Origin of the sequence: Aquirufa ecclesiirivi (genome assembly GCF_011250515.1) — a bacterium.
Taxonomy (GTDB): Bacteria; Bacteroidota; Bacteroidia; order Cytophagales; family Spirosomataceae; genus Aquirufa; species Aquirufa ecclesiirivi.
On sequence record NZ_JAANOP010000007.1, the window covers coordinates 57,672 to 173,014 of the forward strand.

General features: G+C 39.0%; 95 protein-coding genes and 1 tRNA gene (1 of these 96 only partly in view). 37 read left to right on the forward strand and 59 right to left on the reverse strand.

The genetic code is table 11. The features are described from left to right. Positions 1 to 515, forward strand: partial view of an ABC transporter permease gene (locus G9H65_RS10070; RefSeq protein WP_166375219.1) — the final stretch only. 745 nt of this gene lie to the left of the window's left edge; only the last 515 of its 1,260 coding nucleotides appear in the window; its start codon lies off the left edge, out of view; it ends in the stop codon at positions 513 to 515. Between the two features lies 1 nt (position 516). Further along, on the forward strand, positions 517 to 1,197 hold the full coding sequence (locus tag G9H65_RS10075; protein WP_166375220.1) for an ABC transporter ATP-binding protein: 681 nt from the start codon (positions 517 to 519) through the stop codon (positions 1,195 to 1,197). Here G9H65_RS10075 and G9H65_RS10080 read toward each other — a convergent pair whose 3' ends face one another. From G9H65_RS10080 to G9H65_RS10100, 5 genes are read right to left on the reverse strand one after another with little or no spacing between them, the layout of a single operon-like run. After that, positions 1,198 to 2,247 (reverse strand): acyltransferase, encoded by a 1,050-nt coding sequence (locus tag G9H65_RS10080; protein ID WP_166375221.1) that lies wholly within the window; start codon positions 2,245 to 2,247, stop codon positions 1,198 to 1,200. It lies immediately after the preceding gene. Continuing rightward, entirely contained in the window at positions 2,234 to 4,363 is a 2,130-nt protein-coding gene (locus G9H65_RS10085) for a xanthine dehydrogenase family protein molybdopterin-binding subunit (protein ID WP_166375222.1), read from the reverse strand. The genes G9H65_RS10080 and G9H65_RS10085 overlap by 14 nt, the downstream gene beginning before the upstream one ends. Before the next feature lie 3 nt (positions 4,364 to 4,366). Further along, the gene (locus G9H65_RS10090) at positions 4,367 to 4,852 is read right to left on the reverse strand and encodes a (2Fe-2S)-binding protein (RefSeq protein ID WP_166375223.1); all 486 of its coding nucleotides are present in this window, start codon (positions 4,850 to 4,852) and stop codon (positions 4,367 to 4,369) included. Between the two features lie 31 nt (positions 4,853 to 4,883). Continuing rightward, entirely contained in the window at positions 4,884 to 7,967 is a 3,084-nt protein-coding gene (locus G9H65_RS10095; RefSeq protein ID WP_166375224.1) for a 3-keto-disaccharide hydrolase, read from the reverse strand. Between the two features lie 5 nt (positions 7,968 to 7,972). Beyond that, complete coding sequence (locus G9H65_RS10100) at positions 7,973 to 9,229, reverse strand: Gfo/Idh/MocA family oxidoreductase (protein WP_166375225.1); 1,257 nt, start codon at positions 9,227 to 9,229, stop codon at positions 7,973 to 7,975. Positions 9,230 to 9,637: 408 nt separating this feature from the next. Here G9H65_RS10100 and G9H65_RS10105 point away from each other — a divergent pair, with 408 nt between their 5' ends. Beyond that, entirely contained in the window at positions 9,638 to 10,240 is a 603-nt protein-coding gene (locus G9H65_RS10105; RefSeq protein ID WP_166375226.1) for a cupin domain-containing protein, read from the forward strand. 127 nt (positions 10,241 to 10,367) lie between these two features. Here G9H65_RS10105 and G9H65_RS10110 read toward each other — a convergent pair whose 3' ends face one another. The 8 genes from G9H65_RS10110 to G9H65_RS10145 all read right to left on the reverse strand — a co-directional run bounded on the left by G9H65_RS10110 (position 10,368) and on the right by G9H65_RS10145 (position 20,245). Further along, positions 10,368 to 10,919 (reverse strand): LutC/YkgG family protein, encoded by a 552-nt coding sequence (locus G9H65_RS10110; protein WP_166375227.1) that lies wholly within the window; start codon positions 10,917 to 10,919, stop codon positions 10,368 to 10,370. Next, positions 10,916 to 12,283: a lactate utilization protein B gene (locus G9H65_RS10115; protein ID WP_166375228.1), complete on the reverse strand. Its 1,368-nt coding sequence runs from the start codon at positions 12,281 to 12,283 to the stop codon at positions 10,916 to 10,918. The genes G9H65_RS10110 and G9H65_RS10115 overlap by 4 nt, the downstream gene beginning before the upstream one ends. After that, a complete protein-coding gene (locus G9H65_RS10120) occupies positions 12,270 to 12,986 on the reverse strand; it encodes a (Fe-S)-binding protein (protein ID WP_166375229.1) in 717 nt (238 codons plus the stop codon). Before G9H65_RS10120 ends, G9H65_RS10115 begins: the two co-directional genes overlap by 14 nt. Continuing rightward, the gene (locus tag G9H65_RS10125) at positions 12,977 to 14,362 is read right to left on the reverse strand and encodes an FGGY-family carbohydrate kinase (RefSeq protein WP_205753295.1); all 1,386 of its coding nucleotides are present in this window, start codon (positions 14,360 to 14,362) and stop codon (positions 12,977 to 12,979) included. The genes G9H65_RS10120 and G9H65_RS10125 overlap by 10 nt, the downstream gene beginning before the upstream one ends. Positions 14,363 to 14,370: 8 nt before the next feature. Further along, positions 14,371 to 15,642, reverse strand: a complete 1,272-nt coding sequence (locus G9H65_RS10130) for a TIM barrel protein (protein WP_166375231.1) — start codon at positions 15,640 to 15,642, stop codon at positions 14,371 to 14,373. A gap of 15 nt (positions 15,643 to 15,657) precedes the next feature. Then, positions 15,658 to 17,781, reverse strand: a complete 2,124-nt coding sequence (locus G9H65_RS10135; RefSeq protein ID WP_166375232.1) for a bifunctional aldolase/short-chain dehydrogenase — start codon at positions 17,779 to 17,781, stop codon at positions 15,658 to 15,660. A gap of 75 nt (positions 17,782 to 17,856) precedes the next feature. Next, entirely contained in the window at positions 17,857 to 19,191 is a 1,335-nt protein-coding gene (locus tag G9H65_RS10140) for an amidohydrolase (protein ID WP_166375233.1), read from the reverse strand. Between the two features lie 130 nt (positions 19,192 to 19,321). Further along, positions 19,322 to 20,245 carry a sugar phosphate isomerase/epimerase family protein gene (locus G9H65_RS10145; RefSeq protein WP_166375234.1) on the reverse strand — a complete coding sequence of 308 codons (924 nt, stop codon included), beginning with the start codon at positions 20,243 to 20,245 and terminating at the stop codon, positions 19,322 to 19,324. A gap of 131 nt (positions 20,246 to 20,376) precedes the next feature. On the opposite strand from G9H65_RS10145, the gene G9H65_RS10150 reads away from it, so the two are divergent. Then, the gene (locus G9H65_RS10150) at positions 20,377 to 21,633 is read left to right on the forward strand and encodes a replication-associated recombination protein A (RefSeq protein ID WP_166375235.1); all 1,257 of its coding nucleotides are present in this window, start codon (positions 20,377 to 20,379) and stop codon (positions 21,631 to 21,633) included. On the opposite strand, the gene G9H65_RS10155 is transcribed toward G9H65_RS10150, so the two are convergent. Both G9H65_RS10155 and moaC read right to left on the reverse strand, forming a co-directional pair. Beyond that, positions 21,630 to 22,289 (reverse strand): thiamine diphosphokinase, encoded by a 660-nt coding sequence (locus tag G9H65_RS10155; protein WP_166375236.1) that lies wholly within the window; start codon positions 22,287 to 22,289, stop codon positions 21,630 to 21,632. The two genes, G9H65_RS10150 and G9H65_RS10155, sit on opposite strands and share 4 nt — an antisense overlap. Before the next feature lies 1 nt (position 22,290). Further along, positions 22,291 to 22,764, reverse strand: a complete 474-nt coding sequence (moaC, locus tag G9H65_RS10160) for a cyclic pyranopterin monophosphate synthase MoaC (protein ID WP_166375237.1) — start codon at positions 22,762 to 22,764, stop codon at positions 22,291 to 22,293. An 88-nt stretch (positions 22,765 to 22,852) separates the two neighbouring features. Here moaC and G9H65_RS10165 point away from each other — a divergent pair, with 88 nt between their 5' ends. Genes G9H65_RS10165 through G9H65_RS10175 form a run of 3 tightly spaced genes read left to right on the forward strand, consistent with a single transcriptional unit; the run spans position 22,853 to position 26,035 of the window. Further along, positions 22,853 to 24,010 carry a molybdopterin molybdotransferase MoeA gene (locus G9H65_RS10165; protein WP_166375238.1) on the forward strand — a complete coding sequence of 386 codons (1,158 nt, stop codon included), beginning with the start codon at positions 22,853 to 22,855 and terminating at the stop codon, positions 24,008 to 24,010. A 2-nt stretch (positions 24,011 to 24,012) separates the two neighbouring features. Further along, a complete protein-coding gene (locus tag G9H65_RS10170) occupies positions 24,013 to 25,035 on the forward strand; it encodes a dipeptide epimerase (protein WP_166375239.1) in 1,023 nt (340 codons plus the stop codon). Further along, positions 25,028 to 26,035, forward strand: a complete 1,008-nt coding sequence (locus tag G9H65_RS10175; protein ID WP_166375240.1) for an aminotransferase class I/II-fold pyridoxal phosphate-dependent enzyme — start codon at positions 25,028 to 25,030, stop codon at positions 26,033 to 26,035. The genes G9H65_RS10170 and G9H65_RS10175 overlap by 8 nt, the downstream gene beginning before the upstream one ends. A gap of 11 nt (positions 26,036 to 26,046) precedes the next feature. Here G9H65_RS10175 and lgt read toward each other — a convergent pair whose 3' ends face one another. Both lgt and G9H65_RS10185 read right to left on the reverse strand, forming a co-directional pair. Further along, positions 26,047 to 26,877, reverse strand: coding sequence for a prolipoprotein diacylglyceryl transferase (lgt, locus tag G9H65_RS10180; protein WP_205753296.1), 831 nt, complete (start codon positions 26,875 to 26,877; stop codon positions 26,047 to 26,049). Positions 26,878 to 26,955: 78 nt separating this feature from the next. Further along, positions 26,956 to 27,099 (reverse strand): hypothetical protein, encoded by a 144-nt coding sequence (locus G9H65_RS10185; protein WP_166375241.1) that lies wholly within the window; start codon positions 27,097 to 27,099, stop codon positions 26,956 to 26,958. Positions 27,100 to 27,305: 206 nt separating this feature from the next. Here G9H65_RS10185 and G9H65_RS10190 point away from each other — a divergent pair, with 206 nt between their 5' ends. The 9 genes from G9H65_RS10190 to G9H65_RS10230 all read left to right on the forward strand — a co-directional run bounded on the left by G9H65_RS10190 (position 27,306) and on the right by G9H65_RS10230 (position 37,169). Then, entirely contained in the window at positions 27,306 to 28,478 is a 1,173-nt protein-coding gene (locus G9H65_RS10190; RefSeq protein WP_166375242.1) for a PepSY domain-containing protein, read from the forward strand. A gap of 63 nt (positions 28,479 to 28,541) precedes the next feature. After that, entirely contained in the window at positions 28,542 to 29,114 is a 573-nt protein-coding gene (locus G9H65_RS10195) for a hypothetical protein (protein ID WP_166375243.1), read from the forward strand. 251 nt (positions 29,115 to 29,365) lie between these two features. Beyond that, entirely contained in the window at positions 29,366 to 30,112 is a 747-nt protein-coding gene (locus G9H65_RS10200) for an NIPSNAP family protein (RefSeq protein ID WP_166375244.1), read from the forward strand. A 49-nt stretch (positions 30,113 to 30,161) separates the two neighbouring features. After that, positions 30,162 to 31,106, forward strand: coding sequence for a glycoside hydrolase family protein (locus tag G9H65_RS10205; RefSeq protein WP_166375245.1), 945 nt, complete (start codon positions 30,162 to 30,164; stop codon positions 31,104 to 31,106). Further along, positions 31,106 to 32,143, forward strand: coding sequence for a glycosyltransferase family 2 protein (locus tag G9H65_RS10210; RefSeq protein ID WP_166375246.1), 1,038 nt, complete (start codon positions 31,106 to 31,108; stop codon positions 32,141 to 32,143). The genes G9H65_RS10205 and G9H65_RS10210 overlap by 1 nt, the downstream gene beginning before the upstream one ends. A 75-nt stretch (positions 32,144 to 32,218) precedes the next feature. Continuing rightward, on the forward strand, positions 32,219 to 35,272 hold the full coding sequence (locus G9H65_RS10215) for a PVC-type heme-binding CxxCH protein (protein ID WP_166375247.1): 3,054 nt from the start codon (positions 32,219 to 32,221) through the stop codon (positions 35,270 to 35,272). Between the two features lie 2 nt (positions 35,273 to 35,274). Then, positions 35,275 to 36,204, forward strand: coding sequence for a hydroxypyruvate isomerase family protein (locus tag G9H65_RS10220; RefSeq protein WP_166375248.1), 930 nt, complete (start codon positions 35,275 to 35,277; stop codon positions 36,202 to 36,204). A gap of 63 nt (positions 36,205 to 36,267) precedes the next feature. Beyond that, complete coding sequence (locus G9H65_RS10225; RefSeq protein WP_166375249.1) at positions 36,268 to 36,555, forward strand: autorepressor SdpR family transcription factor; 288 nt, start codon at positions 36,268 to 36,270, stop codon at positions 36,553 to 36,555. A 56-nt stretch (positions 36,556 to 36,611) separates the two neighbouring features. After that, positions 36,612 to 37,169 (forward strand): hypothetical protein, encoded by a 558-nt coding sequence (locus G9H65_RS10230; protein WP_166375250.1) that lies wholly within the window; start codon positions 36,612 to 36,614, stop codon positions 37,167 to 37,169. Here the strand turns inward: G9H65_RS10230 and G9H65_RS10235 are convergent. Genes G9H65_RS10235 through G9H65_RS10245 form a run of 3 tightly spaced genes read right to left on the reverse strand, consistent with a single transcriptional unit; the run spans position 37,166 to position 40,017 of the window. Beyond that, the gene (locus G9H65_RS10235) at positions 37,166 to 38,431 is read right to left on the reverse strand and encodes an MFS transporter (RefSeq protein ID WP_166375251.1); all 1,266 of its coding nucleotides are present in this window, start codon (positions 38,429 to 38,431) and stop codon (positions 37,166 to 37,168) included. The genes G9H65_RS10230 and G9H65_RS10235 overlap by 4 nt on opposite strands. Continuing rightward, positions 38,412 to 39,206, reverse strand: a complete 795-nt coding sequence (locus G9H65_RS10240; RefSeq protein ID WP_166375252.1) for a hypothetical protein — start codon at positions 39,204 to 39,206, stop codon at positions 38,412 to 38,414. The genes G9H65_RS10235 and G9H65_RS10240 overlap by 20 nt, the downstream gene beginning before the upstream one ends. Then, positions 39,193 to 40,017, reverse strand: a complete 825-nt coding sequence (locus G9H65_RS10245) for an MOSC domain-containing protein (protein WP_166375253.1) — start codon at positions 40,015 to 40,017, stop codon at positions 39,193 to 39,195. The genes G9H65_RS10240 and G9H65_RS10245 overlap by 14 nt, the downstream gene beginning before the upstream one ends. Before the next feature lie 118 nt (positions 40,018 to 40,135). Here G9H65_RS10245 and G9H65_RS10250 point away from each other — a divergent pair, with 118 nt between their 5' ends. Further along, positions 40,136 to 41,455, forward strand: a complete 1,320-nt coding sequence (locus tag G9H65_RS10250; protein WP_166375254.1) for a TolC family protein — start codon at positions 40,136 to 40,138, stop codon at positions 41,453 to 41,455. Here G9H65_RS10250 and G9H65_RS10255 read toward each other — a convergent pair. Then, complete coding sequence (locus G9H65_RS10255; RefSeq protein WP_166375255.1) at positions 41,426 to 43,237, reverse strand: ABC transporter ATP-binding protein; 1,812 nt, start codon at positions 43,235 to 43,237, stop codon at positions 41,426 to 41,428. The genes G9H65_RS10250 and G9H65_RS10255 overlap by 30 nt on opposite strands. Before the next feature lie 90 nt (positions 43,238 to 43,327). Here G9H65_RS10255 and nusB point away from each other — a divergent pair, with 90 nt between their 5' ends. The 6 genes from nusB to G9H65_RS10285 are packed head-to-tail and all read left to right on the forward strand — an operon-like array spanning position 43,328 to position 48,807. Next, positions 43,328 to 44,491, forward strand: coding sequence for a transcription antitermination factor NusB (nusB, locus tag G9H65_RS10260; protein ID WP_166375256.1), 1,164 nt, complete (start codon positions 43,328 to 43,330; stop codon positions 44,489 to 44,491). A 1-nt stretch (position 44,492) separates the two neighbouring features. Next, positions 44,493 to 44,792: a YtxH domain-containing protein gene (locus tag G9H65_RS10265; RefSeq protein ID WP_166375257.1), complete on the forward strand. Its 300-nt coding sequence runs from the start codon at positions 44,493 to 44,495 to the stop codon at positions 44,790 to 44,792. Position 44,793: 1 nt separating this feature from the next. Further along, complete coding sequence (locus tag G9H65_RS10270; RefSeq protein ID WP_166375258.1) at positions 44,794 to 45,231, forward strand: DUF1573 domain-containing protein; 438 nt, start codon at positions 44,794 to 44,796, stop codon at positions 45,229 to 45,231. Between the two features lie 16 nt (positions 45,232 to 45,247). Further along, positions 45,248 to 45,538, forward strand: a complete 291-nt coding sequence (gene yajC / locus G9H65_RS10275) for a preprotein translocase subunit YajC (RefSeq protein ID WP_166375259.1) — start codon at positions 45,248 to 45,250, stop codon at positions 45,536 to 45,538. Between the two features lie 4 nt (positions 45,539 to 45,542). After that, positions 45,543 to 46,964, forward strand: a complete 1,422-nt coding sequence (coaE, locus tag G9H65_RS10280; RefSeq protein WP_166375260.1) for a dephospho-CoA kinase — start codon at positions 45,543 to 45,545, stop codon at positions 46,962 to 46,964. A 40-nt stretch (positions 46,965 to 47,004) separates the two neighbouring features. Next, positions 47,005 to 48,807, forward strand: a complete 1,803-nt coding sequence (locus G9H65_RS10285) for a DNA polymerase III subunit gamma/tau (protein ID WP_166375261.1) — start codon at positions 47,005 to 47,007, stop codon at positions 48,805 to 48,807. Here G9H65_RS10285 and G9H65_RS10290 read toward each other — a convergent pair. From G9H65_RS10290 to G9H65_RS10355, 14 genes are all read right to left on the reverse strand, one after another. Beyond that, complete coding sequence (locus tag G9H65_RS10290; protein ID WP_166375262.1) at positions 48,804 to 49,109, reverse strand: helix-turn-helix domain-containing protein; 306 nt, start codon at positions 49,107 to 49,109, stop codon at positions 48,804 to 48,806. The genes G9H65_RS10285 and G9H65_RS10290 overlap by 4 nt on opposite strands. Continuing rightward, a complete protein-coding gene (locus G9H65_RS10295; RefSeq protein ID WP_166375263.1) occupies positions 49,093 to 49,428 on the reverse strand; it encodes a type II toxin-antitoxin system RelE/ParE family toxin in 336 nt (111 codons plus the stop codon). Before G9H65_RS10295 ends, G9H65_RS10290 begins: the two co-directional genes overlap by 17 nt. 175 nt (positions 49,429 to 49,603) lie before the next feature. Further along, on the reverse strand, positions 49,604 to 50,143 hold the full coding sequence (locus G9H65_RS10300; RefSeq protein WP_166375264.1) for a DUF1697 domain-containing protein: 540 nt from the start codon (positions 50,141 to 50,143) through the stop codon (positions 49,604 to 49,606). Then, a complete protein-coding gene (locus tag G9H65_RS10305) occupies positions 50,143 to 50,577 on the reverse strand; it encodes a nuclear transport factor 2 family protein (protein ID WP_166375265.1) in 435 nt (144 codons plus the stop codon). The genes G9H65_RS10300 and G9H65_RS10305 overlap by 1 nt, the downstream gene beginning before the upstream one ends. 50 nt (positions 50,578 to 50,627) lie before the next feature. Next, positions 50,628 to 51,884, reverse strand: coding sequence for a glutamate-5-semialdehyde dehydrogenase (locus tag G9H65_RS10310; RefSeq protein WP_166375266.1), 1,257 nt, complete (start codon positions 51,882 to 51,884; stop codon positions 50,628 to 50,630). 13 nt (positions 51,885 to 51,897) lie between these two features. Next, entirely contained in the window at positions 51,898 to 54,960 is a 3,063-nt protein-coding gene (locus G9H65_RS10315) for a BamA/TamA family outer membrane protein (RefSeq protein ID WP_166375267.1), read from the reverse strand. Between the two features lie 48 nt (positions 54,961 to 55,008). Continuing rightward, positions 55,009 to 56,049, reverse strand: a complete 1,041-nt coding sequence (locus G9H65_RS10320) for an NAD(P)/FAD-dependent oxidoreductase (RefSeq protein ID WP_166375268.1) — start codon at positions 56,047 to 56,049, stop codon at positions 55,009 to 55,011. After that, positions 56,036 to 56,722, reverse strand: coding sequence for a (d)CMP kinase (gene cmk / locus G9H65_RS10325; RefSeq protein WP_166375269.1), 687 nt, complete (start codon positions 56,720 to 56,722; stop codon positions 56,036 to 56,038). Before cmk ends, G9H65_RS10320 begins: the two co-directional genes overlap by 14 nt. Beyond that, the gene (locus G9H65_RS10330) at positions 56,715 to 57,437 is read right to left on the reverse strand and encodes an alpha/beta fold hydrolase (RefSeq protein ID WP_166375270.1); all 723 of its coding nucleotides are present in this window, start codon (positions 57,435 to 57,437) and stop codon (positions 56,715 to 56,717) included. Before G9H65_RS10330 ends, cmk begins: the two co-directional genes overlap by 8 nt. 1 nt (position 57,438) lies before the next feature. Beyond that, positions 57,439 to 57,963: a hypothetical protein gene (locus tag G9H65_RS10335; protein ID WP_166375206.1), complete on the reverse strand. Its 525-nt coding sequence runs from the start codon at positions 57,961 to 57,963 to the stop codon at positions 57,439 to 57,441. Positions 57,964 to 57,970: 7 nt separating this feature from the next. After that, positions 57,971 to 59,224 (reverse strand): ATP-dependent Clp protease ATP-binding subunit ClpX, encoded by a 1,254-nt coding sequence (clpX, locus tag G9H65_RS10340; RefSeq protein ID WP_166375271.1) that lies wholly within the window; start codon positions 59,222 to 59,224, stop codon positions 57,971 to 57,973. A 2-nt stretch (positions 59,225 to 59,226) separates the two neighbouring features. Continuing rightward, positions 59,227 to 59,934, reverse strand: coding sequence for a ClpP family protease (locus tag G9H65_RS10345; RefSeq protein WP_166375272.1), 708 nt, complete (start codon positions 59,932 to 59,934; stop codon positions 59,227 to 59,229). 141 nt (positions 59,935 to 60,075) lie between these two features. Then, positions 60,076 to 61,416: a trigger factor gene (locus tag G9H65_RS10350; RefSeq protein WP_166375273.1), complete on the reverse strand. Its 1,341-nt coding sequence runs from the start codon at positions 61,414 to 61,416 to the stop codon at positions 60,076 to 60,078. 66 nt (positions 61,417 to 61,482) lie between these two features. Further along, positions 61,483 to 61,567, reverse strand: a tRNA-Leu gene (locus G9H65_RS10355). A 303-nt stretch (positions 61,568 to 61,870) separates the two neighbouring features. On the opposite strand from G9H65_RS10355, the gene G9H65_RS10360 reads away from it, so the two are divergent. After that, entirely contained in the window at positions 61,871 to 63,562 is a 1,692-nt protein-coding gene (locus G9H65_RS10360; protein WP_166375274.1) for a sodium:solute symporter, read from the forward strand. Here G9H65_RS10360 and G9H65_RS10365 read toward each other — a convergent pair. After that, on the reverse strand, positions 63,546 to 64,121 hold the full coding sequence (locus G9H65_RS10365; protein ID WP_166375275.1) for a peptidylprolyl isomerase: 576 nt from the start codon (positions 64,119 to 64,121) through the stop codon (positions 63,546 to 63,548). The two genes, G9H65_RS10360 and G9H65_RS10365, sit on opposite strands and share 17 nt — an antisense overlap. Positions 64,122 to 64,169: 48 nt before the next feature. Then, entirely contained in the window at positions 64,170 to 65,381 is a 1,212-nt protein-coding gene (locus G9H65_RS10370; RefSeq protein ID WP_166375276.1) for an MFS transporter, read from the reverse strand. A 270-nt stretch (positions 65,382 to 65,651) separates the two neighbouring features. Between G9H65_RS10370 and G9H65_RS10375 the strand changes: the two genes are divergently transcribed. From G9H65_RS10375 to G9H65_RS10385, 3 genes are read left to right on the forward strand one after another with little or no spacing between them, the layout of a single operon-like run. Then, the gene (locus G9H65_RS10375; RefSeq protein WP_166375318.1) at positions 65,652 to 66,791 is read left to right on the forward strand and encodes a Gfo/Idh/MocA family protein; all 1,140 of its coding nucleotides are present in this window, start codon (positions 65,652 to 65,654) and stop codon (positions 66,789 to 66,791) included. A gap of 11 nt (positions 66,792 to 66,802) precedes the next feature. After that, complete coding sequence (locus tag G9H65_RS10380; RefSeq protein WP_166375277.1) at positions 66,803 to 67,948, forward strand: Gfo/Idh/MocA family protein; 1,146 nt, start codon at positions 66,803 to 66,805, stop codon at positions 67,946 to 67,948. A gap of 5 nt (positions 67,949 to 67,953) precedes the next feature. Next, positions 67,954 to 69,006 carry a sugar phosphate isomerase/epimerase family protein gene (locus G9H65_RS10385; RefSeq protein ID WP_166375278.1) on the forward strand — a complete coding sequence of 351 codons (1,053 nt, stop codon included), beginning with the start codon at positions 67,954 to 67,956 and terminating at the stop codon, positions 69,004 to 69,006. A gap of 244 nt (positions 69,007 to 69,250) precedes the next feature. Here G9H65_RS10385 and dnaG read toward each other — a convergent pair whose 3' ends face one another. The 8 genes from dnaG to kduD all read right to left on the reverse strand — a co-directional run bounded on the left by dnaG (position 69,251) and on the right by kduD (position 80,819). Beyond that, positions 69,251 to 71,215 carry a DNA primase gene (gene dnaG, locus G9H65_RS10390; RefSeq protein WP_166375279.1) on the reverse strand — a complete coding sequence of 655 codons (1,965 nt, stop codon included), beginning with the start codon at positions 71,213 to 71,215 and terminating at the stop codon, positions 69,251 to 69,253. Positions 71,216 to 71,219: 4 nt separating this feature from the next. Then, on the reverse strand, positions 71,220 to 72,458 hold the full coding sequence (locus G9H65_RS10395) for a NupC/NupG family nucleoside CNT transporter (RefSeq protein ID WP_166375280.1): 1,239 nt from the start codon (positions 72,456 to 72,458) through the stop codon (positions 71,220 to 71,222). 26 nt (positions 72,459 to 72,484) lie between these two features. Next, a complete protein-coding gene (gene ppk1 / locus G9H65_RS10400) occupies positions 72,485 to 74,773 on the reverse strand; it encodes a polyphosphate kinase 1 (RefSeq protein ID WP_166375281.1) in 2,289 nt (762 codons plus the stop codon). A gap of 8 nt (positions 74,774 to 74,781) precedes the next feature. Continuing rightward, positions 74,782 to 74,994 carry a hypothetical protein gene (locus G9H65_RS10405; RefSeq protein WP_166375207.1) on the reverse strand — a complete coding sequence of 71 codons (213 nt, stop codon included), beginning with the start codon at positions 74,992 to 74,994 and terminating at the stop codon, positions 74,782 to 74,784. Between the two features lie 4 nt (positions 74,995 to 74,998). Further along, on the reverse strand, positions 74,999 to 76,966 hold the full coding sequence (gene gyrB, locus G9H65_RS10410) for a DNA topoisomerase (ATP-hydrolyzing) subunit B (RefSeq protein ID WP_166375282.1): 1,968 nt from the start codon (positions 76,964 to 76,966) through the stop codon (positions 74,999 to 75,001). A gap of 140 nt (positions 76,967 to 77,106) precedes the next feature. Then, positions 77,107 to 78,627: a bifunctional phosphoribosylaminoimidazolecarboxamide formyltransferase/IMP cyclohydrolase gene (purH, locus tag G9H65_RS10415; RefSeq protein ID WP_166375283.1), complete on the reverse strand. Its 1,521-nt coding sequence runs from the start codon at positions 78,625 to 78,627 to the stop codon at positions 77,107 to 77,109. 177 nt (positions 78,628 to 78,804) lie between these two features. Next, entirely contained in the window at positions 78,805 to 79,977 is a 1,173-nt protein-coding gene (locus G9H65_RS10420) for a glycoside hydrolase family 88 protein (RefSeq protein ID WP_166375284.1), read from the reverse strand. Between the two features lie 86 nt (positions 79,978 to 80,063). Further along, on the reverse strand, positions 80,064 to 80,819 hold the full coding sequence (kduD, locus tag G9H65_RS10425) for a 2-dehydro-3-deoxy-D-gluconate 5-dehydrogenase KduD (protein ID WP_166375285.1): 756 nt from the start codon (positions 80,817 to 80,819) through the stop codon (positions 80,064 to 80,066). 186 nt (positions 80,820 to 81,005) lie between these two features. On the opposite strand from kduD, the gene G9H65_RS10430 reads away from it, so the two are divergent. Together G9H65_RS10430 and G9H65_RS10435 are read left to right on the forward strand one after the other, a co-directional pair. Further along, positions 81,006 to 81,218, forward strand: a complete 213-nt coding sequence (locus tag G9H65_RS10430) for a DUF2188 domain-containing protein (RefSeq protein ID WP_166375286.1) — start codon at positions 81,006 to 81,008, stop codon at positions 81,216 to 81,218. A 2-nt stretch (positions 81,219 to 81,220) separates the two neighbouring features. Continuing rightward, the gene (locus tag G9H65_RS10435) at positions 81,221 to 81,841 is read left to right on the forward strand and encodes a hypothetical protein (RefSeq protein WP_166375287.1); all 621 of its coding nucleotides are present in this window, start codon (positions 81,221 to 81,223) and stop codon (positions 81,839 to 81,841) included. Positions 81,842 to 81,871: 30 nt separating this feature from the next. Here G9H65_RS10435 and G9H65_RS10440 read toward each other — a convergent pair whose 3' ends face one another. Further along, the gene (locus tag G9H65_RS10440) at positions 81,872 to 82,717 is read right to left on the reverse strand and encodes a helix-turn-helix transcriptional regulator (protein WP_166375288.1); all 846 of its coding nucleotides are present in this window, start codon (positions 82,715 to 82,717) and stop codon (positions 81,872 to 81,874) included. A gap of 131 nt (positions 82,718 to 82,848) precedes the next feature. Between G9H65_RS10440 and G9H65_RS10445 the strand changes: the two genes are divergently transcribed. After that, positions 82,849 to 83,814: a phytanoyl-CoA dioxygenase family protein gene (locus G9H65_RS10445; protein ID WP_235927494.1), complete on the forward strand. Its 966-nt coding sequence runs from the start codon at positions 82,849 to 82,851 to the stop codon at positions 83,812 to 83,814. Positions 83,815 to 83,837: 23 nt separating this feature from the next. Here G9H65_RS10445 and G9H65_RS10450 read toward each other — a convergent pair whose 3' ends face one another. Beyond that, positions 83,838 to 85,184, reverse strand: a complete 1,347-nt coding sequence (locus tag G9H65_RS10450) for a glycoside hydrolase family 88/105 protein (protein ID WP_166375289.1) — start codon at positions 85,182 to 85,184, stop codon at positions 83,838 to 83,840. Between the two features lie 127 nt (positions 85,185 to 85,311). Further along, a complete protein-coding gene (locus G9H65_RS10455) occupies positions 85,312 to 88,164 on the reverse strand; it encodes a PQQ-dependent sugar dehydrogenase (protein ID WP_166375290.1) in 2,853 nt (950 codons plus the stop codon). A 169-nt stretch (positions 88,165 to 88,333) separates the two neighbouring features. Between G9H65_RS10455 and G9H65_RS10460 the strand changes: the two genes are divergently transcribed. Next, complete coding sequence (locus G9H65_RS10460) at positions 88,334 to 88,759, forward strand: YybH family protein (protein ID WP_166375291.1); 426 nt, start codon at positions 88,334 to 88,336, stop codon at positions 88,757 to 88,759. Here the strand turns inward: G9H65_RS10460 and G9H65_RS10465 are convergent. The 4 genes from G9H65_RS10465 to G9H65_RS10480 form a co-directional block, all read right to left on the reverse strand. Next, positions 88,740 to 89,354, reverse strand: a complete 615-nt coding sequence (locus tag G9H65_RS10465) for a low molecular weight phosphatase family protein (RefSeq protein ID WP_166375292.1) — start codon at positions 89,352 to 89,354, stop codon at positions 88,740 to 88,742. The genes G9H65_RS10460 and G9H65_RS10465 overlap by 20 nt on opposite strands. 66 nt (positions 89,355 to 89,420) lie before the next feature. Then, on the reverse strand, positions 89,421 to 90,278 hold the full coding sequence (locus G9H65_RS10470; RefSeq protein WP_166375293.1) for a diacylglycerol/lipid kinase family protein: 858 nt from the start codon (positions 90,276 to 90,278) through the stop codon (positions 89,421 to 89,423). A 9-nt stretch (positions 90,279 to 90,287) separates the two neighbouring features. Beyond that, the gene (locus G9H65_RS10475; RefSeq protein ID WP_166375294.1) at positions 90,288 to 90,716 is read right to left on the reverse strand and encodes a CBS domain-containing protein; all 429 of its coding nucleotides are present in this window, start codon (positions 90,714 to 90,716) and stop codon (positions 90,288 to 90,290) included. Positions 90,717 to 90,825: 109 nt separating this feature from the next. Beyond that, positions 90,826 to 91,557, reverse strand: a complete 732-nt coding sequence (locus G9H65_RS10480) for a dioxygenase family protein (protein ID WP_166375295.1) — start codon at positions 91,555 to 91,557, stop codon at positions 90,826 to 90,828. 163 nt (positions 91,558 to 91,720) lie between these two features. Between G9H65_RS10480 and G9H65_RS10485 the strand changes: the two genes are divergently transcribed. The 4 genes from G9H65_RS10485 to G9H65_RS10500 all read left to right on the forward strand — a co-directional run bounded on the left by G9H65_RS10485 (position 91,721) and on the right by G9H65_RS10500 (position 96,716). Next, a complete protein-coding gene (locus G9H65_RS10485; RefSeq protein ID WP_166375296.1) occupies positions 91,721 to 92,437 on the forward strand; it encodes an SDR family oxidoreductase in 717 nt (238 codons plus the stop codon). Positions 92,438 to 92,516: 79 nt separating this feature from the next. After that, a complete protein-coding gene (locus tag G9H65_RS10490) occupies positions 92,517 to 93,833 on the forward strand; it encodes an MFS transporter (protein WP_166375297.1) in 1,317 nt (438 codons plus the stop codon). Next, positions 93,830 to 94,783 carry a carbohydrate kinase family protein gene (locus G9H65_RS10495; protein ID WP_205753297.1) on the forward strand — a complete coding sequence of 318 codons (954 nt, stop codon included), beginning with the start codon at positions 93,830 to 93,832 and terminating at the stop codon, positions 94,781 to 94,783. The genes G9H65_RS10490 and G9H65_RS10495 overlap by 4 nt, the downstream gene beginning before the upstream one ends. 1 nt (position 94,784) lies before the next feature. After that, a complete protein-coding gene (locus G9H65_RS10500) occupies positions 94,785 to 96,716 on the forward strand; it encodes an amylosucrase (protein ID WP_166375298.1) in 1,932 nt (643 codons plus the stop codon). Between the two features lie 15 nt (positions 96,717 to 96,731). On the opposite strand, the gene G9H65_RS10505 is transcribed toward G9H65_RS10500, so the two are convergent. Beyond that, positions 96,732 to 97,622, reverse strand: coding sequence for a sugar phosphate isomerase/epimerase family protein (locus tag G9H65_RS10505; RefSeq protein WP_166375299.1), 891 nt, complete (start codon positions 97,620 to 97,622; stop codon positions 96,732 to 96,734). A 174-nt stretch (positions 97,623 to 97,796) separates the two neighbouring features. Between G9H65_RS10505 and G9H65_RS10510 the strand changes: the two genes are divergently transcribed. Then, entirely contained in the window at positions 97,797 to 98,879 is a 1,083-nt protein-coding gene (locus G9H65_RS10510) for a Gfo/Idh/MocA family oxidoreductase (protein ID WP_166375300.1), read from the forward strand. Positions 98,880 to 98,939: 60 nt separating this feature from the next. Here the strand turns inward: G9H65_RS10510 and G9H65_RS10515 are convergent, their stop codons facing one another. Then, positions 98,940 to 100,985, reverse strand: coding sequence for a S9 family peptidase (locus G9H65_RS10515; RefSeq protein WP_166375301.1), 2,046 nt, complete (start codon positions 100,983 to 100,985; stop codon positions 98,940 to 98,942). 157 nt (positions 100,986 to 101,142) lie between these two features. On the opposite strand from G9H65_RS10515, the gene G9H65_RS10520 reads away from it, so the two are divergent. After that, positions 101,143 to 103,077 (forward strand): M13 family metallopeptidase, encoded by a 1,935-nt coding sequence (locus G9H65_RS10520; protein ID WP_166375302.1) that lies wholly within the window; start codon positions 101,143 to 101,145, stop codon positions 103,075 to 103,077. Positions 103,078 to 104,210: 1,133 nt separating this feature from the next. Here G9H65_RS10520 and G9H65_RS10525 read toward each other — a convergent pair. The 5 genes from G9H65_RS10525 to G9H65_RS10545 form a co-directional block, all read right to left on the reverse strand. Next, positions 104,211 to 105,656 carry a RagB/SusD family nutrient uptake outer membrane protein gene (locus G9H65_RS10525; protein ID WP_166375303.1) on the reverse strand — a complete coding sequence of 482 codons (1,446 nt, stop codon included), beginning with the start codon at positions 105,654 to 105,656 and terminating at the stop codon, positions 104,211 to 104,213. Between the two features lie 18 nt (positions 105,657 to 105,674). Then, positions 105,675 to 108,824 carry a SusC/RagA family TonB-linked outer membrane protein gene (locus G9H65_RS10530; RefSeq protein WP_166375304.1) on the reverse strand — a complete coding sequence of 1,050 codons (3,150 nt, stop codon included), beginning with the start codon at positions 108,822 to 108,824 and terminating at the stop codon, positions 105,675 to 105,677. A 175-nt stretch (positions 108,825 to 108,999) separates the two neighbouring features. Next, entirely contained in the window at positions 109,000 to 110,430 is a 1,431-nt protein-coding gene (locus G9H65_RS10535; RefSeq protein ID WP_166375305.1) for a SusD/RagB family nutrient-binding outer membrane lipoprotein, read from the reverse strand. Between the two features lie 21 nt (positions 110,431 to 110,451). After that, on the reverse strand, positions 110,452 to 113,658 hold the full coding sequence (locus G9H65_RS10540; protein ID WP_166375306.1) for a SusC/RagA family TonB-linked outer membrane protein: 3,207 nt from the start codon (positions 113,656 to 113,658) through the stop codon (positions 110,452 to 110,454). Positions 113,659 to 113,864: 206 nt separating this feature from the next. Then, a complete protein-coding gene (locus tag G9H65_RS10545; RefSeq protein WP_166375307.1) occupies positions 113,865 to 115,178 on the reverse strand; it encodes a gluconate:H+ symporter in 1,314 nt (437 codons plus the stop codon). Between the last annotated feature and the right edge of the window lie 165 nt (positions 115,179 to 115,343).

The window sequence follows — 115,343 nt, forward strand, 5'->3', positions numbered from 1 at the left end:
TATTAGCCCCTGATGTGGCCAAAGAATACCAAAGGATTTATGAAATTGAGGCTATTGATATACAAACAGCCAATTCTCAATTTGAAACAGGAAGCTCAGTCAGAAGTTTGATTTCCTATGCAGTAGGAATTACCTTATTAATTGTGGCAGGCTTTGGTATTTACAATATCCTGAACATGATGATTTATGAAAAAATGGATTCCATTGCCATTTTAAAAGCCATCGGTTTTTCAGGCAAAGATGTCAATCGGATTTTTATTTTAATTGCCTTGAGCATTGGGGTTTTTGGAGGGTTTTTAGGCCTTTTAGGCGGATTTGGACTTTCTGCTATCATCGATCAAATTCCATTCAATACCAATTCCCTACCCACCGTAAAAACCTATCCCATTAATTACAATCCTAGATACTACCTGATTGGGACCATTTTTGCCATCATCACAACCTATCTGGCTGGTTATTTCCCTTCTCGAAAAGCTAGTAAAATAGACCCTGTCATCATTATTAGAGGAAAGTAGCATGAGCCAAATCATTTTAGAAGCACAGGGTATCAGTAAAAGCTTTCACGATCCAGTGACCATACCGGTGTTAAAGGATATTTCATTTACATTGAATAAAGGTGAATTTGTCTCCGTGATAGGAAAATCAGGTTGTGGTAAATCCACCTTATTGTACATTCTTTCCACCATGGATACCGATTATGAAGGAAATCTCATCATTGATCAAGTGTCCATGCAAGGAAAAAATGAAGGCGAATTAGCCATCGTTCGAAATGAAAAAATTGGCTTTGTCTTTCAATTCCACTATTTGCTGAATGAGTTTTCTGTTCTTGAAAATGTGATGTTGCCAGGTCAAAAACTAGGCAAATATTCCCCCAAAGAAATTAAAGAACGAGCCTATCAAAAATTGAAAATTCTAGGCATTGAGAATGAAGCGTTGAAAAAGCCCAATCAATTATCAGGAGGTCAAAAACAACGGGTGGCCATTGCCAGAGCTTTAATCAATGACCCATTGATTATCATGGGTGATGAACCAACGGGTAATTTGGACAAAAAAAACAGTGAAATCGTTTTTGATATTTTCAAAGAATTGGCAGATGTATATGGTCAATCTTTGCTCATTGTAACCCACGACAATGAATTTGCATCACGCACGCAGCGCATCATAGAAATGCAAGATGGCTCCATTATACGGATGTAATTAACCAGAAACCTTAGATCCACCCGGAATTTTTCTAAGAAGCCATACAATAGCCCCTGAAATCAGCAAGCAGCTAAATGCCGTAACTGGAATACCTAAACTTGGATGCACTAATTTAAAATGTATTCCGATTTTAGCGATGTAAAATAAGACCAAAATATGGACTAAATAGATCCCGTAGCTGTGGGAACTTATCCATTCTCGCAAAGGAATCAAAACTCGAATCTCAAAAGGAAAGTATTTGCATAACAAAAATAATCCAGCGGTAGAAAGCACCACCGATGGAGAAAAATTGGCATATAGCAATCCATAAAACTTAGCGTCACGTATGGACAATTGATACGTTCCAATCAATGTCCAAGCGGTTCCAATCAGGAATAAAGCTATTGCCCAAAAACGTATTTGCCCTTGATGATTAAAGTCTTTGTGTCGTAAATAATAGCCTAATACCAAATAGCCCAAATAGCCTGTAAAATAAGGCAAAGGCACGGGTGAATCTAAGACCGGAAAATGGGGATTATTAAAAAGAATCGTCAACAACCAAATACCCAAAAAATACTGAATTTGCTTTTCTGAGGCCTGTCGAACCCAAGTGCTTATGATAGGTATGAACAAATAAAGTCCTATAACCATGTACACATACCAAAAATGGTAAGACCCGCCCGTAAAGTATTGTTGACCTATCCAACGAATCAGTTCCTCCAAAGAATGAAAGGATTTACCTCGTAATCGAACAGCCCAATTGAAATACACAAAAAAAATATTCCAAAATAAGAAGGGCACAACGATTCTTTGAAATGATTTAGAAACAAATGCCCCATAAGGTTCTTCTTTCCCTACTACTAAAGCACCAGTTAACATCACAAAAATGGGTACAGCAAAGCGCATGCAGCCATTATAGACATTGGCATTCCACCATAAAGCATCAGGAACACGATGAAAACTCAGCAGCAAATTAGCTGCTGAGTGTATCAAAATCACTGCGAGAGTCGCAATGACACGTAAATTAGTTAACCAAATAATAGGGCCGCTGGCCTTAGAGATTTGCATTATCAGGGCCTGCAAAAGGTTGACGATACAAACGTTTCTTAGTAGCAGCAAATAAGGCATTGGCCACTGCGCCACCGGTAGGAGGTAAAGCAGGTTCACCCAAACCAGTAGGTGCTATTCCATTATTCACAAAATGAGCCTCCACAGTAGGAATTTCATTTCCACGAATCAATTTATATGTATCGAAATTCTTTTGCTGAGGGACACCTTTATCAAAACTCAATTTGCTAAACATGGCATGACCATAACCATCAATAATACCTCCAATCACTTGATTTTCAGCACCTGATCGATTAATCACCTCACCGCAATCTGTCACCGCAGTTACATGGGTCACCTTAGGCTCTCCATCCACCATTTTGGCTTCCGCTATTTGAGCTACATAAGATAAATGAGAGAAATAAACACTAAATCCTTGGTGAACATTAGCTCCTTTTTTACCCCATTTAGCCTTTTCAGCCACTTGCTTAATCACCTCAATGAAACGATCTGGCTCATAAGTAATCTTGCCGACAGGATTAGTTTTCACTTTTTGTAACCAATCCAAACGCATTTGGATAGGATCTTTTCCTGCTGCTACAGCTACTTCATCTAAGAACGACTGCTCTGCAGAGGCTAAAAAGTTGGTAATGGGTGCACGCCAAGGTCCCGTAGTAATGGCAGAATTATAATTGAATGATTCAATTAATACGTTGTCAATAGCTCCCACAGGGAAATTATCTTGTCGAGTACTGTTTCCTGCATTCAAACCTACTCCACGTAAATAAAAGGCTATCATCTCGCCTTTCTCATTTAAACCCGCTTTAAAGTGATATCTTACTGCCGGACGATAAATACCCCCAGTCATATCATCTTCGCGCGTCCACATGACTTTAACAGGCATTTTAATGATACTTGACAGCTCTGCTGCTTCTAAAGCATAGTCGTTGTTTAATCGACGGCCAAAACCACCTCCCATTTTAGTCAATTCCACCTGAACGGTATTTTCAGGTACGCCCAACAAAGTAGCCACAGCTTTTTGGGCCGATTGAGGAACTTGAGTTGGCCCTGCTAACAAGACGGAACCTGGACGAACATCTGCAAAGAAGTTCATGGGCTCCATCGGAGTATGCGACAAGAAAGGACATTCGTATGTGGCCTCAATCACCTTAGCTGCTTTAACAATAGCCGCATTAAAATCTCCGTCCTTTCGCTCGACCTTCGCTTTGTCGGTTTTCATCCCCTCATCAAACCATTTCTGGTGAGTGCTATCACTTTCCAAATTGCTGGTATCAGAATAGGTACAAACAAGTTTTTTTCTGGCTTGCATGACTTCCCAAGTAGATTTCCCTACCACGGCCACTTTGTTTTTAAAAGAAACCACATCGATAATGCCTGGCATCTTTTTTACCTCAGCAGCATCAAAAGACACTAAAGTAGAACCAAAGGCAGGTGGGCGAACGATTTGGGCAATAAGCATGCCCGACTTTTGGGTATCTAAACCATATTGCGGTTTTCCTGTAAGAACCTTATAATTATCTACTCCCTTAACAAAACTACCAATCAACTGATAATCAGCCCGACTCTTATAGGTTACTTCCGTTGGAACCGATAGTTTTGAAGCGGCATCAACCAAAGCACCATAGGCTAATTTTTGACCTTTGTTTGGACCAAGAACAAAACCTTTGGAAGTTTTACAAGTACTCGCATCTACACCCCATTGCTGAGCTGCCGCCTGAATTAACATATGTCTGGCCGTAGCTCCTGCTTTACGCAAACGTTCCCAAGAATGTTTCAAGGCTCCACTTCCTCCCGTCAATTGACGTTCGAATAATTGGGTATCTAAATTCGCTTGACGCACCTCCACTTGCTTCCAATCTACATCCAGCTCTTCAGCCACAACAATCGGAAATGCGGTTTTGATACCTTGTCCAATTTCTGGATTCGGTGAATAGAGAATAATCTTCCCCGTATTTTCAATGGATAAAAAAGCATTGAAACGGTTGGCATCCAAAGCTGGATTCATCTGTTGCATGATGCCTGAATTGGCCTTGGATTCAAACCAATCAAATCCCAAGGAAAAAACGCCACTCAAAAGGGCTGTTTTCTGAATAAATGATCTTCTTGTCGTTTTCATCTTTTATTTCTTTTTAGAGGAGTTGGACGTCGAAGCTATTTCAGATGCACGTTTGACGGCGTTGTGAATACGGTGGTAGGTTCCACAGCGACAAATATTTCCTGACATACCTGACACGATTTCATCATGGCTAGGTTTCGGGTTTTTCTTCAATAAAGCTGCCGCTGTCATAATTTGACCCGCTTGGCAATAGCCGCATTGAGGTACATCTAATTCATCCCAAGCTACTTGAACTGGGTGTTCCGCTTTTTCATGTAAACCTTCAATGGTCGTTACTGATGATTTACCCACCGCAGAAACTGGTAAAACACAAGAACGCATCGGTTCTCCATCAATCCAGACGGTACAAGCGCCACATTGGGCAATACCACAACCATACTTGGTTCCTACCAGAGATAAATGATCTCTCAGAACCCATAGCAAAGGCGTATTGGAATCCACTTCCACTTTCACCTTTTTTCGATTAACCAGTAATTCGATCGACTCCATTGTTGATTGGTTTAAAAAGATAAACGAAAATTTACTTACGTTTTTTTGATTTTGTTTCTACAGGAACAAGCTCTTTTACTCGAATGTTTCGGAATTTCAATTCATTTCCATGACCTAAAAATCCGATATGACCTTTTGGATTAAATAATCCAGGGTGCTCTTTATGATCAGGAGTACCGCCTTTGGTGGCTTCTGCTATATCTCCATCCAAAATTACTTCTCCATTTAAAATCACTTTGATGTGATTTCCTTCTGCGATAACCTCTTGTTGATTCCACTCGCCTACTGGCTTCAAGAAACCTTTCTTTGCTGGAATAATTCCATACACAGAACCATGGTATTGGTAGGCTTGTAAATTGGCATAAACAGGAGCTGTATTATCCAAAATTTGCAATTCCATGCCCACATAAGCAGCATCTCCTGTTAATGGAGCACGAATACCTAATCCATTATTGGCACCAGGAGTTAATTGGAAATCAAATTTAAAGTGGAAGTTGGCGTATTCATTTTTGGTGAACAAGTTTCCTTTTCCTCCACGCTTAGGATAAATCACCAAATTACCGTTCTCAGGTACATAATCCGTCGTATTTCCTGTCCATTTGAATAATGAAGAACCATCAAACAACAGCTCAAATCCTTGTGCTTTCTCTTCCTCTGAAAGAGTTTGCAAAAATTGTGGCTCTAATTCTTTAACATAGATATTACGGTATACAATGTGGTTACCATGAGCTTGTAATTCAATAGCATCTTTCACAAAGATGGGAATTTTACGATCCCAATAGTTTTCTAAAATGGTGTTATCTACCACCAATTCGCCATTCAAATAAACGGTTACACGCTCTCCCACCATTTTAATGTAGAACGTATTCCATTCTTCTACTGGATTATCTGCCAATTTCAATGGATTTTTTGCATTGATTTGATTGTTGTATAATCCTCCTGAACCTACATTGGCTCCAACATTAACACGGGAAATATCCCAGATTTGAACTTGTGGGGCACCGCGTAAATAAATACCAGCATCTCCATCCTTTTCGATTTTCCAATCGACATACATTTCAAAATCTTGATAATCTTTTACCGAACATAAATTGTCTCCATGGCCTGTGAAATGTAATTCATCGTCTTTGGCATACCATCCTTTTCGCATATTTTCATCAGCTTTCACTTGCTTAATGGCTAAGCTGTCAGCAGACATGGCACGGCGTTTAACTGGATTTTCTACCAGGCCTTTCCAACCCGATAAATCCTTGCCATTAAACATCGAATAAAATCCTTGCTTATTGCCTAATGCATCGATGGCCTTTTGAGCAGAGGCACGTAAATCTGCCGAAGAAACAAATGGCATCGCTTCCAATACCCAAGCTTTTGTCATTTGACTTTGTAATGCAGGATTTCCTACAAATAAAGTGGCTAATCCATCAGCAGCAACCGAACGAGCATTGGCTTCTTGTAAACCAATTTGCAAGGTTCTCATCGCTGATAAACTTGGACAACGACCCAAGCCTCTAAACACCAAAGCACGTGTATCCATATCTTGGGTTAAATCCAAGGCATTGCGGTAACGCAAGATTTGTTGAGTGACATTTTGAGTGGCCTTACCATTACTTTTTACATAAGCTTTAATAGCTTCCAAATTCTTGGATTTTTTCACTAAATCTCCCAACCAAGACAATGATTCTGCTTCAGAAACAAAGGGAATCCAGTTCAACTGATTTTTCGCTTTCACCGCATAGCCATTCACTTTGCTAGCAACACTTGGATCCATTTTTTGAATTTGGGTAACGCAGCTTTGCAAGTGCTTCACTTCACTTTCCGAACTCGCATTAGAAAGTTTTTGAGCAATGATATCAAAATCAGCAGGACTAACCCATCTGAATAATACCTGATAAGCCGCAGCACGTGTGGCTTCATTGGATTGTACAGCGTTCCAAACATGTGATTTGATAGCCGACCATTGACGGTAAGAAGCATAAATCAACAAAATGGTTTGTTGGGATGCACTCAACTGAGAATAGGAAGCTACATTTTTCTCAAAAAAGTTATTGGCAGCTAAATTGCTAGCAACTTCTCCTACTGCAATACCATCTACATCGCCATTGGAAGCGGTAGCCCATACTTTAGCTAAGCCCGCATTACCCTGAATTCTCAAACGAGCGATAGAAGCTACCGTTCTTAATCCTGTATTTTTAGAAGTTTCAGCGACAGTCACTTGAGGTAAAGCCCAAGCAACTTTAGCATTGCCAGCAGCCTGCACAAAAGATATTTTCTTCGCATCGGACCACTTGGAGAAAGCGGCTGCTACCTGACTAGCATCACTCGCTTTGGCATACTTCATCAGATGTTTGACCAAATAGGCTTCCACTTCATGGTTGGAAGTTTTCGCAAAGGCCCCTAATAAATAAGCAACGGGAGTTTTCGACTTAGATAAAAGCACCTCGCTCACCTTAATCTGAGAACCAGCTGGCCAAGATGTTACATTTAATGAATTCAGACCATTCACATCTTTAGAAGATTTAACGAATGCCAAATAGGATTCCAAAGCTTGGGTTGGCTCATAAGCACCATTGGCTTTAGCCGCTTGTTCTTTTAAAATTTTACTAGCATTAGGTGAGCCTAAAGTAGCAATCGCTTTTAAAATCAATTGATTCGTACGCTGATCCGATGATGGATATAAAGCCTCTATCGCTGTACCAGCGGCTTTATAGTTCATATCTGTCAAAGCTTGTATCATATCTTTTTGATAAGCAGCATTGCCATTTTGCATAGCACCCAACACCGCTTTTCCCACTTGCTCTTGACCATAAGGAGCCAATTTAACTAATAAACGAGCTGCAGGACCTGCCAAATGATTCTTTTGTAAAAAAGGAATAATCACTGAAATAGATTCCCCACGAGCAATGGGCTGTAAAGCCAACATGGCGATAGCTTGCTTATTGACATCACTGGATTCTTGAATGATTTTCAAATTCGCTTGTACTCGTGCCGTACGATCCGCTTCATTGGTTCCCGTCTTGACGGAAATAGGTGCCGACTGCTTTTGCGCTAGAACTGTCCCTAGCGAAAGGGCTGCCAACAGCAATAAATTAAGTATTGAAGTAGTATATTTTTTCATTGTTATTACATAGTAAATGGTGCACGCATTGGTTGGTCAATCAAACGATTAGCCTCTTCATCCCCGACAAACTCTTGTTTAACAGGATCAAATTTCAGGTTTCTGTTCAAACGCATCGCGATTAAACCCATATTGACAATGGTACAAGAACGGTGACCATTTTGATCATTTAAAGCGAATGTTTTTCTTCCTTTTACGGCATCCACAAAATCTGTCTGCTGAGCAGGAGGTTCAGGGAATTCAGCCAATTTGCGCTCTACATCAGGGATATCCGTTTTAAATCCACGGAATACTTTTCCTTTAGGACCTTCAATATAGGCTACATTTTCATCTCTACCTTCGCCGTCCAAAACGATTTGACATCCATCGGCGAAAGTATAAGTAATACGGCGGAATATACCCACAGCATCAGCATCTTGAACAGGCGCATCCACTTCGACGTAGATAGGGCTAGTATCATCTTTGCCCAATAAATATTGAACAGGGTCTATGTAGTGCTGACCCATGTCGCCTAATGCTCCTCCATCATAATCCCAATACCCACGGAAAGTCTGGTGCGTACGATGTACATTATATGGCTTGTAAGGAGCTGGTCCTAACCACATGTCATAGTCTAATTCAGCGGGAACGGGCTGCGGCGTCAAATCCGTTTTACCTACCCAATAGAATTTCCAATCAAAACCTGTATGTCTAGAAATAGTTACTTTTAAGGGCCATCCCAATAAACCTGAATCAACTAATTTCTTGATCGGTTTGATGGTGGTATTCATGCCATAAAAATTACCTTCAAAACGGAACCAGGTATTCAAGCGAAAGATTCGACCGTGCTGTTGAACAGCCTCTGTTAATCTTTTACCTTCACCAATAGTACGTGTCATCGGTTTTTCACACCAAACATCTTTACCAGCTTTAACAGCATCAGCAGCAATAATTCCATGCCAATGAGGAGGTGTAGCTACGTGAACGATGTCCACTTCTGGTAGTTGAATTAATTCGCGGTAATCACTAAAGGATTTAACTCCTTTCTCTACCTCATTTAATCCTAATTGTAGGTTCTTTTTGTCGACATCACATAGGGCTACAACCCGTGTACCAGCATAAGGAATATGTCCACGACCCATTCCACCAGTACCAACAATGGCCTTGGTTAATTGATCACTTGGGGCTAAATAACCCTTGCCTAAGACATGGCGAGGAACAATACTAAAAGCAGCAAATCCTAGTGCGGACTGCCCAATAAATTTTCTCCGAGAGACTTTCATATGATAAATAAGCTTATTGGGACAAGATAGAAAAAAAAAAGCTTTTTGTTGGACTTTGCTGTCATGGATTTATCTATTGGGTTCAATTTTCATAAGTACCCATTGAATGAAAAAGCTCTTTTAAAATTATCAATTTCTTGAATAGGCTCATGAAGTTTCATTTGCCATAAAACATAGGAATATCGATAAACTGGTCAAATATTTTAGAAATAAAATCGTTGACCGAAGGACCTTTGCTTCGAATGTCGTTTTTCACACAACGCTGTCAAGGTTTGGAACCTTGCCAGCGTTTAGCATTCGGTCAACAATTCTCTGTATTCGTGAAATACCAATTACCTACACAACTATAAAAAAAATGTCTATTTTTGGAAAATCGTTCTATAAACCCTTGATTATAAGCCCTATATTATGAACAGACATGATTTTCTACTTCAATCAGGAATGCTAACAGCATTGACTGGTATCCCAAATTCTTACCTTCAATCTAATTCCATTGATCAAACAAAACCCTTTCTATTACCTCCACTCCCTCCCTTGGACCATAAAGGGTCTATGGACATTCGAGTTCGAGTTAAATCATCCATGACGAATGGAATCTATTCCAATGTAGAATGTGCCGTTGCACCCAAAACCATGGGACCCGCTCCGCATATTCACAAAGAATTAGATGAATTAATGTTCGTTTTAGAAGGCACCGCTAGTGTGATCGTGGGAGAAGAAATTGTTCAAGTTCAAGCAGGAGGCTGGCATTTTAGACCCCGCATGATTGAACATACTTTTTGGAATGCGAGCGAAAAGCCTTTGTTATTTATTGATATGTATTTTAATCAGCCATTTGAAGAATATTTAGAAAAAGTCTTTCATCAGCTAACACCAGAAAATGGCTATCCAAACGGCTCTGAAGCTAAAAGCAAGGAAGTAAGAGCTTTACAACAAAAATTTGGCCTCATGGCTGCCCCAAATGCTGCCGCCAAACGATTAGAAATTATTAAAAAATTCGATTTAAAATAATTTCATATTCAATTGATTATCAATAATCAGATGAAATAATTGAAGAAATAAATCGTTGACCGAAAGACCTATACTTCGAAAGGCGATCATCACCCAACGCTGTCAAGGTTCGGAACCTTGCCAGCGTTTAGCATTCGGTCAACACCACGACTAAACTTCTAGCACCATGAGCGCCAATCACTAGGGATTGTTCAATATCTGCTGTTTTGGAAGGACCTGATAAAAAGACACCAAAACCAGTTTGCTTGTCGCCCAAGCGGATATATGCTTCTTGTAAGGTGGGCAAAAGATTCTTTTGAGATACATAAATCACTAAATGTTGGCAAATAAAGGGCGCCACGCGATGGGGTAAATTAGAATCGTCCAACCAAATTGCCCCATTTTCAGCTACAGCAAAATCCCCATCTATTTCCAATACATCAATATCCGCTAAACTCAATCCATCGGCCAATGGATTTAAACGTACCCGTTGCATGTTGGGAAAATGCTTATCCAATGCTTGGCTTGCATCTGCCGCTTCTTTCACTTGAATCACCGTAGTACTCACTACTACCATAGAATGCAAAAAATCTGTCAAAGTATCAACTCCAACTACCTGAGCAGTAAATGCCCCTGGATAAGCCTTATCAGGCACTTTTACTTCTTGCAAAGCCCTAATTATTTCTTCCCGACTGCTCATGATCGATTCGATTTATACCATTCCTGAAAACTTTGTTTGGGCGGCGCAGGCATCTCTCTTTGCTTAAACCATGGATTCATCCCATTATTCACAAGAAATGGAAACCAACTCATGACTTTTCTTCCAATACCACCTGCCAATCTAAAAACAGACGGATTAGACATCATCCAAGCCATTAATTTCATCCCTAGTACCTTACCAGCTGGAGCCAAACCTTCCTTCATTAAATCTTGTCGCCAAAACCATAATTGCTCATGTATATTGATCTTAACTGGACAAACATTGGAACAACTACCGCACAAAGTACTCGCAAAAGGCAAATCGACATTAGCCTTTTTATCAAAATTAGGGGCTAAAATAGACCCAATAGGACCTGCCACTGGCTGATGATAACTGTGCCCACCGCTTCTACGATACACGGGACAGGTATTGAAACAAGCTGCACAACGAATGCACTTTAAGGAATTTCTAAATTCATCACGAGCTAATTGCCTAGAACGGCCATTATCTACCAAAACGATGTGCATTTCTTGACCTGCACGTGGTTTAGCAAAATGGCTCGAATAAGTTGTAATCAATTGACCGGTTGCACTGCGTGCCAACAAACGAAGAAAAACGCCTAAATCTTGTCGCTTGGGAATAATCTTTTCTATACCCATGCAAGCAATGTGTACATCAGACAAATGCGCGCCCATGTCAGCATTACCTTCATTGGTACACACCACAAATTCCCCTGTTTCTGCAACAGCAAAATTGACACCCGTAATGGCTACTTTGGCTCCCAAAAACTTTTCTCTCAAGTGAATTCTAGCAGCTTCCGTCAAAAATTGTGGATCCTTATTGCCTTTAGGCGTTCCTAAATGTTGATGAAAAGTTTCTCCGACATCCTCCTTTTTTAAATGAATAGCGGGTAATACAATATGGCTAGGTACTTCTTTTCTAAACTGAACAATGCGCTCACCCAGGTCTGTATCAACGACATCAATTCCTTTTTGTTCTAAATAAGCGTTCAAATGACATTCCTCTGTCAACATCGACTTGCTCTTTACCAAGGCTTTGTCTCCATGTTTTTGAATAATGGAATAAACTATTTCATTATGTTCATGCGCATCTTTTGCCCAATGAACCTGAATGCCATTAGCTTGTGCCTTTGCTTCAAACTCCAACAAATATTGAGGTAAATTACTAAGCATGTGCTCTTTAATCTGAGATGCCTGCTCGCGCAATGCTTCCCATTCTGGAAGTAATTTACTGGCCTTATCTCGTTTAGACCTGACAAACCACAAGGTATCATCATGCCAATCTGTTCTTTCTTGATTAGTAATGAATTTTTCAGAAGCTTCCGCGTGATTAAGCATGTGCATTCAATATTTCTACTATGTGTTTTACTCCTACATTAGATGCTGAACGTTTCAAAATCCCTTCCATATGCATTAAACAGGAAGTATCTGCTCCTACAATGAATTCCACCTCATTGGCTTGATGTTCTTGTATACGATCTTGTCCCATTTTTACCGAAACCGCTTCTTCGGTCACACAAAATGTACCGCCAAATCCACAACATTCATCTTGTCGCTCTGGATATTTCCACTCACAACCTTTCACTAAATCCAATAGATAAGTCAACTTAGAAAAGGGTTTTTCATTCAATTCCGTCATGGATGAAATACGCAAACCGCGTTGTCCATGGCAACTTTGATGCAAACCTATCTTGTGTGGAAAATAAGAAGGCAAAGATTTCACTTTCAATACATCCACTAAAAATTCACAAATCTCAAAAACGGAAGCTCTAATTTTGGCATCTGGATGATGCTCTTTTAGATGTAAAACACATGAACCAGATGGTCCTACGATATAATCATAGCCCGAAAAATTAGCTGAAAAATTGGTATCACAACCAGAAGTAATATGAGCAAATCCCGAATTGGCCATGGGTTGTCCACAGCAAGTTTGATTCTTAGGAACACTTACTTCACATCCCAATTTCTCCAATAATTCTAAACTAGCAATAGCTACTTGCGGATAAAATTGATCAATATAACAAGGGACAAATAAGGCTACTCGCATGCTTCATATCTTTTTAGGCTCACCAAATTAATGGGTATCTCTTGATCATTCCACGTGGAATGTATGGCCAAGGCTGCCCCTAAAGAACTAGCCTGTGCTACTTCGGCTCCATAAACAGCTAATTGGGGAAATGCAAAGGCCAAAAGCTGCATATAAATATCATTTTTGCTAAATCCTCCATCGACTAAAATGCGATCTACTGGTGATGAATCTAACAATAAACGTAAGGAATATATCTGCTGAACAACCAAATCTACCATAAACTGTTGGTATGCTTGTTCAAAGTTTTCAAAATGACTCAAATCTCTAAATTCAAAACCTGAATTCGCTAAAAAAGCAGCATTAGCCTCTTTCAAGGAAGGCATTTTGTTCTTTATTTGATCGCTCAATAGCGCATTTAAATGTGTGGAATAAGGTACTTTTAAATGGGCTTTTTTATCTACACCAAAATGAGCTTGCAATCTTTTCAATTGAATTTCATGTTCATTGCCTGCAAACAATCGAGCGGCCTTAACTGGCTTACCATTGTATTGCAAAAATGACAAAACATCGTTTTTCAATTCAACGGGCGTCAAAGGTTGGGCATTGAAGGGATGCATGGAAATACACCATGTCCCAGTGGAAAGCAACAAAAAAGGTTCTTTAAACTGCATCAAATAGGGTATCAATGCAGATGATGAATCATGTAAACCTACCCCAACAGGTAAATTTGATGAACTCATCGGAAATGTTTGATTGGCTAATACCGTATCTGGCAATAATGGTTTCAATCCTTCTTTTTCTACCCAATCATGATAACGTTGATGATCAAAATCCCACAAATGTGTATGACAACCCACCGAAGTTAATTCTGTATAAAACTGATGAGTAAATAAACTGGACAAATAATTGGGCCAATGTAATACCCAGCGAATACCCTTATCTTGATTTTTAGAAGCCGTAGCCATCCAATAAGCCATCATGCCCGAATTCAAACTCCCTAAAATAGGCGATGCGGTGGCTCTAGCAACTTCAGATTCTCCACCATAACGCGCATAAAATTCAGTAGCTAAATCAGCAGGAAATGGCTTTAAATAATTGTATAAAGGTAAAACTGCTTTTCCCTCTGCATTGACAAATACAACCGTAGCACCATAACCTGAAAAATTTAAGGCTAATACCTCAAATCGAGGGTCTTGCTGCACTTCGGCAAAAGAAGCTAATACCCACGATTGTACAGATGCTAAATCTTCTCCCATGAAACCATCTTCATCTGGTATCTCAGGGAAATTTTGACTTTTCTCAAATACAATACGGTAGTTTTTATCCCAAAGGAATAATTTCTTATTGGTTTTGCCAATATCAAAAATTGCAATTACGGGAAGTTTCTCCACCATTGACATCTTTATAATCCCGTAGCTTGGGTTTTGGCTCCTCTTTGTTGAATCAACTGATTTCTAATTCCTAAGTCGCGGAACAAAGCCATAGGATCTAAGGCCCCTCCTAATTCTAATCTTGCCTGCGCTACCAGTGAACGTACATCCGTACGGAACGCTGTTTGCAAGATTTCTTGACAAGCTACTACATCATTGGCATTTCTGGCTGCTTCCAAGGCAGTACGATCTACTAATAGTGCTTGGGCATAGGCCATTTGAATGGCCTCCACCGATTGTAACAAATCTTCTAAAGGATCTTTCACATTGTGAGAAGCATCAATCATCCAACCTAAATCTTTAGCATGATTCATTCCTTTCGCATCCATTCCATCCACTAATTCATTGAAAATCAAGAATAACTGGTAGGGTTTGATCGACCCAGCAGTCAAATCATCGTCTCCATATTTGGAATCATTGAAATGGAATCCTCCTAATTTACCCTCCATCAACAATAAAGAAACTATTTGCTCGATATTGGCATTGGGTAAATGATGACCTAAATCCACCAAGGTAAATGCTTTTTCGCCCAATTTATTCACCATGGAATACGATTGGCCCCAATCTCCTACGGTAGTCGAGTAAAAGTTAGGTTCGTAAGCTTTGTATTCTAAAAACAACTTCCAGTCGCCCGGTAAAGCGGCGTAGATTTCTTTCAAACTATCAACGGTACGTTCATACGCCTTTCTGAAATTCAACTGACCAGGAAAGCAAGAACCATCTGATAACCATACGGTTAATGATTTAGAACCTAAATCAATTCCTTGTTGGATAACTTCGATATTGTGCTGAACGGCTTGTTTTCTTACCGCTGCATCCACATGTTGCAAGGAACCAAATTTATAGCTCAATGCTTGATTCGCTTGATCTTGAAACGTATTTGAATTAACGGCATCAAAGGCTAAACCATGTTGAGCTGCTAAGGCTTTTATAGCCGTAGGATTGGTGGTACTATCCCAAGGAATGTGCAAGGAAATGGCTCCCGATGTTTGATTCAGCGCATGCAATAATCCTACATCAGCAATTTTCTCCTCTAAATTACGAGGCTCTCCCCCTCCAGAAAAACGACCAAATCGCGTCCCACCTGTGCCTAAGGCCCAAGATGGAATCGCGATCTGAAAATCTTTCAATTTGGTAATTAAATCAGATGGAATGGCTACCTCTGAATTAATAAAAGCATATCTTCTTTCGTGCGCAGCTAAACGAAGCGCATTGTGGTCGTGTAATTTATCTCCAACAAACATGTAATTCTCTGCGATTTAACGTAAAAATCCTGCTGCAACTCCACCATCTACGTTCAATGCATTTCCGGTAGATTTATGCAATAATCCACCAACAAATGCATAACATGCGTTGGCTATATCTTCTGGTAAAATAGATTGATTCAATAAAGTTCGCTTCGCATAGAATGCCGGTAATTCTTCTACCTTAATTCCGTATGCTTTAGCACGTCCTTCAGCCCAACCACCGGCCCAAATATTGGAATCTGCAATCACCGCATCTGGATTCACCGTATTCACACGAATGCGATCTGGCCCTAATTCAGCTGCTAATAAACGCGTCATATGTGCCTGTGCAGCTTTAGCCGAACCATAACCTGCGTTATTTGGACCCGCCACAAAAGCATTTTTAGAAACAATATTGACGATATCTCCACCTAAGTTTTGCTTGCGCATAATGGCCACAGCCGCTTGACTAACTAAGAACTGGCCCTTCACTAAAATATCAAATAAGCGATCCCAATCTTGTTGAGTATGCTCTAAAATACCTTTTGAAATACTAATACCTGCGTTGTTCACGATCACATCCACCCCACCAAAAGCTAAACATGCTTCACCCATCGCATTTTCAATGGATTCTTGACTAGTAACATCGGCTAAGACAGTAGATACAGAATCTTTACCAAATAAAGCAGTAAATTCCTTCTTTGCCTCCTCCATACGCTCCGCATTCACGTCGTTAATCACCACGCAAGCACCTTCTTGAGCCATTTTCTTAGCAATGGCCTTACCTATTCCTCCTGCTGAACCTGTCACAAATGCCACACGGCCCGACATGCTCTTTGGTTTTGGCATACGTTGTAATTTCGCTTCTTCCAATAACCAATACTCAATATCAAATGCCTCTTGGCGAGGTAATGACGTGTATTTAGAAATTGCTTCCGCCCCACGCATCACATTGATGGCATTGGTATAGAATTCTGCTGCCACACGTGCCGTTTGCTTATCTTTCGCAAAAGTAAACATACCAACCCCTGGATATAAAATAACCACTGGATTTGGATCACGCATCGCAGGGCTGTTTGAGCGAGCACAAGTAGCGTGGTATTCTGCATACATCACACGATAAGCCTCAAACAAGGGTTGAATTTGTGCCTTGATTCCATCCACATCAGATAAATCTTGATCTGGCTTCAAATTTAATACCAAAGGGGAAATTTTGGTACGTAAAAAGTGATCTGGACAAGAAGTTCCCAATGGAGCCAATACATCCAAATCATTCGAATTAATGAATTGAAGCACACGCTCATCATCGGAGAAATGTCCAATCATCTGCACATATGAAGAGCAGAAACCTCTCAACACGGGCGCAATTGCTTTCGCTTGAGAAATACGTTTATCCGTTTCTAAGGAAGCTATCTTAGGGCCTCCAAAAACAGGTCTTGTCTTGCCTTCATTTTGCTTAATATATTCTGCACACTTCTCAATTACGTCAAGTGTGTTTAAATAACAATCATAAGATGTATCAGCCCAAGTAAACAATCCATGTGAACCTAACATGATACCACGCAATTGAATCCCTTTCGCTGCTGCCTCTTGCAAGCAAGCACGCAATTGTAGACCCAAATCAAATCCAGGACGCTGCCAGCCAACCCAACCAATCTGTCCTCCAAATAATTCTTCCGTGATTTTCTTTCCGTCCTTAGCTGCTGCGATCGCAATTGCCGCATCAGGGTGTAAGTGATCAATGTGTTTGAATGGCAAGAAACCATGCAAAGGTGTATCAATGGACGGTGCTTTAGAAGCTAAATCAAAGATGCAATGGTTAAACAATTCCACCATTTCATCTTCATGCTCTAAACCACGATAGACATTCTCTAAGCTCAATAAACGATCCAAATACAAGGCAGCACAACCAGATTTTTTCAAAGTACCAATGTCTCCACCAGAACCCTTAATCCACATCACTTCTGTTTCTTGTCCTGTTAAAGGATCTTTATCTTTTATTTTGACCGAGGTATTTCCACCTCCATAGTTTGTAATTCTTAAATCTGCTCCAAGAATATTGGATCTGTAAATAAATAAATCTACCTCGTTTCCAGATAAAGACGCTGCTTTTGAATCCTCCCACAGGTAGGATACATGCTGATAATTTTGGGACATATCTCCTTTTTTTTCAGTAAAATTAAATCTTGTCAAGTTAAAACCGTCCTAGTCTTTATAAGGACAGTCCTATTTTTATTTCTTACTCTTTTTTGCCACCGGCATAGCTTGTTCAAAATAATCAACCACTAAATGGCTCAATGCTTTCACTCCAAGCTGAAATCCAGACTCATCTATCTGAAAATCAGGTGTATGGTGACTCGCCACCGGTACGTTCAACTTATCCAAAGGTCTTCCTCCCAAAAAGAAAAAGAATCCAGGGATTTTTTCTTGAAAAAAACTAAAATCTTCCGCACCCGTGTGCGCTGGCTTTAGAAGCACTTTATCTCGTCCATTCAACTCTATAAGCGAAGGAAGCATTTTATCTACTAAGTTCACATCATTGATGGTGGCAGGATAACCCGTACCTATGTGTACATCTGCTACGGCTCCCCCACTTTTGGCTATATTGGTTGCGATATCCGTAATTCGCTGATGTACTAATTTTCTTTGTTCTGTTCCAAAAGTTCGAATCGTTCCAATCATACTCGCACTCTCCGGAATAATGTTATATCGAATACCACTATGAATAGCCCCTACTGTTACTATCGCTGGATCTTCAGGTAAATTAACGTTTCTACTCACAATGGTTTGTAAACCCAAAATGATTTGAGAAGAAATTACTATTGGGTCAATCCCTTGCCAAGGGTAGGCTCCATGAGCTTGCTTTCCTTTAACTTGAATGTCCAATTCGTCTACTGCAGCCATGGTAGCTCCTGGACGATACTGTATCGTTCCTGTGGCAGCCTCCGCCATGATATGTAAGCCAAAAATAGCATCCACTTTAGGATTTTCTAATACCCCTTCCTGAACCATTAATTCAGCCCCTGAAACAATTTTCTCTCCTCTAGCTCCATATACTCCTTCCTCTGCTGGCTGAAAAATAAATTTCACAGTACCTGCTAAATTGGCTTTTTCAGAGGCCAAAATTTCGGCAACTGACATCAAAATAGCCATGTGACTATCATGACCACAGGCATGCATAATCCCCGTTTTCTGACCGTTATATTCCGTTGTGACCGTCGACTTAAACGGCAAATCTCCTCGTTCTGTCACAGGTAAACCATCCATGTCGGCACGCAAAGCTACCACAGGTCCAGGTTTGGCTCCTTTCAGTATACCCACCACACCTGTTTTAGCCACTTTTTCTTGCACCTCTATCCCCAATGACCTCAAATGTGCTGCAATAATACCTGCAGTACGGATCTCGTTATTCCCCAATTCAGGATGTTCATGAAAATCCCTTCTCCAAGAAATCGTTTTCGATTCCATGGCTTTCGCTTTTTGATTGATGATTGGCTTGAGTAAAGCTTGAGAAAAAGCCAAGGGGCCAAGGAGTAATAAGGCAGGTAAATAAATAAATGCTTTCATATTCGGGCTTATTTTATAGCAAACAAAAGGAAAGAGCTGGGCTCTTTCCTTGACAATTCATTCATGCAATATACAAAAAATCAAATCGTATGATAGCTTCAAGATTTCTAATCCGTCTAGCTTACCATATCTAAGAAACGTAACCCCACTTCTTCATTATTTCTAAATCCTCTTTCACGCAATCAATCGGCTTTTTACCTTGATATGATTCTTGCTCAATGATGAAATGCTTGGTTCCACCTTTCTTTTCTCCCAACTTCACCATATCCAACACAGAAATAATTCCAGTGCCTAAAATGGTACTTTCGTATTTCTCTCCATGTCCTGGAGCCGCTGCAATCTCATCTTTTACGTGCATGGAAACAAAACGACCCGGATATTTCTTCAATATATCCGCAGGAACTCCACCTCCATTAATCATATTACCTATGTCTAATTGCTGAGCAACCAATTTCGAATCCGTGTTTTCCATGATTAAATCAAACAAAGTCACGCCATCCAATTTCTCAGAAAATTCAAAATCATGGTTATGATATCCAAAACGCATGCCTGACTTTTGGCATAACTCTCCCGACTTATTAAACACATCCATGTAAGTTTTGAATAAGCTAGAAGATGTACGAATCGACTTATCCAAAGATGGACTGATTACGATCTCTTGACCGCAAACTGCAGCATCTTCAACGGTATATTTCCACAAATCGGTAAATTCCTTTTTAGACTCATCCCAATGTTGTTTACCCATCACCGTATGACCACTCGGCATTTTCATACCTAATCCGTCCAATCTCTTTCTAAATTCTTGTGCTGACCAACCATAAAACTTACGGTTCACATAATTAGCATGCTCTACATATTTGTAGCCCATTTCTGCCAATTTTGTCAAAGTTCCCATAGGGTCAACTTTCATATCCTCCCGAATGGAGTACAATTGAACACCTACTATTTTTTTGGCTTTGGCATTGGCTAGGGCCTCCCATGTCGATGAAGTAAAGGCTGCTGCTCCTAAAGCAATAGCTCCTTTCTGTAAAAATGATCTACGCGATGAATTCATAATTATTTAGATTTATTTATCTTTCAAAATTAGAATTCTAAATGAATTATTTATCCTTTTCTGAGATTATTTATCCTGATTCATAAAAACTCCATCTCGGGTTTTAGTTAAAAAGCGTAACTTCGAATTCTATGCAACCGCTCGCCGAACGAATGCGTCCTTCCTTACTGGAGGACTATATTGGACAAGAACATTTGATGGGACCCCAAGGTCCCCTTCGAAGGGCTATTGATGCCGGACATTTACCTTCTTGTATCTTGTGGGGACCTCCAGGTGTTGGTAAAACCACCTTAGCTGCATTATTAGCCACTGCCTTAAAAAGGACAATCTATACGCTTTCTGCGGTATCTTCTGGTGTCAAAGAGGTACGTGAAACCTTAGAACTTGCCAAGAAAAACAGGATGTTTGAAGCCAATTCTCCCATCCTTTTTATCGATGAGATTCACCGCTTTTCTAAATCCCAACAAGATTCTTTATTAGGTGCTGTCGAAAAAGGAATCGTAACACTGATTGGCGCCACTACCGAAAACCCTTCTTTTGAAGTGATTTCCGCTTTGCTCTCTCGTTGCCAAGTGTATGTATTACAACCGCTGCTTGAAAGCCACATGGTTCACATGCTGCAAAAAGCCATACAAGTAGATCCGCTTTTTAAAGGCAAAGAAATCACGCTTGAAGAAACTGATGCTCTCTACCATTTTTCAGGCGGAGATGGCAGGAAATTATACAACTTGTTTGAATTATTGGTGAGTTCGGCTAATTCAAATACATTGAACATCACCAATGCTTTAGTTACAGAAAGGTTACAAAAAAACCTGGCTTTGTACGATAAAGACGGAGAACAGCATTACGATATCATTTCGGCCTTTATTAAATCCATTCGAGGTTCAGATGCCAATGCAGCAGTATATTGGTTAGCTAGGATGCTTCAAGGCGGAGAATCCTTGGAATTTATTGGTCGACGATTACTTATTTTGGCTTCCGAAGACATTGGTTTAGCAAATCCCAATGCATTATTATTAGCCCAAGCTTGTTTTGATTCCATACGGGTTATTGGTAATCCAGAGTCCCGCATTATCCTCTCACAAGCCGTTATTTATTTAGCCAATTCCCCCAAAAGCAATTCAGCCTATTTGGCCATTGATGAAGCCTTAGCTTTTGTAGAAAAAACAGGGAATTTACCCGTTCCCTTACATTTAAGAAATGCCCCTACTAAACTCATGAAAGAGCTGAATTATGGAGCTGATTATAAATACCCTCACAATTACCCCGGACATTGGGTTGCCCAAAATTACATGCCCGAATGGGATGGAATCCCTACTTTTTATCAGCCCGCCCAAAATCCAGCAGAAGATAAAATGCGTCCAAAAAATGCAAAAAAAGAAGATTAATCGTGGCACTCCATCAGGAGCAATTGACCGCTTTCGTAGGTGATTTTCACCATCCCATCCGCTTTTGTCACATTGCTTGAGCCCGTTCTTTGGCCTATACACAGATCCAAACAATCTAATTCATACAACAATCCCGAACTGGAAATTTGTTTTGCCTCCGCCAAAGGCATCAATGAAATGGATGTGCCCTCTGGATACCACTTTTCAAATACGGGTGGCAATAAATAACTGACCGAATAGTCGTCAATCATTACTATTTTCAAATCTCGACCGTATTTGGCCATGGAATGAAAATTATTGAGCGTGTGATCCATACGTTTTCCAGTAGCCCAAACTACATTCACACTGGGGTAGCCCTCCTCGATTAAATAGTCAAAAGCCTTTTCTAAATCGGTCTTATTTTGATCTGGCGTATGAATTTTCTTCAAGGGATAATCATCGTAATTATTTCCTGAACTAAACGACCGATCAAAATCTCCTAACCAAACATCCACTTTAATTCCCAATTCCACCACTCGCTCCAAGGCACCATCCAAGACGATGACTGTAGGAGACCATTCTAGCAACTGCTCTAAAAGATCGATTGAACATGCCTCTCCATTTGCAATGATTAAGGCGGGTTCTTGCTTATCTCGGATGATGTGGTGTGACGACATATTAGGCTAGAAAATCTGATTTACCGCCTGACTTCGACAATAATTTTGTTTCTCGAATAACCAAACCTTTGGAAACAGATTTGCACATGTCGTAAATGGTTAATGCAGCAACACTAGCACCCACCAATGCTTCCATTTCAACACCCGTTTTGGCATGCAGTCGACAAGTACAGTTGATGATGATTTCTTCAGCTTGAACATCCATATCAAAAGAACAAGCATCTAAGCCCAAAGGGTGACAAAGCGGAATCAAGTCGCCAGTTCTTTTAGCCGCCATAGTTCCTGCAATGATGGCTGTTTGTAAGATACTCCCCTTTTTATTTTGCCAACCCGCTGCTTCGAAATGCTGGATGATATCCGCCCCCAAATAGACGATGGATTGAGCTTTCGCTTCTCTCGTGGTCGTATTTTTCGCGCCTACATCCACCATGCCGGGTTGATTTTGAGCGTCCAAATGTGAAAATTCTGCTGCCATATCGTTACTTATTAAAAACAAAAATACATCTATTGAGTCATTTCATCGATTTTTTTAGAAATTTATAGATTCAGCCCACTAAAAAGATATGTTAAAACCCCAAGAAGCTTTTCAAATATTACAAGATATACCCGTTCCAATACAAAAAGTACAAGTTCCACTGATCGATTGTTTGGGAGGTATTTTAATGGAAGATTTAGTAGCAGATCGCGACTTCCCTCCTTTCGACCGGGTGATGATGGATGGTATAGCCATTGGTAATGTGAACAACCGAGCATGGAAAGTAGAAGGAACAGCCTATGCTGGCGAAGTTCAAAAAACCTTAGTTGACCCCAATGCTGCCTGGGAAATCATGACAGGTTCTCCACTTCCTAAAAATGCCGTAGCGGTGATTAAAGTAGAAGACCTAGAATTTGTTGAAAAAGAAGGAGAAAGGTGGGTTAGCTGCAAAAACGAAAGCATTGATATAGGAAATTTTATTCACCAAAGAGGAAGTGATATCCTTCAAGGACAAGTCATTTTAAAAAAAGGAACACGTTTAAAAGCCAACCATATTGCCATTGCTGCCAGCATCGGTTATTCCAAATTGTGGATTGAAAGATTGGGTGAAATTCATGTTTTTTCAACAGGAGATGAATTGGTTCCAATAGAAGCTACACCTTTAGATCATCAAATTAGAAGTTCCAATTCCATCATGATGCAATCGGCATTAAAGCATGTAGGAATAGCATCCCAACACCATCATTTACCGGATGATCCAACAATTATCCACCAAGCATTGACGACTAGCTTGGTAAAAAGTGATATTCTATTGCTATCTGGTGGAGTTTCCGCAGGAAAGAAAGATTATATTCCTGGCATTTTAAAGGACTTAGGTTTTGAAGCCAAATTCCATAAGATTGCTCAAAAACCGGGTAAACCTTTGTGGGTAGGAAGTCGAGCAGATGGCAAAGTAATTTTCGCCTTCCCAGGAAATCCTATCTCCACTTTGGTGTGTTTTTCTATTTATTTTTTATCTTGGTTACAAGATCAAAAAACTCCTTTTCCTCAAGTTAAAATTACAGGTCTGCCAGCCCCATTAGCTAATTTAGACCATTGGATTCCTATTCAATGGACAAGTGAGCAACAAGCCCAAGTCTTGAAACATAATGGTTCTGGCGACTTAGTCCATTGGCAGCATGCTGATGCTTTAGCTTGGCAAAAAGCGAATGATACGAGTGAAGTATTAATCTATTTTCCTTTGTAGCTATGGAATTGCACCTACATACCTTTGATTTGCCACTGAAGCATACCTTCACCATCACGCATGAATCTAGGGATGTGCAACCAACGCTCATTGTGGAGTTAACCTGGCATGGAAAAAGTGGCTATGGAGAGGCCACAGAAACACCCTATTATGGGGTCACCATGGAAAAAATGGTTTCGCAGCTAGAAAGTATTCGTTCTTTTTTACCTAGCGACATACTCCCCCATCCCAATGATTTCTGGAAAATGATGTCCAAAACCTTGTTAGATGACCATCCCTTTGCCTTGTGTGCTTTGGATGTAGCCTATTGGGATTTATGGGGTAAAACACATGACAAGGCCTTGTACCAATTATGGGGCTTGGACATTTCACATAATCCCATCACCGATTATACGATTGGTATGGATTCGATCGACGTCATGGTGGCAAAAATGAAGGAAATGCCTTTTCCTTTATATAAAATTAAACTAGGTACAAATCAGGATATTGAAATTATTGAAGCACTCCGAAAAGAAACAGATGCTGTTTTTCGGGTAGATGCCAATACCGCTTGGACGGTCGAACAAACCTTAGAATATGCGCCTAAATTAAAAGCTTTAGGAGTGGAGTTCATAGAACAGCCGCTCAAGGCAGATCATTGGGAAGGAATGAAACGTTTGAAAAAGGAATCTGCATTACCGATCATCGCCGATGAAAGTTGCATAACTGAATCAGATGTTGCCCTATGTGCCGAATATTTTCATGGTATTAACATCAAATTGATGAAATGTGGTGGCATCACGCCCGCTTTACGGATGATTCATCAAGGCCGAAATTTAGGTTTAAAAATCATGGTAGGTTGCATGACCGAATCTACGATTGGTTGCTCGGCCATTGCCCAATTATTGCCACTTTTGGATTTTGTGGATATGGATGGATGCTTATTAGTGGAAGATAACATTTCACAAGGAATACGTATCGATTTTGGGCATGTCATTTATGCCAAAGAAGGAGGAACAGGAGCAAAATTAATTCAGCATGGCTAATTTTATGCATTTTGCGGATTCCATTCCTGGTCGAATTATATACTTGGATGGAAAGCCATATCGATGGCTAGGTGGAACCAATTATTTAGGAATTGGTGAGCATCCTTTATTTAATGAACAACTAAAAAAAGGGATTGACCTTTTCCCTCAAAACTGGGGAAGTTCCCGGAAAAATAATATCCAGTTTTCAGTATGGGATGATTTAGAACATGTATTGGCGAAAAAATTGGGTCATGAAGCGGCAGCACTTTGCTCATCGGGCTTTGCTGCTGGACAAATAGCCCTTCAGTTTTTGCTCAAACAATTCCCTCAAGCTACCTACTCTCTTGCCCCGCACAGCCACCCAGCTATCACCACGTTTCTTCATGCTCCTTGGGAAGGTAGTCGGCAGACATGGATTCAGAATGGGATAGTGGAGCAAGTTAAGATCTTAGGAACGGATGGAATCAGAACTCCCTTGGCTGAATTATTTGATTTTGAATGGGCCAAAGAATTACATCCTGATCAGTATCTCTTAGTAGACGAATCTCATCGAATAGGCGTTCAGAATATTCAAATAAACAGTTCAGCAACCATCATACAAACCGCCTCTTTATCAAAAGCTTACGGAATTCCGGCAGGTATTATTCTTGGTCCAAAAGATCAGATTGAAGAAATTAAAAAAGATCCCATGTGGATTGGAAGCTCCCCGCCCAATTTGGCATTTTGTTTTGCTTGTTTGAATGCTCAAGAAGCATATGAAGAACAAAGGGAGAAATTGCTAGAACACATCAACTTTTTTCAATCCCAGCTGGATGATACATCCATCAACTGGGCCGTAGGTCATCCTTCTTTTTGCACCGATAATGAAAATATCATCCAAAGATTAGAGGCGCATGGATTTAAAATGAATCAATTTTCTTATCCTAAATGGAACGATCCCGCCATTGCTAGAGCCTCCATACATGCGACATTAAAAAAAGCTGACCTTTTGGAATTAAGTCAGCTTCTTCATGAATAAAGTTCTAATTGTTAAGGTGCCGGATTTTTTTTGGCATAGAGTAATACGGCTACTCCAAAAAGCATCGCTGGTATCGACAAAATTTGCCCCATGTTTAGGGTCATGTAATTTTCAAACTCGCTTTGATTCTCTTTAAAAAACTCATAGAAAAAGCGTAGTGCAAATAAAGCAATCATAAACCAGCCCGTGATTAAGCCTTCCTGCGTTTTCTCTTTTTTCTTGGACCAAAACCACATGACAATGAAAAATAAAAGCAAGCAAGATAAAGCCTCGTACAGTTGGGATGGATGTCTGGCTAATACCTCGGCAGTTCCCATGGAATTAAACTCGGTATCTCGATAAAACTTGAATCCCCAAGGTAAATCCGTAGGTTTTCCTACAATTTCTGAATTCATTAAGTTACCCATACGTATAAAAAATCCGCCTAAAGCTACAGTGGGAACTACGCGGTCTGTTACGTATAAATAGGATTGACCAGGGTATTTTTTGGTATATAAATAAAATGCAGTAAAAAGCCCGATTCCTGCTCCATGGGATGCCAAACCCGAATAAGGTGGAATAATCATTTGTGTGAAAAACCGAATAGGATCCGCTTGTAATAGAGGGAATTCATAGAAGAAATAATGTCCAACACGAGCCCCAATCACGGTAGCCACCATAGCATAAATCAATAAATGATCCGCTTGTTCAACAGGTCTACCCTCTTTCTTAAAAATAAAACTTAATACCTGAAAGCCTGCTAGAAAAGCCATGGCAAAACAAAGTCCGTACCAACGAACAGGAAAACCGAACAGTTCAAAGATAGTTGGATCGGGATTCCAATCAATAAACGATAAAATCATGGGGATTGACGTTAAATATAGCAATCCAAATTTAAGACAAAATTTAGGATAATTGCCAAACGTCTAAGATGCTACCAACTATTTTTGAACCTTTGGAATCACTAGACTTACTGCCTTCTTTAACACTTTAGCAGGAAATAATCGATGAGGAAATCCCAAAGCAAAAGAATCTGAGGCAAAAAGCACTCCAACAAGTAGTAGAACAACAACCTTCTTTTTCATGATGTTTAATTTATTGATAGACAAATGTAGTAAACATATAGTACTTTGCAATACAAGGTACTATAATTATTTATTTTATTGTGATGATTGGTAGTCAAGATGCGTCAATTGGTCGATTGGTTGCATGAGCGTAACGACACATCGTATATTTTTGATACGAAAACGAAATCATTTACCGTTTAACTCTCAAAATATAAATTAATCCTATGAAAAAATCTCTGCTTACATTCGCCCTAGTAGCCTCCATTGGCTTAGCAAGTTGCTCAAAAGAAGACGCATTGAATCCGACAACGGATGCCACTGGCTTTGTTAGCCAGAATTTCATTCCAACGGCTGTTAAAACAACTGTTTCAACCACTTACCCATCTGCCCAAGTAGATTATTATGTATTACAAAGTAATTCTTTGTATGGTGCAAACATTGTACTTAGTAACACGGAATCACAAGTGGTATTAAACAAAACGGGAGAAATCAAAGAAGCATTTACTCGAATTGCCGAAACGGATTTACCTGCGGCTATAACCACCTACTTAAAGGAAAAACATACTGGCTATACCTTCATTCATGCAGGTAAAAAGACTTCCGGTACTCCAGTGACGTATCGAGTTGAGATCAAAGTAGATACCACCGTCTATTCGATCTTGTTTGATGAAACGGGAGCTATGATTTCCACAATAGAAGGCAAAAAAGGCGAAAAAGGAGGAAAAGGCATGGGAGCGGCAGTAAGTCATTTAGCTTTAACGGAGCTTCCTGCTGCAGTTCAGGCGGCTATTACTGGATATACTTTTAAAAACGCGGTACTTCGTTTAGATGGAAATGGGCTTGCTACCTACCATATTCACGCTGAAAAGGATGGTAAAGTTTGGGATTTCAAGATCGATGCTACCGGGAAAATTCTTTCTAGCAAAGAAGAAAGTAAAGATGACATCAAGATCACAAAAACTGAAATTACAACCCTTCCCCAAGCTATCATTGATTATTTAAATAAAAACGCTGTTGGCTGGACATTGAAAAATGCCTTTTCAGTTCAAAAAGATAACGTGGCCATTCACTACCATGTAGTGGTAACCGTTGGCGTAAATTCACAAGCCTATATGTTTGATAAAGATTTCAATGCTGTTGTCAATCCAGGAAAAGGTCCCAAAGACAATCCGAACCCCGCCAACTTCACGTTAACGGTTATCACAAAAGATCAAATCCCCGCCGCAGCTATATCCTATCTAGATAAAACTTATGCTGGCTGGACATTAACTAAGGCTGTTTCTGTCAGCAAAGATGGTGCCGCTTATGAAATTGAAGTAATCGTTACGGTTGCGGATAAAAAGTATAAAGTTGAATTTGACCTCTCAGGAAATTTCAAGAGTGCCCATAAACTTTAATTATTAGGTTGATTGTTTAAAAAGGCTTGCTCTCGCAAGCCTTTTTTTGTTATTTCGAGTGATATGCAAGAAATTGAACCTTCCTATCAATGGGAATCTATCTACAATGCTTCCCATGACCCTAAATCTCCATTTTATGGGAGAACATATTCCAATACGGAATATATACATACTATTTACAGCTATTACATACACCCACTTTGGGACGAAATCGACTCAGAAACACTCTATTGCAAAATACTTTTCACGGATTATTCCTTACAATTTTCAATCATTGAATTGATGGGAGAATGGAACGATACCCTGCACAATGATATCATGCTATTAAAACGTGGAGTGATCGATCATTTATTAGCTGAGGGGATCAAATACTTCATTCTTGTAGGTGAAAATGTCTTTAATTTTCATGGTTCTTGGGAAGATGACTATTATGCTGAGTGGTTTGAAGAAGTAGAAGATGGTTGGATAGCAGGACTTTGTTTCCCTGAATTCATTGAAAAAGAATGGAACAAATATAAAATCGATTATTACATCAATTTTGGAGGGACATTACAAATACCCAATTGGCGTACAGCTAAACCTGAAATGCTTTTCATGGTAGTTCATAAAATTCTATCAAATCGCCTAGGTAACTAAAAATCATAGAGTTGATTAAAATAATCAGAAAGCAGGACAAGAATCTCATATCAACTCATACTTTTGTCTTAGCTTTGTTAACACTTGAAGATTAGATTTGTCAACTCTTCAAGAGTTGACAAATCTTAGCACAGGTTACAAATCTAAGCACAGGTTACAAATCTTAGCACAATTGACAAATCTTAATACAATCACTAAGTAGATTAAGCATTTTAACATCACATGACAACCATTTACCCCCAAATTAACCTATGAAAAAATTATTTACACTCCTACTTTTATTCATCTCCATTCAGATGATAGCAAAAAAACCAGACAGCCGTTATTACGAATTACGCGTTTACTATTGCCACCCTGGCCGCTTAGACGCTTTAATCCAACGTTTCACCAACCATACCACCAAAATTTTTGAAAAACATGGTATGACCAATGTGGGTTATTGGATTCCTAACAACAATGAAAAAAATGCTCTTTACTACATTTTATCCTACCCAAATCAAGTAGAGCGTGATAGCTCTTGGAAGCGTTTTGGTCGTGATCCAGAATGGAGAGAAGTTGCCAGAAAATCTGAAGAATCAGGTAAAATTGTTGCTAAAGTAGAAAGCACATTCATGATGGCCACCGATTTTAGTCCAAAAATCAAACCTTCTTCTAAGAGTGTTGACCGCGCCATCGAATTAAGAACTTATACGGCAACTCCTAATAATATCGACAACATCTTGGCTCGTTTCAGAAATCATACTACCAAATTGTTCAAAAAACATGGTATGACGAACATTGCCTATTTTAAAACGATTGAAAAAGATCCTTCTGTACAACCTCGTTTAGTCTATCTACTAGCTCACGACAGTGAAGCTGCCGGAAAAGCTTCTTTCGACGAATTCAGAAAAGATCCCAATTGGATTAAAGCACGCGACGAATCAGAAAAGAATGGAAAAATTGTCGACAAAGTAGAATCTATCTACATGCACCCTACGACATTTTCAACTATCCGATAAAGCTTTGTATCTTTGTTGTCCCGAAATTTCGGGACAACAAAGAAAAATTATGCGGTGGAATAAGCAAGGATTACTCTTTTGTCCAGATGGTCAATCTGAATGGAATCAAAAAAAATATGCACACGTTGTGTGTGCTGACACCCATTACACGGATCGAATCCGTTTATATTATTCCGCCCGCGATTCTAAAGGGCGCTGTCAAGCATCCTTCATTGATTTAGATTCCAATAATTTATCCAACATATTATACGTTCATCCTGAGCCTATTTTAAGCTTAGGAGCTCCTGGAACCTTTGATGATTGTGGTATCATGCCCACATGGTTCCTACAAAACGGTGAAGAAAAATGGCTTTACTACATTGGTTGGACCGTTAGAAATACCATTCCTTACCACAATGCACTGGGCTTAGCCACCTCGAAGGACGGGATAAATTTTACTAAAAAATTCCAAGGACCCATCATCAGCACTACTGCTACTGAACCATTTTTCAATGGATCAGCTTGCTTTCTTTTTGATCAAGGAATTTATAAAGTGTGGTATTTAAATTGTACCCACTGGCTTCCAGATGGCAATTTAATGGAGCCATGCTACCACATTAAATACGCAGAATCTGTGGATGGCATCAACTGGGACAGAAAAGGACAAGTTGCCATCGATTACCGAGATGAAATAGAAGGTGGAATATCAAGGCCTACCGTTTTAATTGAAAATGGCATCTATAAAATGTGGTTTTCAGCGAGGGCATGTACAGATTATCGCACGAATCGCTCTCGTTCTTACCGCATCTATTATGCTGAATCAAAGGATGGTATTCATTGGAATAGACAAGATGGATTAGCTGGTATCGATGTGAGTGACCATGAGCAAGATTGGGATTATGAAATGATTGAATATCCCTTGGTTATCCGCCATCAAGAAAAAACCATTCTATTTTACAATGGGAATCATTTCGGTCAAAGCGGGGTAGGTTATGCTATTTTAGAAGAAAAATAATGGATTTTAGCTACCTGAATCATCAGCTTTATGGTAATCCTCATATGGCCAAACAGCCCAAAGTATCCGTTTGCCTAATTACCTATAAACATGAAAATTATATCCAAACTTGTTTGGACAACATTCTGAACCAAAAAACAGATTTTGATTTTGAAATCATCATCGGAGAAGATCACTCCCCTGATCAAACGGCTTCCATCATACAAACCTATGCAGACCGTTTTCCTGATAAAATAAAAGCGTATATCCGACCAGAAAACGTAGGGGCAAAAGTCAATTTCTTACATTGTTTTTTTGATTGCCAAGGGGAATATATCGTACATATTGAAGGAGATGACTATTGGACTTCCACAGATAAACTTCAAAAACAAGTGGATTTTTTAGATAGCCACCCAGAAGCATCTGCCTGTTTTCATAATGCCCAAATCATCTATGAAGATGGCACAGGAAGAGAACCATCACTCATTAATCCTAAAGATCAAGCACCTTGGATTCAATCAACTGATTTATTAAAAGAACGAGAAGCGTGGTTTATGGCAACCGCCAGTGTCATGATGCGAAAAAAGCTAGTCAAGACCTTACCCGATTGGTTTTTTCATTCCAAAAGTGGGGATATTCCTCTCTACGTCATTCTAGCCGAAGAGGGACCTATCGCCTACCTACCAGAAACCATGTCTGTTTATCGAAAAAACGAAGGTGGCATGAGTTATACGGATAGTAACAAATCTGCTGCATTCATTTACAATCGTATATTCATGTATTCCAAAATCAATGAGTATACCCATGCCAAATACCAAGATTTAATCAAGCCCATCCTTTTTGAATACCATTTACTTTTAATTGGAATCACTGAAAATGAACATTCATTTCTAAAAAGATGCTTTTATTTATGGAAAGCATCAGCACATTCCCCTCAAAAACTCCAGCTGGAAGATTGGAAAAGACTGTTTAAAGAACATGTATTTACACCTGAATCCCTTTTAGCCTATTTAAACTTCCGAAAAAAAATGAATCGTTTTTTTGGAATAAGGCCATAAATCAGGGTAAACCCATTAGGATTTTACAGGGTTTTAATTGAAATTTATAAGTATTCTATGTGAAAACAACTACTTATGAATTGGACATCTTCTAAAAAACCTTTTTTATTGTCGGCATTGTCTCTCTTTGCCTTATTATTTGCATCCTCATTTTATAAAAATGAGTCGTCCCGCTGGGGTCAAGTTTTATTGGATTCCTTAACTGAATCACAAAAAAGACAAACTGAAAATGCCTTAAAAGGATTAATAATACATCCTGAATTAGAAATTACCCTGTTTGCATCGGAGCCAATGCTCCAAAATCCTACCAACATTGATGTCGATGCCCAAGGTCGCGTTTGGGTCGTTGAGGCTTATAACTACCGTCCCAATATCAATGGAAATCCAACCAACCCACAAGGCGACAAAGTCTTGATTCTAGAGGATACGAATGGGGATGGAAAAGCGGATTCAAGAAAAATATTCTACCAATCTCCTGAATTAAATGCCCCACTGGGCATAGCCGTACTTGATTCTATGGTCATCGTATCTCAAAGTCCCTACATCTGGAGAATGTTTGATGACAACCGAGATGGAAAAGCAGATCGTAAGGAAGTGATGTTTCAAGGAATTGGAGGGGAACAACATGATCATGGCGCTCACGCCTTTACTTTTGGTCCAGATGGCAAATTGTATTTCAACTTTGGCAATGAAGGGGGACAATTATTGGATGCTCAAGGAAAAGCGGTTTTAGATCAAGATGGAGACCCGATTGGCCCGAAAAAATACAAACAAGGCATGGCTTTCCGATGTAATGTGGACGGATCTCAAGTGGAAGTATTAGGCCATAATTTCAGAAATAATTACGAAGTAGCCGTTGATTCATATGGCGGTTTATGGCAATCCGACAATGATGATGATGGTAATAAGGGAGTCCGCATCAATTTTGTAATGGAACATGGAAATTATGGTTACCGTGATGAAATGAGTGATGCGGGTTGGTCTGCCAATCGTACCAATATTGAACCAGAAATTCCAAGAAGACATTGGCATTTGAATGACCCGGGAGTAGTTCCCAATTTATTGCAAACGGGTTCAGGGTCTCCTACTGGAATGATTTTATATGAAGGCAGTTTGCTACCTAAAGCATTCCAAAACCAAATGATTCACTGCGATGCAGGTCCAAATGTAGTTCGTAGTTATCCCGTGAAAGCCCAAGGTGCCGGTTTTGAAGCCAATATCTTACCATTAGTAGAAGGGGTCAATGACCAATGGTTTAGGCCGGCTGATGTTACAGCTGCACCCGATGGCTCATTATTTATTGCCGACTGGTATGATCCAGGTGTGGGTGGACATCAAGCAGGAGACCAAACAAAAGGTAGAATTTATCGAGTTGCACCTAAAGGTCATGCATATCAAGTTAAAGCCATGCCGCTCAATACTCCAGAAAATGCGATCTTGGCTTTGGAGAATGCTAATTTGGCTCAAAGGTATTTGGCATTTAAAAAATTAATGACGTGGGGTAAATCAGCTGAAGCAGCCTTAGAAAAATCCTACCAAAATAATACAAATCCCCGCATGAAAGCACGGGCTTTCTGGGCATTGATGAAAACAAGTCAAGCTCAGCATTACTTGCATTTGGCGGCAAATGATGGAATGGCTGATATTCGCATGATGGCCATTCGGCAGGCCAAAAGAACTCCTTTCAGTCAATGGAAAGAACTAGCTGCTGCTTGGGTAAAGGATGAAAATCCACAAGTGCGTAGAGAATTAGCTATTGCTTTGAGACATATTCAAGACCCACAAGCGGATGCTCTTTGGGCAAAATTAGCCCAGCAACATAACGGTCAAGACCGTTGGTATTTAGAAGCCTTAGGTATAGGGGCCGATGATCTTTGGAACAGCCGTCTCAATGCTTACTTGGTACTTTCAAATAATCCATCTTCTGCCGCATTCCAAGATGTGGTGTGGAGATCCAGAACAGAAAATGCCCTTCCTTATATCTTTACTGAATTAAAAAGCAGTCAAGCTTTGGCCCAAAAACTTCGGTATTTCAGAGCACTAGACTTTATTCCTAGTGATAAAAAATCAGGGATGTTAATTGATTTGATTTCTACCCATTTCCAAGGACAAACCGAGGCTCAATTAATTGGATTAAGACATATCAATCCTACCTTCATTGCATCCAATGCCGATGCGAAGAAAGTTTTACGTAGTTTGTTACCTAAAACCTCTGAAACGGAATACCTGGAGTTGGTCGAAAAATACGAGCTTGCAGAAGAAAAAGAGAAGGTTTTACAGATGATTCTGTTAGGCAAACAAAGTAGAAAAGCGGGTTCTGTCATATACAAATTGAATGGTGGTGCAGCCCTGATTGCCAAAACCTTCCAAACTGGAAAAGAAGACCAACAAAAAGCCATCATTGAATCCATTCGCTGGATTGGTCAACCAAGTACTTTGTCGCTTTTATTTGATGCCATGAATCAGAAAAACCTATCCATGAGCATTAGAAAAGAGGCTGCTAGAAGTTTAGGAAACTCTGCCAATGGAGAAAACTATGTATTGGATATCTTAAAAAATAAAAAAGTTAGCTCGGAATTCATTCCTTCTGTGGTAGAAGGTGTCAGCAGGACTTGGAGAAAGGCAGTCCGAATGGAAGCTAATTCCTATTTAGGTGGAAGTAATCAAAATACCAAAACCAAACATCCTGATTTGAATACCCTTTTAGGACAAAAAGGAAATGCGCAAGCAGGTATCAAGGTATTTGTTGATCAATGTTCCATGTGTCACCAAGTGTACCAAGAAGGTATTGATTTTGGACCAAAATTAACGGAAATTGGCTCTAAATTATCCAAAGACGGTATGTTTGTATCCATCATGCACCCTAATGCTGGGATAAATTTTGGTTATGAAACCTATGAAATCTTAACCAAGTCAGGAGAAACGTATCAAGGAATCATTAGTTCCAAAAATGAGACCGATATCATTATGAAATTACCTGGAGGGATGATTCAAAACTTTAAGACATCTGCTTTAAAATCAGTCAAACAATTACCTAATTCCATGATGCCTGAAGGATTGGCAGATGCCATGAGCACTACGGATTTAGTCAACTTAGTCGAATATTTAACTACCTTAAAAAAGAAATAAACATGGATCGTCGTTCCTTTGCCCAAATGATGGGCGGAAGCTTATTAGGAGCAGGTATTACAAGTAGCCAACCTACTTTAGCTGCTTCATCAAGTCAACTACATAGCTTAGCTGCAGAGCCTCCTTTTAGCTTAAAATATGCTCCTCATTTTGGTATGTTTAAAAATCATGCCGGTCCAGATGAGATAGACCAATTGAAATTCATGCATGAGATGGGTTTCCGTGCCTTGGAAGACAATGACATGATGGGGAAAAGTCCAGAGCTACAAGCCAAAATTGGAGAGACGCTGACCAAATTAGGTATGACTATGGGTGTATTTGTGGTGAAGTTTGATGGTTTTTTTGATACCCAACACATGACCACAGGTAAAAAAGAAGCTACTGAAATGTTCATCAAGGCTTGCAAAACAGCCGTTGAAACAGCCAAACGTTGCAATGCCAAATGGATGACTGTCGTACCTGGTAACTTCAACCGTAAATTGCCTCTAGGTGTTCAGACAGGCCATGTAATTGATAACCTTAAACGTGGTGCCGAAATTTTCGAACCCCATAATTTAACCATGGTATTGGAACCATTAAGTGATAATCCAGATTTATTCCTTCGCTATTCAGATCAAACTTATATGATTTGTCGGGCAGTAGGTAGCTCCGCATGTAAAATCTTATTTGACATGTACCACATGCAGCGCAATGAAGGTAACATGATAGCGAATATGGATTTATGCTGGGAGGAAATTGCTTACATGCAAATTGGAGATAATCCAGGCAGAAAAGAACCTACCACAGGAGAGGTAAATCATGCTAATATTTTCAAACACCTAAGAAAGAAAGGGTATACAGGCGTATTGGGCATGGAACATGGTAATTTCTATCCTGGAAAAGAGGGTGAAGTGAAATTAATGGAAGCGTATCGTAAGGAAGACAAAGGATAATTCCATAGATTATTTGGAATACTACCTTTATATTTAAATATTTGTTTAACTATTTAAGATATTATGGATATTGTATTCAAAGCTATCAATGATCCAACAAGGAGAGAAATACTTCGCTTTTTGACTCATGGCCCACAAAATGCCGGGACTATTGCCCAGCAATTTAACATGAGCAAGCCTAGTATTTCTCATCACTTGGATTTATTGAAACAGGCACAGCTGGTGGATTTCAGTAAAAAAGGACAATTCTTAGTCTATACCCTCAACAAGTCGGGCTTCGAAACCATACATACTTGGTTTCAGCCCTTTACTTTATTTTTCGAATTACCGAAGCCTAAAATCCGACTTTAAATTAGGTTTGACATAAGCCAATCTTTCCTTAATTTCGTTTTCAAATTGCCCATCCTATGAATCATTCACTACCAGCGTCATTATCTTTTCTTCGTTCCGAGCTTCCCTCCCATTGGGTTGGACTTGGGGTCATTCAATTGCCAAAACGGAATTTTTTCCAATCCATTGGTGATTTTTTTGCTGAGAAATCAGGAAAGCAACGTATTTCATTCGTGGTAGTAAATGAAGAATCTTTAAAAACACTTCATTATCAGGGTTCTACTTTAATAGCATCCGAATTCATCGATATTCATAATTTGGATCACTTCTATTTTTCGGAAGGCAATACTTCTGATGGACTCGTTTCCTTATTCAATTGTGAGGCTAGCATTGTGGTTTCCAAAAACAAAAAAGGCGATTTGAAACTTAAAGATTCTTTCTTCAAAATTATGCCGGCTTTATTAGGTGAGAATGCCGAACCAATCCGTAAAATTGAGGATATTCAATGGGCACAAGAAAGCAAAAAACACATTGCAGAAGTCTTAAAACACTGGCCAGAACACATCAAAGCCAGAAAAGATAAAGAAGAAGCTGAAGAAAAAGCAAGATTAGCACAAGAGGCCCATATCAGTTAATCAACAGATTCAACCTTCTTTGCCACATGTAATTTTAATAAATCCTTCGAATTTAAGGCAACCAAGCTTACGATCACCAAGGTTGCCGTAGCTCCTACTAAGACAGATGGCACCGTTCCCAACAATTTAGCCATCACACCAGATTCAAAAGCTCCTAGTTCATTGGATGAACTAACAAATATCCCATTCACCGAAGATACCCTTCCCCGCATCTCATCAGGAGTATAAAAGCGCAAAACGGTTTGTCGAATGACCACACTGACAGAATCAAAAGCGCCAGTAAAAAATAAAGCCACTACCGATATCCAAAAATTGGTGGATATGCCAAAGACCAAAGTAGCCACCCCAAATCCAGCAATAGCCATCAATAAATTTCTCCAAGCCTTCTCCAATGGTGGAAAATAAATCATGAAGGCCATGGACAACAAAGCTCCTACAGAAGGTGCTGCGCGTAAAATACCCAAACCTTCCGCCCCCACTTTCAAAATATCCTCTGCAAAAATGGGTAAAATGGCGATGACTCCACCAAATAAAACAGAAAACAAATCCAATGAAATGGCATACAGGATAATCTTGGTTTTAAAAACATAAACGATACCTTCCTTTAAGCTTTGCCAAATGGATTCATGGCTAACTGCTTTGGGAGGAACTGGCCTTTTCTTGATAAAAAACAAACATATCATCACCCCAAATAAAAACACAATCACCGTTTCCAAAGAACCCGCCAAACCCAAATAGGCATATAAAAACCCAGCCATTCCAGGGCCTAAAATTGCCCCTAATTGCCAAAATGAACTGTTCCATGTAGCCGCATTGGCAAAAACCTCTTTAGGTACTAAAAATGGATTTAAGGAAGAAGCGGCTGGACTAAAAAAACCTTTGGACAATCCAATGAGAAAAATGACAAAATAAATGGTGTAGATGTGAAAATCCGGACTTTGTGAATCTAATTGTAAGCTTGAATAGAGTAATAAAAAAGAACTAAAAATGATGACCGACAAAGAAATTTGCATAATCTTTCGCTTATCCCGATTGTCGGCATAATGCCCTCCAAAAAGAGCCAATGAAATGTAAGGAATTACTTCCGCCAAGCCTATTAAACCCAAGGCTAAAGGATTGTGGGTAATCTTATAAATTTCATACGACACGATCACTTCTTGCATCAAAAGTGCCATGGTAAATAAGGTATTACCTACCATAAAGGCCCTGAACTCAGGAAATTTTAATGCGCTGTAAGCGTCCTTATTTTGAAAAAAACTCATAGGCGAAATACAGAATGGGGCTACAATATGCTAGTTCTCCCCAAAGGCGGGAGGCTAACTTGTTTTTTGAAAAGTAATGAATCCAACTTTGTATGGCAAATGTAATGGCAAATGGCATAAAAGCGATTTTTTCATCGAAGTAAAATATCAATCCAATAAATAGGATCACAAAACACAGCTCTGCGCCTAATAGAATGTGTTTCCAATGATCATTGAATTTCAATGGTCCTATCTTTTCCCTTTCCCACAAGGTATACATGGCCAGATTTTGTAATACCAAGAGAAAAATCAAAATAGCTGTTGATATGGCCCAAATAGACCAAGATAAACGATACCAAGTGCTAGCCCCCACTCCTACCGCATAAATAAAAGCAGTTAAAAATTCTTTACTGAACCAAATATGACTCAATATGCCATAAAACCAAGCAATCCAATATATTAACATCCATGCACACAATCCAAACCCAAAAAAAATCAAGCGAAGATCCAAATACACCAAACTTAAACCTCCCAGGAGCAATAAAACGAATAGAAGAATCTGTACAACTGAACCATGTTTTGATTGAAACAAATGCCGCTCATCTTGATGTATTCCTTTTTTTCGATCAATCATTCGGTCCAATAAATAAATACCCCAAACAGCACAACCCAAAGATATCTGTTCAGGCAAGCTAGGCAATTCCTTCAAAAAAATCTCGTGAATAAGCGCTTGAAAAGCTAAAGTACCCCAAACAACATCTAAACTTAAAAAGTGGGCAATTTTAATATACCTCATCCTGTTGCACTTGAACACTAATTCGATCTCCTACAGCCACTTTGCCCAAAATTTGGGGAACAAATTGCTGTCCAAAATATACTTTATTCCCGATTTTCCGTATTTGAGAAAGGGCAGTCAAAACTTCTTTTTGGATGGTTCCTTGCTGTGGATGTACTGTAATCAATTGACAACGAGCACAGGGCTTAGCACCCATTAATTGAACATTCCCAACCTGAATTTGCTTCCAGCGATCTTCTTCAAATGCCGTTGCACCAGAAACTATGATATTTGGGCGAAAACGTAGTCGATCTACTTGATCTCCCAATTCTTTTTCCAATGACTCATACGATGCTTCAGAACAAAGTAAAATAGGCAGTGCATCGGCAAAGGAACTTTCTTTCGATAAGGGAGTTTGATATTTTTCTGGCATGAAACGAGGCGTATCTTTCGATAATTGAACTAAATACACTTTTTCGTTCAATAAGTGACTAAACCATGGAGACCAGTCTTCTAAAACCAAGCGAGCCTCCAAATGATCATCCCATAATTCCACAGGCATTGATTCCCCCAGTTGCACCGATGAAGATAAACATTTGGTCTGACCTGTTTGCTTATCCTCCACCAAAAAGCCATCAGGATGTGCTCGTAACTGAAAACGGGTTAAATCTGGACGGCTACGCTGCGTAATGAACTTTCCATGCTCATCTACCAACATAAAACGACGATCCCCAGCCAAGCCTTGAATGTCCACATGAGCTTCCTTCAGAGACAGTGCCCCCAAGGATTTTATAGGATAAATATAGAGTTGAGTTATTTCTAAAGCAGGCATAAAACAAAAATAGCTAAAAACATATCAAAATAGCTATGGGTACTTGTATGGTAAGTGTATCGAAAAATGCATCAAAATCACTATGTTTGTTAATTATATATGCCAAATAGATTACCCCATGAAGATATCAGGCCTAAGCATTAGCCTTCTAGTTGCATTATCAGTTAGTTTATTTCCCTCTCAAGCACAGAAAAACTTGAGTTTAGAAGATGCGATTCAACAAGGATTACAAAACCACTACTCAATACAGGTTGCTAAGAAAAGAGAAAAGCAAGCACTTAATGACAATACATTAGGTAATGCTGGATTTCTACCTACCATTACAGGGAATTTCAACAAAAACTATACTATTTCTGGCTTAGATCAGGAGTTTTTTGGAGGTTTGCGTGCCCCTTTAGTTCAGTCAGGTGTAAACTCAAATTCCTCGAATACAGGTGTTGCTATGATTTGGACTTTGTACGATGGAAAAGGTATGTTTGTCTTAAGAGATCGATTCAAAGAATTACAAAATTTAGGAGCTAAGCAAACGGAAGCTACCATTGAGAACTTAATTGCCTTAATCAGCGCTTCCTATTATGATATCATTCGTCAGGATTTGCGTGTCAATAACTTCAGAAAAGGATTAGAGATTTCCAATGACCGCTTAAAATTAGCCAAAGATCGTTTTGAAGTTGGACAAGGTTCAAAAGTGGATTTTTACTCCGCTCAAGTTGACTATAATGAAGATAAAGCATTGTTATTAGCTCAAGAACAATCTTTTTTAAGTACTAAAATCAATTTTAACACACTGCTGGTTAGAGAGCATATGCTTGATTTTGATGTGGTTTCAAGCATTGAATTATTGCCTAAATTGAAATTGGAAGAATTAAAGAACCAAGCTTTACAACAGAATCCCAATTTGATTTCCGCTTTATTGAACAAAAAGGTAGCAGATTTAGATATCAAAAATTTACAGAGTCAACAACAACCAGTTATCGATCTAGTAGCAGGTTATAATTACAATACGGTCAATAACGGAGCAGGTTTTGGTGTATCAAAAGGTAGTAGTGATGTGATGAACTATGGATTACGTGCTTCCATTAATATTTTTGACGGAAGTAATCAAAAGCGTCGAATTCAAAACGCTAAAATCAATGCCGAAATCGCTGATTTACAAGTTGCAGATTTGAAAAACAACTTGGTTTCAAACATTGAAAAAGCCTATGTCAATTACGAAAATGCGTTGAACTTAATCAATCTGGAAACAGAAAATTATGGAATAGCCAAGCAAAACATTGACATTGCTTTTGACCGATTTAAAGTCGGAATCGCTACTTCCTATGAATTAAGAGAAGTTCAAAGAAACGCAGTAGCTGCAGAAACTAGACTGATTGAAGCTAAATTTGCCGCTAAAACTGCAGAGATTGAATTAATTCGTTTGAGTGGAAACTTGCTCTAATTCTTTTGTTTCTTGATTTAATTGTTGCTGGTATAATTCATAATAACTACCCTTCTTTTTCATAAGTGTAGTATGTGTACCTTGTTCTACAATTTGTCCTTCATGCAAGACAAATATCCGCTTTGCTAATTTAGCTGAGGATACTCGGTGTGAAATAATCACACAAGTTTTACCTTCCATGATCAGTTTCAAATGATTTAAGATCTTATGCTCCGTATGCGTGTCTACCGCCGACAAACAATCATCCAACACCAGCATACCCGGATTTTTGGCCAAGGCTCTTGCCAAGGATACGCGTTGTTTTTGACCACCCGATAAGGTTACTCCTCTTTCTCCCAAAATGGTATCAAAGCAATCGGGGAATTCCATGATGTTTTCATACACATCGGCATATTTAGCGGCTTGTTCTAAATCTGCTTGGTTTAAATCGGCTTGACCAAAGCGAATATTTTCCGCGATACTGGTAGAAAACAAAAAGACATCCTGAGGTACGAAACCCAGGTTAGAACGAACCAACTCCATGTCCCAATCTTTCAATTCGATCCCATCTAGTAAAATCTTACCCGCCGAAGGATCATAAAAACGAGCCATTAAAGCAGCTATGGTACTCTTTCCAGAACCTGTAGTACCTAATAATGCGACCGATTCCCCTGGCTCAATTTCCAAATGTATATCACGCAAAATGGGACGATCTGTGCCGGGATAAGTAAAATCAACATGTTCGAATGTCCAGCGACCTTGAATTTTTTGACGAATTTGTTGACCGATCAAAAGCTCCGATTTCACTTGTAAAAACTCATTGATTCGTCCCTGTGAAGCGGCGGCGCGCTGAATTTGAGAACTAGTCCAACCTAAAGCCGTCACAGGCCAAGTCAGCATAAAAACGTACATGATAAACTCCGTGATATTACCAATGGAGATTCTTCCTGCCATCACTTCTTGTGAGCCAACATACACCACTAATAATGTAGAAAAACCTACCAGCAATGAAATCAAAGGCGTAAACAAAGAATCCACTTTCACCAAGTCCAACGATTTCTTGCGGTAATTTGCCGAGGCATCAGCAAAGGCTTGAACAGATTCTTTTTCACGAACAAAAGATTTCAATACTCGAATTCCTGAAAAAGCCTCTTGAGCAAAAGTAGAAATAGTTGAAAGCCCCGCTTGTATCTCTTCCGATTTGCGTAAAACCAGGGAATTGACATAGTAAATGCTGACCGAAAGAATAGGCAGGGGTAATAAAACATACCACATCAAGGTTTGATTGACATGCCACATATAATAAATCACCAAGACAAATACACAAATCAGGTTTAGGCCATACATCATGCTGGGTCCGACGTACATACGCACTTTACTCACATCTTCTGAAATGCGAGCCATTAAATCGCCCGTATTTTGCTTTCTGTAAAATGATAAAGGTAAAGTTTGGTAATGCTCATAAATCTCATTTTTCATATCATATTCGATATGCCGCGACATCACAATGAGCGTTTGACGAACCATAAATAAAAAGACACCTTTGATCAAGGCCATCAGGATGATTAAACCGCCATAAAAGAATAAAGTAGCCGCAAAAACTTCATAAAATGCACCTTGTAAAGAAAACTGTTTGAACAAAAAATAAATATCAATGGTCTCTGTTACCAAGTCCAAGGCATAGCGCACCAGTTGAGCAGGCACAACACCGAAAAAATTGGAACAAAAGGTAAAGAGGATGCCCAAGAAAAGCAGCCATTTGTACTTCCAAAAATATTTATTGAGGTGACTTAGTGCGCCCATGCTTAATTTACTTCTAACAAAGATAGAATCTTTATCAATTAAAATCCTTAATTTTGTGTTTCAAACAACAAGAACGCTCTTTATTTTCGGATGGTAAACAGAAGATTACTTCGGGTGAAAGCATTTCAGCAATTGTATGCTTACAACACGCAAGAACGCGCCCAATATCAATTGGCATTTGACGAATTAGCTGTCATTTTTCAGCCTGATTTATCACTTATGGTCGCAAAGGAGGAACAAGCTCCTCGACTAGAAGGCCTAAAAAAATTGGCAGAAATCCAATTAAACGAATTTTTTCAAGAAATACCTACGGAAGAAAGTATCCCACCAGAATCGTTGGCAGCAGCTAAGTCGGTTTATCGTACTTATCAAAACAATACCAAAAAAATTGCAGAGAAGTTAAAAAAGGACATGGTGAAAGAAGTAGAGTCCATCTACAAACAATACTTAAAAATCCTTTTTTACCTACAACATCTCTCGGATATTGCCGTTTGGGATGAAAACCGACGTTTGTTAGAGAATCCAATCAAGACTTCTCAACTGAGCAAAAATAAAGTTTTGGCCATCATGCCTAAGTGGAAAGCTTTGCAACAAGCTTTTGAAGATCAACACATTGGCTGGTCAGAAGACGAGGAGAACAGAATTAAAAAATTGTTTTTAGAGGTAATTCTACTGGATCAAACATTTGTCGACTATCTTCCACAAGCTGGTAAAAGCTTTGAAGATGACATAGAAATGATTCGCTATATTTTAAAAACATTTATTCTAAAACACTCGAGTATGACCGAGTATTTTGAAGAAAAAGATTTAAATTGGCACCTTAATAAGGATGTAGTTAAAAGTTTGTCGACCAAAACATTTAAAGTCGATGCCTTAGAAGATTTGAGCTTACAACCTTTAGCGCTTCAGTGGGATGATGATAAATTATTCTTTGAAGAGTTGTTTGAAAGTACGATTCAAAACGACAAAGATTTAGTTCTTTGGATTGGAGATCAAACAAAAAACTGGGAGTCTGATCGTTTGGCTATGGCTGATTTTATTTTGTTAAAAATGGCTTTGACAGAAATGATTAAATTTTCCAGTATACCCGTTAAAGTAAGTATTAACGAATACATTGAACTAGCAAAAAATTACTCTACACCAAAATCAGGGCAATTCATCAACGGTATCCTAGATGTCATTTCTCTGAGATTGATACACGAAAAAATAATTACTAAATCTGGTCGAGGATTAATCGACATAGCCAGCAAATAATATGAGTAGATCATCAAAATCCTTTTGGGCATTTGTCGTAGGAGCTGCCACAGGTGCTATTATCGGAATTTTATATGCCCCTGATAAAGGTGAGAATACCCGCAACAAATTGTATTTTCAATTGAACAAATACAGAGAGCAATTGAAACAATTACTCAATGATATTGTGGAAGGTAAGGAAATCCCAGAAACAATGGCGAAATCAGAAGGCAAAAAAGTGGTCAATGATACCAAAGTTAAAGCTGAAAAATTGTTGGAGGATGTAGAGAAAATGATGAGTCAGATCAAAGCAAAGCCATAACATGAAGTATGTCATTGCCTTATGCTTTTTATGTCTTCTTTCCTGCACGAACAAACAGAAAGAGGCCAGAAACTCAACCGAAGAATCGGTTCCTATGGAATTGAGACCTTCCGTTGAAAAGCATCCAGTCATGAAATTTGACCAACCCGTGGTTTATTTAGGGAAAATTACCGAAGGAGATAGTATATCCTATACCTTTCATTTCAAAAATGAAGGAAATATGCCTTTGAAAATTTTAACAGTCAATGCATCTTGCGGATGCACTACCCCAAAATGGAGCAAAGAATTGGTACAGCCTGGTAAAAAAGGCTTCATTAAAGTTAGTTTTGATTCCAAAGGCAAAGAAGGTAAAGTACAAAAAACCGTTACTGCCTACGCCAATACCATGCCATCGGACAATATGGTGGCATTCAAAGTAGAAATTCAAAGAAAAAAATAAATTAAACTATCAAACTATGGCTAACAATCCTCAAATCATGCAAATCCTCCTTTTTGGTGGAATCTTTGTCGTGTTTTATTTTTTCATGATTCGTCCACAACAAAAAAAGGCGAAAGAAGCGAAAAAATTCATTGAAGAATTAAAAACAGGTGATAAAGTAGTCACTATTGGCGGAGTACATGGATCAGTGGTTTCCATTCGTGAAAAAACATTGGTAGTAGAGATTGACTCTAGCAAAGGTGTTCGCGTGGTTTTCGAAAAATCAGCTATTTCAAAAGATGCTTCTTCTCGCTTAACAGAAGAGTAAACCGATGGAAAAAAGCCTTCGACCTCTTTTAGGTATCACAGGCGGTATGGGATCCGGCAAATCAATCATTTGTCGGATTTTTGCTTGTCTAGGAATTCCGATTTTTGAGTCCGACAAGGTTGCCCACCAATTGGTTAATAGCGATCCTGCCATTCAACAAAAAATCATAGGGATTTTTGGCCCTGAAAGCTTTGATAATCAAGGTACATATAACCGTGACTATATTCGAAGTCGAGTAAAAGACAACCCAGATTTGTTGGCAGCTTTAAACCACATCATTCACCCTGCTGTACGTGAAGCGTTACAGCTATGGGCTCAAATTCCTAGTTCTGCCCCATTTAAATTGTATGAGGCCGCTCTCTTAACCAATAAAAATAAACCTGCATACATACGCGAGTTAATTGCCATAGAATGCCCTATGAATGAGCGCATGGATCGATTACAAAAACGAAACCATTTAACCTTTGAAGACAACATGAAACTGTTACAAAACCAACCCAGCTCAGAACAATACACCGAAGGTGTTAATTTGATTATACAAAATGGCAATAATGACCGCGTTTGGCCACAAGTAGAGGCCATTTTCAAGCGGCTCTCCATCATTTTGATTACCCTTTTACTTTTCAGTCAAACTAGTATGGGGCAAATCAAAGCCATGACCTTTAATATTCGCATGGATACGAAGTCAGATGGCATTAACCAATGGACTAATCGCAAGGATCACTGTGCTGAATTAGTCAAATATCACCAAGCTGATATTATTGGCATGCAGGAAGCTTTTATTCATCAAATCAAAGATTTTGCAGAAAGATTACCTGGCTTTGCTTGGTTTGGCCGTGGACGTGACGATGGAAAAGAAGAAGGTGAATTCTCTCCTTTGTTTTACAATACCACGAAATTGAAGGTCTTAGAACAAAAGACATTTTGGTTATCCGATTCATGTGATAAAGTGGGTTTTGGCTGGGATGCGGCTTGTAGACGCGTCGTTACCTGGGGGCATTTTCAAGACCTGAAAACAAAAAAGAAGTTTTATGTTTTCAATACCCACTTTGATCATTTGGGTAAAGTAGCCCGCCGAGAAAGTGCCAAATTAGTATTAGCTAAAATTAAAGAAATTGCCAAAAACAGTCCAGTCATTTTATTAGGAGATTTTAATGCCAAGCCAGATGATGAACCGATTCAAATCTTGGTAGACCCTAAGAACCCTGACCGATTAACTAATTCAGAAAGCATCAGTAAGTTAGGCCATTATGGTCCTAAGAACACCTTCAACGCTTTCAAAGAGGAAAGAGAAAATAGTCAAATCGATTATATATTTGTGAAAAATGGCGTAAGTTGTGAGCAACATGCTACCCATTCGGAGACCTGGTCAAATCGTTATCCAACAGACCATTTTCCTGTAAGCGCCACCCTCCGAATCCCTTAAATCGATTTGGGTTTTATGACCTCAAATTGTAACTTGCAGTATGGAAAATTTTATTGTTTCTGCGCGAAAATACCGTCCTACCCAGTTTGATTCTGTGGTAGGTCAAAGCCACATTACCACCACGCTAAAGAATGCTATTAAGTCGAACCACTTGGCTCAGGCTTTTTTGTTTTGTGGTCCTAGAGGGGTGGGAAAAACCACTTGTGCGCGTATTTTAGCCAAAACAATCAACTGTGAAAATCAAAGTGCTGAGGGTGAGGCCTGTGGTACTTGTTCTTCCTGCCAATCTTTCCAAGAAAACACTTCCCTGACCATTCACGAGCTTGATGCTGCTTCGAATAACTCGGTGGATGACATCCGTAGTTTGATCGATCAAGTTCGCTATCCACCACAAAGTGGACGCTATAAGATCTACATCATCGATGAGGTTCACATGCTTTCTACCCCGGCTTTTAATGCCTTTTTGAAAACATTGGAAGAACCTCCCTCCTATGCCATTTTTATCTTGGCTACCACAGAAAAGCATAAAATCTTACCTACCATTTTATCCCGTTGCCAAATCTTTGATTTTAACCGCATCAAATGGCAAGATATGGCCATGCACTTGGCATCTATTGCGGAAAAGGAAAACATAACTGCCGAACCAGCTGCTTTGGAATTGATTTCGATCAAAGCCGATGGAGGTTTACGTGATGCCTTGTCGATGTTTGATTTAAATGTTACCTTCTCAACGGATAACACGCTACGTCATAAAGCAGTTTTAGAAAATTTACATATTCTAGATAGCGACTATTATTTCAGTCTGACAGATCACTTAGTTGAGCAAAACCATACGGCTGTACTTCTTCTCATAGAAGAAATCATGCGCAAAGGTTTTGACGGATTGCAATTCATTTCAGGCCTTATGGAGCATTTGCGTTTGTTATTATATGCCAAAGACCCTAAGACCTTAGCTTTAATGGAAATGAGTGACGAGACCAAAGGCAAGTTTAAAAAACAAGCTGAATTAACCTCGACTTCATTTTTACTCTCAGCCATGAATATTTGCGCGCAATGTGAAGTAAATTACAAAAGCGCCAAAAATCCAAGATTGCATTTGGATTTAAGTTTATTAAAAATCAACTACTTAAATTCAGTATTCAAGCCTAATCAAACACCTGTGGTGGAGGACGGCGCTGGAAAAAAGCTTGAGGCCTCGGCCAATATCTCTATTGAAAACAGTGCCATACAAGAACAAAATGTACCTGTAAAGCAAGAAGTACCAGTTCAGGAAGCACCTGTCCCATCCTTAGTCATCCAAGAAGAGAAAACCACTGTTCCTGAAAATACCCAATCTAGTCCTAGTCCAGTTCCAAGCCGACCAAGCATTCAGTCTTCTGGTTTGCGAAGCGCCAAAAAATTGGTTGAAACCAAACAAGCCGAGCAAAAAGAAGCTACTTTACTGACAGGAAGTGCCACAGGAGCAGAAAATAAAACCTTTACTTTAGCAGATATAAGCCGAGAATGGGTTCGAATCGCTAAGGCCTATGAAGCCAATCAGGACATCAATAAATTTGTCATGATGAATCGACCCATTGAACTAATAGGTACGGTTTTACATTTAAAAGTAGAAAACGAGTTACAGATTCAGCAGTTTAATGAAGCCATTCGGATGGAGGTATTAAACCAACTGCGCTCTTCGCTGCATAATTTTGATATTGACATTGAGCTTGACATCCTTGTTCAAGAAAAAAGCGACAAAAAAGTGCTTTATACCCAATCTGATAAGTATGAATACCTTTCCGAGAAACATCCCATTCTAATAGAAATGAAACAAAGGATGGGCTTGGATTATGAATTTTAAAAATCAATGGATATATGAAGTTGACCACCTAGACCAACTTCTACTATTTTCTTTAAGGTAGATAATCGGACTTCTTTCACATCATTTTCAATTTTAGAAATATACGATTTAGTGGTACCTACTTTCAAAGCTAATTCTTCTTGGGTTAAACCTTGATTTTTTCTGGCTTCATGAAGTAAGACTCCTAATTTAAAATGCTGATATCCAACCTCAAAATCATCCCTCGCAATATTCTCTAATTGACCATAATTAGATTCTATAAATTGATCCAAACTGACAAAATCACTATTTTTCTTTTTCATAAAACAACTTGATTTTTTGTGCTTTGATTATATCTTTTCTTAAAATCCTTTGGGTTTTCTTTTTTATCGCATGGGTAACCACGACATAAAAACCATCTTGAAAACAAAATACTCTAAAAATATCAGAGCCTACTTGAATTCTAATTTCATATATGCTATCAGATGAAATTAATTTTTTAAAATATACAATTGGGACCCACTCTAATTCCTCAATTAATCTAAAAGTCCATAATATCTTTTCTTTTACTTGCTCAGATTGATTCTGAAAAAAATATTGAAATTCATTTGAGTATATCTTAATAGTCCGGTATTTGCGCATTGGTTCTTAACAAATTTAGAAAAAGTTTCACTAAAGTGAAACTTTTATTTTTCTTAAAATTATTTATTACCAAAAAAACGAAACAAATAATACTATTTCCTTCCATGTATTAATACGGCAGACAATTACCAAGAAACTGATAATTTAATTAGGTGGAGTTTTTTAGCTTTAAAAATCAATAAAGCATATCACGCAAAGTCAACATCGTCTTCCAATTCCGAGTGGTAGCGGAGACCTTAAGTTTATTCTCTAAGAAATTATTGCTCAATTTCGCATTTCCATAGCCCTTAGGAACATACAAATAAACTGCTCGATCAATGAGTTGAAAGGTCTCCTCTTGAAAAGCGAAACTAGCTAGTTTTTCCACGTTTTCGGGCAATGGTAAGGTCGCTAATAAACTCACATACAATTTAGCTTCATCCAGATTGTCATGAGCTATAAAGGGATTGTTGGCAATCACTTGATTCCAAATTGGAACACTAAAGACTTGAATATCTACCTCAAATCCAAATTGATCTAGTATGGCTAAATGTATTCTTTCAGCCATTTCATCCTCGGTTAAATCGTTACTTTGAAATACTACATTCCCGCTTTGGATATAAGTCTGAACAGTTTCAAATCCTAGCGATTCAAACATGGCTTTGAGTTCCACCATTTTGATCATCTTCTGACCAGACACATTAATTCCACGAAGCAATGCGATATAAGTAGTCATTAAAAATTATCATAATACGTGAAATCCTGCACAATCTTCCCATTTTCAATGCGGAAAATAACAGCAATAGGTAATTCAAATTTCTTTTGATCGGCTCCTGTACCCGTGGAAACAAACTCCACAGTCACGTGCTTATCTCCAGATGGATAAACACTCACCACCTGATCATGTACATCAGGAAACTGTTGTTGTAAGCCCGAATATTCCTCCACAAATTGAGCTTTCGACTTTTTAATCACCTTCATCCCCGATGTTGGATCTTTAAACTCGGCAGAGTCGGCATACATCTCCGATAAAGCCTTCCAATCATGCTGATTAAACAAAGTAAAATACTGATTAATTAGCTCCTTATTCTTATCCTCCATGCTAGATGAAGTACTTTGGCAGGCAGTAAAAAACAAGCCAAACAAAAGAAGTATACCCGTTTTTTTCATAGTATATTCATGAGAGAATGTAAATAATCTATTAGTACATTTTCCTTTTTCTACCTCACCTGCCCATTCCCTACCAATACCCACTTTTCGGTCACTAATTTCTCCAAAGCAAAAGGACCTCTTGCATGCAATTTCTGTGTTGAAATACCAATCTCCGCCCCTAATTCAAAGACGCCTCCATCGGTAAACCGTGTAGATGCATTCCAATAAACGGCAGCTGCATCAATGGCCTGCAAAAAGTAATTGGCCTCTGCTGCATCTTCTGAAATAATGGCTTCGGAATGACGAGAAGAATAATTGGATATATGTAGAATAGCCTCTTCGGTACTATCCACAACTTTAATGGAACAAGCAAAATCTAAAAACTCACGACCAAAATCTTCCTCGCTAGCTTCGAATAAAAAAGGATAAGCCTGTGCCTTTAACAAGGCATAAGAACGAGGATCGGCATGAATCTTGACATGGTATTGAATAAAATCATCCTGAATCAAACTCAAAAAACGAGATAATTTACTTGCATGAATGACAATGGTATCCAATGAATTACAAACGGAAGGTCGGGTTACTTTGGCATTAACCACTACCGGTACCGCTTTAGCCAAATCTGCTGTCTCGGCTACGTAAGTATGGCAAACTCCCGCACCTGTCTCAATCGTTGGGACCAATGACTCCCTACGCACACGCTGAATTAAAGCATCAGAGCCTCGTGGTATAATGACATCAATGTACTTGGTTGCCGTCAATAAGGTACTCACATGAGCCCGATCCGTTGGTAAAAGTCGAACTAGATCCTTTGAAAACCCATTCTTTTCCAAGGCTTGGTGAATCAAGGAAACCAAAAAAGAATTGCTGTTCCATGCATCCGTTCCTCCTCGCAATACGGCAGCATTTCCTGAGCGAATACATAAGGCAGCCACATCAATGGTCACATTGGGCCTAGATTCATAAATAACTCCCACCACACCCAAAGGCACGGCCAGCTTCCGTAAATGTAAACCGTTCTTTAACTCTTTTTCCAAAATAACCTGTCCAGAAGGATCAGGCAACAACATGATATCACGTAAACTATCTGCTAAGGACTGGACGCGCTCTTCTGTCAACAACAAACGATCGCGCATGGGATTATTCACATCATAATGAGCTAAATCTTGGGCATTCGCTTGAATAACTCCCAATTTATTTTCTTCCAACAAGAAAGCCAAATCTGATAAAATGGCATTTTTTTGATCACTACTTGCCATGGCCAAAGCGATGGCAGCATTTCGGGTAGCAGCTAAAGAAGCCAAAAGTTCACTCGTATTTTCCATGAATTAATGTAGGCTAAAAATCGTAACCGAATGACAAATAGGTTACTGGTGCTTTAATTTCTTTATTATCCATACCAAAGGCATAATCCAATTTGATGAAATAGCCCAATAAATAGGCTCTAGCTCCCAAACCATATCCAACCAAGAATGGATTCCTGAAATCCGTAACTGTCGCTAAAAATGGATTGGTATTTCCTCCATAAGTATTCGTATTAAATCCATTGGTTCTAGCAAATGGATTTGATCCTGTCCAGGCACTTCCAATATCGGTAAAGCCGGCAAATTGAAAAGAGTTCATGAACCTAGATTTGGAAAAATCTGGCCCCATCAGGGATTTCAAAGGAACACGTAATTCTAAATTCAATAAAATATGACTTTGTCCCGACAATTTATTGACATTAAAACCACGCAAAGGACTAGCTACATCACTCATGAATACATCCCGCTGTGCTATACCTCCAGTCCCCATAGGATTCTCTTTATTTCTGGCTTCACGCTGAATAAACAACCAATTATCCACTCCACCTAACATGGTTTGAGGAGCAGCTGAACCAAGGGCATTGGAAGCTGATAAACGAGCCGCCAATAAGAAACTATTAGAAAGCTTCAAGTAACGACGCATATCCAAACGGATACGACTGAAATTTTGAGCTAAAGCTAAACCTGTCTGATATTCCGCTGAAAGATTCATCCTGAAACCTGTCCGTTGGTTTTCGCCCAAATGCACCGTATTATCAAAAGTATATTCCAATTTGGCACCCGCATAGGTGGCCAAGTTTTCAGGTGTGGCTAGATTGTACTGATCAATGGCTCGATTAGAACTAAAAGATCCGGAAAAACTTAATTTACTTAATAAATTAAATGGATATACACCTTTTACTTCGATGCGGTTGTATCGAACTTTTTGAGAAAAATTCTCATTTTCTTGATCCAAAACCTTTCTGTCGAAACGTACAAACCAATCTACTTTATTCGCCAAATAGCCGTATTCAGCCCATAAGTCGGCATTTCGCAAATTAGAAGTCACAAATATACCTGTCCGAACTAAATGGTTCTCCAAAAGATCATTCATCTTTACCTCAAAAGAATATCCCAAACCTCGGATAGGATCCACCATGAAATTCCCCTCTGATTTGTTGACCACAAAGGAATTTTGATAATCCACTGGACCCATTAATTTACCTGGATCTTTTCGTAATCGTTGACTTTGTTGCCTCAATTCGATCCTGGCTCTACGCTGATCTGCCCGACGAAGCAATGGTTTTTCAAGACTATCTTTGGTAGCTAAGGTAGCAGGATCTACCGAAGAAATTTCATTCACTTGAGGATACCACCGACTTTGACCCGCACTGGCTAATGAGCTTAGCGGATAGGTGCTAATCATTTGAGTGAGCATTTCATTTTGCCGCACTACCAATTGATCTTTGGTCCATTCAGCCGATCTCCATGGACCTGAACGAGCGCCATTTTGATAAAAAGTAGTATCAGACCAGCGCAAACTAATCAAATTGGTCCCGGAAGTTTCTTCGCTTAGAAAGTTCCAAACGCTATCTGAAACTTGTCTAATATTGTGAATATATCCTCGATGTGCAAAAATGCGGTTCGGATTGGATGGATCATCAGCTTTCCAATGGTACATAGAATAAATACCATCCTTCGAAACGTTGGCTTTCCAAGTTGAATCCACATATTTCTCCGTGATATAGGCTACATCATTCCCATTGTTCCACCAATGCGCTTCTATTTCATCATGAGCATCCTGCGTCACAGCAGTGTATCGATTTCGTCTCAAATCATAAATCCCTACATCAACTTGTCCGTTTTTTAATGCCCTAACTAACATCCGCTGGCCATTGGAAGCCATCTCAAAATCTAGGCAATTTAAATCCACTAACTTCTTTTTGCTTTCCACTCGAAGGTTAAACTTATTCGCATTCAAGGCAGAATAGGTTTGTAAATAGGAATTTCCCTCCGCACTATATAGAATGGATAATACATTTGACTTCCCCCAGGACAACAGAGGACCACGGTTCGAAGAAATTCGCTCTGAATCTTTTAAACCCGTCTGAAAAATACTTTGTGATTTTTGATTACCTAAATTCATCAAGTTCACCTGAAATTTTCCTGATTCACCCAGTACATAGGCTAGCCATTTCCCATCCGTACTTACTTTAAAATCACCGAGTAGTTGATCATTTAGCATATCCACAGAAGTCAAATTTTTCAATCCATTCAAGGCAACGGTATTGACCTCTTCCTGTTTTGACTGATTCATGTAATACTCAAACCATTCGCGCAAAAACTTACTAAAAGGCTTTTTGATTGTACTCGAAATACTGGATTGCTCATTCCGAATGATCCGAGTCAAATTCAAAATATTGCTGACTGGCTGCTTTCCATAGGTTTTAACCAAGTAGGCCCAAATTGAATGCCCCAACCAAATGGATTCCTTCCCTTGTGCCAAATTAGGTTTCCGCACTCGATTATTGACAACCACTTGGTACATAAACTGATTCATTTCTGGAGAATCACCCTCGGCAACGTAAGCTGCAATTCCTTCCGAGAACCATTCTGGAACAGAAAGTAATAATGAATTTTGAAGTGCATCTTTGATACTCCCGCCAAAAAGCATATCATTCACATACACTTTAGTAACCTCTCTGATCAGCTCCTTCTTATATTCTGAGGTATTATTTTGAAAGGCTATCTCCACTTTGAATTTGGCAAAGTTTTCCGCCTTAGCTTCTTCAGCATTATCTAAACTAATTCCAGTATTGGATTGTATCCAATCTTGATGGGAGGGATAAACAAATAGTTTGATTTTATTGAATGGACTGTAGCCCAAAATATCCGTGATTCGGGGAAACTCAGATTCTAAAATTTGAATGGTATTTCGAGCTAAAGCTTCATTCTTACCGAAATAATACACTTCAAAGTTTTGGCTGGTAAAAAACTTCCAAACAAATTTTTGATACTGTATTCGGGTTTTATCGAATTTCTTTTGACTTGGATAGAAGTCTTGCCCGGATAGCATGAAGGAAAAAAGCAGCAAAAACAAAAGCAAAAATCTTTTCATCCTGTTTTCAGATTTATAGGCAATTTCAATAAAACCAAATTTAATGATTTATGTGGAAAATAAATGGTAAAATCGACGAATTGATGCTTCGGAATTTATCTGCCCCTCACCTTTCCATTCCGCTAGCCATTGCTGGGCAAAATAAGGGCTCAATGATACTCCTTTAGAACCAAATCCATTAAATATAGCCAAAGGTAATTGGGGATGAAAACCCACCAAAGGCCTACGATCTTGGGTGGCTGGTCTTACACCCGTAGACATTTCTACTTCTTCATAAGAATTTACACCCAATGATGTTAGCTTATTCCTTAAATCCAAGGTTGCTGAAAAACTAGGCTGATTTGAAAAATCATCCCAACGGTAAGTAGCACCTACTTTAAATACGTCATTTCCTAAAGGAAGCAGAAATCCATTTTTATTTAGAATATATTCTTGAGAAGGTTCTTCTGATTTAATTTTCATCAATTCTCCCTTGGCAGGCAAAAAATTCAAATGACCAAAAAATGGATTATGTTTCTGGGCATGAAAACCTTCACAAAAAATAACACAAGCGTAAGCTTGTCCCTGAAAATGAACCTCATCACCAGAAATAGTTAAATCGATGTTTGGGTTAATGACTATTTCCTTGATTAAATTTTTAGACTGAAAATATTGTTTTGAGCTCTTCAGTAAGCATTCCACATCTAACCAACCTGCATTTTTTATCCAAACTCCTTCTTCCTCCCAGCGAAGGTATTCATTGTGAATAGCGCCTTTTCTATCTAAGAGCCATCCTTTCATCTCTTCATTGGCAAAAGGCCTAAACAAGGGCGTGGGATGAAAAAATGAAATATCTAGAGTTTTTTCTAGTGTCCTATAAAATGGGAAAAGGTAGCTGAATAGCTCATCCACTAACCAAGATTTCTCTAATTTTCGCCCAGTAACTGGATTGAAAATCCCTCCCGCCGCATAAGAAGACGTGAAATAAGTATTGGGAGCATCGACTATATTAAAAGCCACATTCGCTTGGTCCAAGGTATGAGCCAGTATGGTTCCTGCCAAACCTTGTCCTACGATTAATACGGGAAGTGTATGCTTATTTATTGGCATGCTGAACACGTCGAACTTGTTCTAAAACAAAAGCAACTTGTTCATCCATGGATTTATAAGAAGTATCTAAATCAATGGCATCGTCGGCACGTTTAAGTGGCCCTTCGCTTCGATTGGAATCAATTTCATCCCGAATTTTCAAATTCTCCACAATTTGTTCTATGGGCAAATCCTCTCCTTTCTGCATCAATTCTAATTTTCTTCTTTGTGCCCTAATCTTGGGGTCAGCTGTCATGAAAATTTTCACTTCGGCATCAGGAAATACTACAGTACCTACGTCTCTTCCATCCATGACTACGCCTTTCTTTTTCCCCATTTTTTGCTGCTGCGCAACCATGGCATGACGCACCGTAGGAATAGCACTTACTTGACTCACAATATCAGAAATGTACATTTTCCGGATTTCATTCTCCACATTTTCGCCATTCAAAAAAGTATCCGAAGCTTGTCTTTCGGGATTAAATTCAAATGTAATATGCACTTCATCCAAGGCTTTTTCAACGGCTTCCAAATTTCCACAATCTACTTGATTGCGCTGAAAATAGAGTGCTACTGCGCGATACATTGCCCCAGTGTCAACAAAGGCATAATGCAACTGTGCTGCCACACGCTTGGCAGTGGTACTTTTTCCACAAGAAGAAAAGCCATCAAGGGCAATAATGATTTTAGACATGAATAGAGTTTAAAAACGAATAAATAGCCAAATATACTTCATTGGGGGCTTCATATGCGGCTTGGTGTCCAACATGGGGTATGCAATTTACTTGATGAATAGAAGACATGGACACCGCTTTTTCCACATCTTCCCAAGGGACTATTGTATCCATTTCCCCATGAATAAATAAAAAAGGAATGGTTGTTGATGCCAATAAGTCCAATCCTGCTGCTCGGTCACGCATGGCAAGCGATGCTGCCACCAAACCTGAAGCAGATAATTCTTGATATCGAATGACTAAGCTTTTAATAAGTTCAGGATTTTGTTGTACAAAGTCCTGTGAAAACAAATTGGGAACAAAAGGCCCAATAAAGGCTCTTGTTCCCATTTTTTGTACAAACTCGATGGTTTTATTACGATTTACTTTTTTCTCTTCTGAGTCTGGCATGGCGGTTGAATTCAACATCACCACAGATTTTACTTGTTGCGGAAATTCTTTGGCTAATGCCAAGGCAACATAACCTCCCATCGAATGCCCAATAAGATGCCAAGAATGATCCTTGGGTAGGTCTAAGGCAATTTTTTGAGCATATTCCGACATATTTTGACAATCCTCCCAGCCTGCATAATCAGGCGAAACAACAGGAAATGGCCACGTATACGCAGGTATGAAATCATCCCAAACACGGTGATCTTCACCAAATCCGTGTAAACAGACGATGATTTCTTTCATATTAAAACGAATGCAAAAGACCTAAGAGTACAAATATCAAACCGATGAAAGCAGAAACTGCTCCAATGGCTCCCAACCCGAAAATGGAAAGAATGATACCGATAATCAACAAAATAACTCCAATTTTCACTTTGGAATCCCAAGATGAAGGACCGGAAGCTTGTTTTTGTTTCTTAGCTTGTGCTTTATACTCCTTGATTTGCGCTTTCAGCTGAGCTTTGAATGCTTTTTTATGTTGAATCAACTCCTTTTTCTCCATGTGTTTCATGGATTTCACTTCCTGGTGTAAAGAATTTAATTCTGTAACTAGTTTCGCTTCTTCGGGCGAATTAGGTACTACAGGAACGATTTCTTCAACCAGTTGATTGGACTGACTAACCAATAGCTTGGGTTCTTCTTCTTTCACAGGGCTAACAATAGCCTTGGTAGCAGGCTGAGCTTGCTTGTAAACAGCAAAATACGCTCCTTGATGTGAACAAGAAGTAATGAATAAAGTTAATGCGAGAACGATTAGAATGTTTTTCATAGATAAATTAGGCTACAACTTTCATTTGATGGAATACTGTTTTTTCGAATTTCAATTTAGCATAAGCTAAGTCCACTTCAAAATTTGAAATGTTTGTTTGAGAAGGAATATCAAACATGGCATCTGTCATGATGGCTTCCATAATCGATCTCAAACCACGCGCACCTAATTTATATTGCATGGCTTGTTCCACCATGTAGGTCAAGGCCTCTTCTGTAAAAGTCAATTGCACCCCTTCCATGTCAAACAATTTTTCATACTGCTTAACAAGCGCATTTTTAGGCTTAGTCAAAATGGCTAATAAGGCCACTTGATCCAATGGATTAAGGTAGGTAATCACGGGCAGACGACCTAATAATTCAGGAATTAAGCCAAATGATTTTAAATCTTGAGCTGTCACGTATTTCATGATTTGATCCTTTTCAAAAGAATCATGGAAAGTGTCATCTCCAGAAAATCCAATAGGACGCGCATTTAAACGCTTAGAAATATGTCGACCGATACCATCAAAAGCACCTCCACAAATGAATAGGATATTCTCAGTGTTCACGGCAATCATTTTTTGATCGGGATGTTTTCTTCCTCCTTGTGGTGGAACATTCACGATGGAACCTTCTAATAATTTCAACAATGCTTGCTGAACCCCCTCGCCTGATACATCACGTGTGATGGATGGGTTATCGGATTTGCGGGCAATTTTGTCGATCTCATCAATGAAAACAATGCCGCATTCTGCTTTGGCCACATCGTAATTAGCTGCTTGCAAAAGGCGAGTCAAAATGGTTTCTACATCTTCCCCTACATATCCTGCTTCCGTAATTACGGTAGCATCAGCTATACAGAAAGGTACTTGAAGTTTTTGAGCCAAGGTACGTGCCAAATAGGTCTTACCTGTTCCCGTTTCGCCTACCATTAGGATATTGGATTTTTCAATTTTCACATCCTGTTCGTGACTAGGCTGCATCAAACGTTTGTAATGGTTATACACCGCTACAGAAAGATGTTTTTTGGCTTCTTCCTGACCGATGACATAAAGATCTAAATGTTCCTTTAAGTCTTTCGGTTTAACTAATTCAAATTGTTGTTTCGAATTCTTTTTGTTGACTACAGGAGCCCCTAATTCTTCTTTAATGACCTCGTAGCCTTGTTGCAAACATTGATCACAAATGTGGCCATCGATACCGGACAATAAAATTCCGACTTCCGACTTGTTACGGCCACAAAATGAGCAATTAATTTGATTCTTTTTGGGATTTGCCATCCTTACACATTACGGGTTAAAATTTCATCAATCAAACCATACTCCTTCGCCTCTGCTGCTTTCATCCAATAATCACGATCGGAATCACGCTCAATTTCTTCAAAAGACTTACCTGAATGCTTGGCCAAGATATCGTATAATTCTTGACGAATTTTAACGATTTCACGAGCTGTGATTTCGATATCACGGCTTTGACCTTGAGCTCCACCAGAAGGTTGGTGTATCATCACACGTGCATGCTCTAAAGCTGAACGTTTTCCTGCAGCACCTCCCGCTAATAATACAGCACCCATGGAGGCCGCTAATGAAGTACATACAGTAGCTACTTCGGGACGGATGTAATTCATGGTATCATAAATACCCAAACCTGCATATACGGATCCACCAGGACTATTGATATACATCACGATGTCCTTTTTGGCATCCGTGGATTCCATAAACAATAATTGAGCCACGATGATGTTGGCCATATAATCATCCACAGGCACACCCATGAAAATAATACGATCCATAATCAATCGTGAAAACACGTCGATCTGAGCAAAACGCATCGGACGCTCCTCAATGATGTATTGGGTCATGTCATCAATACGATGATTCACTTGGCTTCCCATTTGATTCATGTATTGGTCAACCGCTAAACCGTTTAAGCCTTTATGGTGTACCGCATATTTGCGAAACTCGTCTCCTGATAATTCCTTGGGATACATAATTTTTAGTTTAAGATTCAAAATTAAAATAATTGTCGGATTAATTGCGAGCAATTAGCTGGTAAACCAAATTTAGAAATGCTTAGTTCACACAAAACCCCGTAAAAACGGGGTTTTGAAAATTCCAACAAATATCCTGTACTACAAAGCTGCAGCGATTTCTTTGAATTTATCCACATCGATTTTAGAAATCTTGTGTGGGATTTTTTCTACAATGACAGAGGATACTTTATCTGCAAAAGCTTGATTGTATAAATTCATGAAATTGTCAGACTTCGATTTATCGCTCAAATAACCCATGGCTATTTTCTCAATCATTTCTTCGATGCCTGGTTGATCAGCCGACAAATAACCGCCAAATTGTTGACGAACCATGTCTTTTGCTTTTTCTACCACCTCTGCATATTCAACTTTCACTTCAAATTTCTCAGCGATTTCATTTTTGATTAGGTTCCAACGGATATCCTTTTTCACATTATCAAAATCTTGATCAATTTGCTCTGGAGTAAATTTACCTTCATTGATACGTACTAACCAATTACGTAAAAATGCTTCTGGCAAATCAATTTTCACTTGATCTAACAAGGCTTTTTCAGCATCGATACGTAACAAATAATTGGCTTCGCGCTTGTAGTTATCTTGAACAATCTCAATTAATTGCTCACGGAAACTTGCTTCGTCAGTAGCTTTGCCTGCTCCTAATACTTTATCAAAAAATGCTTGATCCAAATTGGCAGGAACCGAACGAGTGATATCTTCTACGACGTAAGAAACCTCACCTGTCAACTCACTTACTTCCTCTTCCTTCTTACCTGTAGCTAATGCCAATGATTTAGCATCATTAAATACTTTATCGATCGCAAATTTCAAGGTACCTCCTACCTTAGCCCCTAAGAAAATCTTTTTCGATTTATCGTTGATGGAATGCAAAGGTATAGCTGATTTCTCTACCCAATCACCTTGAGTGAAAGTTCCAAAAACCAAATCACGGTCTTCAACTGACTCAGGATGAGTCTGCTCTCCAAATTGCTTCTTCAAGTTCTCGATCGTTTCATCAATTTCTTTTTTATCGGCTTTGATTTCGTAAGAATTAACTGTTTTGATTTGATCTAAATCGACAGCAAACTCACCATGGAAACCTAAATCATAATGGAAGGTGAATTCCGTATCTTTTTCCCAGTCGATCGAGTCTGCTTCTTCAACAGCCGGCATTGGCTCGCCAACTAGGTTTAATTTATTTTCTTTGATATAATCACTAACCGCATGACCCAATAAATGATTGATTTCTTCCACTAAAATGGATTGACCTGCCAATTTCTTGATTAATGGCATAGGTACCATACCCGGACGAAAACCTTTGATGCTCGCCTTTTTACGGTAATCTTTTAATTTAGTTTCTACTTTTTCTTGGTAATCAGCAGCTGAAACGACAACAGTCAAACGACCTTCTAAATCATTTGAATGGTTGAGCGAAATATTCATATGGAAGTATTTAAATTTTTAATTAAAAAAAGCCCCCAATACCTTTTGGTCTTGAGGGCTTGCCGATGGTACGGGCGGAGGGACTCGAACCCCCATGCCTCGCGGCGCCAGATCCTAAGTCTGGTATGTCTACCAATTCCACCACGCCCGCTTGCATTTGGAGGTGCAAAGGTAATTAGCAAAATCTAGTATTCCAAAACACTTGGAAAATTTATATTGGGCTCCCTAATTTCGTCTCAATAATCAAAAAAGAAATCGCAAATTTTAACAGCTTTTAAGATTAAATGCGATTATTGTAAGCTTTTCTAAGCTAATTTTAGCAATTCAATTGAACCATGAAACAAGAAACACCGCACCATCACACCAATTGGAAAGTTTGGTATCTATCCATGGGCCTTTTCGTGGTATTGATTATTCTATTTTTTGTGATTTTTAGCGCCATATTCCAATAAACATGCATCTATTAGACTGGATAGTTTTACTATTGACCATTGGAGGAATTGTGCTCTATGGAAGTTGGAAAGGAAGAGAAGCTAAACACTCATTGAAAGGCTTTTTATTAGCTGATCGAGAGCTCCCTTGGTACCACATTCTTTTGTCGGTCATGGCTACTCAGGCATCCGCCATTACCTTTTTATCAGTACCAGGACAAGCCTATACCGATGGTATGCGTTTCGTACAGTTTTATTTGGGATTGCCCATTGCCATGATTGTGCTTTCTGTCACCTTCATTCCTCAATATTATCAACTAAAGATATTTACTGCTTACCAATTCTTGGAAGAACGATTTGATTCCAAAACACGTATTTTAACAAGTTTTCTGTTTCTGATTCCACGGGCTCTTTCTACTGGAGTCACCATTGCAGCGCCATCCATCATACTTTCTACCTTATTAGGATGGGATTTAACCTGGACCAATTGCGTCACTGCGGCCGTGGTAACTTTCTATTGTATTTTTGGTGGATCCAAAACCATTTCCTACACTCAATTATTACAAATGGGTGTAGTATTAGCGGGGATGGTCATTGCTGCCATTTACATCATTCAGGCATTACCTCAAGAAATAGGGATGAAGGAATCCTTGCAACTTGCAGGCAAAATGGGAAAAATCAATTTAATCGATTGGAAATTTGATATCAACAATCGCTATACCATTTGGTCAGGTATCATTGGTGGATTCTTTTTACAGCTTTCTTATTTTGGTACAGATCAAAGCCAAGTCGGTCGTTATTTAACAGGGCATACTGCAAACGAAAGTAAGAAAGGACTCATGCTGAATGGTTTTTTAAAAATCCCGATGCAATTTTTCATCTTGTTGGTCGGAATATTAGTTTTTGTTTTTTACCAATTCAATCAGGCTCCCCTGTTTTTCAACAAAACAACTGAACTGAGCTGGAGTACTGCCAAGGGGCATGAAGCCATAGATCAAGAGAACAAACAAATTTTCAATCAGAAAAAACAGACAGAAAAGGCCTTAATTCAAGCTATTTCGAAAGAAGAAACAGCTAAAATTCCTGTTTTGAAATCTCAAATCATGGATTTGCATGAGCAGCAAGCTAAGGTCAAAGAGAAAGCAGTTGAATTATTGAAATCGCAAAATCTTAAAGCGGAAAGTCAAGATACCAATTATATATTTCTACGATTCATAGTTGATCATTTGCCCATTGGTTTGGTGGGCTTTTTAATTGCCATGATCTTATTGGCCTCCATGGGCTCTATGGCATCCGCTTTTGGTTCCTTGACTTCTACCGTCATGGTGGATATTTACCAAAGATTCATCAATCAGCATGCCAGTAATGAACATTATTGGTGGTCATCCAAATTAGTCACTCTAGCCTGGGGCATTTTTTGCTTGGTAGTAGCTCAATTTGCCGTGAATATGGGTAGCTTGATTGAAGTAGTTAACATATTAGGCTCCTGGTTTTATGGCACCATTTTAGGTGTCTTTCTTTGCGCTTTTTATTTACCTAAAACTCGAGGTTCGCATGTATTTTGGGCTGCCATTATTGCTGAAGCATTTGTGATATATGCTTGGAAAATAGACTTAATGGCTTTTTTGTGGCTGAACGTGCTAGGTTGTGTACTGGTTGTCTCTTTAGCTTTTATATTCCAAGGGATTGGCCAACTAACTAAGGCAAAACCTTAATATCAAATTTGACAGGAATGACGGGTTTTTCGTCGTAGGATTTGGCGTTAAAGATGGAATCAACAACAGCCATTCCTTTGGTGACTTTTCCGAAAACCACGTATTTCTTATAAAAGCGGGCCGCTTGTTCAGTATCGGTGACAATAAAAAATTCAGTTGGCGACGATGCTTGTTCGGGGTTTCCTTCGTCATATCGTGCCATGGCTAAGCTTCCTCGCACAGGTTTTAATGTATCGACGTATTCCGCTGGAACTAAATAATTCAATCGATCACTGTATTCTCCTCCTCCTTGAATTCCGGTAACATAAACGATTCGATAAAAATAGCGGTCTTCAAAATAACCCATTTTCACTAATCGGATAAAATTCAGTCGGTGTAAGGGAGTTCGATCATCCAATTCCATTTCAAAATCCCCAAGTCGTGTTGTGACAAGAACTTTTTTTTCTGTCCATTTATCTGCCCCTTTTTGCAAGGATTCCTTTACATGAACAGGGTCCAAATTCCAATTGGATTGGCAAGAAAACAGACAACATGTAAATAATATAAAGAGTATACGCATAAAAAAAAGGGGGCCTAAAAGCCCCCTAATTTAATTCAAATATCTGGTTTATGCAGAATGGTTAACTTTCTTTCCAAAGAAGTATAATCCAACAAATGCTACTATTAAGATAGCTGGGAAAATCAACATATTAGAAAGAGTCGCTTGTCCAGCAGCTAAATCAGCAGCATCACCTGCTAATCCTGTTGCCTCTGCAGCCACTTTGTTTTCTTGAATCCAAGCACCAATAATAGGCTGGAACATAGAAGAAGAAAACATACCGATACCACCTAAGATCGATAATCCTAAAGCTCCAGTTTGAGGCATCGTCTCACTTACATAGCCTAACATGTTTGGCCAGAAGTAGCAAATACCTAATGCAAAGAATACCGCTGCTACGTATAACATAGAACCGTCCATTGTAGACATCATGTATAAACCGATGACACCAAAGATGGCAGAACCTAAAAGAACACCAACAGTATTTAATTTATGAATGATTGGGCCAGCAAAATAACGACCAACGGCCATTAAACCTGTTACAAGAGCTAAGATTAACATCGGACTAGCACCTGCTTTTGCTAAGATTGGACCAACCCATTGCTGTGGACCAAATTCAGAAATAGCTGTTAAAGCCATACATGCTGCCATGAATAGGTACAATGGATTTAACATTGCTTTGAAACTATCCAACGCATTCTCTGCACCAGCACGAGGCTTAGGGAAAGTTTGACCGTAAAATAATACGGCATAAACAGCAGTAGGGATTAAAATAACCCAAATTTGCGCTTGCCAAGGCATAGACGCATCCGTCATGAATTTAGAGATCAATGAACCTATCACAATACCACCTGGGAACCACATGTGAAAACGATTCAATTTACTGTTGAAATCCAATCCTGAATAAGAATCAGCAATCATCGGATTACAAGCAGCTTCCGTACAACCGTTACCTAAACCAATCAATAAAGTTGAAATCAATAAGGTATCATAACCCGTAGCATAAATAGTTAAAAGGATACCAATGGTATGTGCGATCAAGGCAATTTGCATGATCAATTTGGGTCCAATGGCTGAATAGAAAACCCCACCAAGAATCATGGATATCGGGAAACCTAAAAACCACATTTGATTGATATGTCCTAATTGGACTGTATCTAGGTTTAGCTCTGCTCCTAACTGCGTTAGAATACCTGCTCTTATGCTAAAAGAGAAGGCCGTCGTGATAAGCGCAAAACAGCTAGCATAAAACAGGCGATTTGCATTAATGGTTTGACTCATAGTTGTTTAGATTTAGTTAAAGGGTGAAACAACGTTTTTTCTTGAAAAATTAAAAATTAACATTAGAAAAATCATGTCAAAAAAACGAAAAGATTTTCAAAGTTTCCTATTAAATTGAAAATATTTTTAATATTTCATTAATTCTACAGCGCTTTTGGCTCAAATTAGTATATTTAGAGTCAATTTTTTAAAAAAATCTAAATCAATAAATATATGATTCAGGGAGGATCTTCTACACAGGCTAAAAACCGTCAAGGCAGAAAAATCCGTATGGGGATGATTGGTGGTAGTTTAGAAGCATTTATTGGGGCAGTACATCGCCGTGGTTCCCAATTAGATGGAGAAATCGAGTTAGTATGTGGAGCATTTAGCTCCAGTGCAGAAAAATCGAAGGCAACAGGCGCTGCCTTATATTTAGAACCTAGTCGTGTATACGGATCATACGAAGAAATGATTCTACAGGAAAAGGCCTTGCCGGAAGGTGAGCGAATGGATTTTGTATCCATAGTTACACCCAACCACCTGCATTTTCCAGCGGCCAAAATGGCGCTAGAAAATGGATTTCACGTCGTTTGTGACAAACCTGCCACGTTAAACCTAGACGAGGCTAAGGAATTAAAGAAAGTCATTGAAGCTTCAGGACTTATCTTCGCTTTGACCCATAATTACACGGGATATCCGATGATCAAGGAAGCCAAGCATTTGGTTGATTCGGGTGAATTAGGTGAAATCCGCAAAGTCATTGTAGAATATCCTCAAGGTTGGTTAATCGATCTAGTAGAGGCTACTGGCCAAAAGCAAGCGGCATGGAGAACCGATCCGGCTCGTTGTGGCGCTGCTGGTGCGGTAGGTGATATTGGTACTCATGCTGAAAACTTAGCAGAATATATCACAGGTTTACATATTGATGAATTATGTGCCGATTTAACCATTTTTGTCGATGGCCGTCAATTGGATGATGATGGAAACATTTTGATCCATTATAACAATGGCGCTAGAGGCGTTTTGCATTGCAGTCAGATTTGTAATGGAGAAGAAAACGACTTAAACATCCGTGTTTATGGTTCAAAAGCTGGAATTGTTTGGCACCAAATGGACCCCAATACATTGATTATCAAGTCGAGAGATGGAGGAAGTAGAACTATTCGTACCAATGTGGGAAATCTTTCTGCTCAAGCACAAGCACATACGCGTCAACCAGCTGGACATCCAGAAGGATACGTTGAAACCTTTGCTAATATTTACCGTAATTTTGCTTTTGCCCTTCGTGCTCGTTGGGAAGGCAAAGAACAAGATCCTTTGTACGATTTCCCAGGAATTGACGAAGGAATTAAAGGGATGGCATTCATCGAAAATGTGGTTAGATCATCTAAGGATAATACAAATAAGTGGACCAAATTTGAAATTTAATATAGAACAACATGACAAAAATTAAAGTTGGAATCGTAGGTACAGGCTTTATTGGACCTGCTCATATTGAGGCATTAAGACGATTACCGAATGTAGAAGTAGCTGCACTTTGTGAGGTTACTATTGAATTAGCTGAAGCAAAAGCGAAACAATTGGGAATCCCTCGTTGGTATACTTTCGATGAATTAATGAAACAAGACGACATCGAATGCGTACATATTTGTACACCAAACTTCCTACACTATTCTCAGTCGAAAGCGGCCTTATTAGCTGGCAAACATGTGGTTTGTGAAAAACCATTGGCGAAAGACTTGCATGAAGCGGAAGAATTAGTGGAATTAGCGGCTAAATCTGGCAAAGTGAATGCCGTCCACTTTAATTTACGTTATTATCCTTTGGTACGTCAAATGAAAACCATGCGTGAAAAAGGTGATTTAGGTGAGGTTTACTCGATTATTGGTTCATATTTACAAGATTGGTTGTTTTATGAAACAGATTACAATTGGCGCTTGGAACCAGATAAATCAGGTGATTCTCGTGCGATTGCCGATATTGGATCTCACTTAATGGATATCATTGAATATATCACAGGTTTAAAAACAGTAGAAGTGATGGCCGATTTTAATACGGTACACCCTACACGTAAGAAGCCATTGAAAGCGATTGAAACCTATTCTGGCAAAATGCTTCAACCGGAGGATTATGCGGATGTTAACATCACGACGGAAGATCATGCCAATGTATTATTACGTTTTGACAATGGCAACCGTGGATCGATTACGGTATCTCAAGTTTCGGCTGGACGTAAAAACCAATTGAAATTAGAGATTTCTGGTTCTAAGAAAACCTTTGCTTGGAATTCAGAAGCTCCTAACGAAGTCTGGTTAGGTAATAGAGATCAAGCAAACCAAGTTTTAATGCGTGATCCATCTTTGGCATATCCTGAAGCCTCAGCGATTATGACATTCCCTGGAGGACATAATGAAGGTTTCCCAGATACATCAAAGCAATTATTTAAGGAAGTTTATGCGGCTATTGAGCAAGGAAAACAACCGGAGAAGCCTAGCTATCCAACCTTTGCAGACGGATACCGTGAATTATTAATTTGTGAAAAAATTCTTGAAAGTACCCGCAAGCAAGCGTGGGTTAAAATTTAATAACTATGCAAACCATCAAAGGACCTGCCATCTTTTTAGCCCAATTTTTGGGTGATGTGGCTCCATTTAATACATTAGACGGAATTACTACCTGGGCAGCAGGATTGGGATATAAAGGAGTACAAATTCCATCTTGGGATCCTCGCTGCATTGATTTACAAAAAGCAGCTGAATCAAAAACATATTGTGACGAACTGAAAGGTATGCTGGCTGCAAAAGGCTTGCAAATCACCGAACTTTCTACTCACTTACAAGGCCAATTAGTAGCGGTAAATCCTGCATATGACATCATGTTTGATGGATTTGCTCCAGACTCGGTGAAAGGCAATCCAAAAGCTAGAACAGAATGGGCTGTTCAGCAATTGATGTATGCGGCTAAAGCATCTGAAAACTTAGGTTTGACTGCACACGCTACTTTTTCTGGTGCCTTGATGTGGCATACGGTATATCCTTGGCCACAACGTCCTGCTGGATTAGTTGAGCAAGGTTTTGCCGAATTGGCTCGTCGTTGGACACCTATTTTGAATAAATTTGATGAGAGCGGCGTAGACCTTTGCTATGAAATTCACCCGGGTGAAGACTTGCATGATGGAGTTTCTTATGAAATGTTCTTGGATGCTGTAAAAGGACACAAACGTGCCAATTTATTATATGATCCATCTCACTTTGTATTACAGGCTTTGGATTATAAGCAATACATTGATTTTTACCATGAGCGCATTAAAATGTTCCATGTGAAAGACGCTGAGTTTAACCCAACAGGTAAGCAAGGTGTTTATGGAGGATATCAATCATGGGTAAACCGTGCAGGTAGATTCCGTTCATTAGGAGATGGTCAAGTGGATTTCAAAAGTATCTTCTCTAAATTAACCCAATATGGATATGAAGGTTGGGCTGTTTTAGAATGGGAATGCTGCATTAAAGATCCAGTACAAGGCGCTACGGAAGGTGCGCCATTCATTGCTAACCACATTATCAAAGCCACAGAAAAGGTATTTGATGATTTTGCTGGCGGCGGCGCTGATGAAGAATTCAACAAGCGTGTATTAGGATTATAAGAATATAACTATTCATGCTTTTACCAGCTTTTTGCTTAAACGCTGTCAAGGTTCCAAACCTTGATAGCGTTGTAAAAGCATGAACGATTTCAAAAGGAATAAAATTGTCATATTCCTAGAATTACCAATTAACTGATTTCCTCCGTTAATTATCAATCATAAAAAGTCTATTTTGGAAAAAAAACCCTAGCTTTCGGCAAGGCTGTCAGCGTTTGGAACGCTGCCAGCCTTAGGGAAAAATCAGCTATTTTTCGATCACTGTTCCTAATTCTTGGGAAATATTTTTCTGAATTTCTTTATAGTGAATGAAATCCAATAAAAGTGCATTCATAGCTTCGGCGTCTCCTTGAAATGATTCCATTTTCTCCAATGTCTCATGCAAATGCTGGTCATTATATACTTTGCGTAATCGTAAGACATTTTTAAAGGCTAAATCCTCTAACATTTCATCTTCCAGCTTGACACGAATATCATGCTTATCCTTCCAAACATCCGACAAACTATGTTTGCCCGCACTGATATCAATGGCAAACTTTTGAATATCTTCATTCTGATGATGCAAATAAAACTCTGGAGCAGGAAAGCGATGCTGGTTAAACTCCGCTTTACATATTTCCAATATCTCTTCGAATAGCGGGGTCTGAAAATGCGTCCCTTCCAACTCTTCAATCAAATACTGCATCAATGTAACCCCTGGAGCCTTGGATGGGCTAATTTCCAAATGACCAAAACTGACCAATAATCGTATACATTCCGACTCTTGGTAATAGGCTAAATTAGTTTGAGTTTCAGTAGACATTTGGCCCGTAGGCTCCATGATTTCTTGAATCTCCTGCCAAGTTTGATTGGAAATAGATTCAGAAACGTTAGCCCCTGCCCCACCTCTTTGCTTCAGATTTTTTAAATGGATTTTATTTAATTCCGCGATCAATACATCTTCGTCCAAACGCATCAAGGATGCCGTTTTTTGAACAAATAAACTACGCTGAATCGCATCTGGAATCTTGGAGATACTTTGAACCATCTCCTTGATTAATTCTGCTCGCTTGAAAGGATCATCACCCGCTTCTTTCAAAAACAAATTAGCCTGAAATGAAATAATATCCTTAGATTCTGATTTGATGTATTCCAAAAATGCTTCAAATCCCACTTTCCTGACAAAACTATCTGGGTCCTGACCTTCTGGAAACACCACTAAATTAACCTGCAACCCTTCTTCCAAAATTAAATCCATCCCTCGCAAAGCCGCCTTAATCCCAGCGGAATCACCATCATATAAAACGGTTACATGCTGAGTAAATCGACCGATCAATCGGATTTGTTCCACTGTCAAGGAAGTTCCTGAAGAGGCCACCACATTCTTTATTCCTGCTTGATGTAAGGAGATAACGTCCGTATATCCCTCTACCAAGTAACAAATGTCCTTAGCCCGAATTTCATTTTTAGCCTGCGAAATACCATACAAGGTGGCCGATTTATGGTAAACCTCTGTCTCAGGAGAATTCAGGTATTTAGCCTGATTTTTGGCATCCGATTTTAAAATTCGAGCACCAAAGGCAATCACTTTTCCTGCTACACTATGAATGGGAAAGATGACGCGATTTCGAAATCGATCATACACTTTACCTTCTTCATTTTTTTGGGTTACCAAGCCGGCTTTTTCAATGATCTCCTGACTGAAACCTTGCTTAATAGCCGTTTTATAAAAAATATCCCAAGATTCCGGACTATATCCTAAGTCAAAGGTTTGTAAAGTTGTATCTGAAAATCCTCGTTCTTTGAAATAAGGAATGGCAATGGATTTACCTTCCTCTGACTCAACTAACTGCTTTTTGAAAAACTCTTTGGCATATTCCAAAATGATCAATAAACTCTCACGCTCATTCTGTCGAACGATTTGATCATCTGTTAATTCTTCTTCCTGAATATCTATGCCATATTTTTTGGCCAAATGCCGTAATGCCTCACCATATCCCAAACCCTCAATATCCATGATGAACCGGACAGAATCCCCAGCCTTACCACAACCAAAACATTTGTAGATTCCCTTACTTGGCGAAATGGAAAAAGAAGGAGTCTTTTCCCCGTGAAATGGACAGCATGCCCAATAGTTGGCACCTTTCTTCTTCACCGTCACATAATCTCCCACCACGTCCGCTACTGCGGCCGCTTGTTTGATTCGTTCAACGGTTTCAGGATCAATGCGCATGCAATTACAATAATAAACCCGCTAAAGTGGCTGATAAATAACTCGCTAATGTTCCTGCGATTAAGGCTTTAAATCCTAATTTGGCTAAATCACTACGACGAGAAGGTGCTAATTCCCCTATACCTCCAATTTGGATGGCCACGGAACTAAAATTAGCAAATCCGCACAAGGCAAAGCTCGTAATGGCGACAGTTTTAGGATCTAATGTGTCTTTCACCTTCATCATATCTAAATAGGCTACAAACTCATTCACTACCATCTTTTTACCCATCAAGGCTCCTGCTACTTCGATATCAACAGAAGGAACACCCATAGCGAAGGCAAAAACGGAAAAGACCTTGCCTAATAGTAAATTCATCGAAAGCGTAGGCATACCAATCCAATTTCCAAGATGGCCCAATCCTAAATCAACCAATGCAATCAAAGCAATGAAACCAATTAACATCGCAATTACATTCAAACCTACTTTTAATCCTTCGCTAGCACCTGCAGCAATGGCATCCACCAAATTGGCGTGTGATTTTTGTTTTTCTAATTTAACGGCACCTTCTGTTTCTGATTTCTCCGTTTCTGGAAATATAATTTTAGAAATTACCAATGCTCCAGGTGCGGCCATTAAACTAGCAGCTAATAAATAAGCCGCAGGAACTCCCAAAGAAATATAAACCGCCATAACACCGCCCGCTATACAAGCAAAACTCCCCGTCATGGAAGCCATCAACTCACTGTTTGTCATGTTTTTCAAATAAGGCTTAATCATGATCTGAGCCTCTACTTGTCCTACAAAAGTGGATGCCACATTAGACAGCGCCTCCGCGCCACTAACGCCCATCAACCAGTGAACCACCTTTCCGATGGCTGCTACGACACGCTGCAAGATCCCCAAGTGGTAAAACATATTCACTAAAACCGCCACAAAAATGATGGTTGGAACTACCTTAAAAAAGAAGATATAATCATTGCCAGAACCAAAAGCACGTGACATCAAGTCGCGATTTACCAAGGATCCAAACACAAATTGTGCTCCTTTATCTGCTTGACCTAATAAGGTATTTATCGAATCGCCTAACCATTGGAATATAGCTTGCCCTGTATCTGTTTTAAGAATAAATACGGCTAAAAATATTTGTAATAGTAAACCCACCCCTACGGTTCGGTAATTAATCGCTTTGCGGTTGTTTGACATTAAAAAAGCAACTCCCAGGATTAATACAATCCCCAATAGCCCCGTAAATCTTTCCATAATACTATATTGATGTTCGTGTATGCCTAACTTTTACTTTCCAAAGTAACGGTAAATTGATCAAATGGCAATTGACTAACCAAATCATCTTCTTTTATTTCATAAAATGCCTGATGTATATTAAATGGCTCATTGCTCTCTACCTTCCAATAGGAGCCGTCTTCTTGCATTTCGTAGGAATTTACGGTATCTCTCAAATTCCACAATAAAATGGTAATAGCCATGTTTTTTGCTCTAGGATTAACCAATTCAAACAAAGATTCAATTCGACGGTCAAAACTACGCACCATAACATCAGCAGAACCTCCGTACACCTTTGGCTCTCCTCCATTGTGAAAATAGAAAATACGGGTATGTTCTAAATAATTCCCTACAATGGATTTGATGTAAATATTTTCCGACAAACCTTTTCTTTGAGGTCGCAAACAACAAATCCCACGAACGATTAACAATACAGGAACTCCTGTTTGAGAAGCTTCGTACAACAATTCCATGGTTTGAGTATCCTGCAAAGAATTGAGCTTCAAACAGATACCTGAAGGCAAACCATTTTGGTGGTTTTCCATTTCTGTTCGAATCATTTCTAACAATCGATTTCGCATATCGCGGGGAGCCGTAATCAAATGCTCATAATGAGTCGGCATGGAATGCCCTGTGATAACATTAAAAAACTCCGAAATATCTTGGGTAATGCGGCTATCCGTTGTTAATAATCCAATATCCGTATACAATTTGGCAGTATCTTCATTGTAATTACCGGAAGAAAGATGAGCATAGCTCATCACATAATTTCCTTCATTACGAATCACTTGCAATAATTTGGTATGCGTTTTTAAACCTGGAATACCGTAAATCACAAAGCATCCTGCTTTTTGCAACTTAGTCGCTTCACGGATATTATTTTCTTCATCAAAACGAGCCTTTACCTCAAACAATACCGAAACGTGTTTGCCTTGTTCAGCTGCCCGCAATAAAGCGTGTGAAATGCGGGAATTTTTTGAAATACGATACAACGTTATTTTGATCGCTAATACATGCGGATCATCAGCAGCTTGATCAAGCAATTGAACAACAGGATCAAAATTATTATAGGGGTGATGTAGTAAAATATCACCTCTTTTCATCGTCTCAAAAATGTCATCAATCTTCACCGACTTAAGTCCTAAAGCAGGGACTACAGGAGGATTCGATGCCATTTTCCCCTTAAATTCGGGGTGTTTGACAATCTGCCAAAAGGCAGTAAAATCTAAAATGGAGGACTTAATGAAAATATCTGATTTCTCTAATGACCAGCGCTTTAGCATTTCTTCTAACAAGAACTCGGAATGCTCTTTCTCCACCTCTACGCGCGTTACACGCCCTAAACGACGATCTTTGATTTTCTTTTTTATCTCGTCGACGAAATCAATTTCGGCATCTTCATGTTCCACCACATCAAAATCCCCGTTTCTGGTAATCCGGAATAAGGTAGTCGATTCGATCTCCACATTTCGATATAAAACTTGTAGATGGTGACGGATCAATTGTTCAATAGGCAAGAAAAGCACTTTGTCATCTCGTTCAATCACATAGAAACGGGCCAAATTCAAAGGAATTTGAACAAAAGAAATCTTTTTATCTTTTTCTGACTTATGCTTTCCGTGGGCTCTTTTATCTGAGGCACCAATGGTCACTACCCCAAAAATCAAAGTTTTAGCCAATAAACTGGGAAAAGTATGTGTATGGTCAAAGACCATAGGTGTTAACATGGGGTAAATGGTACGGTGGAAATACGTTTCCACTTCTTGCATTTCCTCCGATGTTAAATCGTCTAAATTGGCCAGTAACAAACCATTCTCAGGAAAAAGCGGAAGAATTTCTTCGACAAATAAGCGGTGTTTCTCCTGGCTAAATTCTTGAGCAGAAGCAATCAAGGTTTGCTTGAATGGTATTTCTCTCAAACCAGAATAATCTGTCCTCTCTTTTCCAAAATCGATATAATTGTACAAAGACCCAATGCGAATCGTAAAAAATTCATCCAAATTAGATGCCGTAATAGCCAAGAATTTCAATCGATCAAATAAGGTTCGTTGATCATCTCTAGCCTGATCTAATACGCGTTCATCAAACTTTAACCAAGACAAATCCCTAGAAATAAATTTAGATTTAGCAATGATGTCTTTCGACTTTTGCATGGCCTTCTCTATTTTCCTCGAAGAATCCTTAGGGGCGACCAAATTGATCTTCCAATTCTTAGGCTTTAGTAATGACAAAAGATTCCCTGTGGAGGAATCTTTTGTCTTGCTATGTTGGGATGTTTTATTCGAATGATCCATTGTTATATTTAGGCATTTGAACGCTTAATTGCTTCATAATCTGAACCCAATCGACCCACTTCATGTAGGAGGTATCGTTGAAGCTCAATATTAAAAACCTTCTTTTCCTCCTCATCTAAGCTCGCATAATAGTCCTTCAATTCTTGATTGATGGCTTTTTTCTCCGCATCGTCGGCCGCATTAATGGCTCTGACATGATATGATTTAAAATCAAACTGCATGCTTCTAAACGTCTACTTTCGCGTATTTAGCATTTTTTTCGATGAAATCTCTACGTGGAGCCACTTCATCACCCATTAACATAGAGAATAACAAATCTGCTTCAATGGCAGAGTCGATAGTCACTTGTTTCAAGGTTCTTGATTCTGGATTCATGGTAGTTTCCCATAATTGTTCCGCATTCATCTCTCCCAAACCTTTATAACGTTGGACCCCTACATTATCTTCTTTACCACCTCCAGCTAATTCCTGAACGGCTTGATCACGTTGTAATTCTGTCCAAACATAACGCACATTTTGTCCTTTTTTCACTTGGTACAAAGGAGGTTGAGCAATGTAGATATACCCATTATCCACTAATGGGCGCATGTAACGGAAGAAGAATGTCAAAATCAAGGTACGAATGTGGCTTCCATCCACATCGGCATCCGTCATAATGATGATTTTATGATATCGTAATTTATCAATATTCAAGGCCTTCTCATCTCCATCTTTACCAAAAAAGACGCCCAAAGCGGTCATCATATTTTTGATCTCTTCGTTCTCATAAATTCGATATTCCTGCGCTTTTTCTACGTTCAAAATCTTACCACGCAAGGGCAAAATAGCTTGAAAGGCACGATTACGTCCTTGTTTAGCCGTTCCACCTGCAGAGTCTCCCTCGACAAGGTATAACTCACAAATTTCAGGATCTGAATCCGAACAGTCGGCCAATTTACCTGGCAAAGAGTTCGAGCCTAATACCGTCTTTCTTTGAACCATTTCACGTGCCTTACGAGCAGCATGTCGGGCTTGTGCTGCCAAAATCACTTTGGCCACAATCTGACGAGCCTCTCTTGGATGCTCCTCTAACCATGATTCTAACATATCGGACATGGCCGCAGAAACTGCGCCTGATACCTCGCCATTACCTAATTTGGTCTTAGTTTGACCTTCAAATTGAGGTTCTGCTACTTTCACGGAGATAACGGCCGTTAGACCCTCTCTAAAATCGTCTCCAGCAATATCAATTTTCAGCTTTTCTAAAGCCCCTGATTTATCCGCATAATTTTTCAATGTACGCGTTAATGCTCCTCTGAAACCCGCCACGTGTGTACCTCCTTCAATGGTATTGATGTTGTTTACATAAGACACCACATTTTCAGAATAGGAAGTATTATACAACATAGCCACCTGAACAGGAACACCATTTTTATCGCCTTCCATGTATATTGGTTCAGCAAATAAGGGCTCACGGGTAGCATCTAGGTAGGAAACAAACTCACGTAATCCTCCTTCTGAGAAAAACTCTTCCGATTTGGCAACGCCATGCTCATCTAATTCACGTAAATCCGTCAAAAACACACGAATACCTGCATTCAAAAAGGATAATTCACGCAAACGACCTGCTACCGTTTCATATTTATATTCAGTAACTGTAAAAATACTTTCGTCTGGCTTAAACAACACGGAAGTACCTGTTTTATCCGTAGTACCTACTTCCTTTACGGGATACTGAGGCACACCGATTTTATATTCTTGTTGGAAAACCTTTCCTTCTCTTTGAACGGTCACTTTTAAATCCGTCGACAAAGCATTCACACAGGATACACCGACCCCGTGAAGACCTCCAGAAACCTTGTATGTATCTTTATCAAATTTACCCCCCGCGTGAAGCACCGTCATAACCACTTCCAAAGCAGAACGCTTCTCCTTGGTATGCATGCCTGTTGGGATACCCCGACCATTATCTTCTACCAAGATGGAATTATCAGTATTGATGGTCACCTTAATCAAATCACAATGACCCGCTAAAGCCTCATCGATGGAGTTGTCAACCACCTCCCAAATCAAGTGATGTAGACCCTTAAATCCAGTATCACCGATGTACATGGATGGACGCTTACGAACCGCCTCTAAACCTTCTAAAACTTGGATATTATCTGCACCGTAATTTGCTCTATCTTGAGCCGCCGAATCTTGTGCTTCTGACATAATGATGTGTAAAAGGGTTAAATGAAGAACTCCCTATTTCCATAGGGCAGTCCTCTAAAAATTCTTGAATTAATTTTTTAAAAATAAGGATTTTTTCCCTGAAAAACTAGCAATTCAACCGGGAAAAAATGCACAAATTCTTAATGTTTGAAATGGCGAATTCCTGTCATGACCATGGCCATTTGGTTGGCATCACAGAAATTAATGGAATCTTGATCCTTGATAGATCCTCCTGGCTGAGTAACAGCCTTAACACCAGCTTTACTTGCAATCTCCACACAATCTGGGAATGGGAAAAAGGCATCAGATGCCATCACTGAACCTTGTAAATCAAAGCCGAATTCTTTAGCTTTTTCAATCGCTTGTTTCAAAGCATCCACTCGGGATGTTTGTCCTACCCCTGAAGCCAACAACTGACCTTCTTTAGCCAATACAATGGTGTTGGATTTGGTATGTTTACAAATCTTTAATGCGAATGCCAATGCTCTTTTTTGCTCTTCTGTAGGAGCCAAAGTTGTTACCGTTTTGAAATCAGCCACTCCTTCCATCACCAAATCTTTATCCTGCTCCAAAACCCCATTCAACAATGTCTTGAACATCACTTTAGGAAACTCCACCTGATTTCGCTTCAAAAGAATACGATTCTTCTTTGTTTTTAATATCTCTAATGCCTCCTCCGTAAAGGATGGTGCAATTAAAATTTCACAAAACAATGGATTGATGGATTCAGCCGCAGCCTTATCCACCTCTTGATTGGTTGCCAATACCCCACCAAATGCCGACACGGGATCACAAGCCAAAGCTTTATCATATGCTTCTTTCACCGATGTACCTGTCGCCACACCACATGCATTCATGTGTTTGATAATAACAAAGGCCGTTTCTTCAAACTCGTCCAATAAGGACAAACAAGCATCAACATCCACTAAGTTATTGTAAGACAACTCTTTACCATGCAATTTATCAAATAAAGAAGCTAAATCTCCATAAAACTTCCCTTGTTGGTGAGGGTTTTCACCATAACGCAATGAATGAGAAGGCAATGTCGTATAGTTAGCTAAATCCGCCGATTCACCCGCGAAATAACGCTGAATAGCTCCATCATAATGCGAAGAAACGGCGAATGCCTTCTGGGCAAAACTTCTTCTTTGTTCCAATGTAGTACCTGCACCATTCACTTCAAAAATGGAAGAAACTTCTGCATACTGATCTCTTGAAGACACAATGAGTACATCGGCAAAGTTTTTTGCCGCACCACGGATCAATGAAATACCACCAATGTCAATCTTTTCAATTATATCTTCATCAGATGCCCCTGAAGCTACTGTTTCTTCAAAGGGATACAAATCCACCATGACTAAATCCAAAGCAGGAATTTCATATTGTTTAGCTACTTCTACATCAGATGCATTATCACGGCGGTACAAAATACCTCCAAATACTTTAGGATGTAAGGTTTTCACACGTCCTCCAAAAATAGAAGGATAGCCCGTTAAGTCCTCGACGGCAACAACAGGAATACCTAATTCTTCGATAAAAGATTGAGTTCCACCCGTTGAATACAAGGTCACTCCTTCTTCATGAAGTTTTTGAATGATAGGCGCTAAACCATCTTTATAATAAACAGAAATTAAGGCTGATTGAATTTTTTTAATCGACATGGGGCTTGGAAATAAATGAAGCCACAAAGGTACGAATTAAAACAAAAACCGACTAATGAAAATTCGAGTGATTCTAGGTGTAAAGGGTGCCAAGTGAATGAAAAAGAAATTTACGTCTTTGGGAATAAAAAGGAATCCATGAAATTCACGGATTCCTACTATTCCATTCTGTAAAAATTATTTTTTACTTTTCTTACTCAATGCTTCATAACGCAATAGCCCCTCCAAAAAGTAGTAATCAGCATACACCAAGGGTACGTCAATTTCAGAATTTAATGATTTGGCTCCTACGCAGTGCTTAATTAAGAAATTATTATTCTCCCCTAAAGCAGCTCGATAAGCTGGACTCGACAATGCACTTAACATGGTCACAGCATCTTGGTAATATCGCTTTCCCTTGGCTCCTGAATAAGTACTCAACTCAAACAAAGCAGAGGCCGTAATGGCTCCTGCGGAAGCATCCCGCTCTTCATTGGGAATGTTAGGTGCATAAAAATCCCAATAAGGAATTTTATCTGCTGGTAAATTGGGATGGTTTAAATAAAAATCAGCAATCTTTTGTGCAAAATCCAAGTACTTTTTATTCTTGGTTTCACGGTACATCGTAGTAAATCCATATATAGCCCAAGCATGGCCACGTGTCCAGGTCGACTCATCTTGGTAACCTTGGTGCTGTTTCTTGGCTAAGACTTTTCCTTCTTCGTCATACAATACAACATGATAACTGGAATAATCAGGGCGGAAATGATGTTTAATCGTATTTTCTGCATGGGTAATGGCAATGTCATGAAAACGCTGATCGCCTGTTTCACGGGAGGCCCAAAACAATAGCTCTAGGTTCATCATATTGTCAATGATAACCGGATATTTAAAGCCTCCTTTGAAGCTATTCCAAGACTTAATTACACCTACTTTGGGATCAAATCGAGTGGATAGGGATTTAGCTGATTGAATTAATACTTGTTTAGCTTGAGGGTCTTTGGTTAATCGCAATTGATTTCCAAAAGAATCAAACATCATAAATCCCAAATCATGAGTACCCTTGTTGAATTGTTCCTTCTTAACAGCGGCAGTCCATAACCTAGCAGACTTCTCCCATTGCGGATCTTTGGTTTTCTCGTACAAGAACCAAAGACTGCCTGGAAAAAAACCAGAACACCACCAACTAGATGGCATGTTTCGATACGTTCCATCGGGCCGAGCAGAATGAACTGTGGTGCTCGTATCTGGATGATCCGCTAACATACGTTGGTATTGTTGACCTGCCAAAGCAAACTGCTGATTGACATCGATTTTCTGAGCAAAAAGTCCTGTGCTCAGGAAGCACAAAATTAAATAGACATGTTTCATAGGTTTGCAATTTGTTTCAAAGACATATTTATGATCAAATTAATGACTACATCATTTATAATTTATAATTCACAATTTACCATTCATTACCTGCCCATCCAGCCACCATCAACCGTAAGGATAGTTCCATGAACATAGTTAGAAGCTTCCGAGGCTAAAAACACCAATGGCCCTTTAAAATCATTCGGGCTACCCCACCTTCCAGCTGGAATTCGACTTAAAATAGACGTACTACGATCCGGATCATCACGAAGCGCTGCTGTATTATCCGTAGCAATATAACCAGGGGCTATGGCATTGACATTGATTCCTTTAGATGCCCATTCATTCGCTAAAGCCATAGTCAAACGGGCAATCCCCCCTTTACTTGCCGCATAGCCGGGCACATTAATACCTCCTTGAAAACTCAATAAGGAAGCAGTAAAAATAATTTTACCAGAACCTTGTTTCAACATAATGCGACCAATCTCCCGACTCAAAATAAACTGCGAGGTCAAATTCACTTCTAACACTTCATCCCAATATTCATCAGAGTGTTCTGCCGCAGGATCACGTAAAATCGTTCCTGCATTATTGACTAATATGTCAATTCTAGGAAAATCATAGCTGACATTTTTGATGAGCTGATACAAAGATTCTCGATTGGAGAAATCGGCTTGATAAGCTTTGAATTTTCGTCCCAGTGAAAGAATTTCTTTTTCGATTTCCGATCCTTGTAATTCCAAATTAGCTGATACACCAATAATATCGGCACCAGCTTCTGCCAAACCTATGGCCATAGCCTTACCTATACCTCGCTTACATCCAGTTACTAAAGCTACTTTTCCACTTAAGTCAAACATCTTGGTTTCAATTTTACATTCAAAAGCTGAATCTTGGATAAAATTACTCTAAATACTTAAAATACGTTTTTAATTGGTTTTTGCTTCGCTTTTCATCAATTAATAGATTTTAATTCAAATCTTGATTCAGCGCAAGTTTTTTTAAAGGTTAAATTTGCAACTTTAACTATTCAAGTTGTAATCAAAATGACGAAAAAATCAAATCATGTGGTTCCTACGCTTTCAGGAGGTTGGTCAGTTAAAAAATTAGGCACTTCAAAGGCAATTAGAAATTTCGATAGCCGAGAAAAAGCCATCGAGTACGGGCAAAAGCTAAGTCAAAATCAAAAGACAGATTTTTATATCCATAAAAAGAATGGCATGGTACAGAATAAATACTCTTTCAGTACCAATAAATAATAATGGATTTTGAGAAGAATATTTTTATCAATTGCTCAATTGATCAAGAATTTATTGATAATCTCTTAAAGCCCATTTTGTTCATCGTAATAAAAAATGGATTTAATCCTCGATTGTCACTGGAAATTTCAGATTCAGGCCAATCTAGAATTTTGAAAATTACAGATATCATTAAAAATTGCAAGTACAGTATTCATGATATTTCAAAAGTCAAATCTAAAGCAATTCATGAATTTTCTCGAATGAACATGCCATTTGAACTTGGCATTGACTATGGAATTAGATACTCAGGATTAGAGACCTTCGTAGCTAAGCATTTTTTGATACTTGAGGCTGAAAAATATGAATATATGCAGGCATTATCGGATATAAGTGGTTTTGATACCAAAGCCCATAAAAATGAAACAAAAGAGCTTTTTAAATGTCTATATTCCTGGTTCAGTGAAACTTTAAAAATAAATAGACAAGATCCCCCCAAGAAAATATTTGATGACTTTATGCAATTCAATTCATGGCTATTCAATGAAAAGCTATTTCAATATAAAAATGAAATTATAGCATTGGATTATATTCAAAACATCACCATTCCAGAATATATCCAGGAAATAAAAAATCAATTTTAAATCAATTGTAAGGGCTTAATTGATTTAAGCCTATTTTAGAATCCTTTTCCTATATTGATTCGGACTTTCACCAATCGTTCTTTTAAAAATTTTAGTAAAGTAAGACAAGGACTCAAAGCCACAGGCAATGGCAATATCGCCTATACTTTGGTCAAGCACCAGCATTTTTTTCGCTTGAGTAATGCGGTATTGATTCACATAATGACTAAAAGTAAGTTGTGTTTTTGATTTAAAATACCGACAAAAGGCTTCTTTCGACAAATGACATTTTTCGGCAATTTCATCCAAAGGAATAGATTCCATGTAGTGATTTTCAACCCATTCCCTCACGATTTTCCAACGCTGCTGATTCTTTTGTGAAGGATTTTCCCAGGTCGCCATTTCATTCAAATAAATGGGTTTCATTTCCTTAGCCAACATTTGAAATATTGACAAAATCTCCATAAACTGATCAAAATGCGACCTATCAGGTAAAGCCATCAATCGCTGACCTATTTCCTCTTTCCTGTCTCCTTCAAAAACGATTCCCGTTTTTGCCCTGTCAAATAATTCTTTGATTGCGTGTAATTCCGGTACTTCTGTCCAAGTCCTTCCCAAAAAATCTTCCTTCATCTGTACCACAATTTTACGATAGGGCACTTTTAAGCCATAATCAAAATTCAAATGTGGAATGTGTGGTCCAATAAACACCAAATCTCTTTGCTGGTATTGACTCACATGATTCCCTACTCTTCGAGGCCCCGCCTCCGCTTCGATGTACAGTAATTCATATTCTGGATGAGAATGCCACATATAAAAATCCTGCAAATAAGGCGTCTGCAAAATCCGAAATGAACTTTCTTCCTGAATATGTATGGCTTCAAATTGAACCTTCATTTTAATCCAATTGATAATTTATTCTCTATACTACACAATAAATATCAATATTGTTACAAAATTGGTTAATTCCATCTAAAGAACAGAAATTGACATGGGCTAACTTGCATCATTCAAAATTCAATCAAAACATGCCCACAAAAACCCCGAACCAGATCACCATGGCAACCATGAATGCTCATCTAGACATCCCTGGAAATCCTTCTCTCGCCAAAAGCAGTATCAGTCAATTGAATGATGGAACTTCTTCTGAACCATTCCGAGCATTAAGCAAGGAAGAATTCAAATTCTGGAAAAGGGAAGGCTATATTGTGGTAAAAAATGCCATCTCCAAAGAACAAGCTGCTCAAACAGCACAAGCCATTTGGGACTTTGAAGAAAAAGACCCTACTGATAAAAACACTTGGTATACTCCTCCTAGATCTGAAATGCAAATGAAGGAATTGATTGGTTCAGGTATGGTAGAAATGTATAACCATCCCTTGCTGTGGGCTAATCGACAAAGTCAACGCGTATACGATGCATTTGTGGATGTGTGGGGAACCGAAGATTTGTGGGTGACCATCGATCGTTGCAATCTCAATTTTCCTGTTCAAGCCGATAAACCATTTAAAGGATTTATTCACTGGGATTATGATCCAGAAACAAAACCCGTGAATGTACAAGGTGTATTAGCTTTAGTAGACCAAACAGATGAAAATATGGGAGGTTTTCAATGCATTCCCGAATTGTACCGTACCTATGATACATGGAAATTAAGTCAACCCGAAGATCGAGATCGATTTAAGCCAGACACGACGGGGTTTCAACTAAGCAAAATAAAATTGGAAGCGGGAGATTTACTTATTTTTAATAGCTTGTTAGCTCATGGAATCCGACCGAATTTAACTCAAGATAAAGTACGTGTAGCCCAATATATTTCCATGATGCCAGCTGAACCCTATAACCAAGTTTTGATTGATTGGCGGATTAATTCTTGGAAAAACAAAATAGCGCCAGAAGGTTATGCTTTTCCGGGAGACCCTAGAGGAAAAGAAAAGACACAGCCAATAGCAGAGCTCAACGAGCTAGGAAAAAAACTGCTGGGTCTGGGTTGACCCGATGCATGCATCAGATCTACCTACCGCAAATGAATCGCTGAATCTTTAACTTCAAAGGGGTGATTTTTTATCATTTCCCACATGGCTGAGCCAGCTAACAATACAGGACCGTACCCATGGGCCGCAAAAGGGGAAATCGGTCTGTTGAAATAGAAAGCTGGATCCCATCCAAGGCCAGTACCTACACAAGTGCCATCTACTTGACCTTGGGCATTGACTTTAGAGGCAGTAGCTTGCCAACCTAAAATGGCTGCAGGCCCATATGTTCTAGGGTCTAACCAACCTTGATTTATTCCTTTAGCTAATACATAGGTATAAATAGCCGTCGCTGAAGTTTCCAAATAAGAATCATTCCGATCAATCAATTGATGCCAAAAACCTGTACCATCTTGATAGGCCATTAAGCCTTTCAAATGCTTTTTTAATTGGCTTAATAAAGCTGGGCGGGCAGGATGATTCGCAGGTAAATACTCCAATAATTCAGCATTGGTCAACAAAGCCCATCCGTTAGCTCTGGCCCAATGAAATTCGGGATGCTCTTCCGATCCTTCCAGATAACCATGCATAAACAAACCTAAACTAGGATTAAACATACGTTTCTGATAGGATTCAAACTGAAATACCGCTTCATTAAAACAATTCACATTCACCGAATCCTTACCTAATTGTAATAAAGCCGGAATAGCCATATATAAATCATCTAACCAAATGGTATTGGGCAATGGGCGCATACGAGCCAAGGTCTTATCGGGTAATCGATGTTCCTCTTTTAAGATAAAGTTCAATGCCTTTTGGGTAATTAAAGAATCATCTCCATCGAATCCAGCCCGCTTTGCTTTTAAAAAAGCCATGGACATCGCTCCTATATCATCCAATGCTTTTGGATTAATTAAACCACTTAGCACATGAGATTTAGTGGGATTTTGCTGCGTATATTGATAAGCCTTGGGTAAAGTCTCTAGGATAAATTTCAATCGCTTAAATACAAACTCTTTGTATTTGGCATCACCACTAACCTTTTCTAAAGCCAACATGCCATGGTATGTTACTCCAAACTCATAAGAAACAGGTCTAAAATCCCCTTTGGCAAAGACTAATTGATCAGAATAAATTTGGTATGGATTCCAACCTTCTCCAGAAGCTTTATGTATTAAATTGGCCGGAGTAGCTTTTTCTAAATACGTATAAACCTTATCTACTGTGGCTTTTATTTGTGCCTCATTGGGAACGACATAGGGCGTAGGATAATCAGGCTGAAGGGCATGCAAAGGGGCATTCGCGTCTGAAGCTGCCGTGATATTTTTTTGAGCTAAACCAGGAATAATCGTGGAGGCGATTGCCCCCAAAATCAAAATTACATTTTTCATATTCATAATTTTACACATGGACTAAAGACCAATTGCCCACAAATCTACGCATTAACAAACAAAAAAAAGGAGTTTTCTTCCGCTGTAAACGTCTAGAAAACTCCTTTTATATGGATTTATTGTGAGCTTATTGCTTCACTTCTATTCCTGAAATCTGAACTACAATTTGTTGTGGTGCTGTTTGCGGATTTACTGCAACAAAATAGACATCATGTGTTCCACTTACAGGCTGAATATCTACTTTAACAGGAGCTGGTCCACCCATTCTTCGCTGTCCACCACCTTGGCCTGCAGGAGCACCTGCGGCTGGAGCTGGAGCTGTAGTTGGAGTTCCCAAAGGTGCCCCTTTCTGTTGTGCATTAGCTGCCGCTGGAGGAGGACCAAAACCTGTAGCTTGTGAAACTGCAATAGGCGTTGTTTTACCAATTAAGGTACCCGTAGGTGAATCCAAACGTATTTCAATAACACCACCAGATGCATTGGTTCGAGCTTGAGCCGAAGCTGCAATATCCATTGACTTAATTCCAGTCAAATCCAATTGCTTGTATGCAATGTAAGGATTTTGTCCAACCATGTTAGTCGCACGGGCCGGAGTAATCAATTGTTGGATTCCAAAGCGTAAATCAGCTTTTTCAGGATCTAAGGATGGATGACGCAACAGTAACCATTTCTCTGATTGTGCAGGAGCAATTTTACTATTTCCTTTATCTAAATAAGTTGCTCTAACCACAAATACTCCTTTTGAACCTACATTCTCTTTCGGAATAACGGCATCAATTTCACCCGCTAAAGGAATGTTATTGTTAGCTTTTTTATCTCCCAAACTTAGGATATAATTTACCATGGATTTGGCATCTGCTTTAGAAATCTGAGGGTGTGCACTCATAGCGTGTTCTCCCCAAACACCCATTCCTCCAGAAATTATCTTTGCAGATAACTGTTCTACCACATTTTGTCCTTTGTATTTAGCCGCCACTTCTTGGTAGCTTGGTCCGACCGAACGAACATTAGGAAGGTGGCAAGATTTACAATCACTTTGATTAATCAATTTCAAACCTACAGAAGCAAATAAATCACTATCTGCTTTACGGTGACTTTGAGACATCTCAATAGGATCATATCCTGAAGCGATGTAGTCGATAGTAGCAGCTACCGATTCTGGAGCAATCCCTTTTCCTAAAACCCCATCCTCTTTATCTTCTACCTGAATTTGGTAAGCCAATTTTTGACCTGGGAAATAGAATGATTTATTACCACTTGGAACAACAATGTCCACTTTAGGAGATTCATTTCCTACCTGAACTTCTAATGAAGCCGTATTACTCAACCCTTTAGGGTCCGTTGCTTTCAACACTACTTGGTATTTTCCAGCTTGATTTAAAGCTAATTCTGGAGACTCGCCAGTTAAAGTCTTCACTACCTTACCTTGATTTTTTACCGTCCAAGTATAGGTTAATTTATCTCCGTCATAATCTTTTGTTCCTTCTGACGATAATTTTGTCTTGAATGGTAATGCTCCACTCAATTTGCCTGCGCTTACTTCTACCGATGGCTTTCTATTCCCACCTTGGTATTCAATTTTTACTAAACGGGCATTGTCATTTCCTCGAAACCAAGCAGAGCCATATTCTAGAACATATAAATCTCCATCTGGACTAAATTTCATATCAATGGCACTTCCGAAACTTTGGTTTGGCAAGAAACGCTCCATGGATTTGTAATTTCCATTTTCGTCTAATGTCACCGACATAATCCATCCACGCATAAATTCCACGATCAACCATTTGCCTTCATAATAGGAAGGGAATGCACGTTTAGCCGTAGTAGGAAAATCAGAACGATGGTAAACGGGACCACCGGTAGCACTTCTACCTGAAGCTCCTACTAATGGAAACTCTTCTGATGTACCATATGGATACCAAATAAATGCTTTTTGAGCAGCTGGTAATTCCTTCAAACCATCGTTGTTGGGAGATTCATTCAAAGGCTTAGCTGGATTAAAGCGAGGGCCTACCGTAGAATTCTCGAAATTATAATCGGCATAAGCCTTGTTGTCTCCAATGAAATATGGCCATCCAAAAAATCCTGGACCCTTAGCTTGGTTAAATTCATCATACCCACGTGGTCCTCTATCGGAATCAACCGACGCATCTGGGCCTACCTCACCCCAATAAATATACCCAGTTTTAGAATCAATACTTACTCTCCAAGGATTACGATGTCCCATGGTGTAAATTTCTGGACGAGTCTTTGGAGTGCCTACTGGAAACAAGTTTCCTTTTGGAATGGTGTATGATCCATCTTTTTCTGGATGAATACGTAAAATTTTACCTAATAAATTGTTGGTGTTTGCCGCTCCACGTTGGTCGTCCCAATAAGCTTGGCCAGCACGCTCATCGATAGGAGCATAACCATCTGAATTACTGTTACTGGTGTTATTACCCACAGTTAAGAATAAATTTCCTGACTTGTCGAAAACCATGCCTCCACCTGTATGGCAACATTCCTCACGCTGTGTAGGAACCTCTAAAACTACTTTTTGCTGGTCAACTAACAATTCCTCCCCTTTCAACTCCATACGCACCAAAATGTGCTTGCTTTCAGTGGGATGTGCATAATATAAATACAACCAATGATTCACTTTGAAATTAGGGTCTACCGCAATACCCATTAAGCCTTCTTCCGCTTCACGTACCATACCCACGCGGTTCTTGTATTTTGTATTAACAACAATGTGTCCAATTACTTTCGTTTCCTTCGTACTTGGATTGTATTGTTTAACATCCCCTTTTCTTTCCACAAATAAAATGCGACCATCTGGCAAAAAAACCATTTCCATCGGTTCATCTAATTTTTCCATTAATACAGACTTGACGAATCTATTCTCGTCTGGAGCCTGTGCATTTCCTTGGAATGACCAAAGAGCAACGCAAGAGAGCATTAAAAGGCGCATTAACTTGCCCATTGTAAAGTTGTTCATATATGTAAGGTTGTTCATTTTACAAAAATGATACAATAAGTCGAATGAAAAAAATGCTGGTATGCTTTTGCTACCAATACGCACTATTTGTCGACAAAGGTTGAAATCACGATAAATTACCTGCCTAAATCCTGAAAAAAATACCTAATTTTCAAAAAAACAGATTCACATGACAGGTAAAATTTGTATCCTTCTATTTATTGCATTTAGTAGTTTAGCTCAAACAAATACAGATGAAGCTGCTATCCGTACTATTTTAGCGACACAGAATAAACTATGGAATCAAGGCGACATTCCTGGCTTTATGGCCTATTATCACCATTCAAATGATTTAAAATTCATTAGTAAAAATGGTATAACCCAAGGCTGGGAGGCCACCCTAGCTCGATACCAAAAAAGCTATCCCAACCAAGAGGCTATGGGGCAATTGACCTTTGATATTTTGGAAGTGGATGTAACAGCTGCTAAAACGGCTTGGGTTATTGGTCAATGGAATTTAGTTAGACCCAAACTAGGAGATATAGGTGGGCATTTCACCTTACTCTTGAAAAAAGTCAAGGGTAAATGGCTCATTTTTAGAGACCATACGAGCTAAGGCGCTCAAAGGCATAAAACAATTCAGAAGCTATTTGTGCGGATCGTTCATCGTATTGAAAGGCCTCCTCAGGACTATCATCAAATGCTTTTGGATCTTCATATCTAAGCGGAATCCTAGCGGAAGCTCCGGGTATAAATGGACAATTCTCATCTGCATGCGAACAAGTCATCACGGCAGCAAATTGCTGATGTGGATTGATGGGATTATCGTAATTTTTTGAAAATGCAATCATCGGTTGAGCATCTTCCGTATGAAAAATGATATATACAGGATTCGAATGACCTCGCTTGATGACCTGAAATCCAAAGCGCTGCAAGGAAGCCACTGCCCGCTCATTGAACGCCGTTTCTTCCACCCCACCCGAATATGATTGCAAAGGAATACCAAAAAAATCAGCTGCCGTTTGGGCCCAAATCTGTGAAAACTGACTCCTTCTAGAATTATGTGTGCATATGAAATTCAAGCGCAAAGGCTTTCCTTGTTGCAAACATTCCTTCATATAGGTCACCAAGACATCAATCTGTTCTTTTCTCTCCGCCGATATGGGTCGTTCTCGAAGGGCTTGAATTTTTGCTTCTAATGAGGAATACATAAGGTATCTAATTTTACATCGCAATATTACGATAAACAAGTAATTATTAAACAGCTGAATAAAAATTTATGGAACGATTACCTGAAAATGACCTGGCAACACATGAAACTCAAATCGATTGGATACAATTAATTCACCATCAATTTGGGCTTTCAGTTTCTTTTCGGAAAGTATGGTAACTTGCTTTGCTTGTTGAAAATGCAGAAAAGAAATATGTTCGTGCTTCCCTTGTTGAATCTTGGGCAAATACCATATTCGCTTAAAAATAGATAAAGGTTCGCAAAGCAATAGATCGAGTTGATTATCCCAAATAGAAGCATTGGGAACAAAATGAAAGCCTCCACCCGCTCTTGAAGAATTAAAAACCATGCATAAAAAAACACGGCGTTCTATCCATTCGCTCCCTAAACTCATGCGAATGAGAAAAGATCTAAAGGTGAATATTTGAGGTATAGCAGCTAAAAAATAACCAATTAGTCCACCAATTGCCCGTATGGCGTTCATGGATTCCAAGACCTCACCTTCCAAACCCATGCCCACCCCATTTAAAAACAGTTGCCCATTACACATTCCGGCGTCGACGGCCTGAATACGGCTTGATAAAATGATGTTTAAATGAGCTTCCTTGGAAATATCACCATACAATTTCCAATAAAAATCATTCCCAGTACCGCCTTTAAAAAAGGCAATGGGGATTTGACAATTCGGATAGGCATTAGCAAAAAAATTGTAGGTACCATCACCACCCAATACCCAAATTTGATCAAAGCCTACTAAACTTGCAGGCCACTCTTGAAAAAATAGGTCTAAATGAAGTGCTCCAAGCGTTCTTAATGCCACTTGTTCCTCTACCCAATGAGCATAGGACTTCGTTCTTTTTGAACAAAATGGATTTATCAAAAAAGCGATATGACTTATTTCCACACCCAAACCTTACATTTGAATGTAATTTTTCAGATGCTCAATCGTATCCAAATGGTCTTGAATCGTAGCTGTAATCAAATCATTGACTGAAATGATTCCTACAAAATGTCCATTTTCTAATACCGGCAAATAGCGTATGTTTTTTTCTGATACGATGATCATACACATTTCCAATGTGGTTTCCCGATTGATTTGAGGCAAATCAGTGGACATGATTTCTTTCACAGATGCATCAATAGAGCTTTTACCCAAGAGAATTACTTTACGGGCATAATCTCGTTCTGTCATGATCCCCAAATACTGGTTTCCTTCCATCACAACCACCGAACCAATATTTTGGTCTTGCATTATTTTTAATGCTTCAATCACATGCGTATCCGGTCCCACCGTAATCGTGTCCCTTTTTCTTTGCGATAAAATGTCGTTGACTTTTTTCATAGCTTTAATTTTGTGTTGGAATAATTCAAGTTAAATCAAAAATATTACAAACAAAAAGCTTTGAACATAAAAAAAGAGGCCATAGCCTCCTTTCTTTCTTGGAACTTGATTATACAGCGATAAAAATAGTATGATCTAAATCATATCCTCCTGATGCATTGGGCTTTACACTGGCTAATTCATTGGACAAAGAATCCCGAATGATGGAATCAGTAGTATTTTTAGTCGAATTTTGACCATGTGCCTTATACAAATCAGAATTATACACCGCCGTATTGATTTCTTCAGGAAAAGCTATTTGTGTCGTTAATTTCAATACATTGTTGACATAAATTTGAGCATGTATGTGCGTCACACGGCCTTGGTACCATCCCGGATAAATGGTGGTAAATTTGGCAATCCCATTGGCATCGGTGTTGGCAATTCCTCGACAAAAGGTTTTGGCTGTATTGTCTTGGGTGCCCAAATAACCCGTATTTGTATATCCAGAATAATATCCATCTTTATCACAATGCCAAACGTCGACTCGAGCATTGGCTAATAAAGTACAGTTTGCGTTCACATTTTTAACGGCTATCATCATATTTAGGGGAATACCTGTTTTACCCTCGGTAATATCCGCATGGGTAATGCTGGCATCGCGTTTATTGTACAATGGATAAGGGCCATCTGTTTCAGTATCACCGACCTTACAGGTACTTGATGAACTACTTGAAGAACTACTACTGGAACTAGAGTTTGAGGTTGGACTCAGCGTTTCTTCTGATTTACATGCTACCAGGGCAACAGGCCCCATCAACACGGAGGCGCCTGCTTTTAATAAAAAATCTTTTCTTTTCAATGTTTGATCTCTTTAGGGTTGTGTAGAACTAGGTTTAAAATAAAGGAAAGGATATGGAAATAGTTTCAACAATCGTTCAGGTCTGAAAACAAAAAGTCAAAATCCACTATTGGGTCGATATCCATTTCAGCTCAAATCCTTATCTTAGAAGAAAAATAGAAACATGTCACAAAAACCTCTCGTTGCCATCATCACAGGTGCCTCCAAAGGAATAGGTAAAGCCCTAGCCTTATTATTAGCGGAACATAATTTTCAATTAGGCCTCATTGCTAGAAGTAAAGGAGAATTAAAGGACCTAGCTGAGAGCATTGCCGAGATTGGTCATCGCCCCTTGTATTTTGTAGGCGATGTAGCAGATGAAAGTTTTGTGAATTATGCGGTCGAAAAAACGGCACATACCTTCCAAGGAATTGATTTCCTGATTAACAATGCTGGTTCTGGAGTTTTTGGACCAACAGAAAGCTATACGGTTGAAAATTGGGATCAAACTTACAATACCAACGTTAAAGGGACATTTCTATTTTCTAAAGCGGTTTTAAGTACCATGAAAACGGCGAAAAAAGGTCACATCATTTCCATTGCTTCGGATGTAGCCAAACGCGTTTTTGATGGAGGATCTTTGTACTGTTCTTCTAAATATGCCCAACATGCCTTTACCGAAGCTCTTCGAAAAGAAGTAAGAAAAGATGGGATAAAAGTTTCAACCGTTTATTCAGGATTGGTCGATACCATGTTTCACCCAGAACCTCAAGGAGACCAAAGCCATCAAGCTTGGTTGACTTGTGAGAATATGGCTGATAGCATCTATTTTATCATGAATCAACCTCCACATGTAGTAATCGATGAGTTAATGGTTCACCCTTTGTCTCAAGAATATTAAAATTTTATTCATTTATTTGCCCTAAAAATCAGGTTTTATACATGGTATTATTTATATTTATTTTTGCAATAAATACATTATGTCCCTAATAAAACCTAGTTTAAGCTTCCAGCAAATCATCAACATGAATGTTGGATTCTTTGGTATTCAATACAGTTTTGGATTACAACAAACGGCCGTCGGGCCACTATACAGCTTTTTAGGTGCTCATGAAGGTGAGCTTCCTCTCTTATTCTTAGCTGGCCCCGTCACTGGATTGCTCATTCAACCCATCATTGGTGCTTTAAGTGATAAAACTTGGCATCCCAAATATGGCCGTCGAAAACCCTTCTTTTTAATTGGAGCAATTGCTTGCAGCTTGTGTCTTTTCGCTTTTCCTTTTAGTCGAAGTTTATGGATGGCTGCTGGTTTATTATGGATTTTAGACGCCGCCAATAATACCGCTATGGAGCCATATCGAGCATTCATTGCAGATAAATTACCGAGTGAGCAATTAGCCACAGGTTTCCTGACCCAAAGCTTTTTCACGGGTTTGGGAATCACCTTAGCCAATGTGTCCTTATTTGTTTTTCAAAGTTTCATCAAAGGGCAAAGTGAGGTCGGGATACCTTATTGGGTATATGGTTCCTTTTTTGTCGGGAGCTTTTGCTCCATCACATCCGTCTTGTGGTCTGTGATGAAAACCCCTGAGATTCCACCATCTGATGAAGAATTAATTTTGATGCGTGCCCAAAAACGTAATTTCTTAGATCCGTTTTTTGAGATTTTTGAAGCAATAGGCGATATGCCCCGTGTCATGTGGCAACTGGCCTTGGTATATTTATTCCAATGGTATGCCTTGTTTATTTATTGGCAATATGTCCCTTTGAGTATTGCACGTTCAGTTTGGAATACAAGCTCCGAGGAAAATATCCAACTATATGAAGAGGCCGCAGCCTGGACAGGTTTAGTCAATGGTTTTTACAATGTCATCACTTTTTTATCCGCCTTTTTCTTAGTGAGTCTAGCCAAAAAATTTGGGCCAAAATGGGTACATATTGTTAGTCTATTGGCGGCTACCGTATCCTTGCTTATTTTACCCAACATTCATGATAAATATTTATTATTTGCTCCCATGATAGGTTTTGGGGTGGCCTGGGCCAGCATGATGGGCGTTCCTTACTTATTGGTAGTAGAGAGTTTACCCAAAGAGCGGTATGGAGTTTATATGGGTATCATCAACATGATGATTGTGATTCCTATGATCATTCAAACCATAAGTTTTGGCGCTATCTTTGAAAATATATTGGGTTCAGACCCAAGAAATGCCATTTCCTTTGCGGGAGTTTTGTTAGCCATAGCCGCTATAGCCACCGCCTTTATACCTACCCAAGAATCTAAAATACCCCAATCATGAGTGTACTCTGTATCGGTGAAGCCTTGATAGATATGATCTGTACCGATAAAGGATCTACCTTGTCGGCTGGTGAAAATTTTCTTAAAAAACCAGGTGGTGCTCCTACCAATGTAGCGGCGGCCATAGCGGCACTGGGTGGAGAAGTCTATTTAAGTGCTAAAGTTGGAAATGATCCATTTGGCAAACAATTACAAGAAGTCATGAATAGCTTTGGCGTAAATACCCAACACCTTCATTTAGACGATCATCACTTTACTACCTTTGCCTTTGTTTCCTTAATGTTGGACGGAGAAAGGGACTTTGTTTTTAATCGGGGAGCAGATGCTCATTTAAGTATGGAGGATATCAAGTCCATTGATTTAGAGCAACAACAGATTATCCATTTTGGATCGGCAACTGCCTTTTTAGATGGAAAACTGAAAGAAGCGTATTACCATTTATTGAAAGAAGCCAAGGCTTCGGGCAAGCTCATTAGTTTTGATCCTAACTACCGACATCTATTGTTTGCTAATAAACAAGACAGTTTCATTCAACAATCCATGATTTTTCTTCAGCAGGCTGACTTCGCGAAGTTGAGCGATGAGGAAGCCATGTTGATTACCCGTACGCCTACTTTAGCCAAGGCAACTGAACGATTACTAGAAATATGTCCAGGAGTATTTGCTATTACCTTAGGAAAAGAGGGGACCTTGTTAGGTATGAAGGGTAAAACATGGAACATTTCCAGTATCCCCATAAAACCGACAGATACCACAGGCGCTGGAGATGCCTTCGTGGGTGCCGTCCTATATCAATTAGATCAATTGCAGGTTAAAGATCTTGTTCAATTAAGTCTAGATGAATGGACCAAAATTATCCTCAATGCCAATAAAGCAGGAGCACGCACCTGTGAATACATGGGAGCTATGGAAGCTTTTCGTCATTTAAGTTCAGCTATTTTTACTAATTAACGTGTATAATCCTACATTTCAACCTTTCATTGATTCCATTATTGCGTCGAAAAAATTTAGTAAATCGACTCAAGATCAATATTTTCTACATCGCTTAATTGCCAATATAGATGATATACATGCATTATATACGCGTATATATGGCCATTTACCTCAGTCAAAAGAACTATTTGGACAATTGATCCAAGTACTTTTTCAAGCACATCTGGATAGAAGTCCTGCCTTAAAAAACAGGGATGAAATCAAAGAGAAAAAAGGACAATGGTTTTTGAGTAATGAATTAACGGGCATGAGCCTGTATGTAGATCGCTTTGCTGGAAATATAGAAGGCTTAGCTAATAAATTACCTTATTTAGAAGATTTAGGAGTCAATTTACTGCATTTGATGCCTTTATTTAAAAGTCCGGAGGGAGAAAGTGATGGCGGTTATGCGGTGGAAGACTTTCGGGTCATTGAGGAAAAACTGGGTACCATTGAAGATTTAAAGAAACTTCAAACTCAATTATTAGAAAAGGATATGTACCTCATGATTGATATAGTACTCAATCATACATCGCACCACCATGAGTGGGCCAAAAAAGCAAAAGAAGGTAGCAAAGAATTTCAAGATTACTATTATTTCTATGACGATAGGTCCATACCCGATCAATTGGAAGAAAACATGCCCGAGATTTTCCCAGAAAGCTCTCCTGGCAGTTTCACCTTTCAGGAATCTGTTCAAAAATGGGTCATGACCGTATTTCATCAATATCAATGGGATTTGAACTACAGTAACCCTAAAGTCTTGATAGAAATGCTGGACAACTTACTTTTCTATGGAAATTTAGGTGTAGATATTGTCCGAATCGATGCACCAGCTTTCATCTGGAAACAGTTGGGTACAACTTGTCAAAATTTACCCGAAGCGCATGCATTACTCCATTTGATAAAATTATGTACTGAAGTGTCTACTCCAGGAATGGCCATATTGGGTGAGGCCATAGTAGCCCCTGCCCAAATCATGGAATATTTCGGAAAAGGACGCTACACCACCCACGAATGTGATTTTGCCTACAATGCCACGCACATGGCATTGCAATGGGATGCTTTGGCAACTGGTGATACTCGAATTATGCTAGAAGCCCAACATGAGCTGGCAAAAAAACCACTAGGAAGTTCATGGATTACCTATACCCGCTGTCATGATGATATTGGTTTGGGATACGACGATTACATGATAGCCAATGTAGGATTTACACCCTATTTGCATCGCTATTATTTAAAAAATTATTATGGTGGCATACAAGAAGACTCTCCGGCAGCAGGGGCTCTTTTTGCGATTAACCCAAAAACACAAGATGCGCGTATTTCGGGTTCGTTAGCTTCTTTATGTGGTTTAGAAAAAGCGCAAGCAGCCAAAGACCCTAAGTGGATTGAAGAATCCATTCAAAAAATTCTTTTGATGGAGGCTCATTGCTTATTCTTAGGTGGAATACCCATGCTATTTTATGGAGATGAAGCTGCTTATACCAACGACTATTCTTACCTCAAGGACCCAGGGAAAAGTTATGATAACCGCTGGATGCACCGTCCCATCATACATTGGGAGAAAAATGCACTCGTAAAGAAAAAAGGAACGGTCGAACATAAAGTCTATACCTCACTGAAAGAATTAATTGCCTTGCGCAAAAAGCTGAAGGTCGTGGCCGATTTGAAAAACTTAGCATGGCTACCTTGTAGCAATAAATCCATTGTAGGATATGTACGCTATATTGGAAATGAACGTATCTATTTCTTGTTTAATTTTTCCTCTTTGGAACAAAATATTCCTGTGCATGCTATAGAACCAAACAAGCAAAATAAAAACTGCCTTTGGTCCAAGAAACAAGTTTCTTTAGAGAAAGGCAGTTTACTTTTTCAACCATACCAGTTTTATATCTTGGCGGATTCTTAGGGGATTATAGGTATTTTATAAAATTTTATCCAAAGCACTTTTACCTAAACGGATGCTTTCAAATGCATCTTTCGGCATATCATGCTCTAGGAAATAATGTTGTAAGCCACCGATAGAAGCGGCTTTGAAGATGGGCTCATAATTCACGATGCCTTGTCCTACAGGTACTATATTTTTGAAATCGGCATCAAAGTCTTTGATGTGACATAAGGGGAAACGACCCGGTTGCTTTTTGAATAATTCAATGATGTTCTCCCCAGCTTTGGTTGCCCAGCCTAAATCCAATTCAAACTTCAATAAATCAGCGGAAATTTGACTTGAGAATACATCAAATGCTCTTTGCCCATCGATTACTTTAAATTCAGCATCATGGTTATGGTAACAAAAAGTAAGTCCTGCTTTCTTGGCTAATTCTGCAGACTTTCCTAAAACATCTACTGCTTCCGAAACTTCTGATTTTGACTCTATAGGAATATTGGCACAAACTAAATAGCTTATCCCTGATTCAGCCACATTATCCACAATCTGGCTAGCATCTGTTTTTAAGGTCAAAAACTTAGGCATTTTACTCACATCAAATCCTGGACGAGGTTTCAAAGGAGCTCCCATCACGTGATGTGAAACCCAATTTAATCCCAAGTTATTGGTTAGTGATTTGAATTCTTTTCCCGTATAACCATAAAACATGGGCTTAAAACTGAAGGCAGATTCTAATTCCTTAATTCCCAAATCAGCTACTTTCTTCAGATTTCCAGGTACATCTTGATCAATGACATTGAACAAAGTAAATAATTGAAGACCCAAAGGTTTAGTGGTCAACATACTATTCCAAGAAGCCGTTCTGGATAAAAATAGAGAGGAGGCTAACAAGGTACTGGATTGCTGAATAAACTGTCTTCTTTTCATGATGGATGGGTTTTATTTCCACAAGTATAATGTATTGTTTTGATACAATAAAATTTATTGCACATGATTTTGCGATATCAGGCTCGAATGAAAGTTTGAAGGGAGAAAACCCGACAGCCCCTTTCTATTTATCCCCCTTTCTTTATAATTTCACGATTCAAATAAGGAAGACCAATGAGTTCAACAAATAAATTACGTGTATTAGTAGTAGGTTGCGGAAATATGGGAGCCTCACATGCCATGTCTTTTCATACCCATGAAGGTTTTGAAATTTGTGGTTTAGTTTCCACCGGAGCTAGTAAGGAAAAATTAAATCAAGATTTAGGCGGCCAATATGATCTGTTTTCAGATTATTCCACAGCTTTAACAGCTACCAAACCTGATGCCGTTTGTATTTCAACCTATCCAGATACCCATGAGGCTTATGCCATTGCTGCATTAGAAGCAGGTTGTCATGTTTTTTTAGAAAAACCCATTGCAGATTCTTTGGCTGGAGCAGAAAGAGTGGCAGAAGTTGTTCGAAAAACTGGTAAAAAACTCGTAGTAGGCTATATACTTCGTCACCATCCCTCTTGGATGAAATTCATTGAAATCGCTAAAGATTTAGGAAAACCATTGGTGATGCGAATGAACTTAAACCAACAAAGCCATGGATACATGTGGGATGTACACCGTAATTTAATGAAAAGCTTAAGTCCCATCGTCGATTGTGGCGTGCATTACATTGATGTCATGTGCCAAATGACGCGTTCTAAGCCAATCCGTGTATCTGCAATTGGTGCTCGATTGACAAATGATATTCCCGCAGATAATTACAATTATGGTCAGCTTCAAATCCATTTTGAGGACGGCTCGGTAGGCTGGTATGAGGCAGGCTGGGGTCCTATGATTTCTCAAACGGCCTATTTTGTTAAAGATGTATTTGGCCCCAAAGGTTCGGTTTCTATTGTGGCTAAAGACGCTGGAGGAGAAGGAAAGTCGGATTCTGTGGAGTCACATACTAAAACGGAATCGCTTCGTGTTCATAAGGCCAACATCAATGCTCAAAATGAATTTACCCAAGAAGACGAATGGGTGAATTTATTGGATGAACCTGATCACCAAGGATTATGCGATCGAGAGCAGGCTTATTTCTATGATGCGATAATACAAAATTGGGATTTGACAGACCATGTGGCAGATGCAGTCAATAGCTTGAAAATTGCCTTTGCATGTGATGAATCCGTAAAAACGGGTAAAATGATTGAGCTCAATTAATTGCAAAAAACGATACTAATTAAAAAGCCCAAGCATGGTACCTTGCTTGGGCTTTTTCTTTTACTTTAAATAAGTCGCTAACCAGTTTCTAATTTCCTGGTAATGAAAGCGAGAGTTTTCTGCCTTTAGTACCCAGTGATTCTCTTCTGGAAATACAATCAACTTGCTCGGCACTTTTTGTCGTTGCAAAATACTCCAGTTTTCTAAGGTATTGTTGATGGGTACGCGGAAATCATTTTCCCCCACCGTCAATAATATTGGTGTTTTGAAATTAGCAGCAAAGCGCATGGGATTTTGTTCCTTCCATGTTTTAGTTGGAACCCAAGGTGCGCCGCCATTCATCAATTCCCTGCCCCAAATAACATCTGAAGTACCCCACTGTGCTTCTGAATTCACTAAACCTGCATGGGAAATCAAACATTTAAAATGACTTGTGTTAGCTTGCATCCAATTGGCTAAGTGACCTCCATAACTGGCTCCGCTAGCTGCTTGTCGACTTCCATCAATAAAGGGATATCGCTTGATGGCATCATTGGCAGCATCTAAAATTTCTTGACCTGGACCTTTAAAAGGGTCAAACTGTATATCTTGAGCAAATTTTTCACCATAACCTACAGAACCCGTATAATCCGTCATAACAATGACATATTCTGTCCCTGCAATAACATGAGGATTCCAGCGGTAACCATAAATATCCTTAAATGAAGAGGCTGGTCCACCGTGCATTAAAACTAATAGCGGATATTTTTTAGTGGGATCAAAAGAGGCTGGTTTCATTAGAAAACTACGGATTTTTTTACCCCGACTCATCGTCCAAAATTCCTCGGGATCTTTCACATCAAAGTTTTTCAATAATGTCAAATTGGCCTTTGAAATAGCTACTTCTTTATCCGCATGATGTACAAAAACCTCAGCAGGAATGGCCATACTATTGTATTGATAGGCAAATACATTTTCTTGATTGGATAAGGAAACTTGACTAAATGATCCTTGCTTTCCTCCCAATATCGCTTGATAAGATCCATCTTGTAAGGATATTCGAATCAGACGATCCACCCCTTGATCTTCTATACTAGCTAAAATATACGCTTTCGAAACCTCCATTTGATTGATGGGACGATCCAAGGTGCTTACTAATTCCGTTTTATAGGACATTTCTGGCCATGAAAAACGATATAAGCGATTCAGTTGATAAACCTTTGTTTGATTTAGAGGAGCGCCTAAAGCCAGGGCATACTTCCCGTCTTTAGAAAATTCAACGGAACTATAATCTCCCTGATCATCCACTAATAGTTTCTCTTTCCCACCGTGGATACTGACTTGATATATTTTCGAGATAGCATTTTGATAGGCCGTCGTATGACGGTCAATGGTTGCCGTAAAAACAACGGATTGCTGATCTGGAGCCCAAGAAAAAGATCCCAATTGAAATCCTTTCGATTGAATTAAACTGATACCCGTGAACACATTTTGAACTTTCTGACTTATTAAATCGAGCACAAAAACGTGTGTCTGTTTTTCATCCAACCAAGTATCAAAATAACGAATGGGAAAGGAGGTGTAGACTCTGGCTTTATATTTTAATTTCTTCTTCTCTTCCGCTTGTTTTTTATTCAGGGAATCGGTAAAAACTCCCGGGAAAACCTTGGCTGAAAACAAAATTTTATTTCCTTCTGCGTTTATTCGTGGACTTCCAATTCCCAAAGAAAAATTACTTAATCGTTGGGCATCTCCACCTAAAGACAAATCCAACGTATATAATTGGGCTGATTCATCACCTTCCCTCTTGGCGGTAAAAAAGATTTTTTTCTCAGAAGGATGCCAAAAATAGTTGTCCTCCCCTGATTTGGTCTGGGTAATTTTCCGAGGAGATTGCAGTCCATCGGCCGAGGCCAACCACAAATCACTCTGGCTAGATTCTGCCTCATAGGAAACCGATTGCTGGGAATATATAACCCATTGCCCATCTGGACTAATCTTTGGAGCACCAACGCGCTGCATGGACATCATAGCCTCATGGCTTAATGGTTTTAAAACTGGCTGCTGTGCTAATGTTACGCCTACTGAATACATCAGTAAGAAAGAGAGTGATAACAATTTGTTCATTGAGGAAGTTATGCTAATTTGAAGTGAATTTATAAAAAATCAATAAACTAAACAGAATATGAAGACAATTTACCGTTGTTTGGTATTATCAGGTTTACTCCTTAGTGCGGATAATCTGATAGCATAAAGCCCAGAAAAATTCATTGATAAGGCGAACATGAATACAAAAGTGAAGCCTGGAGATGATTTTGCTGAATATGCCAATGGCGTTTGGGTGAAAAATAATCCCATTCCTGCCAAAGAAACACGTTGGGGAAGTTTTAATCAACTAAGGGATTTCAACATCAATGCGGTTAAAACAATTTTAGAAGAAGTTAAATTAAATCAAAAAAGCTATCCTGCTGGGAGTATTGAAAGACGTGTAGCCGATTTTTATGCTGCGGCGATGGATAGTTTAGCCATTGAAAAACTAGGCTTTAGTCCCATTAAAGCAGATTTAGATCAAGTAAATGCGATTTCAACTAAGAAAGAAGTATTGGACGCCTTGGCGCAATTCAGAGTTTCAGGTATTGGCTCTCCATTATTTGGTTTTGGTGTAGCTCAAGACCGAAAAAATGTGGAAAACATGGTACCTCAATTAGCACAAGGAGGCACTACGCTTCCCGATCGTGATTTCTATTTAAAATCAGACATAAGAAGTGCCAAGGTTCAAGAAGTCTATAAAAATTACATTAAAACATTATTTGAACTCGTTGGAAATTCTTCAGAACAAGCAAAAGCTAATGCTGACTTGGTATTTGGTTTAGAAAAGCAATTAGCCAATGCACAAATGTCACGCGTAGAAATGCGTGATCCTTATAAAACTTACAATAAGTTCGCTTGGAATGAATTTCAGCAAAAAACCAATGAAATAGATTGGACTACATTTTTTGCTCAACTGAATGTACCTAAGCAAGATTCGATTTTAGTCTCAGCTCCTAAGTTTTTCGAAGAGGTAAATCGACTAGTCAAAGAAACACCTATTAACCAATGGAAAGTATATTTACAATGGTCCATTTTAAAAGGTGCTGCACCAAATTTGAGTAGTCCGTTTGTCAAAGCTAGTTTTAGTTTCAGCCAATTATTAACAGGTCAAAAAGTCCAAACTCCTCGTTGGCAGCGCATGTCTAGCCTAACGGATGGCACCATTGGTGAATTATTGGGACAATTATATGTGAAGAACTACTTCAAACCAGAGGCCAAAGAGCGCATGAAGGTATTGATTGAGAATTTGAGAAAAGCCTTTGAAATTCGTATTCAGAAATTGGATTGGATGAGTGATGCCACCAAGCAAAAAGCCATGGATAAATTACACGCCTTTACACCTAAAATTGGTTATCCAGATAAATGGAAGAATTACGATGGTTTAGAAATTTCAGGAGATCAATATTTTCAAAATCTACGCAATGCCAGTGTGTGGGGCTTTAAAGAAAATGTAAGTCAAGTAGGCAAAAAAGTGGATCGTAGCCGCTGGGGAATGACACCTCCTACAGTAAATGCTTACTATAGCCCAGTGATGAATGAAATAGTGTTCCCAGCTGGAATTTTACAGTTCCCATTCTTTGATCCTAAAGCAGATGATGCGGTAAACTACGGTGGTATTGGCGCAGTCATTGGCCATGAGATGTCGCATGGTTTTGACGATTCTGGTAGTAAATATGATAAGGATGGAACCTTACGAAACTGGTGGACAGATGAGGATTTGAATAAATTCAAAGCGAAAACAGCTCTATTAGGTGCTCAATTTGATGCTTACACCATTCTAGATACCATTCATGTGAATGGTAAACTGACTATGGGTGAAAATATTGGTGATTTGGGTGGTTTAAATATGGCCTATGAAGCCTTTAAATTGACGGAGCAAGGAAAGTCGAAAAAGAAAATAGATGGATTTACTCCAGACCAACGATTCTTTTTATCCTGGGCACAAGTATGGCGAGGAACTACCCTACCTGAAACAGCGGCACAGTTGATCATCACAGATCCACATTCACCGAATCAATACAGAACGATAGGTGCACCAGTGAATATGGATGCTTGGTATGAAGCCTTTAACATCAAGCCAGGTGATAAATTATATAAGAAACCTGAAGACCGAATTAAGATTTGGTAATTGGTATAGGTTCTTGAATTTTATCGCCCCTGAAAACTCAGGGGCGATTTTTTTATGCTGCTAAATTAACTATGCATAAAACAAATGAAGAATGTAAAAGACTAAAACAATCATAACTGAAAGGCCTAAATCCAATTAATTACGATTAATCATTAACCCTTTCAGTTTTCATTTCATCATGTCATATGGATTTTCTTTTTTTGAAAAAAAAGAAATATCTATGAATAGTTATAACTGGAAAATGTATTTGGATATTAAATTGATGAAATCCTATCCTTTTAAAGAATCATCAATTACCAAGGCATTTCTTTTTTTGAAAAAAAAGAAACAAAAAACTTCGTTTTTGTCGTCCAGCAAAGGCGAATTCCGCTTCGCGGAACCGTGATTCATTCCGCTATCGCCTATACTTTTGACGCCGACGCACATCGCACATGCTAAGGTCAAAACCCCGTCTACCGCTGCATTCATCACATTTCGCTCGTGCTGACCGACGGCATTTTCTATCTAAATTTTAGTAACTAATCCATAAATCCTAATAACTAAAAGGTTAATCCCAACGAAAGATGTAAACGTAGCAATAGCGAAGCGGTAGGCGCATCTTTGACCCCGTGCGCTTGGAATAGCTAAGCGTCAAAGATTAAAGCCGTATGCGGAGTGAACATCGGTTCTGCGCAGCAGAATTCGTCTTAGGATTAACCGTCCTTCTTCTGTTTTTTTTATTTCTTTTTTTATGAAAAAAAAGAAAATCCATATGACTTGAAAGTAATGAAAAATGGGCAATGATATTACCTATATAAACATTCCTGTTTTATTTAAATCTCCTACCAATTAACCACAACTAAATAAAGCAAATGACAACAATATCACTTCCCTAAAATTCTTAAAGAATTTAATGATTAAAGTAAATATCTTTTTGTAAATAAAAACAAAAAAGGCAATAATTGGAATAAGTAGAAATAATTGCCAGAATAAGTCAAATACAGAAAATATTAAAATGTCCATTTTATCATTCTTTTAGTGATTAAAAAATAAATATATTAACGTATCCATAATACTTTAAACAAAAAACTGATAATTTCAAAAAAAAGGGCTTACCGATGGTAAGCCCTTTTGATACTAAATAGATTTCAAAACTAGTTACCGATACCCGGGTTAGTTTGTGTTTCTACCAATGGAATTCCATAAATATAACGTGGGTCAGATGGAGGAATCACAGCTCCTGCACCAAATGAATTAAGTGATTCACCTCTACGCAACACATCGTTTGCACGGAAACCTTCCGCTAAGAATTCGATACGACGCTCCGTTAAGATAGCCTTCACCACATTAGCCTTAGAATCCAATCCTGTAAATACAAAAGAAGGATCAGAGCGCTTGTGAACAGCATTCAAGATGTCAATAGCACGATTGATATTTCCACCTTCTGCTTCTGCCTCAGCTAAGTTCAATAATACCTCAGCATAACGAATGTTCGGTACGAAATCAATATAAGGAGAAACACCGCTAAACTTCGTTGAAGAAGGGAATTTAGCGATAGCCGTTGTAGCAACGGTCAACTTCGTTTTACGGTCGTCAGTAGCTGCAAACTGTGGATTGCTGTAGATACCTGTAGAACCTGTATTCAAATAATATTCAACGTTACCCGCATTGAAGTAATATCCCAATTGGTTTTGAGTACCTGGAGGGTTCGTAGCTTCCATTGGGAAAGAGAAAATAGACTCCGTAGTTGTGTATGGTGCTTTGAAAACCGCCGATACGTCTGATTGCAATGTATGAGCAACACGCGTATTCGATCTAAATGGAGCTGTGGCAGAAACTATTTTATTGGCTTCTGTGATTACACCTGCATAATCTCCTTTAGCTAACAATACACGCGTTTTCAAGGCAATAGCCGAGTTCTTGTGTGCACGTGTTGTGTTCAATAAGGCAGATGCATAGCTATCTGGCAACTCCGTTTCTGCTTCATTCAAATCTTTCAAGATTTGATCATAAACTTGGGCAACGGTACTTCTAGCTAAGTTATTTCCAGCGGAAGAAGTTTCCCCTTTCAAACGCAATGGCAAACCTGCCGAAGCCCCTTTGTCTAAGATATAAGGCTTAGCAAAGAACTGAACTAAGGAAAAGTAAGTCAAAGCACGAATGAATTTAGCTTCACCACGGTAATTAGCTGCTAAGGCAGAGGAAACCGCATTAGGATTAGCTGTTAGTCCTTCTAAGAACAAATTAGCACGGTTGATGGTCAAGTATCCTTGAATCCAGAATCCTGCTAAATAGGTATCTGAAGGATCTTGGTTACCTTGATAAGTAGAATAACCTGTCACCGAGTTAGTTGTACGGTTAACAAATTCTTCGGCACGAATATCATTGTATATCAAGTAACGACCTCCGAACAAGCTACCACTTTTAGCTGATCCATATAATCCATTGACTTGAGAAAGCACGCGAGCTGGGGAATTAAAGACTGTCGCATCCGACAAATCCAATTCAGGAACTGCACTAAGAAAATCCTTACTGCAAGAGGATACCGTCAAAGCTAAAGCGATGGTCAGATATCCTATTTTGTTTGTGAATAATTTCATGTTATATATTCTTTAAAATTATAAACCGATGTTAATACCAAATGTGAATGATCTAGCTTGAGGGATGGTATTTCTTTCAATACCTGAAGCTAAGTTTGAATCTCCATTGGTTGAGATTTCTGGGTCAACACCCTTATAAGGTGTCCATAGGAATAAGTTTGTTGCTTGCGCGTAAAGACGTAAACTTGTAATTCCTAAACGACTCAAATCAGCTGGGATTTTATAACCTAAAGTAGCTGTTTGTAAACGTAAGAAATCTCCTTTTTGGATGTTCGCATCAATCAAGAAAGAAGAACCATTGGACACGTTATCTCCATAAACCGCACGAGGAATTTCTGTGATATCCCCTTCTTTTTTCCAAGAAGTCAACACATCCACTGAGTTGTTCCAAACACGTTGGTCACGCAAACCAGCCTGAGATCCGTTATAGATGTAGTTTCCTCCTGAGAAAGTAAAGTTCAATCCTAAATCAAAGCCACCATATTTCAAGGTGTTGTTAAATCCACCGTAGAATGTTGGCAAGGTATTGCCTAAGATTTGTTGCTCTGAAGATGGAGAAGTTGTAGCCTTACCATCTAAAGTAGTCCAAGCCAAAGCTCCACCTAAGTGTTGATACTGTACTTTAGTACCGTCTCTCTTGATAAAAATACGACGACCGTTGGCAGGGTTAACACCTCCCGTTTTAACACCATAAATCTGCGCAGCAGAATACCCCACTTTCGTGATGGAAGTTGCCTCTAAACCGGAAGTATTTGTCAAAATTGGTGTATTGGCATCAACCAAGGAAGTTACCATGTTTTCGTTGGTAGCAAAGTTCAAATTCGTATTCCAGCTGAATTTACCTGTATTGATTGGAGTTGCAGTAAGAGCTATCTCAAATCCTTTATTGTACATCGCACCTACGTTAGCCAAAATGGAGTTACCCGGAATACCTTTTGAAGGCGCTTGAGGCACGTTCAAAATCAAATTGTTGATATCCTTATAGTAGTAATTAGCTTCTAAAGTGATACGATCGTTTAAGAAACTCACATCTATACCTACGTTGGTTTGTGCTGAAGTCTCCCATTTCAAGTCCTTGTTACCAGCTTGGTTAAATGACAATGTAGGAACTGAACCATATAAACCAGAACCAAAAGTAGAATAAGAACCATAGGCATTCGGTACGTTACCATTACCTACTTTACCATAACTTGCTTTTAATCTCAAATTAGAAATAGTGTTTCCTAAGTCCATGCCTTTGAAGAATTCTTCTTCTGAAACTGTCCAACCAACAGATACTCCACCAAAATCACCCCAACGGTTTTCAGAAGATAAGGCTGAGTTTCCATCACGACGAAGGTTACCACTCACAAAATACTTGCCTTTGTAGTTATAACTTAAGTTAGCGAAATACGCTTCGTAAGACACTTGAGAGATACCATTACCAGCAGCCAAGTTCGTACCGAAGTTTCCTTGGAAATCAGTAAAGAAGAAATCGGCTAAGGTTTGACGTTGAGCACCCCAAGTCAAAACTCGCGTTTTTTGCACATCTGAACCCACTACAGCCGAAATATTATGCTTTTCAGCCAAAGTAACATTATACTGTAAAGTATTAATCCAGTTCCAGTTATCCGAGCGAGCCGTACTGTTGAATGCATCGCCAGAAGTTGACCAACCATCACCGTTGTATGGATTAAAGAAACGAATGTTCTCTGTATTTCTACGATCCCAAGAATAAGAGGTCTTAGCATTTAAACCTTCCAATAAACGTACTTCAGCACCAATATTGGCGATTAAACGAGTATTTTCAGAAGAAATCTTATCTAAATCTCTAACTACTGCCGCGTTAGGAAACTGGGCCGGTAACAAGTTATTTAAACGACCTACTGTATTGTTTTCTAAGTTATAAGAACCATCAGGTAAATATGCTGGTAGGTTAGGAACCTGAGCTACGGCAATACGACCTAAACCTGATGTATTGAAAGCACCACCTGCGTTAGAACCAGACATAGGAGCCTTGTTATACGTATTCGCATAATTGAAATTAGCAGACAACTTCAACCATTTAGTAGCTTGGTGGTCCATATTGAAACGACCAGAGCGACGTTGAAAGCTATTATTTCTCAAGAAACCATCTTGATCTGAATATCCACCTGAAAAGTAATAAGTCGTTTTATCATTACCACCTGAAATGGTCATATTATGATTTTGAGATACACTTGTACGATAAACTTCTTTGTACCAATCCGTATCTATTAAACTTCCATCTTTATTATAATTCGGTAAGAATGATTTATTCTCTGAATTTCGTTGTGTTGATGTAACTGCATTTGGATTCAACAATAAGGCATTACCAATCGCCATATTTTTATGATCCATGTATTGTTGTGCGTTTAACACATCGGGTAAACGAACAGCTTCGCTAATTCCAGCCCATGAATCAAAAGAAACTTTGGCTTTTCCTGACTTACCACGTTTTGTAGTAATCAATAAAACACCCGCACCTGCACGTGAACCATAAATGGCAGCAGAGGCAGCATCTTTTAATACGTCAATGGACTCAATATCCGCAGGGTTAATATCTCCTAATGGGTTATTGGTGGTAGAGTTCGACGAAACGTTATCTGTACTGATAGGTATACCGTCAATCACCACTAATGGGAATGAGCTCAATGATAATGAGCTAAGACCACGTACACGGATTACTGGAGGATTGTTCAATAAACCGTTTGGCTGTGTGATGTTCACACCAGCAGCTTGGCCCGTCAGTCCTTGAGAAAAACTTTGTACTGGTCTTTCTGCGATGGTAGCTGCTTTAATGGTCGAAGCAGAACCCGTAAATTCGGTTCTTTTCTTGGTACCATAACCCACTACGACTACCTCACTTAATTGCTTGTTATCGGATGCTAATTGCACATTAAGGACCGTACGATTTCCAACGGGAATTGTCTGGCTAGAATAGCCAACAAAACTAAACACTAAGGACGCTCCATCAGCGACCTGAATACTATATGAACCATCAGCGGAGGAGGTTGTTCCCCGCGCGGAACCTTTAGCACTCACACTCACTCCAGTCAATGCACTCCCATCGTCGGATGAGGTAACTTTACCCGTAATTTGCTTGTTTTGAGCTAGAAGTGAACTGAACACAGTTGTCACTAATACCCCAATGAGTAGTAGTTTTTTCATTTTTTTAGTTTGATAAATGAGAAATAAGTTAAAGACTTTCCGCTTAAAAGCGTAAAATTCCGCTCATAAATTATATCTCAACGCTCATATAAAAAAATATTTTCAAGAATTTTAAACAAAAAAGAGGGGGCTTCTTTCGAAACCCCCTCTTAATATGAGAATAATCTAACTTCGGCTAGAATTTATCCCAATACAATTTTGTTGTTACAACGTCTCCTCCAATAGCAGAAGCAGCAGCTGTATAATTAGTTCCGTTCAAAGTCTGCTCATTAGCTGCATAAGTTAAACGAGTTGGGAAACCAGACTTTGCACCTACTGGAGCAGAAATCTTAGGTTGGTCTAAACGACGAAGCTCTACCCATCCCTCGTAAGGTCTGTTGTATAAAGCAATCCACTTTTGAGTACCAATTTTTTGTTTCCAATCACCAGCAGCTGTCGTGTAAGCTACAGAAGCTTGAGCTAGATAAGCATCAGCATCAGCAGCAGAACCACCCCAATAGATGATAGAAGCACGAATGGCATTGTTGTAGTGAGATTCAGCCGTTCCAGCTACGTTAAATCCTCTTTCTTTTGCCTCAGCACGTAAGAATTCAGTTTCAACATAATCAGCTAAAACACATGGAGCCGAAGCATCGATGATTTTAGTACCAGCACGAGAGAAATCAACGTATGTATTTCCTTTTCCTACAATACCACCAGCATAAACACCAGCATTATTTGGAGTAAAGAAAGCACTTGTACGTGGATCATTCCATCCTAATAATTTGTCCATCAAATCTTTAGCAGCGATATAGTCAGAACGACCACCTAATACGATATCCACATATAATGGATTCTGGTTAGGAGAAGCAGCCATGTAAGTAAACAAACCGTTGTCCGCTGCAGATGAGATAGCACCTGCATCAGAAGCTTCTACTGCTGATTTAGCAACATTAGCATCTACATCAGCTTGAACCATACCAATCTTCATACGAAGCGTGTTAGCAAACTTCAACCACTTAGCAACTGATCCTTTGTAAATCAAATCCTCACCAGAAGCAAAACCAGCTGCTGACGTATTGATCTTAGTAATATCAGCATTCAAGCGATTGATTAAATCTGTAGAAACAGTTTTTGCATCATCGTATTTAGGAAATAAGATAGCAGGATTTAACGACTCAGAGTAAGGAATATTACCGAAAGTATTGACTAAAATACTGTAAGTATACACTTCCATGATATCGATAATCGCTAATTTATTTGCTTTCTCTGCAGGAAGTAAAGAAGCATCCGCATTGATCAATTTAGCTGACTCACGTAAATCCGCAATCACATCACGGTACATCGAAGTCCACCATCCTTGAGGAATGTTACGAGTTGCAAAATCATATTGAGCCTCATCTTGATAAGTTGACATAGCCCAATGACTCACGGTAAAACGGAATACGTTTGTATTCACACTAGGAGAAGCTAAAGAACCAGAAATGGTCTTAACTGCATTCGAGAACAAGGTAGGTGCAGGTACTGCAGCTGGCCTTTTAGTCTCAATATTTAATTGAGAAATATCTTCTGTACAAGCCGATGCAAGGAGCAAAAGTGGCACAAAAACTAAAAATATTTTTTTCATCTTTATCAAATTTTAAGATAATTAGAATAATAATTTGATGTTAAATCCAATCGAACGAGTAGTTGGGTAAGCACCCGATTGATTTCCTTGTAGGTTACCTGAAGAAAGGTTTTCTTCTGGATCAGCATAAGGAACATATTTTTGGATGATCCATAAGTTTCTTCCAAAAACGGATAAATCTACTCCTTTAACACCACCTAATTTACGTACAATTGAACTTGGTAAAGAGTAAACAATATTTGCCTCTCTTAACTTGATGTAACTAGCATCGTAAACGAAAGCTGCTGCTGGGTTTTGTGCGTAACCAAATGTACCGTAATCATTCTCAACACGAATTGTGTTAACAGAACCATCCGCTAAAACACCTGGCATAATCACACCACCACCTTCAGCTACTGGTGAACGAGATGGGTTTCCTTTGTCATTGACAACCACTGACTCAGGATAAACACCTGTTGCTTGACCGTAGTATTGATCCAAAGAGAATACACTACCACCACGCTTCATATCAATCAAGAAGTTCAAAGTAACGTTCTTGTACTTGAATGAGTTGTTGATACCACCAATCCAATCTGGATTAACATTTCCAATATTGTTTGTTGTTGTAGCAGTTACATCATAACGACCATTCGATTTCACTAATTTTTGACCGTTTAACGTCTTCCAAGTTTTACCTTGTAAAATACCATACGGCTGACCTACTGAAGCATTTAAACTAACACCACCTTGGAAAGTCGCTAATTGCAAGTTCTTGCTATCGTTGTATAGACTCAATACCAAACTTGTATTCTTTGTCCAGTTTACATTCACATTCCATGAGAAATCAGCTGTTTTGATTGGGCTAGCATATAAGCTAACTTCAAAACCTTTGTTTTCAATGTTACCTGCGTTTACATATGTACTAGAGAAACCAGTGGCCGATGAAACGGAAGCAGGTAAGATCTGATCCAATGTATTTGTGTGATAATAAGTAAAGTCAAAACCTAAACGATTTTGCAAGAATGCCATTTCCAAACCAATCTCCTTACTTTGAGTTTGCTCTGGCTTCAAGAATGGATTATTCTGAGTCGATGGAGCTGAGAACAAAATGGTTGAACCAAATGGATCTGGTTTGTCATATACGTTCTTGATTGATCCCCAAGGAGCATCATTACCAACTGTTGCATAGTTCATTCTCAATTTACCTGAAGTCAACCAAGGAAGATCTTCAATGTGGTGAGAGAATAACCAACTAGCTGAACCAGCATAGTACAAATAAGCGTTGTTTGCCACTGGCAAAGTAGATGACTTATCCTGACGAATCGTTCCGTCTAACGTTAAGAAATCTTTGTAAGTGAAAGTTAAACCTCCAAATACACCAAATACTTCACGTGGGTTATAGTTTTCTGTTGGAGCAGAAACGGTACCTCTTGAGTTAGCAATAGAATATAAACCTGGTACGATCAAACCACCATTGGTAGCGGCTGAGATAGAACGGATGTAAGATTTACGTAAGTTCAAACCAGCTAATGCTTTCAAATTCAAGCCAGTTAAAATTTCCTTATCAAAGTTACCCATCAAATCGTAGTTAAGCTCTTGGAAAGTACGATCGAAACGGCTGTATGCTGGTACACCTTGGCTACCAACTGCAATACGCTCCTCTTGGAATTCATTGTAAGTATCTACAGTAACACGACCCATGAAATTCAAGAAGTCAGCTGCTTTGTAGTTAACCATCGCATTTCCGAAAAGACGAGAACGAGTATCGTTCTGGTAGTTTTGGTAACGAGTCCAGTAGTAGTTATCTGTATAGATAGGCTTCAAACCTGCTGCTGAAGATGGATCAGACCAGTTCCAAGTTACGTTTTGTTGATTTCTGAAATAAGCTTCTTTTTGATCTAAGATATCAACGTTAGTTTGATACCACTGACGGAAGTTTTGGTTAACGTTTAATCCACTGTAACCAGAACCATAACGGCCTTTTCCTTCAATAACCGAGAAGTTAGCTGCAGCAGATGCTGTTACTTTCTTCGAGATATTATAAGAACCCGCTAAGTTCATAATATTCTTAGACACGTTTGAGTTAGGTAAAGTACCACGCTCATCATTACGAGTATAACCTAATTTGAAAGTACCTTGATCTGTAGCTCCATCTAATTGAACGTTGACGTTATTAGAAATAGCTGTCTCATAAAATTTAGCTGGCGTATTTAAAGCAGCTGTATAAGGCTTTGCTTTCAAGTAGTTTGGACCAGCTGGATCAAATGAATCCCATTGGTAAACCATTAAAGCAGGATTAAACTTAGTACCATATGAAGCATCTTCTGCTGTATTGATTACTAAATCTTTAGTTCCATCACCATTGGCATCAAAATACAAGAAACCATCTTTTTGATATGGATCAGAGTAACCAGCACCATATTGGTTTTGGTAAGTAGCAAAAGTAGATTTATCGATAGTTCCTACAGTTAAACCTGCATTAATAGTCAATCCCAAACCTTTCTTAGCTTTCTTCGATGTAATCATAATTACACCGTTCGATGCACGAGAACCATAAAGCGCTGTTGCAGCTGCACCTTTCAATACCGTCATTGACTCGATATCATCTGGGTTAATGTCCGCTGCCGCGTTACCGTAGTCATAACCACCACGACCAGTCTGTTGGTTAGTCGTATTTTTATTGGTATTGTCTACTGGTACACCATCTACTACAAATAAAGCCTGGTTATTACCAGTTAAGGACTTATTACCACGAATAACCACGTTGGTTGAACCACCGATTGCGTTTCCTTGTGTAATTTGAAGACCTGCTACTCTACCTGACAAAGCAGAAAATGCATTACCTGTTCTAACACGAGTTAATTCATCTCCTTTTACCTGCTGAGCAGCATAAGGTAATGAGTTTTTAGTACGTGTTAAACCTAAAGCTGTTACAACTACTTCACTCAATTCTGCTGCATCAGCTACTAACACAACGTTGATTGTGCTTTGACTTCCTACAGAAATTGTTTGAGGCTTGTAACCAACAAAAGAGAACTGAAGAGCCGCTCCATTGTCAATACTGATTTTGTAAGAACCGTCTGCGGTGGTTGTAACACCACGTGAGGTACCTTTAAGGCTAACACTAACGCCTGGTAGCGCAGTGCCATCCTCTGAAGCAGTTACTTTACCGGTAACCACCCTTGATTGGGCTAGCAACGAACTGCACGCAGTCGTTACTAGTGCCATCACTAGTAAGAGTTTTTTCATGTTGATTAGTTTATTTAATGAAAAAATAATTTGAAAACATTGGCAAATTATAAATTTTCCAATAGATACCAAAGAAAATTGCGTACAAACACAACTTTACAAGCTAAAAAGCGTTATGGAGCGCAATTTGACAAAATTTGATTTTGAATTTTTCCGAGGAGAATTAATTCTACTCTATTTTATATTAAAAAATTACAAAATTTCCATTAAATAAATTGATTCAAGACGAGGACTCCGATAAGCCCAACAATAGAAACGATACTTTCCATGAGGGACCAGGAGCGAATGGTCTCTTTGACTGAAAGATTAAAGTATTCTTTAAATAACCAGAAGCCCGTATCATTGACATGTGAAAACATGAGACTTCCTGCTCCTATGCTCAATACCATTAAGTTAGGATTGACTAAACCCGTTGAAACAATGGGGTAAATCATCCCTGCAGCTGTTAAGCCGGCAATGGTAGCAGAGCCGACACAAACCCGTATAATAGCTGCCATGAGCCAACCTAATACCAAAGGAGGAAAAGGTAAAGTCTGTAAATAGCCCGCTATTTCCTTACTTACACCAGAAACCAGTAATACTTCTTTCAAAGATCCGGCTCCTGCAATAATTAATAATATCATGGCGACATCTTTTACCGCATCGGTGTAAATGAGCATGATTTCTTCCATTTTTTTACCCATGCGCAAACCCAAAGTATAGGTTGCCACACAAATCGCAATCAACATCACCATGGATGGATCAGCAATTAAATGAATCAAGGGAGTCAAAGCCGAACTTTTATCGATTTTTAAATCCGCCAAGGTGGTTACAACCAAAAGAAATACAGGAAATAAGGCCGTGATGAAACTGGAAGCTCTGCTAGGTAATTGAGATTCAGGTATCGGTTCTCCTTGAAATGCTTTTAGTGAACGTATAGGCAAGTGAGTTAAGGTTTTGGAAAATATCGGTCCTGCACATATAATAGCCGGAATGGAAACAATGATTCCGTAAAATAAAGTAGTTCCCATATTGGCGTCAAACTGAGACACCAAAGCAGCAGGGGAAGGATGCGGAGGCAGAAAACCATGGGCCACCGATAAGGAGGCCATCATAGGGATTCCAGTCACTAAGGGATGTAATTTGAATTGATGCACCAAGGCAAATATCAATGGGATCATTAATACGAAGCCAACATTGTAGAATAAAGGAATACCAATGATAAATCCAGTAAGCATTAAACCCCAGGCCATGTTTTTTTGACCAAAAGCTTGAATTAAACTGCTTGAAATTTGCTGAGCTGCACCACTACTCGCCACCAGTTTCCCTAACATAGCTCCCAAAACAATGATGGTAACTAATGAGCCCAAGGTATCCCCTATTCCTTTTTGAACGGATTTGGCTAATTCACCAAGAGGTAAACCGAGTAAATAACCAGTCGTTAAACTGATGATTAAAAATGCGATAAACGCATTAACCTTTTGATACGTAATTAAAAATACCAAAAGGCAAATACATAAAACGACAATGGCGATAGTCATAAGGTATGATTATGGAGTGATTAAATGGAGTCTTTGAATTATTAGCAAAAGCTTATTTTTTCTTCAAAATACTCCATTTAATTTCAAATATATAGAATGCTTCCTATATTTCAGCATGCTGGCCTAGAATGCCGCAAAATCAAACCTATCTTTTTTAAAATTCTC

Coding starts and splice junctions, on each gene's coding strand:
- G9H65_RS10075 (WP_166375220.1), top strand. CDS start 517: ATGAGCCAAATCATTTTAGAAGCACAGGGTATCAGTAAAAGCTTTCAC.
- G9H65_RS10080 (WP_166375221.1), bottom strand. CDS start 2,247: ATGCAAATCTCTAAGGCCAGCGGCCCTATTATTTGGTTAACTAATTTA.
- G9H65_RS10085 (WP_166375222.1), bottom strand. CDS start 4,363: ATGAAAACGACAAGAAGATCATTTATTCAGAAAACAGCCCTTTTGAGT.
- G9H65_RS10090 (WP_166375223.1), bottom strand. CDS start 4,852: ATGGAGTCGATCGAATTACTGGTTAATCGAAAAAAGGTGAAAGTGGAA.
- G9H65_RS10095 (WP_166375224.1), bottom strand. CDS start 7,967: ATGAAAAAATATACTACTTCAATACTTAATTTATTGCTGTTGGCAGCC.
- G9H65_RS10100 (WP_166375225.1), bottom strand. CDS start 9,229: ATGAAAGTCTCTCGGAGAAAATTTATTGGGCAGTCCGCACTAGGATTT.
- G9H65_RS10105 (WP_166375226.1), top strand. CDS start 9,638: ATGAACAGACATGATTTTCTACTTCAATCAGGAATGCTAACAGCATTG.
- G9H65_RS10110 (WP_166375227.1), bottom strand. CDS start 10,919: ATGAGCAGTCGGGAAGAAATAATTAGGGCTTTGCAAGAAGTAAAAGTG.
- G9H65_RS10115 (WP_166375228.1), bottom strand. CDS start 12,283: ATGCACATGCTTAATCACGCGGAAGCTTCTGAAAAATTCATTACTAAT.
- G9H65_RS10120 (WP_166375229.1), bottom strand. CDS start 12,986: ATGCGAGTAGCCTTATTTGTCCCTTGTTATATTGATCAATTTTATCCG.
- G9H65_RS10125 (WP_205753295.1), bottom strand. CDS start 14,362: ATGGTGGAGAAACTTCCCGTAATTGCAATTTTTGATATTGGCAAAACC.
- G9H65_RS10130 (WP_166375231.1), bottom strand. CDS start 15,642: ATGTTTGTTGGAGATAAATTACACGACCACAATGCGCTTCGTTTAGCT.
- G9H65_RS10135 (WP_166375232.1), bottom strand. CDS start 17,781: ATGTCCCAAAATTATCAGCATGTATCCTACCTGTGGGAGGATTCAAAA.
- G9H65_RS10140 (WP_166375233.1), bottom strand. CDS start 19,191: ATGAAAGCATTTATTTATTTACCTGCCTTATTACTCCTTGGCCCCTTG.
- G9H65_RS10145 (WP_166375234.1), bottom strand. CDS start 20,245: ATGAATTCATCGCGTAGATCATTTTTACAGAAAGGAGCTATTGCTTTA.
- G9H65_RS10150 (WP_166375235.1), top strand. CDS start 20,377: ATGCAACCGCTCGCCGAACGAATGCGTCCTTCCTTACTGGAGGACTAT.
- G9H65_RS10155 (WP_166375236.1), bottom strand. CDS start 22,289: ATGTCGTCACACCACATCATCCGAGATAAGCAAGAACCCGCCTTAATC.
- moaC (WP_166375237.1), bottom strand. CDS start 22,764: ATGGCAGCAGAATTTTCACATTTGGACGCTCAAAATCAACCCGGCATG.
- G9H65_RS10165 (WP_166375238.1), top strand. CDS start 22,853: ATGTTAAAACCCCAAGAAGCTTTTCAAATATTACAAGATATACCCGTT.
- G9H65_RS10170 (WP_166375239.1), top strand. CDS start 24,013: ATGGAATTGCACCTACATACCTTTGATTTGCCACTGAAGCATACCTTC.
- G9H65_RS10175 (WP_166375240.1), top strand. CDS start 25,028: ATGGCTAATTTTATGCATTTTGCGGATTCCATTCCTGGTCGAATTATA.
- lgt (WP_205753296.1), bottom strand. CDS start 26,877: ATGATTTTATCGTTTATTGATTGGAATCCCGATCCAACTATCTTTGAA.
- G9H65_RS10185 (WP_166375241.1), bottom strand. CDS start 27,099: ATGAAAAAGAAGGTTGTTGTTCTACTACTTGTTGGAGTGCTTTTTGCC.
- G9H65_RS10190 (WP_166375242.1), top strand. CDS start 27,306: ATGAAAAAATCTCTGCTTACATTCGCCCTAGTAGCCTCCATTGGCTTA.
- G9H65_RS10195 (WP_166375243.1), top strand. CDS start 28,542: ATGCAAGAAATTGAACCTTCCTATCAATGGGAATCTATCTACAATGCT.
- G9H65_RS10200 (WP_166375244.1), top strand. CDS start 29,366: ATGAAAAAATTATTTACACTCCTACTTTTATTCATCTCCATTCAGATG.
- G9H65_RS10205 (WP_166375245.1), top strand. CDS start 30,162: ATGCGGTGGAATAAGCAAGGATTACTCTTTTGTCCAGATGGTCAATCT.
- G9H65_RS10210 (WP_166375246.1), top strand. CDS start 31,106: ATGGATTTTAGCTACCTGAATCATCAGCTTTATGGTAATCCTCATATG.
- G9H65_RS10215 (WP_166375247.1), top strand. CDS start 32,219: ATGAATTGGACATCTTCTAAAAAACCTTTTTTATTGTCGGCATTGTCT.
- G9H65_RS10220 (WP_166375248.1), top strand. CDS start 35,275: ATGGATCGTCGTTCCTTTGCCCAAATGATGGGCGGAAGCTTATTAGGA.
- G9H65_RS10225 (WP_166375249.1), top strand. CDS start 36,268: ATGGATATTGTATTCAAAGCTATCAATGATCCAACAAGGAGAGAAATA.
- G9H65_RS10230 (WP_166375250.1), top strand. CDS start 36,612: ATGAATCATTCACTACCAGCGTCATTATCTTTTCTTCGTTCCGAGCTT.
- G9H65_RS10235 (WP_166375251.1), bottom strand. CDS start 38,431: ATGAGTTTTTTTCAAAATAAGGACGCTTACAGCGCATTAAAATTTCCT.
- G9H65_RS10240 (WP_166375252.1), bottom strand. CDS start 39,206: ATGAGGTATATTAAAATTGCCCACTTTTTAAGTTTAGATGTTGTTTGG.
- G9H65_RS10245 (WP_166375253.1), bottom strand. CDS start 40,017: ATGCCTGCTTTAGAAATAACTCAACTCTATATTTATCCTATAAAATCC.
- G9H65_RS10250 (WP_166375254.1), top strand. CDS start 40,136: ATGAAGATATCAGGCCTAAGCATTAGCCTTCTAGTTGCATTATCAGTT.
- G9H65_RS10255 (WP_166375255.1), bottom strand. CDS start 43,237: ATGGGCGCACTAAGTCACCTCAATAAATATTTTTGGAAGTACAAATGG.
- nusB (WP_166375256.1), top strand. CDS start 43,328: ATGGTAAACAGAAGATTACTTCGGGTGAAAGCATTTCAGCAATTGTAT.
- G9H65_RS10265 (WP_166375257.1), top strand. CDS start 44,493: ATGAGTAGATCATCAAAATCCTTTTGGGCATTTGTCGTAGGAGCTGCC.
- G9H65_RS10270 (WP_166375258.1), top strand. CDS start 44,794: ATGAAGTATGTCATTGCCTTATGCTTTTTATGTCTTCTTTCCTGCACG.
- yajC (WP_166375259.1), top strand. CDS start 45,248: ATGGCTAACAATCCTCAAATCATGCAAATCCTCCTTTTTGGTGGAATC.
- coaE (WP_166375260.1), top strand. CDS start 45,543: ATGGAAAAAAGCCTTCGACCTCTTTTAGGTATCACAGGCGGTATGGGA.
- G9H65_RS10285 (WP_166375261.1), top strand. CDS start 47,005: ATGGAAAATTTTATTGTTTCTGCGCGAAAATACCGTCCTACCCAGTTT.
- G9H65_RS10290 (WP_166375262.1), bottom strand. CDS start 49,109: ATGAAAAAGAAAAATAGTGATTTTGTCAGTTTGGATCAATTTATAGAA.
- G9H65_RS10295 (WP_166375263.1), bottom strand. CDS start 49,428: ATGCGCAAATACCGGACTATTAAGATATACTCAAATGAATTTCAATAT.
- G9H65_RS10300 (WP_166375264.1), bottom strand. CDS start 50,143: ATGACTACTTATATCGCATTGCTTCGTGGAATTAATGTGTCTGGTCAG.
- G9H65_RS10305 (WP_166375265.1), bottom strand. CDS start 50,577: ATGAAAAAAACGGGTATACTTCTTTTGTTTGGCTTGTTTTTTACTGCC.
- G9H65_RS10310 (WP_166375266.1), bottom strand. CDS start 51,884: ATGGAAAATACGAGTGAACTTTTGGCTTCTTTAGCTGCTACCCGAAAT.
- G9H65_RS10315 (WP_166375267.1), bottom strand. CDS start 54,960: ATGAAAAGATTTTTGCTTTTGTTTTTGCTGCTTTTTTCCTTCATGCTA.
- G9H65_RS10320 (WP_166375268.1), bottom strand. CDS start 56,049: ATGCCAATAAATAAGCATACACTTCCCGTATTAATCGTAGGACAAGGT.
- cmk (WP_166375269.1), bottom strand. CDS start 56,722: ATGTCTAAAATCATTATTGCCCTTGATGGCTTTTCTTCTTGTGGAAAA.
- G9H65_RS10330 (WP_166375270.1), bottom strand. CDS start 57,437: ATGAAAGAAATCATCGTCTGTTTACACGGATTTGGTGAAGATCACCGT.
- G9H65_RS10335 (WP_166375206.1), bottom strand. CDS start 57,963: ATGAAAAACATTCTAATCGTTCTCGCATTAACTTTATTCATTACTTCT.
- clpX (WP_166375271.1), bottom strand. CDS start 59,224: ATGGCAAATCCCAAAAAGAATCAAATTAATTGCTCATTTTGTGGCCGT.
- G9H65_RS10345 (WP_166375272.1), bottom strand. CDS start 59,934: ATGTATCCCAAGGAATTATCAGGAGACGAGTTTCGCAAATATGCGGTA.
- G9H65_RS10350 (WP_166375273.1), bottom strand. CDS start 61,416: ATGAATATTTCGCTCAACCATTCAAATGATTTAGAAGGTCGTTTGACT.
- G9H65_RS10360 (WP_166375274.1), top strand. CDS start 61,871: ATGCATCTATTAGACTGGATAGTTTTACTATTGACCATTGGAGGAATT.
- G9H65_RS10365 (WP_166375275.1), bottom strand. CDS start 64,121: ATGCGTATACTCTTTATATTATTTACATGTTGTCTGTTTTCTTGCCAA.
- G9H65_RS10370 (WP_166375276.1), bottom strand. CDS start 65,381: ATGAGTCAAACCATTAATGCAAATCGCCTGTTTTATGCTAGCTGTTTT.
- G9H65_RS10375 (WP_166375318.1), top strand. CDS start 65,652: ATGGGGATGATTGGTGGTAGTTTAGAAGCATTTATTGGGGCAGTACAT.
- G9H65_RS10380 (WP_166375277.1), top strand. CDS start 66,803: ATGACAAAAATTAAAGTTGGAATCGTAGGTACAGGCTTTATTGGACCT.
- G9H65_RS10385 (WP_166375278.1), top strand. CDS start 67,954: ATGCAAACCATCAAAGGACCTGCCATCTTTTTAGCCCAATTTTTGGGT.
- dnaG (WP_166375279.1), bottom strand. CDS start 71,215: ATGCGCATTGATCCTGAAACCGTTGAACGAATCAAACAAGCGGCCGCA.
- G9H65_RS10395 (WP_166375280.1), bottom strand. CDS start 72,458: ATGGAAAGATTTACGGGGCTATTGGGGATTGTATTAATCCTGGGAGTT.
- ppk1 (WP_166375281.1), bottom strand. CDS start 74,773: ATGGATCATTCGAATAAAACATCCCAACATAGCAAGACAAAAGATTCC.
- G9H65_RS10405 (WP_166375207.1), bottom strand. CDS start 74,994: ATGCAGTTTGATTTTAAATCATATCATGTCAGAGCCATTAATGCGGCC.
- gyrB (WP_166375282.1), bottom strand. CDS start 76,966: ATGTCAGAAGCACAAGATTCGGCGGCTCAAGATAGAGCAAATTACGGT.
- purH (WP_166375283.1), bottom strand. CDS start 78,627: ATGTCGATTAAAAAAATTCAATCAGCCTTAATTTCTGTTTATTATAAA.
- G9H65_RS10420 (WP_166375284.1), bottom strand. CDS start 79,977: ATGAAACATGTCTATTTAATTTTGTGCTTCCTGAGCACAGGACTTTTT.
- kduD (WP_166375285.1), bottom strand. CDS start 80,819: ATGTTTGACTTAAGTGGAAAAGTAGCTTTAGTAACTGGATGTAAGCGA.
- G9H65_RS10430 (WP_166375286.1), top strand. CDS start 81,006: ATGACGAAAAAATCAAATCATGTGGTTCCTACGCTTTCAGGAGGTTGG.
- G9H65_RS10435 (WP_166375287.1), top strand. CDS start 81,221: ATGGATTTTGAGAAGAATATTTTTATCAATTGCTCAATTGATCAAGAA.
- G9H65_RS10440 (WP_166375288.1), bottom strand. CDS start 82,717: ATGAAGGTTCAATTTGAAGCCATACATATTCAGGAAGAAAGTTCATTT.
- G9H65_RS10445 (WP_235927494.1), top strand. CDS start 82,849: ATGCCCACAAAAACCCCGAACCAGATCACCATGGCAACCATGAATGCT.
- G9H65_RS10450 (WP_166375289.1), bottom strand. CDS start 85,184: ATGAAAAATGTAATTTTGATTTTGGGGGCAATCGCCTCCACGATTATT.
- G9H65_RS10455 (WP_166375290.1), bottom strand. CDS start 88,164: ATGAACAACTTTACAATGGGCAAGTTAATGCGCCTTTTAATGCTCTCT.
- G9H65_RS10460 (WP_166375291.1), top strand. CDS start 88,334: ATGACAGGTAAAATTTGTATCCTTCTATTTATTGCATTTAGTAGTTTA.
- G9H65_RS10465 (WP_166375292.1), bottom strand. CDS start 89,354: ATGTATTCCTCATTAGAAGCAAAAATTCAAGCCCTTCGAGAACGACCC.
- G9H65_RS10475 (WP_166375294.1), bottom strand. CDS start 90,716: ATGAAAAAAGTCAACGACATTTTATCGCAAAGAAAAAGGGACACGATT.
- G9H65_RS10485 (WP_166375296.1), top strand. CDS start 91,721: ATGTCACAAAAACCTCTCGTTGCCATCATCACAGGTGCCTCCAAAGGA.
- G9H65_RS10490 (WP_166375297.1), top strand. CDS start 92,517: ATGTCCCTAATAAAACCTAGTTTAAGCTTCCAGCAAATCATCAACATG.
- G9H65_RS10495 (WP_205753297.1), top strand. CDS start 93,830: ATGAGTGTACTCTGTATCGGTGAAGCCTTGATAGATATGATCTGTACC.
- G9H65_RS10505 (WP_166375299.1), bottom strand. CDS start 97,622: ATGAAAAGAAGACAGTTTATTCAGCAATCCAGTACCTTGTTAGCCTCC.
- G9H65_RS10510 (WP_166375300.1), top strand. CDS start 97,797: ATGAGTTCAACAAATAAATTACGTGTATTAGTAGTAGGTTGCGGAAAT.
- G9H65_RS10515 (WP_166375301.1), bottom strand. CDS start 100,985: ATGAACAAATTGTTATCACTCTCTTTCTTACTGATGTATTCAGTAGGC.
- G9H65_RS10520 (WP_166375302.1), top strand. CDS start 101,143: ATGAATACAAAAGTGAAGCCTGGAGATGATTTTGCTGAATATGCCAAT.
- G9H65_RS10525 (WP_166375303.1), bottom strand. CDS start 105,656: ATGAAATTATTCACAAACAAAATAGGATATCTGACCATCGCTTTAGCT.
- G9H65_RS10530 (WP_166375304.1), bottom strand. CDS start 108,824: ATGAAAAAACTACTACTCATTGGGGTATTAGTGACAACTGTGTTCAGT.
- G9H65_RS10535 (WP_166375305.1), bottom strand. CDS start 110,430: ATGAAAAAAATATTTTTAGTTTTTGTGCCACTTTTGCTCCTTGCATCG.
- G9H65_RS10540 (WP_166375306.1), bottom strand. CDS start 113,658: ATGAAAAAACTCTTACTAGTGATGGCACTAGTAACGACTGCGTGCAGT.
- G9H65_RS10545 (WP_166375307.1), bottom strand. CDS start 115,178: ATGACTATCGCCATTGTCGTTTTATGTATTTGCCTTTTGGTATTTTTA.